Genomic DNA, 105,753 nt, shown 5'->3' with positions numbered 1-105,753 from the left:
CCGTGCATGCAGTGGACTACAGTCACCCACCCGGGGATTCGCAACACCTTGCATGCAGTGGACTACAGTCACCCACCCGGGGATTCGCAACACCTTGCATGCAGTGGACTACAGTCACCCACCCTGGGATTCGCAACACCTTGCATGCAGTGGACTACAGTCACTCACCCTGGGATTCGCGACGCCGTCCAAACACTGACTTGATCTTGTGTTTGGACTGTGCGCATAAACGCACGCATGAATGCCTTTCAGGAACAGGTATTGACTCTCGCTCGGCGTATCGCTGCGCTCGAAGATGAGCTCACGCGTCTCAAGGCGGAGTTCGCAGCCCTCGTTCCTGAAGTTCCTCCCTCACCAGCCACTGTAGCGCAGCGTCGCCAAGTGCAGCTTGCTGCCGAAATCAGGGAGGCGGAGAGGAGAGAGCTCGAGAGGATGGAGAGGGAGAGGATGATAAGGATGGAGAGGGAGAGGCGGGCTGTTGAGGCGAGGGCCACTGTTGATGGGGCAGATACCTCCAGTTTCGACGCGTCACTGTCCAAGATGATCGCCGACGTCATCGAGAACTCCCCCCCCGATATGACGTTTACGGCCGATCACATATGTAGGGCTCTCCCATCTGCCAAGATCGAGAGCGTGAGAACCACCCTGGCGCGCCTGGCCGAGCAGGGCCGCATCGACAAGGTGGGGCGCGGCGAGTACCGAGCCCGCTCTAAGTCCTCTGGTGCGCCGCCGCTCAAGGAGGGGAACTGATCTCCACTTTCCCGGGCTCGATGCCCGCAAAAACTTCGGCCGGTACTGTGGGATTGGGCCCACAGGACCGGCCGTTCACGCGGACCTAGAGATACTGGTCGCCCTTGCCAGGGGCTCAACCAGTATCGCTGCCCCCCCGCGCTGTCAACCTACATGGGTGAGGTTTCGGGGTGCCCCCAAAGGGAGTTGACAACCATGAGGACACTTCCTCAGGGGTGCCGGTGCCCGTGTGTGAAGCGCATTTGGAGCTGGAAGGAGCGCCGCTGGCTGTACGCGGCCGACTACGGTCTGATGTGCTTCCGTCGGGGCCGGTGTCGGTGCCGTTCGGAGCTATAGGAACGGCACCTGAACGCGGCCAAGGTTGAGTGACCTGGCGGCGCAGCAGTACAGGCCCTGGAACTCTCTGCTTGCTCCGGGGCCACGGCACTGCTTCTTCAGGTGCGGGGACTGCCGCCCCTTCTGTTTCGGCCTGACCGAGCACTCCCCGACCGGCACTCCCCGGCCAATCAGCGGCGGGACCGGGCGTGGCCCTCGCCTTCGTGGTGTCCCTCAGGGTCGGCCCCTTCAGAGCGGGCATCTCCTACGGCGTGGTGATGCGGCTTGAGCGGGACGTCATTGCCCTGCAGGCCGAGCTGAAGGCCTTCGCTGCGGTGCAGCACACCCAGGAACTGAAGTTGGTAACGCTGGGAAGCGAGTTGCGTGCCTTCCGCGAGGGCGTGGTGGAGATCAAGGCCGCTCTCCGGAAGCTGGCGGAGAAACCAGGGGCCTCACGTGCTCGGCCGTGACTGTCACCCGTAGCACCACCATGCAGCACCTCACTCAGCAGATCATTGAACCAGCCTTCTCCGAGAAGGGCCTCACCACTCTCGGCGAATTGCTCCTATCCGCTCTGCCCTCGCGTTGGGCGAGGGAACCATGTGCTGTAGGAGGGCGGCGCTGGCCACGTACCACGCCTTCTACATTGTGGAGGACCTGGCGGCCGAGTGCCGCGCGGCGGGCCGGGCCTTCCCTTCCTCGACAAGGCCACCGCCGGCCTGCACTTTGCGGATCAGTGAATGCGGTTCCGCGGCTGGCGGTCGTTGAGGCTAGGGGAGCAGGGACGCGCATAGCTCGCCTTCAAGGCAATGTACGGGGAGGCAAAGGTGGCGCAGCGGGAGCAGGAGGAGATGGTGGCCGCGGCCCGGGCCGACGTGGATCCAAATGGCCTGCTCGGTTCCTCTCGCGGGTGGCGCGCGACCTAGTAGTTGAGCCAGACACGTAGCTCCGCGAGCACGTTTGGTATCGTCCCGCACTATGCGCGCCAGAAATCCTCTTCTTGTAGTCTTGGCCTTCACTGTCTCGGTTGGGTGTGCCCTGCCTGGGCACGTACGTGCTGGCCTGTCCCCGCAAGAGCCTTTCGTCGGGCCCCGTGCAATAGCGGTGGTGGGCAACGAGCCGGACGTAGTCCGTGCCTTGGAGGAGGCTCTTCGATCCAGAAGCTTTCGGGTGAAGAGACAGTATGTGCAGGCTGCCGAGGCGGAGCCTCTGCGCTACGTGCTGGAAACCACCAGCGACACGCTAGTGCGCTGTTTCGGAGGAGGATTCCGACTTCGCTCCCTCACGGTCGAACTCATCGACGTGGAGCGTAACGAGGCTGTTTATTCGGCCGAGGCGAGCGGATACACCGAAAAGTGCCAGCCCATGTCCGGCAGCGTCTTCGGTGATATTGCCGACGCGCTAATGCAGAACTGGCGGGACACACCCGCTCGCCCCGCCGAACTGACGTTGTAGTTCCTGGTGCTTGCCGAATCTGGCGTTGGCCTGGATCTGTCGCTCCGGGCTGATGATGGCGAAGAGGCGGAACGGGTGGTTATGCCTCACGCCTCCTTGCGCTGATGCTCCTCGTGCCGCTGGCCGCTCTTGGCTCACCGGAGCATCCCCCCTGCGCCGAGGGCATGCGACCCTCCCGGTGGTGACGGATGGCCAGGGGGATTTCTGGCTCCGGGACCGCAGGCCAGATACCGAAGTGTCAACCCTCCGGGAACCTCCGCTCCCAGCAAGCCCAGAGGATGTCGGAGGCCTTGCGGAGACTCACGCCTTCGACGTCGCGGATGGCCTTGATCAAGGGAAGCAGGTTCCTGGACTCATCCAGCATCTTCTCTAGAGCGCTTTCAAGAGACAGTCCTTGCGCACGAAGCGTCTTGAGCTCCTCAGCGACTTGGCGATCTACATCCATGCAGTCCCACCTCGCACCGGCACTGGCGCAGCGTTGGACACACTCTTGACTTGGCGCGCTACTCCGCGAGGCGCAGTGCGTGGGGTTCGTTCACGGGAGAGTACCAGCCATTACCTCGCCGTGTTGGTGCTCCACCAGCTCGAGCGCGGTCGGGCACACGGCACAGTCAGCATGGCGCGTGAGTGTAGGTGCCTCAGAGAAGGTAGTACCGTCTCCGCTGATGGGTCTGCCCCCCAACGAGAACAGCGCCTCGACGGCTCTCGTGGCCTCCCTCCTGCTGCTCAGCGGAGCGTGCGCCCCCAACTCCGCGTCCGTCCTCGCGCTTGCAAGCGGCGTCGATGACTACGCCAACCAGTACCGTTCCACCGTCCAGGTGTACTCACGCGCACGTGAGTGCACCGGCGTCCTCATTGAGCTGCACATGGTGCTCACCTCGGCAGATTGCTTCTGCCTGCCGCCAGACCTCGAGTCGCGTTCGGGCCCCGCCGTCTTCACGCCAGCGGACTGCGAGCAGAAGACCTTCGTGCACGTGGTCCGCTACGTGCGGCAGTGGGACGGCCAGTGGCGTGGCATACCGGAGTCCTTTGAAGGTACCGTCACCGTGCACGAGGGCTTCAGGGTCGAGTTTCGGGATGGGAAGGTGCTCACCCACGTGGCCGATCTCGCCGTCGTTGAGATGGAGTATTCCATGTTGGGCGTCACCGCCGACGGCAACCTGCCACAGGCCGAAGTCACTCCTCAGGAGCGCCTCGTGCAGGTGGGCTTCAGCCCGAGCGTGCATGTTGGCGACGAGGAGGAGGTGCGGCGCTTTGGCGGAATCGTGGTGACGGCCGTAACCACGACGCGCGAGACCTCGGAGGTGCACTTCCGCACAAGCGGGGTCCAAGGCCTTTCAGGAAACAGTGGCGGGCCCGCCTTCCGCGAGACTGCGAAGGGCCGCTGGCTCGTCGGCATCAACAGTGGGCTAACAAGGGTGGGTGAGGGGGCCAGGTTCACGAGCACCTTCCAGTACCGGGACTGGGTTGAACGACAGAAGAGCAGGTGAACCAAGCGTCAACCGGTAGGTATCTTTCGGCGGCTCAAGGGAGCGGCGCCACTGCCGATGTCGAAGGCGGTCACCAGGACGATCTCCGCGTGAGCTCAGCAGGGGCATAGATATCCCAGCTATCCGTCGCCCTTGGGCCCGATGAACTGGAGGTTGCGCACGCTGGGGGATGGGGACCTCTACCGTATTTCGAACGACCTCACCTTGCGCGGCTCTCTCCCTCAGCCATCGTGCTGTCCACTCGCGCAGATGGCTCGCCCCTTCACCGTGAGGAGCGGGCCGCCACACAAGCAACGAGGACCGGCGGGAGCCGACGTGAGGGTGGGCTGCTGGTGCGTGGCGAGCGCTGCCTCCGCCTGATCCACCTCGCGCGCCCAGTGGACCTCGTTGGGAGTGCCTCGGGCAGCTGCGCGTTGCACGAGGGCCCGCGACAGGCGCAGGAGGGCCGCAACTTCAGCGCTGGTGTTCATGCCTGCACCTCGTACTTTTCCCCTCTCGCCTTCCGGTGCGCAGCCGCCGCCGTCTCCCGCTCCACCACCTCGCGGATGAAGTCGAGTTGCTCGGCCGCGACGCGTGCTGAGCGCCGCGCGGACACCAAGAGCCGGAACTCACTCCGCCAGAGATCAAGGGTAAGCTGGCTCCCGTCCAGACGCTCCCGCGCACCTGCCTCGGACTCCGCGTAGGCAACCCCGTACTCTTCCGCCTGCGCCCTATGGGCCTCCAGCTTCTCACTCCGGGTGCGCAGTTCCTCGGCTCGCACTGTGTCGATAAACCCAGCCTGCGCGAGAGCTACAGCCTCATCCACCAACTGCATGAGCGTCTTCATGTCGTTCCCTTCACCGGTGCCTCACGACCTCCTCACGAAGAAGGGGCGGTGCCTGGGATGATCAGTGCCCCAGGAAAGGGGCGCAGCTGCGTACCGTGCGCGAGACTCGGGGCAACGCCGAGCAACGCGCAGAGGCCACGCTCGGTGGCCGCAGCAGCGGCGCTCATGCTATGAGAGGCATGCGCCTCGAGCGCCAGTCGTGATGGTTGGACGGGGGGCGTAGGACATGTGCCTGAACAGCTGGTCCTGAAGGGCTCCGTCCAGCGGGTGCAGATGCTGACGGAGCCCTTCTGCTTCCTCAGCGGAGACTGGGTACCAGTGCAGTCCACGCCGCGAACACCGCGCCTGTGACCAATGAGGGCTCCCGGGGTGGCGCGTCCCTAGCGGGAAGTGCTACCACCTGGGTAGGAGGTGCGCATGGCCGGGAACGCACAAGGGCAGTGGAAGGCAAATCACGTGATTGGAAACTACAGACTGCTGTGGGCCTTCAACGGTGACGTCGGAGGAGCGGATTGGCATGTGTGGGCCGCCCGCCGCCTTGATACAAACGCTCCCGCCTTACTTGTCAGGCCGAGCAAGAACTCGGTCTGGGCGCCCCGCAAGAGATGGCACGGACGTGTGGACGCGTTCACCGATCCACCGTTTCTCGCGCTGGATGTGGACAGGTTCCCGGATGATACCACCCTTCCAGCAGCGGCCGATGACCTGGACGTGTTCGCGGACGTGAGCACGGCTCTGCGATACGACAAACAGGCTGCGCTGCACATGCGCAGCCGCCCAGGCAAGCGCCCCGTTCAGAGCAGCCAGGAAGGCGCACTGGTAGTAGCGGGGGGGGCCACTCCATTGAGCAGCGGCGAGTTGAGCAGGACGCGTGAAGAACTGGAGGAGCTCACCGCTGCGCTCATGAGCGAGATGAAAGGCCACCGCGAACGGGTGGGGCAACTGCGCGCGCGGCTGCACGAGGACCGCACTGCGGCCAACCAGGAGGACGAGGTTGTGGTGGCTGTCCTGAACGAGGTGGAGATCTCCACGCCGCAGCTTGCCACACTCCTCCAGGACTCCCAGGAGACCACTGCGGATGCAGCGAGCGTGGCGGAGCGTGGCGCGCTAACGCCTACCGTCACGGAACTGAGCGATGGGGACGCGCCAGCACAGGAGAGCGCGGTGTCTGCCCCCTCAATGGGGCACCCCACGCCAGCGCCTGCCCCAGTAGCGCAGAGCAACCGCCGCCCCGGGCGCTGGGCTTCTCTTTGGGCGCGGCAACCGTACTGGACGGCGCTCGCTGTCACCTCACTGGCCGCACTGGTGTTGGTGCCGAGCACAGTGCACGAGTCGACTTCTGCATCAGAGCCCAGAATGGGCGGTGCTGCGCGCACAGGACTGGCAGAGGAGGCTCTGGCCGAACCCGAGTTGATGCCCGTCGGCAGCACGGACCAGGACATGACGTCGAAATCGGTTGTGGCCTTCGATATGCCATCCCGCCCTTTTCCAGGGCAGCACCTAGCGCCCTGTCGCGGGCTCGGGAGGGAGATTGAGCTGCGCAACGGACAGCGCGCCTGCTGGATCAAGATCGACGCCACGGCCGAAGAGTGTAAGACGGGCGGCTACGAGTGGAAGGGCGGTTGCTATCTGCCCAGCATTCCCTCACAGCGCACACCGAGCAGCACTCAGCCACAGCGCGCATCACCCGCGCCGGCTATGCACGAGCAGTAGAGAGGTAGCTCCCGGTCCGCCCCTTCTCCTGGGGCATGAGTGATGGAGCCCTGAAGGTCGGAGACGTATACGTTGCCGTCTCTGCCGCAATCGGAGACTTCGCCCAATCAATGCAGCGCGTGGCGAAGATGGTGGAGGACACGGCCAAGAAGGTGAAGGAGTCGGCTGGCGCGATCGCCAACGTCGGCGCCATCTTCGCGGCTGGCCTGGGAGTAGCTGTCAAGAAGGCTTCGGAGACGAACGAGAAGCTCCAGGCCGACCTCAAGCGCATAGAGAAGCTCCTCTACACCCTGGCCGGGGATATCGGGGACGCGTTCGCGCCCTTCATCCGAGAACTGGCCCAAGGACTCTCCAAGGTTGTGGGAGCATTCCAACGGCTCGATCCAGGCGTGAAGGCGGCGTCCGTGAACTTCGCCGTGTTCGCAGTGAAGGCTGGAGCCGTCGCAGGAGTCCTCGGCAAGGGGGCAAGCCTCGTGGAGGGCCTAGCCAAGGCGACAGGGGCCGTGTTGGTACCAGCCGTCAACGCGGCATCTGCGGCATTCAAGCTCATGGGCTCCCAACTCGCGGCGCAGTTGCCAGGCATGCTGAAGGGCCTCAACAGCTTCGGTGCCATGCTGCCCAATGCACTCGGCTCGGCGGCTGTGTCCCTCGGCAGCATCCTTCTGCCGCTGGCCGCAGTAACCGCTGCCTTCGCAGGAATCGCTCTCGGCGCCGGCGCCATCTATCAAGCCTGGATGGAGAACAGCGCGGCTATCACGGAGGCCATCAACTCTGCCTGGGAGGCCATCAAGGGATACGCCCTGAAGGTGGCGGGCTTCTTCACGGGCCTCTTCGAGGCGGTGCGCTCGTTCTTCCTCTCCCTCGCAGCCGCGATGCTCGAGGTGGTGGCGGCGAAGATCCGCAGCATCGCTGCCTTGTTGGAGAAGGGCGCGCGGCTCTTGGAGCGCTACGACTTTGCGGACCAGCTCGCCAAGGTCCAGCAGATGACCGGTGAGTCCATGGTCGGCATGCTCCAGGACAAGATGGTGCAGGCCGGGAAGGTGGCCGGCGAGGCGCTCACCAAGGGTGTGAAGGCCCTCGCGGACATCGGCTCCGCCGTGGGAGACAACGTGTCCCAGTCCCTCCACTACAGCGTGAAGGGACTGAAAGCGCTGGTGAATGACCACTACAAGGGCTCAGCGCTCGAGAAGCTCGTCTCCCGAATCGAGCACCTGCTGTCCTTCGGTCAAGGGCCGGATGCCACACTCCGCGCCGAGCCTGAGGCGCTCTCGGTATCGAAGGTTGGGCCTGGTCCTGCGCCGCGCCCCTTCATTCCGGTCGATACGCGAGGCATGGGGATGGGCCGCTTCAGCACAAGTGCGATCTACGAAGCACTGAGAAAGCAGGGGCTCTCCGAGGTGCAGGCTCGGGCGCAAGCCTCCGTCGAATTCGTGGGCCGCATCCGCCGGGCCTCGGTGCTCGAGGCCGAGCGCATCGCCACAGGACTGAAGGAGATTCGGGCCAGCCTCCTCGGCCGCCTCCAGTCCGCGCTGCCAGCAGCCCTCCAGTCATTCATCGAAGGCTTCCAGGCCGCGGGCTTGCAGGGCGGACTGGCCAACATGGTGGGCGAGCTCCTCATGCAGAGCGAGGGCTTCCAGCGTGTCATGGAGGTGCTGAGTGGTTTGCTCCAACGAGTGGCGGATGCACTCGGTCAGCTCCTCACGCCTCTGCAGCCGCTGCTCGGCGCGATCTCCCTCATCATCGACGCTGGGTTGAAGGCGCTCGCCCCGATGCTCCAAGTCCTTGCAGGCGTGGTGCAGCCCCTTGTGCCCTCACTGGTGGTCCTCGGAGAGCTCTTCGCCGCGCTGGCTCCAACGCTCGCGCTCATTACTCAGGCCATCCTTCTGGTGGAGCAGCCCTTTCGCCTGTTCGCAGGCCCGGTGCTGAAAGCCCTCTTCGATGCGCTGAAGTTCGTCAGCCAGGTCATTCTCACCGTGATGAAGGGAGTCGGCGGTGTGTGGAACGGGATCCTCTCGGCGATCCAGTCGGTGTTCCGCTCCCTCGGCAACATCTCCGTGTTCGGCGTGAGGCCGCTCGGATTCCTCCGGGGGTGGGCGGACGGACTAGAGGGGGCGAAGATCGACACGGACGCGTTGGCCCGAAGCCTCCAGCAGCTCAACGGCCTCACCTGGGAAGCGGCGCAGGCCAAAGCGGAAGAAACGGCCGCTGTGCTCGCCAACCGCGTGGCGGTGGACAACGCCACCAAGTCGCTGACCAATGTCCCCTCGGTGTGGAAGGAGGCCCTGTCCCGCTTCGAAGCGCAGGATCCGGGGCGCCCTGGCCAGAGTTCCGGTCCTCTTGTGCCCTCAACTCCACCCTCCTCGAGCACCGGCTCTACGCGTGCACCTCCTCCCGGTGTGGCCTACGGGCCCTCGACTCCCGGAGGCACGTCAACTGCTCAGGCTCCAGCGGCACCCGCGGTGGCCATTGACACGATCAACATCACCACGAGAGACCCGCTGGAGGGCATGACGGCCCTGGAGCGGAAGCTGGATGACATTGCCTTCCGGATGACGGGCAGCCGGGCTTGGGCGAGCCGGTACGCCGTGCAGAGGGGGTAAGCCATGACGGACTACCTGCAAGTGAACGGGGTGCCCCTGGCCTGCACTGCCTCAGAGTACGAGCCAGTCCGCCTGGGAGAGGTGACGCGCTCCTTCAACGGAGCGCCACGCTCCTCGGTGCGCACACGCAAGCGGGACTACCGTTTCACCACAGGGTTGCTCACCCTTGCCGAGGCCGAGCTGGTGCGCGCCCTGGTAGAGGGCGAGGGGCATGTGTGGAACTTCGAGGACTACAGCGTCGCCTCCTCCCGCGGCCTGGTGCCGGACTACGTGAAGGAGGCCTACCTCGAGGATGGCAATACCCGGTACGGAGACTGGAAGCTCGTGCTCTCCTGGGTGGGGACCATGCGCTGGCAGACCCTTCTTCCGAGCACCTGGACACTCATGGGCTGGCACGCGCAGGCCGGAGTGGACGTACGGTACACCCACTACACGCTGCGCAGTGACGGTGCCAAGTGGAGCGATGGGGGGAGGGACAATTCGCGCCCCGTCCCCTTCGAGGTGCTGTTCGGCGGCAGTGTCCGCGTCTTCAGCATGTACGGAGGGGAGGAGTACCTGGACGAGCTTGTTGCGTTGCCCTACGCCGTGCCAGATACCTGGGTGCCTCGCCTTTACGCCCTCCACGCAGCGCGGCCCTTTCCTCCCCTTCCGTTCGTCCACGCGGGAGGCGAGGGACTGCCCTCCGGAGGACTCACCTGTATGGGGCTCACCGGTACCGGCCGCCGCACTGGGCTTGCCGTTGGGGGCTCCTTCACCACCGGAGAGGTGCTGGACTTCACCCTCTACGGGAGCTGAGCCCTCACGCCCCTTCTCCGGGGGCATGAGGACTCTCACTGAGCAGCAGCGCGCGTGTCTCCTCTGCGCCGCTGGCTACACCGTACGCGCCCGGGTGCTGGTGCTCGGCCCAGGAAACTATTGGCACAACCTCTCAGCCCTTGGGCCGCTCGGCGCCTTCGACTTCCTTGAGGAGGCCACCGTAGACGAGCAGCTCGACGCTCCCGTGGCCCAGGCCACAGTCCGTGTGCGGCGCGATGTTGCAGGCTTCTCCCTCGCTCCGCTGATCACCACCTCTCCCTTCAACACGTACGCGGGCGTCTATGCCCCTCTGCTCCGCGAGGGCCGCACCTTCATCGTAGAGGTGCTGGTGTGCCCCCTGGGCATGGAGCCCACCGAGGCGGCCTGGGTGGAGCTGTTCCGGGGGCGGATTGATGAGGTGGACTCCGCCGCAGAGGTGCTCACCTTCTCCGGTAGGGACTCTGCCGGCCTGCTGCAGGACTCCTTCATCGAGGTGGAGCGCACCTACGGCAGCGGCGATCCCACGAATGGGGACAGGTTGCAGGACATTTGCCAGGTCCTCTTGCGCGACAACGGCCTGGCTTCCTTTCCCTTCTACGTTCCGGTGGATCCACTCTCCCGCCGCGGCCCCTACGTGCAGAAAGTGGAGCCGGTGCTCGAAGCGCTGCGCTTCCTCGCTCAGCAGAGCGGCTGGGAGGTGCGGTGGAAGTGGCGCGGGCCTCCCACCAACGCCTGGGCCCTCTTCCTCTGGTGCCCGGACAGGGCCGCCACCAACCCCGTATGGACGTTCAGCCCGGGCACCTACCGCGAGCTCAGCGCGGTGCGCACCAGCCTCACTGATGTGCGTAACGCGTGGAGCGGGGTGTACTCGGATCGCTTCGACCTGGACGCCTCGGGCAAGCCCAAGCGCAAGACAGTGGAGGTGAGCGATGCGGCCAGCATTGCTGCTTACGGCCGCCGCTGGGCGCAGGTGGCGGAGGAGGCCACCAGCCCCATCGACACCGAAGCGGAGATGCGGCGCATGCTCAGCTCGGGCCTCGCCGACATGAAGCAGCCCTGGCTACAGCTTGAGGCGGAGGTGGACCTGCACCCCTTTATCGAGCTCGGAGACGTTCTCGCCTTCGACGACAACGGCGCCCACTTCACCGCCCCCCAACTGGCTGCGCTCGTGCAGGTGACGCACACCCTAGGAGCCAGCGGGGCGAAGACGAAGCTGGTGTGCCGCGGCAAGCCCGCAACCAGCCCTCGGGCCTGGCTCTCCCTGGAGGCTCGGCCGGGCCTTGCTCCCGCTCCCCCTTTCACCCCACCTCAACCGCCCACGGGCCTCTCGGCCACTCCCACGGTGAATGGCTTCTCCCTCACTTTTTTCCCGCCCACCACCGGAGCAGCGGCCGCGGAGTACGAGCTCCACGTGGGCACCACCCCGGGCTTTGCCCTCGGCCAGGCCAAGGCCACCAGCAGCACCACGCGTTTCGAGGTAGCCGATCTCCGCCCGGGAACCACGTACTACTCCAAGGTGGTATCGCGGGACTCGAAGGGGAACCGCGGAACTCCCAGTTCTGAGGTCCTCATCACAACTCTGTACGTAGAGCCACGTCTGCTTCAGCCCTACGTCCAGCAGAGCAGCGTGGTGCCCAATGACTCCTTCGAGGCCTGCAACGTAGCGAATGCGCCACCGGATACCTGGACGCTCCTCAATGGCACCTGGGGAACCACTGCGGCTCGCAGCGTTGACGCACTCTCCGGCGGCGCCGCAGTGCACTTCAGCGGCGGCGCCACCAACACGCTGGCCAGCCAGTACGTCACTGTGCGGCCCGGGGACATCTACTCCGTTGAGGCCTGGGCCAAGCGCACCACTGCCACCGGGAACAACGTGGCCTCGCTGCTGCTCGACTACGTGGACAGCGCGTTCAACATCCTCTCGGTGGTGAGCGTGCTGGTAAACCCCACTCCTGCGGATGGGTGGAGGCGCTTCTACAACGTGGGTGCGGCGCCAGCGGGCGCCAGGTACCTCCGCGTGCGGCTGAACCAGCCGAACACCACGCCGGATGCCCTCATCTGGGATGCCGTGCGCGTATCGCTCTCGCGCCTCCTCATGGAGCCGTTGAACCTGGTGGACAGCAGCTCGGCCACCTTCGCCAACGGCTTTGCCAACGTGAACGCCTACCAGGGCCAGTACACCGTGTGCGCCTTCTACAAGGGAGCGGATGACACCGTCTTCATGGAAGGGCGTGTCACCCGGGCGGCCGGAGTCCCACCAGCAGGTACGGCGATCCTCAACGGTCTGCGCGCCGGATACCGGCCGCGCGCCGAGGTGACACTCCTCGTGGCAACAAACACCGGGGCAGGAGTCATCACCATTACCCCGGCTGGCTCTGTGATCTACCAGTCTGGCGGCACGGGTTGGCTGAGTCTTGACGGCGTGCGCTTCCGCGGCTCGCCGTAACCCATCTCCCGCCCTCTGTACCTCATGGCAGAGAGTTGAAAATCATCACCACCAACCCAGTGAGGTGGACCCAGTTATTGGGTCCAGTTCCTCAGTTCAGCAAGAGACTTGTCCGTCTCTCCTGCCTAATTTCTCCCTTTTCCTTTCTAGTCATTCATAAGGGTCAACTTCGAGGGCTCTGGAGCAGGTCTCTGCAGGGTCCGCAGGAAGACCCACTCCTATCTGCCCAGTACACAGTGGCACTTCGATCCAGGCCATCCAGATGGATGTTGCTCCTAACCCAACAGGGAGGCGAGCACTCTTGGACATACGGCTCGGGTTGCTGCGGTAACTCGCTGCTGTAACTCCAAGAAGTTGTGTCACTGCTTGGCGCATGTCACCGCGTTGGGAGAACGCGAAACGGTGCAGACACTAGAGCCAAGAGTGCCGTTGCTGCACTCAGGCGTACAAGAATACCCCTGTGGGACGAAGCCGCTAGGGCACTGTGAGCCACACTGCCTGAAGGTTGTCGCAGGGATCGGCTGGCAGGTCACTGCATTGGGTGAATGAGAAGCGATGCAGACACTGGAACCAAGAGTGCCGTTGCTACACTCTGGCGTACAGGAATAACCCTGTGGGACAAAACCGCTGGGACATTGTGAGCCACACTGCCTGAAAGTTGTTGCTGGGATCGGCTGGCAGGTCACTGCATTGGGTGAATGAGAAGCGATGCAGACACTGGAACCAAGAGTGCCGCTGCTACACTCTGGCGTACAAGAATAACCCTGTGGGACAAAACCGCTGGGACATTGTGAGCCACACTGCCTGAAAGTTGTTGCTGGGATCGGCTGGCAAGTTACCGCATTAGGTGAACTCGGCCCCATGCATGACAGGTTACTCACACCACAGCTTCGCGTGCAGGAATAACTTGCAGGATAGTACCCATCAGGACAGCCTGAGCCGCAACTCATGAGGCCAGACTCGGCACTAGCCAATTCTAACTCTTCGGTGGCTTGGGCATCATCAATGGAGCCTCCACACCCCCAAACCGCCAATAAAGCTATGGCCCATATCAAAGTGCACTTCTTCATGATCGCCTTCCTATTGGATGGTGGACGTGCCGAACAGGCGGCAGACAAAATTCATTCTTCAAGTCGACTGATTGAGCGATGGGTCGCCAGCACCAATCCTCAGCATCCAGCTGAGCACAAAGCCTCTGTGCACTCTTTTCTGTTGCAACCCTGCTTCGGGTTTCCTGGAGTGAGTCTCTGAAGTGCGTTCGTAGAACCAGGGCTCGACTCCCGTGCAAGCGGCCATGCGTCAGAAGTGAGTATCACGCTTGCCTGCCTGTCCCTGCTCAACGCCATCTTACCCGCATCGGTGGCTCGCAAAGGCAGCCCAGTGAAGCGCACACGAACCATAGCGGCGACGGCGTCACACCGCTCTTGGTGCAGTGCACACAGGACATGTGAGTAGGTACCGTTGGCGGAAGCCACCACGGCGTCTCTCCTCGCTGTGGTAGAGTAGGCCCTCGCCGACCTCCAAGCGTCGGCTACACCGTGCGCACGGTGCAGCCTTCGCGTTTCTCCTCGCTGTGGGCTTACTGGCGCACTCGGGGTGCCGCAACCCTTGAGCCCGGCTGTAGGCTGCGTACTCCCCCTTTCGGATCCGCCCCCCGCAGCCCACTGCAGTGCACGTACCGTCCTTCCTCGCGACGATAGTGGGCACTACCGCACATCCGTGAAGAGGGGGCCCAGGCTCACCGCTCGCGGGGACACAGCTCGATTCGGAGTTGTCGGGGCCCTCCTCACTATGGCCCGGCCCCTGGGAGGCTCCAAAGCCCGACGCAGGGCCCTCAGGCCCGTCTCGCGCGCTTCCCTCACTGCGGCCCGACTGAGCCGAAGCTCGTCGGCGAGGATGGTTTCCCCAACAGGTCTCTCTCTGCCAAGACCCGCGAGCCCCATAATCACGTAGCGCTGGAGCAGCCCTAGCCTGCCCAGGGCATTCACCGCCCGGCGAGCAAGGGCTAGGCGCTCCTCGCTCTCGCCGCGAGCGTCCGCAAGGCCCAGCAGGGTGTCTGCTGGTAGGGCCGCGTGGAGGGTACCGCTTCCAAGCACGGAGAGACTCCCTGCGGACACGCCGCGCTCCTCGAGAACCTCGGCGAGTTCGCGCGGCTCGGGCACCGAGGCTACCTTCTCCACCCACTGCCCACCCACGATCTGCCGGTACTTCACTTCGCGCAGCGGGCCCTCCATCTGAGCTGCCGCCTTGGCGCGCTTCACCTTGCGCCGTGCGTGGCGAGTCACACGCACTGGGGACACCTCCCCGAGAGCGGCGCGGCGTATGGCCTGGAGAGCCAGGCGCTTCACGTAGCCCGGGTAGAGGCACTTCCCCGGAGCCTGGCCAGGAGTAAAGCCTTCCCAGGCTTTGTAAGTGGCCACCAGCCCCTCCTGCACCATGTCCTCCACCGCCACCCTGTATTCCTTTGCCACTGCCACGGCTGCAGACACCACGTACCCGCGCACTGCCAGGGCCAGGGCTTGCTCATCCTCGAGTCGTGGCTCCTCCCGGGTGAGGCCATGGAGACGAATGAGCAGATCCTCCATCTCCCGGTGGGAGAGTCGCGCTTTCTCTGTATGCTGTGAGTTCATGAGGTCCTCCTTCCCGGGGGGTAGGTGGCGGGACGCGCGCGGAGGCGAATGGTTCGCGCGGGGTTGTCTGCGTCCGACCGGAGCGGCTCTGGCGAAGGCGGACGGCCCTCCACCGCAGCCAAGGCCTCCTCGGGCGAGCGCACCACGGGCACCTCAAGCCCAGCTGCTCGCAACCGAGCGAGCAGTTCCTCCTGGGCCCGGGTGAGGCGGTTCTTGCCCCGGGGGTTCTTCACCTCCAGCACGCGCAGTTCGCCGCGCCGAATGCACAGTAAGTCCATCACCCCGGGCGCATTCACCTTCACCACCGTCCAACCCGCGAGTTGCAGAGCCCGGACAATGGCCGGCTCGTTCCCGTCTCTTTGAGAGGCCCATCTCATGGGGTCCCCCCCGCGTCTTCGGGCAGCACGTACCGGACTCCTGCGAGGCCACGGGAGGAGAGGTGCCGCTCCAGCAGTTCGCGGTAGTGGTCATCCACCCAGTCGCGGAAGAACCGATCGGGGCACTCCAAGAGGAGCAGCCCTTCGTCCACAATGGCCAAGGCTCGCATCCGCGTCAGCCACTGGAGGGCATACGTCCTCCCATCCCGCTGCACCTCTTCCAGCGCGACATGCCAGAGGCGCCCAGCAGGCGAATCGTCCCTAGCCAGAGCCTCCATCTGAGACTCAGAGGCGCAAAGTTCCTCCTGCTCGCGCTCGACGGTGGCGCGCGCTTCGGCGCCCAGCCGCTCGGCCCTGTTGCCGGGCCGCCCGTGGGCCACGGGTGGCCTCACGCCCGCGGTTTCCTGACCCGGTTCCGGGTCCAGACTCCAGCGGCCAGTGAGGAGACACTCTGCTGGCTCGTACCCCTCTCGCGTCTGTCCCACGAGTAGCCACACGAGGCTGGCTCTCTGACGGCTGCCCAGTTCGCCGCGGCATACCGGGGCTCGTGGAACAAGCGCGAAGGCCTTTTGCCACTCCTCTAGCGGGCGGCGATCGAGCGCGTCCTGGGCATCCCCCAGCAATCGCTTCGAGGTGCGCTCTCCCCAGGCCGGGAAGCCATGCGGCGCCACCAATTCGTTCCATGCGGAGCGCAGAGCCTGCACCTCCGCCGGTAGCGAGGCCGATGTGTGGTGCTCTCGCCGGGTGTCACGCACGCCGTCACGCGGCGCCGCCGTGACGAGCGCGAGCGATCCTCTCTTCTCCGAGACAGAGGGAGGGGGAAGAGGGAGAGGAGAAGTAGAGAGTCTTTCTTTCTTCTCCTCCCCCTGTGTCACGCTGGGCGTCACGCTGCCCTTTCGCGCGCGGCAGTTTCTCTGTCTCGTTCTGGCCAACTCCCTCTTTCTCTTCTCCCTCTCCTCCTGTGTCACGCTGGGCGTCACGCTCGGGGGTTCGGTAGCGCCTACTGTCTGAGCGTGACGGGAGTCTTCGGCAGGAGGAAACGACGCGATCAGCTCCAAGATCTCGGGCGTCGGCGAGAACCATTCACCCACGAGTCGCGTGCTCGCAAACCGCTCATGGAGGCGACGTTCGTCCTCGACCCCTCCGTCGACGATCGCCAGGAGAACAATCTTCCCCCCTCCCGCCCCTGTTTGCAGAGAGGCCACTCGTGCCCAGGGATTCGCGCTGACCCCGATCTTGATGTTCCCGGTAGGGCCCCGCGCGAAATAGACCTTCGTCCGGCGCTTCCCGCTTCTATTGAGTTCGGACTGCTGGCGGAGCGCATCAGCTGTTGCCTCGAGTGCTGCAGCTTGCGCGCGAAAGAGTTCGACGCCCTTCAGCCATCCGGCCAGTTCCCCCTCAGCGCGGATCCGGGCCCTCTCCGCACGAAGCCGAGCCGCCCTCTCACTCTGCAACAGGTGCTCGGCATCGCCACCACCTGCTGGCGGTTCCCGCGCTTGGCGCCGCCAGATCACCAGCGCTTGGGGAAACTTCCCCCCGTGTCCGGGCAATCCGTCCGGGCAGCCCGGCCAGCCGAAGCGCCACCGGCCCCGCGGTCGCCGCATCTCGGCATGCCCAGTTTGAAGCGCCGGCTCCACGTAGTCCTGCCACCAACCTCTATCCGTCCACGCGGGCACCGCCAGCACCACCAGCTCGGCCCCGTTGTCCGCCTCGGATGCGCACTTCTTCGCCCAGAGCGAGAGGCTCCGTGCATCGTACGGACCCGGGTTGCACCACACGCGCTCGCCCCTCCATGACTGCGCGAGCCCGTCTGTCGCAACAGCCCCAACCAAGCTCGGGTCAACCCCTGGCGGGCAGAAGAACCTCGGAACCTTGGCGGCCTCGCGCGTGGCGGCGCACACGTCCACGGTGAAGCCGAACTCCTCGTTGAGAGGATTGAAGTCCGTCCGGCGCGTGTACCACTCGGCTGTGTTGCCCTTGGGAGGCAACACCCGTGCTGCCGTCCCCATCGCTACTCCTCCCCCGGGCCGGTGGTGTTCGGTACCTGCTCGAAGGTGCCGCGCAAGCCCGGCACTCGGGCCCACGCAGAAACCGTGTCCATGGGCTGGATCGCCACGCGCTCGGGGCTGCTCTCGGTACCTGCCAGCACGCGGTAGCCCCGGCAGCAACGCAGGCTCGCCAGACTGCGCCGGGCGCGAGTGCCTGGCAGCATCTCGGGCTTGGCGAGCTTCTCCTTAAGGGAGCTCATGGCGCAGCCACCTCCGCCACCGCCGAGCGCTGCGCTCGGCGCGTGGCATGGGCCGCCTTGCGCAGCTCGTGCGGAAGCTGGAGCACGGTGACGAGAGTGTGGCTGCAGAACACCCAAACAGCCTCACCGTGGACACGGAGGTTGTCCGCAGTGCCGCGGGTACTGGCCACCATTCCGAGGTACTGGCGCAGGGCTCCGAAGGTGTCCTCGTGGCGAAGCCCTGCCGCGAAGGCCCGGCATGCCATGCGTTCCGTGGCCTTGCGGTTCAGCCCGAGGCGCTCACGGCCACGTTGGAAGGCATGCTCGGAGATATGGAGATCGCTGGCAGGCGTCACCGGAGCACCTCCACCTCAAGTGCTCGTACCTTTTGCCTGTGAGCTCCCTTCAAGTGAGTGGCGGCAGCCAAGCACTGGCGACCGGCCTCGGTGCCGCGCAGCGTGCGAACTGAGCCGCGCTCACCGACCAGGAGCCCCTTCCGCCTTAGAGCCTCCACGAGGCACTGGACGGCCTGGGTACTGCTCACGCCGAGCGGCGCGAGCAACTCGCGCACCGTGGGACTGTAGCCCTGGCGCGCGCGTCCCTCCTCAATGAGGCGCAGCACCTGGAGCTGGCGCTCGGTGGGAGGCAGATCGGCGCAGCGGCGACGGTGGCGGTTCATGCCGCACCGCCCGTCACCAGGTGCTGCACCACCGCCGCGCGGAGGGCGTGGCCTTCGCAGGCGAGAGGACCACCGGGAGCCGCATCAAGGCACTTCCCACAGCCCGGCACAGGGGCCACCTGCAGCCGGAAGGCGAGCACCGCCTCCTCGAGCGCTGCTTGCTGTGCAGGGGACAGCGGACTGCCTGCTCCGCCCTCAAGGGGCGCACGACTGGTGTCTGTCTCTACGTTACTACGCTCCGACGCGCCGTCATGGAGCGCTGCGTGCTCCTCTGCGCTCTCTCCCTCGTGATTCTGAGGATTTACACACCCTGCCGACACGTCACGGCGCGTAGGAGACGGCTTCGATTCCCGCTGCCTCCATCCCGAGAAGCCCAGCAATCTTAACGGGGTAGCTGTCGCCAGGAGACTGTGGCTTCGCCTGCAGTTTGGCATCCTCACGCGGCCCAGTCACCGCGGCGTACCCTCCACGCCCTCCAGCACCGGCACGAGAGCCACCTCCATGAGGCCGATGGGAATTTCTTTCAGAAAGAGAAATGAAACCCCAGGCAGGCCTGTGTCACTTGCCTGCAGAGGCTCTTCCTATGCACCCCTCAGCACTCTCCGTGATCGCTCTATTGTTAATCTCTGCCTGCAGCTCCGGAGACCCCGCGCCCGCCCGGGCAGCCCCCACGGCCACGGACAAACTTTCAGTCCCAGCTGTTCCTCATGCCTCGAATTGGGTGCTGGACCCAGAAAACTCTTCGGCGCAGTTCTCCTGCAAACACGTGTTCACCAACGTGCGCGGCATGTTTCACAAGCCTTCCGGAACCCTCACCCTGGATGAAGGAAACCTCGCCAATACCAGGGCCAACGCGACCATTGATGTGAGCACCATCACGACGGGCGTGGAGGAGCGTGACGCGCACCTCAAGAGTCCAGACTTCTTCGACGTTGCCAAGTTCCCGGGAATCACCTTTGCTTCAACCAGCGTAAGTAAGTCGGGCGCCACCTCGTACGCGATGATGGGCAACCTGACCATGCACGGCATCACCAAGCCGGTGACTCTCGCGGTCACACTTTCGCCCCCGTTCAATCATGCCGGAGGCATACGCCGCGCGGTCGAGGCCACCGGAGCCGTCAATCGGAAGGACTTTGGCCTTCGTTGGGAATTCCCGGGCGAGGGAGCCGGTGTCGTCGTGGGAGACAACATCGAGATCTCCATCGATGCGGAGCTGGTTCTTCAACCCGAATGATGTTGTACCGATGCGCCACCCGTCGGCCGATCCCTTTCCCTTGCGCCTGCTCCTCTCCATCGGCGTGGTCCTCCTAGCGGGGCCTGGGTGCAGCTGCAAGCCGGCGCCGGCGCCGCCCGCGGGATCGGCGGCCGTGCGTCCGCCGTCGGAGACGCCGTCAGCGGGGCCTGTCGCGCCTCTGCCCCCGGCGGGAGAGCCAGGGAGCACCACCTGGGGCGAGATCGCGGGCGTGCGCTACCTCGAGCACATGACGGGCGGGGCGCGACCTGACGAGCGGGTGCCGATGATCGTCGCGCTGCACCCCATGGGCGGGGACCCCTCGGACTTCCTCCTGCTGCTCCGGCGCTACCGCCGCCGCGCCCGCCTCATTCTCCCGTACGGCCACCCGAGCGGCGGCATGTACATCTGGTACGACTCCGTCCGCGACGACGTCGCAGCGCCCCTGGTTACGCGGGAAGCCGATCGGATCGCCGCTGCGCTCGCCGCCCTGGTGGCCGCCCGCCCCACCGTCGGCAAGCCCCTCGTCACCGGCTTCTCGCAGGGCGGCATCATGACCTTCGCCCTGGCGGTCACCCACCCCGAGGCGCTGGTGGCCGCCTTCCCCATCAGCGGCCTGCTCCCGCCGTCGCTCTACCCGTCGGCGGCGCTCAGCTCGGGGCCGCGCCCGGCGACACTCCCGCCGGTCGCGGCTTTCCACGGCGCCTCCGACCTGGCGGTGCCGACCCGAAGCGCGCGCGCCTCGATCGCCGAGCTGCAGCGCGCCGGGTACACCGCGGAGCTGCGCGAGTACGCCGGGGTCGAGCACGACATCTCCGACGAGGAAGATGGCGAGATCTTGGAGCGAATCGGGCGGGCCGCCGACGGCCTCGCGGCCGCGACGCCGGCGCCTTGAAGCGGGCGCGCTCGTCGACTTCTCGGGTACGCCCCCCGCGCTCCTCCACCCGCTCCTCCCCTGCCACACCTTGCCAGGGCACACCCTACTGTCCGCCTCCCACGGGGTTCTCGTGAGCCCTGGTCTCTACGTCGATGGAAAGGATCAGCGCATTCCGCTCTCCTACGCGCCAGAGGGCCGATTCCGTAGCAGGATGCTCTCGAGGGGCTACGGCTGGCTCAGAACGTCGAGCCGTCGGCGCGCCTGCCCGGAGAGGAGGACAGGGTGCTCAGCGTGCCATGGGCGGACAGCGGAGCCCCCGCGGCGCCGTCGGGGTTGCGGTTGAACGACGTGCCCGGCGCCAGGGCCGTGCTCCAGGACACCGAGTCCATCAGGTAGGTCGGTACGACGTGCAGGGAGACACTGTCGGCTGCGTCGTCGAGGAAGAGGTTGCCTCCCGAAGACGGCACCGCGTTGCGCAGGCCCGCCGGGATGCCGGTCGCCGCCCCGAAGACCGCCAGCGCCTGCCCCGCTTCCAGGCGCGTTCCGCACGAGAAGCGGTGGATGACACCCTGTGAGTCCGACAGGGTCCAGCGGCCCAGGTCTGCGGGGGTGCTCGCCAGATTGAGCACCTCGACGAACTCCGCCGCTGTGTTGCCGGAGGGCTCGCTCGCCAGCACCTCGTTGATGATGACCCGCGGGGTAGCGCTCGTCACCGTCAGGGACACGGGACCATTGCTCGTGTCCCCCACGCCGCTCGCGGTGGCGCTCACGACACGCACCCGCGCCGAGGCCGTCGTCACATTGGGCGCCGTCCAGCACCAGGTTCCCTGAGAGGCGGGCACGTCCGTCCCGATGCGCACCCAGTTCGTCCCGTCGGTGCTGTACTCCACGTTCACGAGGGAGACCCCGCTGGAGTACCAGCTGACGGGGAACGTCGTGTAACCCGTGGCGCTCTCTCCTCCGTTGGGGAAGGTGACGCGCAGCGCGGGAGACGAGGGCGCGGGCGGCTTGTACTCGGTGATCACCGGATAGTGATCACTGGTGGTGGCCCGATAGTCCGGGATGTAGCTCTCGGGCTTCTCGATGCGCGCCCGATCCGGCAGGATGAGCGGGACCAGCTCGTGGGTCACCAGGTGGTGATCGATGGTGGACGTGTAGCCGGTCGTCGAGCCGATGTGCGCCTCGGACAGACCGCGCGTGGCGAAGAGGTACCGGGCCCTGTCCTCATCGAGCTGCTGGAACGGCGAGGGCTGGCCATCGATGATGGAGGTGTCCACGTCATCGTTCCAGTCTCCGACCACGAAGACCTTCTCGTTCGGATAGTGGCTGTCCAGGTACGCCTTGAGCGCGTCCGCCGAGGCCTTGCGGCGCTGCCACGAGTCGGCGAGCGCGAACGGATAGAGGTGGAGCGCGATGAGGACATAGTCGCTCGTCACCCCTCCCACGGTGGCGGAGAACGTCACCTCCAGCGGCATCCGGTCCGGATCAATTCCGTGGAGGAGCTTGGCGCTCAGGACGCGGACCGAGTCACGCCTGTACAGAAACGCGGGCTGGAGGGGATCGTTCGCGTAGAAGTGGGGGCCGTCGAAGACCCGCGGATCACTGGCACGGAAGCCGTCGTACGCCGGGAGCTGGGACCGGAGCTGCTCGAACTGCGCGTCATCCATGATCTCCATCAGGCCCCAGACATGCGCGTTCATGCGCTGGATGACGCTCCGCGCGTTGCTGAGTTGGAGGCTCTCATTGGACGGGCCATGCGTCGGGGAGCCAAATAACTCGATGTTCCAGTGGCCCACCTTGAGGGTCGGCCCGTCATACGGGAGCGGGCCCGCGTCGGCGCCTGAGCCCTGCCCCCCATCCATGCTCCCGCCGTCCGTCCCCGAGCCGGCGTCCACCTGGGTGCCACCGTCGCCCGGGCCGACCTGAGGTGTCCCCGACCCCCCTCCGCCAGAGGACGAGCCACAGGCGGTGGACAACAGGCATACGAGGAGAGACGCCACGCGAGAAGAGTTCATGGGCGCATCATCTCCCAAAGTCGCCAGCCCTCGAAAACAGGGGCCACGACGGCGTCAGAGCATAGATGTGGAGACGATCCACAAGAAGCGCGGCGAAACGATCGCGGCGACCGCGATCGCGGCATACATGGAGCGCGGGCTCAATTGATCGAAAAGCCAGGAAGGCGCCCGCGCTCGCGAGTTCCGAGGGCCTGCAGCCCCCGAGCCCCCTGCGGCGTCGAGAAACCCCCGTTTTGCGAAGAAGCGAAGGCCAAACAGGGACTTCTCGACGCACTCGTGCAGAACGCTCCCACCAAGCGCAGGGCCCCAGGGGTTGTGGCGCCCGCAGCCCGAAGCTCGCCAATCAACTGATTGGGCTGGATTCTGATCCAAACCAGTAGGGGAGATCCCGCGATTGCCCGCAGTCGCCGCGATCGGAATCCCGCGTTCCTTAACGATCGTTTTAAGGCTCGCCTCTTGGGGCTTCGGCCCTGCCCACGCTTGAAGGAGCCACCCCTTTCAAGATGTTGAATCAATGCGTCCAGAAGCCAGGACGCGAGCGGTGGAGACATGCTTGCGTGCAGCGCGTCCATCGACGTAACCCTTCTTCGTTTTCTTCTTTGGCCCCCGAGGGCGCTTGCGCAAGCGCTTGGGCTGGGCGTGCTGAGCGATGAGAAGGAGGAGCCGGCTGAGTTGGAGAGGGGTTTGCTTGTCGAAGGCAGCCCAAATCTCGTCAGCCACGGCAATCATCATCCCGCCATAGGTAGCCTTCACCTCGATGGAAATGAAGAAGGGAGAGATTTCAATGCCCTTGGCTTTGGCTTGGGGGTGCGCCGCCTCAACAGCCGCTTGGATGACCGCCAAGATGTTGTAGGCCACTACAGCGGTGCCGAAAGCCAGCAGTGCTGCTCTGGGCTGGCCTAACGTCCGAACCTCGCTGTGAAGGGCGGATTCAAGACTCTGAAACATGCCTTCAATGCTCCAACGCTTGCGGTACAGACATGCCACCTGCTCGGCGGAGAGTTTCTCCGCCGGGGCGTTGGTGAGCAGACGAATGAGGGGCTCGCCCTCCTCGGTGGGCTCATCCAGTTGAAGTTCGATGCGACGCAGCGTGAGCAGGCGCCCGCTGTCGTCCTCCACCTGGACCGCCTGCTCGACGACGACGCCCGTCTCCACACGGCCCACCTCTCTGCGTTTCCCCACCTCAGTAGGGCTGGGAGTGCGTCCATGCTCTCGGATGATGAAGGCGGCTTGCCGCTCTTCCAAGCCAAAGACAATCTTGGTGGTGGAGAAGTTCCTGTCTGCTATCCACAAGTCACCCTGCTGGGCATGTTCCAGCGCGGCGGCCACCAGCGTCCTCTCTTGGGCGTGCGCATCCTCGCAAGGCACCATGTCCACCACCAGCCCCTGCTCCGGTGCGTATACCACCAGAGAGTGCCCGGGCAGGGCGGCTCCGCGAAACTCACGCAGCGGCTTGAGCCTCTTCTCGCTGGCAGGCAGGTGATTGCCGTCGATGACTCGGACGCGATAGCCCTCTGCCCAAGGCTTCTGGCCTGTTCGCAGAGGCTCCACTACGGGCTCCATTCGCTGAGCGCTGCCGCGGACCAGAGCGCGCACCAAGCCCGGCTCCATCCGATTGCCCTTATCGTAGAGCGCCGCCAAGGAGGTGCCCACCTCTGCGGCCTTCGCGGCCGCATGCAGCGAGGGGCGTAGCCCCAAGGCCACCACCGACATCAGCCCGACAACGGTGGAGAAGAGAAGCTCCCGGGTGTACTGCCTCTGACGGTGCTCCTCGAAGAGCGAATCCATCCACTCTGCGCTGACGGCGCGCTGGAGAACCAGCCGCGCCATGACACTCACCGGACTGTCTTTGACAAACCGTTCAAGGATTACATCGAAGGCCACCGCACAACTCCAGGAGAAGGGATGCCGGACGTGCTCACTCTGTAGGTAGAGCACTCCACTCCCTACCTATCATGTCGGCTCGGGCTCTGCCTGCTCCCCTCAACAGGTTTCCACCCCCATGAACGGTTACGGGATGCCCAGGGAGTCACGGCGGTAGTCCTCTCTTCCCGCAGCAGCAGGCAGAGCCCTCTCTTCCCGATCTTTCCTGCTTCATCAACGACCTTGAAAGGGGTGGTTCTAAGACAGATACGAGCTGTGCAGAGGGTGAGGGCTGGTGCAGAGGGGCCGAGGAGGGCCGAGGACGGCGCCGCATACGGCTGGCGGCGGGCGCACAAGCACACCGACACGCCCGGCGAGGAAGCGATCGTCGACCCGATCATTCAGGGCGTCCTCAACCAGATCTGCGAGTCCTTCGGCTTCGACGACGAGGACCGCTCGGCCTGATCGGGTCATCCCTCCTTGCGGCGGTAATGCATCGCCACCTGCCCGGACTTCAGCCGGTTCATCGAGACGAGCTCGAGGCGCCGTGAGGGCTCCAGCCCCTGAAACAACGTCGGCCCGTGGCCGGCGATGACGGGGTGGACAACGAGACGGTACTCATCGATCAGCCCCAGCCGCTCGAGCGCCGTCGAGAGCGTGGGACTGCCCACTAGCACGCCTTGCGGGGTCTTCTCCTTCAGCTGAGTCACGGCCTCACGCAAATCCCCCTCGACGCGGAAGGTGTTGTTCCACGGGAAGTCGCGGCGCGAGGCCGAGACCACATACTTCGGCTTGGCCTCCAGCTTGCGCGCCCACTCCCGCATCGCGCGTGGCGCGTTCTCGTCGCGTGCCACCGCCGGCCAGGCGCTCTCCATGAGTTCGTACGTGACGCGCCCCCACAGCATCGCCCCGGCTGCGTCCATCAGCTGCGTGAAGTAGTCGTGCAGCTCGTCGTCCGCGATCCCCTCGCGATGGTCGCAGCACCCGTCCAGCGTCACGTTGAGTCCGAAGGTCAAGAGTCCCATGGCGCTGATGTACCACGGCGGGAGCATAGGAAGGACAGGAGCCCTCTTGGGCGTAGCGGGCGGGAGCAGAGCGGGAGGTGAGGGAGGCTGATTGGAGGGTCCGGGTGTTTCGACACAGGGGCGTGCCGTTGATCTCGGCGCGTTCGTACGGTTGGGCCTCGGCTTCGGTGATGCCGACGATCAGGACGAGCGGGACGAGCACAACGAGTCTGAGAGGGAGCATGCCCACCCAACCTTCGTGGCATCCGGGAGCGGGAACAGAAGCCGCCGCGTAGGGAGGGACGCCCCTTCAGCGCCGGCGCAGCCTCGCCCCCATGCCAGGCATGCCGAAAATCGTTTGGGTCAGCCCGTGGGTGAGGAGGCCGCGCGGGTCGGACTGGGTAAGTTCCTCGTAGAACTTCTGCCAGTAGTCCAGAGTGGCCTCGTGGCCATCGACGATCCGGAACACCCACTCTGAGAAGGGGCGCGGTGGCCGGCGCTCGTCCACATAGGGCTCCTCCTCATCTTCGAAGCCCCAGTATACGAGGGGGTCCTCCTCACCGAGGCCGGCCGCGCAGACCATCCCACTGTGGCCATGGAACGCGAGGGCCAGGTGAGGACGCCCCCACCAGCTCACCACCTGCGGAGGCTCCCCTTCGGGGACACAGGGGTCCGACAAGAACACCTCTCCATCAATGCTCGCTTCCAGGAAGCAAGCCAACAGAGAACAGGCGTAGAACTCACGAAGTGCACCCGGCACGGGAAGCCCGAGCCGCGCTTCGAGCTTCGCCAGTCCGTCTTCATGGGCCAAGGCGCGGAGCCAGTCCGGCACCTTTCCTTGCAAGCGCAGCACTTCGGGGGCGCGGAAATAGCCCCGCGCCTCGGCCACCTCGAGCGAACGCTGTAGGTACTTCATGAAGCCACCATATGCCTTCTCGACGCGTTCATCAGCGAGTCCACGGGTCCGCTCCCGAAGATCGCCGTCCGTGGGCCGGGCGCCGTAGGAGAGCGGGTGGCCCTCGCGCTTCACGAAGTCGTGCTCCGTGGGCTTGTTCTTCAGGTCGAGGCCCAGCGTTCGGGTTCAGACGCGAGGCATGATGCGCTTCACCCACGCCGCGCGGCGAACATCAAGAACGTCTGCGGAGTGCGCAGGTCCACCAACTTCAAGCCCGCCGCGTCCAGCCAGCCTTGGATCTCATCGACGGTGAAGGAGCGCACGTTGAACGCCGCCTCGTGGCGGCTCTGGAAGTGCCTGTACAGCGGCCGCTCCGCCTTCCGAAAGGTGAGCACCGTGAACGTGCCACCCGGGCTCAGGCAGCGGGCCACCTCGCGGAAGACGGCTCCTGGGTCCGGGAAGAGCTGGAGCGCGTTGGAGCAGTTCACCGCTCCAATCCGCCCCGTGCCGAAGGGCAGCTTCTGCGCGTGGGCTCGCACCGTCGCCAGCCCGGGGATGGCCGCCTGGATGGCTTGCAGCATCGCCACGCTCAGGTCGACGCCTATCACCCGGTCCAGCCCCGCCTTCCCCACCACTGCCTGCGTCCACCTCCCCGCCCCGCATGCCAGGTCGAGCACCGGCCCCGTCGCGGGCTTGAGCTGCTCGCGGATGTAGCCGTCCTCGTCCGCCTTGCTCAGCGCTCCACCCCAGTTCGTGCCCATCAGGTTCACGAACACCGCTCGGGTGTGGTCCTCGTACCGGGTGATGTGCAGCGGGTCCTGCATGTAGAAGGGCCCGAGCCCGTCCTTCTTCATCGCGGCCCGTGGCGCGAAGTCGACGTAGCCCGTACGAAGCGGATAGCTCGCTCCGCACGGGGCACAGCGGAAGCCTTCAGGGACCGGCGTGACGGGGCCGTGGCACTCGGGGCACGCGACTGCCTCCCTCTGGCCATGCAGCAGCTCGGTGCTCATTCCTGGCCCTCCTCGATGGCGTGCTCGGCCTGCGCCCCGAGCAACGCGAGCACCGCCGTGGTCTCTTCCTTCCAGTACACCTCGAGCTGCTCGGCGGAGAGCCCCAGTCCGCGCCGCCACTGCTGGTCGGCGGCGGCTTCCTCCTCGGTGACCCGCCAGAACGCGGGTGAGGGCCAGCCGCGACCGATGAGCTCCACCCTCCCAGGGGCGCTGAAGTCCGCCGTGTGCAGGCACCGCTCCAGTCGGGAGAAGTCGTCCGGGCCGAACCCGCCGGGCTCGAGCTCTCCGAGCACTCGCTCGCGATCCTCGGGGAAGTGCGCCAGCAGGAACAGCAACGCGAGCCTCGCCCGCCGGCTGCTCATGTTCCGCCGCGCTGCCGCCAGTGCCAAGGGGACTCCGCGCCGCACCGCCTCTCGCACCTCGCGGGCAAGGGGGTGCTCTGCCGGGGCCTCGGCCAGCACGCCGAGCAGGAGCGCGGCTCGGGCCACCGTCAGCGGTTGTGCCGACTCCAGCGCGCCCACCAGCAAGGGGACGACCGGAAGCGTCGCCCCGGAGAGCCGCCCGTCGGCCCAGGCCAGCTCCACGAGTCGCGGGTACACCCGGGCCGTCCGCTCTGGCTCCGCCGCGCACAGCTCCTGAATGAGTTCTGGCAGCTGCGCCGCGCTGTCTTGCGCGTGTGCCAGGGAAGACTGAGTGCCAGGGTTCATCTCCGTTGCCACGAGTCAGGCCTCCTCGAGCGCGTCACACCCAGGGTGTGGCCGCCAACGGAGTTCACCCGGATTCCCCTTCGCAGTCGAGCGCGGACTGGCGTCACGTGCCGGGAGTGGACCACAGCCTCCCGCTCAGGTAGCGCTCTCCGCTGTCGTTGCAGAAGCACACGACACACGCGGACTCGTTCTCCCGAGCCACATCGAGCGCCGCGGCGAGTACGGCGCCAGAGGTGGCTCCTACCATGATGCCCTCTCGCTGGGCCATGGCTCGCGCCGTCTCCAAGCCTCGCTCCGTGGAGATCCGCACCAGCCGGTCGAAGCCATCCTCCCGATAGATTCCCGGACGGAGCGTGGACGGGATGTGCCTCATTCCAATGAGGCCATGATCATGCCGGTCCGGCTCCACCGCGACGACCTGGATGCGCGGGTTGCGCTTCTTCAGGCCCCAGCCCGTTCCCATCACGGTCCCGGAAGTCCCGATGGCCGCGACGACGTGGGTCACGCGCCCATCGGTCTGCTCCCAGATTTCGGGAGCCGTCGTGAGGTAGTGCGACCAGAGATTGGCGGGGTTGCTGTACTGATCCGGTTTGAAGTAGTGCTCGGGATTCTGCGCGTAGATCTCCTGGACCTTGCGGATCGCGCCGTCCGAACCCAGTGCCGGTTCCGTGTAGACCTGCTCCGCACCCAGCGCGCGTAACAGGCGCTTGCGCTCCTCACTCACCGCGGCCGATAGCGTCAACTTCACCGGATAGCCCAGGGCTGCTCCGAGCATGGCCAGGGACACCCCGGTGTTGCCCGAAGTGGACTCGAGGATGGTCATCCCCGGGCGCAGCGCTCGGGTTCGCAGGCCCTCGTAGACCATCATCGTCGCCGCGCGGTCCTTGATGGAGCCGCCGGGGTTGTACATCTCGAGCTTGGCGTAGAGCCGGACGGACTGTGGGATGTCCGGCTCCACGCGCTGGATGCGGTACAGCGGCGTCTTGCCGACCAGGTCGATGAGGGTCCCCGTGTTCCGAGGCCAGTGCACTCCTTCGGGCAGGTGCCAGCTCGAAGGGTCCTCCATCTGCTTCAGCGCCAGAGAGTTCTCGCCCATGACTCACCGTTCTCGATGCGCACTCGCGGAGCTACAGCAGGTTCCGCTTGCGCGCGATCTCGAACGCCTCCGCAACGCTCAGGTACATGTAGATGCCATCGAAGAGCTGCCCATCCACCCGCGAGTAGCCAGGCAGGACGCCGAAGACCTTGAAGCCCATGTGCTTCCAGATCTGCTCGGCGGGGCTGCCCGCGCGCACGTCGAGATAGACCAGCTCCACGCCCAATTCCCTGCACTTGGAGATGAAGGCCGGAAGCGTGCGCCACATCACGCCGTGCCCTCGCACCTCGGGATCCACCATCGCCCGGAAGACTCCAGCCATGTGCCGGTTGTTCGGGGAGCCGCTCTGGATCAGCGTGCCCTGAAAGAGAAAGCTGCTGCCGGTGTCCGCCACCAGCAGGTGGCAGCGCTTCTCGCTCAGGTCACGATTCAGGTCCGCCACGATCTTCTGGCCCACAGCGGGCTCGAACGGGCCAGGGAAGCCCACGGTGCTGTCGCGCTCCAGAACGCGCAGATACAGCCCCAGGTAGCGCTCCGCGTGCTCCGGAACGAGCCGATCCAGCCAGCGGAACTGGTAAGGCGCTTCGGTGCTCATACTCGCTCCCTTTCCTGTGAGCCTTGGCTCACGCGGACGCGGTGAGCCCGGGAGGGGGAGTCGTCAGTACGCCGCCCAGCCGCTGGTACTCGCGCTGGATGCCGTCGTAGTGCCGCCAGAACAGCTCGACGGTGTCGCGCACCGTGGCGATCGCCTCCTGCTGCATCTTCTCCGTGGTGCAGACGGCGCACACGATGTCGAAGCCTTCGCGCACGTGATCCACGTCCTCCTCCGCGTGAACGGAGAAGAACTGGATGTCGTCTTCCGAGAGGCCGTAGAGCGCCGCGATGGCCTTGTGAGGAGCAACCCCAGACTCCTTCTGGATGGTCTGCCCTTCGCTGGCAATCATCACCGCGGCGGCTCCCATGTGATAGCGAGCGGGGTCCTCACACAGCTTGCGGCGGAACTCGAGGAGCTCCCGCGTCTCCGGGAGCGGCTCGGCTCGCTCCATCTCCTCGTTGGAGATGCCAAGGGCACGCAGGAATTTCTGCATCAGCTCCAGGTGCCCATCCGTCTGGGAGAGGGCGCCCGTCACCTCTTCGTAGAGGTTGGAGGCCAGGTTGCGGCGGAACGAAGGCGCGGGGCAGTTGTAGAAGAGGGCCGCGACGTACCGCTCGAACATTCGGGTGAGCGGGTATGTGTTCATCCCGAAGAGGCGCAGCAGTTGTGGGTTCTTCTTCGGTTGAAACAGCTCCATCAGGATGGGGTGGGCCAGGGTGGACTTCGATTTCAATGCCTTGCCAAGCTCTCTCCGGAACTGCGCCTCGCTGAGCATGCACACTCCTTCAGGATCAGGTGACGGATGGCACTATCCTTCTCAAGATATGAAGAGCGCGGTTATTCTGCTTTGCTATAAATCCCAGAACAAGTAGTGCTTTTGGGTCGAGGGCACGGGACTTCATACGTCGTGTTCGGCGAAGGCTCGAACCGGCATGGTGGCAGCTCCCACGACACGTAAGGGAACAGCGTAGAAGCGGAACCCATCCGGTGGCAGGGATTGGAGATTGCAGAGGTGCTCGACGATGAGAATGCCCGCGGCGAGCAGCCGGGTGTGAACAGGCCTGGCGGGATCCTGGGTGTCGTCCACGTTCCAGCAGTCCACGCCCACCAGGGCCGGGCGCGCCTGCAGGATGCGGTCCACGAACTCAGGGGCCAGGAAAGGACCTGGCTCGTAGTACCGCTCCGTGGCCCACCGCTCATCCCAGGAGGTCTTCACAAGGATGGCGCGGCCGCGCAGATCCCCCTCGGGGAGCTGTGGGTTGACGGAGCGAGAAGCACTCATCTCCGCGGACACCACATGCCCTGGCAGCCCCGCGACCTGCTCCAGCGGAATGTTTCCGATATCCTGCGTGTCTGGATACCGATGGAAAGGGCTGTCCAGGTACGTGCCTGTGTTGCAGTCCATTTCCAGCCTGCCCAGATAGAACTCCGATCGGTTCTGGTATCGGGGGCGTGAAGCGGCGTGGTCGACGATGGCCTTGACCTTGGGGCTGGAGAGCCCGGGGTAGGGGGTCATTCCATCCTGGATGGGGTGGTTCAGTTCGATGAAGCGCTTCATGAGATGGCTTCCCTCTTCGTGCATGGGCAGTAGCCCAGATGCCGTGGAACGCATCGACTTTAGCGATGTCGAAGAGGGAGTACAGCCGCTTCAGGAGACTCCTGGGCTCTCGGCGGGCGCCTGCCGAGATGCAGGCTCGGAGGTCGTGGCTCCCCGGGTCACGCAGAGGATGGAGCCCACCACGCATGTCATCCCTATCAGGTGTGACCAGTTGAAGTGCTCGCCGCCCACCGCGTAGGAGAGCAGCACGGCGCTTACGGGCATCACTCCCGTGAACACCGCGGCCACGCTGCCGGGCACCTTCGAGACGCCCGCGAACCAGATCATGAACTGGAGCACGGAGATGCCCAATCCCATGAACACCAGGGCGGACCAGTTGGGCCACTCTGGCGTGGTGAAGTCAAAGCTCACCATCTGGTAGAGGGCGAAGGGCAGGAACGTCACCAGAGCGAAGAGGTTCACATATGCTGCGGTGGCCAGGGGGCTGATCCGGGCCGTGACCATCTTGGCGGAGATGGTGAAGAGGGCCTCGCCCACGACGCAGCCGAAGATGAGGGCATTGCCGAGCAGAGGGTTGGGGCCGCGGCCCGTCGCGTCTCCGCCGGAGAGGTTGATCGCCAGGATGCCCACCATGGTGAGCACCACGGCCAGACCTCCCCACGAGTTGAGCCGCTCCTTCAAGTAGAGGACGGAGATGAGCGCGGTGAAGATGGGGACGGTGCTGGTGATGATCCCGCTCTCGGCGGCGGTCGTGTAGCGCAGCCCGAAGAGCAGGAAGACGGTGAACATGAAGATGCCCCCGAACCCGCAGACGAAGAGCGCCAGGGCCTCCCTCTTCGTCAATTTGGGCATGCGTCCCTCGCGCAGCAGCACCAGCGCGATGAGGACGGGAACCGCCATGGCGAGCCGCAGTCCCGCCGCGAGGAACACCGGGAAGGCGTGCGTGAGGAACTTCCCCGCCACGACCACGGCCCCTCCCATGGCCATGGCCAGGGTGCATTGAAAGTAAGCCAACCAGCGACTGCTCGACATTATGCCTCCGAGGCCCGGGGAGCCGCGTGACTCCCGGCGCACCCACGCAGTGAATCTATGATGATGTCCAAGGCCGCATCCACGGTGATGCGCTCGACGTTGATGGGCGGCAAGAACCGCAGCACACAATCCTCGCGGCCTCCCAATTCCATCAGCAAGCCCCGCCGCAAGAGCTGCTCCTGCACCCTGCCTGCCATGATGGGATCTCCTCGCCCCGTCTTGGGATCGATGAGCTCCACGCCCAGCATCAGGCCGAGCCCGCGGATGTCTCCGATGATGGGCAGATGCGCACGGACCTGCTCCAACCGTTCCCGGATGTAGTGCCCTTCGCGAGTGGCGTGCTCCAGGATCCCATCGCGCCGGATGATCTTCATCATCGCCACGCTCGCCGCGAATGCGAGCTGATTGCCGCGGAAGGTGCCTGTGTGCGCCCCCGGCTTCCAGACATCCAGCTTGCGATCGTAGAGAATGACGGCGATGGGCATTCCCAATCCGCCCAGGGCCTTGGACAGGACGATGACGTCCGGTTCGATGCCGAAGTGCTCGAAGGCCAGCCAGCGTCCCGTACGGCCGCAGCCACTCTGGATCTCATCGATGATGAGAGGAATGCCTCGCTCCCGGGTGATGCGCCGGACCTCCTGGACGAAGCGCGGGTGGGGAGGGATGACGCCGCCTTCTCCCTGGAGCACTTCCATGATGACGGCGGCGGGAGTGCGGACCCCTCCGTTCTCATCATCCAGGACCTTCTCCAGGTACTGCGCGCAGTTGGTGGAGCAGGACTCCGGCCGCAGCGACATGGGGCAGCGGAAGCAGTACGCGTAGGGGAAGAAGTGGACGCCGGGCATGATGTTGCCCAGGTGCTCCTTGGGCGGCCGCAGGCCGGTGAGAGCGAGGGTGCTCTGGGTGCTCCCGTGGAAGCCTCCGTGGAAGCTGATGACGTCGCCTCGCCCGGTGGCTGTCTTGCACAGCTTGATGGCCGCATCCACCGCGTCCGCCCCCGCGGGACCGCAGAACTGGATCTTCATCCGGTCCTGGAGAGGCTTGGGCAGCATCCCCAGGAGCTCCTGGGTGAAGGCATCCTTGATGGGCGTGGGGAAGTCGAGCATGTGGGTGCCCTGCTCGAGCTGCTGGCGGACGGCGTCGGCCAGCTCCGGGTGGTTGTGGCCGAGCGCCAGTGCTCCCGCTCCGCTCAGGAAATCGATGAAGAGGTTGCCATCGAGATCCTCGACGTAGGCTCCCTGGCCGCGCCGCGCCGCGAGCTTCATCTTGCGGGGATAGGTGCGCGCGTTCGACTCATGGGTGGCCTGGCGCTCCAGCAGCTCGGCGGAGCGCGGGCCAGGGATGGAGGTGCGCAGGACGGGCCGGCCATCCCTGGGCAGTTGGAGCGAGGGCTCCCTTCTCTCAGCGTGTTCCCGCTCAGCCATGGCCGAGCTCCTTCCGAGAGCCCTCGGCCTTGGGGCGTGCCCGAGGGAAGGGCGTGGTCACCTTGCGATCCAGCGCCTGGGCAATCTCCTGGGCGAGCTTTCCGGCCCTCAGGGAGAGGAGGCTGAAGGAGCCTGCGTCGCTGACGCCATGCGAGGCTTCGCACAAGCCATTGAGGAACAGCGGGGGAATGCGCCCGGTCCGCTCGGAGGCGTTCACGCTGTAGTCGAAGTTCACGTGCAGCACGCCGCGCGCATCCATCCGGAGGTGGCGTTCGAGCGGCTGGAGGAGGGCGGGGATCCGCTCCTGATGGGCGCCTGGCCCCAGGTCCCGGAAGCCCGTGGCGAGGACCACCGCATCCACCGCCCGTTCCTCCTGGGTGTGTTGGTAGATGTGCTTGGAGGTGATGCGGATGCTCTTGCCGTCCTGGACGGCGCTGGTGATCTCGTGGTTGTTCACGAGCGACACGCGCTTCCGCCCATCCAGCTCGTGCTCGTAGAGCGTGAGGTAGAAATCCTTGAGGATGTCCATGTCCGACGCGGAGTAGTTGAGGTACTTGAGATCCGCGTTGATGCGCGCCTTGTCCTCCTCGGACGCTTCATAGAAGGGGGCGACGTGCTCGGGGTGGACGCTGGCCTCCATGAAGGGGTTGGTGTCCTTGAGGCGGAAGGAGAAATGGCGGATGAAGCAGACCGGTTCGACATCGGGGAACCGGTTGCAGAGATCCAGGAGGATCTCCACCGAGCTCTGGCTGGCGCCGATGACCGCGATGCGCCGGGCGCCTTGCTCCACCAGCCGGTTGATGCGTGGCAGGTAGTCATTGAGGTGGAAGACCCGCTCGGAGAGGAGCTTGTCGAACGGCGCCGGGGCATACGGCGCGCGGCCCGTGGCCAGCACGAGGATGCGGCCCTGGTACTCGGCGCCCTCCGCGGTCTTGACCCGGTAGCCCTGCGGGCCCAGGTCGGAGCCCACCAGTGAGACTTCCTTCACGTGCTGGTTGTAGTCCACCGAGTGGTCGAAGTGCCTGGCGGTCCACTGGACATACTTCGCGTACTCCTTGCGAAGCGGGTATTCGAGCCCGAGGTTGAAGTGCTTGAAGAGCAGATCATTCTCGAACAGGTAGTTGATGAAGGTGTAGTGGCTGCGGGGATTGCGCGGCGTCACCAGATCCACCGATGGGTGGTGCTGGATGTTGGCGCGGTGAAGCATCATCGCTTCCTGCCAGTTCGCCGTGGGCTTGGCCTCGAGGAAGCGGGCCTTGACGCCCGGAAGCATCTCCTCCAGTGCGATGGCCAGCGCGATGTTGCCCGGCCCGAAGCCAATGCCAATGAGATCGTAGGGTTCCGACATGGGGTGTCCTGGTGCGATGAGTGATCGGGAATGCTCGAGCCGGCCGCGGCGGGATCAGCTCACGAGCCTGAGCGGGGACGGAGGAGCTGTGGGGCTCTCCCTGTCGCTGAACAACATGATGTCGCCGCGGAGCTTGTGGAACACGTTGAACTGCTCGGAGCGGGTGACCGTGGAGAGGAGGGCCGCGTTGCGGCGTTTCGTCTTCTCACTGAAGCCCAGGGCGCCGCTCCGGTAGAAGCGGATGGCGCCGGATGCGTCCCGCATGGGGAGGACCTCGGAGCGGGCATGGCGGCTGGCGCTGAAGGGAATGTCGAGCAGCCCTTCCGCGAAGGCTCGAGCGATCGCCGGGATGGGATCCGCGGCGTCCAGCACGGGCGCGACGATCTCGTCCACCTCGGTGAGGATGGCCTCCATCTCTTCCTCCACCTCGTGCTCCGGCAGGTGGATGAAGTCGAAGATGTTCGAGGTGGCGGAGCGCGCCGTCCAGATGCCGGTGGCGTTGGCCTCCACGGTGGGGATGCCCAGCGCCTCCTCGTAGGTCTTGTTGATCAGCTTGGTGGCCCTGCCTTTCCAAGCAGTGAGCGCGCCGTAGAAGATGGTCGCGTCCGCGGTGCGCCGGCTCGGAGAGAACGGGCCCATCCACTCGTGGAAGACGGGGTAGACCTCGACGTTCGGCGGCAGGTACCGCGCAGCCATGCGCCGGATGGTGCGCAGCGCCGCGACGTCCTGGATGAGGTTTCCACCCTGGCAGCAGGCAATGGAGATGCAGCGCACGCCCGCACGCGCCGCGATGATTGCCTCCAGCAGCGTCATGGAGAGGCCGATGGAGGGTGGAATGAGCACGGCCGTGAGCGTTCCGAACAGTTCCCGGTCCACGAAGAGGCCTGCCCTGGCCAGGTCTCCGCAGGCTTGCTCCACCTCCTGCCAGCAGCGCAGGGAGTGCTCTAGCGGGACGTCCTTGCAGTATGGGAGGTTGTAGCAGATGCCTCCTCCCTCGAAGGCGGTGATGCCCGAGGAGATCGCCACCTGGAAGAGATCTCGTGGATCCGGCGAGCCATGACGGACCTGGAGCGGGGCCTTCACTGCTTCGTTGAGCTCTCGGCCTCGCCGCCAGCCGTGCCCCACCAGTGGGTAGCCGTTGAGCTGGCTCGGGCCCGCTTCGATCAGGTGACGGGCCATGTCGAAGCGACGCAGCCGCGTGTAGGAGTCGATCGTCAGGGTGAGGATTTCCGGCTGCGCCCGCTCCTCCAATTGCAGGAGCAGCCGCTTCATGGCCTCGTGCGCGCCCACGCCACAGCGCGGTTGGACGAGGAGCTGCTGGTTTGCGTCCGCGCTTCGCAGCACGTCCCTGACGGTCGGCTTTCCCAGCGCGCGGACGTAGTGGACGATCTCCTGGGTGCCAGGAAGATCGGTGGGGAGCACCTCCTGGGGAGGAGGCTCGCGCGAGCTCACGAACGGCCTCCGGGGGCGAGCGGGAGCAGGCGCTCTGGCAGGCCCGAAGCGCTGGGTGGCTGCGCCGGGATGTGGGGCTGCTCCGCGGGATGCGGGAACATCCGGTCGTGCAGGGACTGGCCCAGCAGCGTGGCGCTGGCCTTCCCTACGATGTCACGCTGGGGCGGCTGTCCCGGCTCGAAGCTGCTCACGAGGTGCTGCTCCTGTGCCACGGCCGCGATGCCGTGCCGGGAGAGGAAGTGCACCGGGTCGAAGAAGCCGCAGGTGACGACGAGCCGGCGCGAGAACTCGCCATCCAGCCGGACCAGGGGGACCTCGGCGGCGCGCAGCAGCGCATCCGCGCGCACTCGCTCCGTGGGCGTCGTCAGCTCGAGCACGATGCTTCGGGCATCCACCACGACGGCCCTCGGCTCCGCTCCATCGCCGATCACCGTCCCCACCCGGTAGTCCTCACGGTTGAGACGGCAGACGATGAGGACGCCGTGCCGCTTTCCCTCGGCCACCGCGCCGTAGTGCATGACCTTGGCGCCGCTCCGAGACAGCTCGATCAGGCCGTCATAGGAGATGCGCTCGATGAGGCGCGTGCCTCGAATGAGGTTGGGGTCCGCAGTGTAGACGCCACACACGTCCGAGTAGATCTCGCACTCTCGCAGCCCCAGGGCGGCGGCCACGACGACCGCCGTCAGATCCGAGCTGTTCTTGCCGAGCATGGTGGGACGGCCCTGGCCATCCACGGCCTGGCCTCCGGGGACCACGACGACATCCGCCTGCTCCAGGGCTCGGCGCAGGGGCAGCGCATCCACCTGCTGAATGCGGGCGCGCGTGAAGTTGTCGTCCGTGCGCACCCCGAGCTGGAAGCCATTGAGGGATGAGGCCCGCAGGCCCGCCGCCTCCGCGGCGACGCGCAGCAACCCGGCGCCCAAAGTGTCCGCCAGAGGCAGGAGCGCGTCCGAAGCCTCGGGAGAGGGCGTCGGCGTCAGTGTCTGCGCCAGGCCCCGGAGTCGTTCCGTGAGCCCCGCCATCGCACTGGCGACGATGACGATCTTCTCCGCATCCCGGGCCAGCCGCTCCTTGAGATGGACAGCGATGCGCCGGTAGTCCTCCATCTCCAGGAAGGAGGAACCCCCAAACTTCAGGACTCGGATACGCATGATTCAGCAGACTCCCTTGGCGACTACCTGCTCGGCGACCTGCATGGCATTGAGCGCGGCGCCGATGCGGAGGTTGTCCGAGACGACCCAGAACCAACCGGATTCCGGCATGTCCGGCACGGTGCGGATCCTCCCGACGTGGACGTGGTTGGCGTTCCCCATGAACCGGGGCGTGGGGAACGGCGTGTTTCCCTGGCCGTCGTAGACGGTGACCTCCGGGGCATCGCGCAGCAGCGCGAGCATGCGCTGGCGATCCAGGGGCGCCTCGCACTCGAAGTACACCGCCGCCGAGTGGCAGTTGAGCACAGGGACACGCACCGCCGTGGCACTGACCTGCAGGTCCGGGCGGCGGAGGATCTTCCGCGACTCCTGGACGACCTTCTGCTCCTCCAGCGTGAAGCCGGTGTCGAGCATGCTATCGATGCTGGGGATGACGTTGAAGGCGAGGGGGACCTTGAAGCGCCCAGCGTGAGGCGCTTCCTGGGCACCCGAGAGCGTCTGACGCGCGTCGATCCGCAGATCCTCCATGCCCGTCAGCCCGGCGCCAGAGGCCGCCTGGTAGGTGCTGACGATGAGCTTGCGCACGTGGAAGTGGCGGTCCAGCGGCGCGATCAGGCGCACGATGGGGATGGTGGAGCAGTTGGGGTTGGCGATGATGCCGCTGCGGGGCCGGGTCCCCAGCAGATCCCCGTTCACCTGGGGGACCGCCAGCGGAGAGTCTGCGTCCATGCGGAAGGCGTTCGTGTTGTCGATGACGAGCGCCCCCTGCTGTGCCGCCTTTCGAGCCCACTGCTGGCTGATGGACGTGCCCGCCGAGAAGAAGGCGATGTCCACATCCGAGAAGTCGAAGTGCGCGAGGTCATGCACCCGGTACTGCTGGCCACGGAACGAGCGCGTACGCCCCGCCGAGCGCTCCGAGGCGATCAGGTCCAGGCGCCTCATCTGGAGGTTCCGCTCTTCGATAAGGCTCAGCAGCGTCTCTCCGACCGCCCCGGTCGCTCCGACGATGGCGACGTTCAGGTCCGCCCAGCTCATCGGTGCACCCCGGTGACGGTGCGCGTGAGGGAGGTGCTCATGCGTTGGCTGCGCAAGGTCTCCAGCTCCTGGAGAAGCTGCTCGGGCGACTCCAGGATCATCGATACGCCAATCTCCCTGAACTCGGCCTCGAGGGTGTCGCGCTTCTTGCTCCCCACGGACAGGTTCCCGCCCAGGATGACCGGGCAGCGGATCTGGTGCCGTTGCTTGAGCAGCTCGAGCTCGCGCAGATCCTCCAGGGCGTGCCCGTTCATGCTGCCGATGGCAATGGCCAGCGCGTCCCGGTGCTCGTCATAGGCGCGCATGAAGTCAGACACCGGCGTGCACACGCCGAGGTTGATCACCTCGAAGCCATTCTCTCGAAGGTAGTGGGCGATGAGGTAGTTGGCGACGACATGGGAGTCGCTGGCGGCGACGCCCAGGATGACCTTGTTGCGTTCCGTCTGAGATGGGGGATCGATCGTTGTGAGGCCAGACATGCAATTCTCCCTTGGACGACGCTTAGGAACTGGAGCCTTCCGTGACCGGGACGGGTGCGTGTGGTGTGACGGGCTGGCCGCCCGGGAGCATCGGCATCCCTGACAGCGCGTCGAAGACGTAGTTGACCGCGACGTGGAACCCCCAGATGTCCCAATAGGCAGGCCAGCCGCGGTGCCCCGAGTCGATGTCGGACTGGCGCGCGTACGCGGAGTCCGGCCAGTCCAGCGTTCCGGGGTGGCGGTGGTGGAAGTCGTGATGGGGCGCGTCTCCCACCAGCACGAGGAAGCGCATGGGGAGGTGGTACACGGCCATCGCCAGCCACCACTGGCTCCACTGGTACAGCCAGCGGTGGATGGGGAGCCCCCGAGGCGGCAGCGGGCTGGCGCAGAAGCGGCCCCAGCAGCGGGTGGCCAGATGATCGCGCACGGACTCGGAGCTGGCCTTGGGGATGAACCACGCGTGCTCGGTCAGCAGCTCCAGGAAGGCGCTCTGGTGGTAGAAGAAGAAGACCGGCACCGCGAAGCCCAACAGCCAGGCCTTCCACATCCCCTGCACGAGCAGCATGAGCGCCACCCACAGGGCCACGTGGGTCCACGCGCCCAGCCGTCGCCAGCCCCGCGTCTTGAACAGGTTGTACCTGAAGCGCGACAGCAGGTAGCTGCCGTGGAAGTACGGCGAGAACAGCGTCTTGAACGTGTGCAGCCAGAGCTGGCGCCGCGTCATTCCCTCACGGAAGCCGAAGCGGCGGATGAAGGTGAGGACCGGATCCTGCTCGGTGGTGAAGGTCTTCGCGCCATGGTGGAGGTGCGCGTGATCCCACCGGTAGCTCTCCAGATCCTGCGAGAACAACAGCGTCGAGAGACACTCGCCCACGAAGCGGTCCACCTTCGGGTTCTTCGTGAACCGGAAGTGGCCGCACTGGTGCACCAGGACGAGGGCCATGTTGCGGGCGCCATTGAGCGTCAGGGCCCAGCCCAACACCACCCCGAGCACCTGCCATGGCGGTGAGCGCAGCACGCTCCACGCGCTCAGGGCGAAGCCCGCGGCGAACGTCAGGAGGGTGCTGGCGAGGTAGCTCCACGGGCCCGAAGCCATGAGCGGACGTTGGCCTGGGAGCGCCTTGCCCGTGAGCCACGTCCAGAAGGGCTGGGTGAAGCCGGGGAACCGTTGCAGGTCCTGGCGGACATCGGTGTCGCGCACTGCTTTCTCCTCCAGCACGGGGTGTGGAGGAAGACCTCGCGGCACCAAGGCCTGCCGAGGTGTTCACGTTCCACCCCCTGGACGTGCATTGATTGATGGCCGGGTGAGCCTGGGCGGAGCGCCTTCCCCGGCGGCGACAACCATGCTGGCACGGCCAACGGGAAGCAGGCGGTATGGGATTGCGCGGTGCTCCCGCAGAGGTGGCGGAGCAACGGCTTGTCAGTCAGCGGTGAGTGTCAACTGAGTTGTCGCTCGGTGTTAGCTCCGTCTGCCCGGGGACAGAGCGAGGGAGCGAATTGGGGAGGCATGGCGCGGAGCCGGACCGGCCCTGCGGGGGCCCAGTCGCGCACGTGCCGTGTCCAGCGTGCGGGGCAGTTGCGCTGGGCGCGCTCGTAGACGCTGCGGCGCTGTGCGAGCAACGCCCCCTCACGGCCATGATAGCGATCATCCGGTGTGACGAAGCTGATGCCGCTGTGAAGGTGTTCGCGGTTGTACCAGGCGACGAACCGAGTCACCCAGGCGCATGCAGCCTCGGGTGAACTGAATGCCCGCTGAGGGTAGGTGGGCCGGTGTTTGAGGGTGCGGAAGAGTGCTTCAGAGAAGGGATTGTCGGTGCTCACCCGGGGCCGGCTGAAGGAGGGGATGATGCCCAGCCTCCGGAGGGTGGCCAGCATCGTGGCTCCTCGCATGGGCGCCCCATTGTCGGAGTGCAGGACAAGCCCTTCCGGGCGGATGCCATTCTCCTCGCAGCTCCGAAGGATCAGCCGGGAGGCGAGTTCCATCGACTCCTCCAAGGACACCTGCCAGCCCATGATGCGGCGGCTGAAGACGTCGAGGACGAGGTAGAGGAAGTAGTACTCCCCTCGCACGGCGCCCTTCAGGTAGGTGATGTCCCAGCTCCAGAGCTGGTTGGGCGACACCGCGACATGCTCCACCCAGGGCAGCCGTGGCATGGGCCTCCGCGGGGGGAGGTGGGTCGGGTGCGCATGGGCTCGCCGAAGCCGGTAGAACGTCGACTCCGAGGCGATGTACACGCCCTGGTCCGCCAGCCGCGCCACGAGTTGGCGGGGAGGGAGGCCGTGGTACGGCTCGGCGGCCGCGAGCGCCAGGGCCGTCAGTTGCTCTGCCGGAGAGAGCCGGTTGGCGGGCACACGGCGCTGTTGGGTGCGTCCATCCTCCAGGGAGGCGGCTTTCCTCCATCTCTGGAGCGTCCGCGTGGACAGGCCCATGGTTTCGCAGGTGGTCCGCAGCCGCGCGCCGGCGGTGGTGGCTTCCTGGGCGAGGGCGAGCGCGGTGCGGCGCGTGGCGCTGGGGTGGAAACGGCCTCGGCCTCCCAGCCTCAACCCCTCCCGTCTCCAGGAGAGCGCCAGCAGTGCCCGGGATTCCGCCAGGGCTGTCTTCTGTTGCTCCAGGTCCCTGCTCAGGACTTGGACTTGAATCTCTTGCTTCCGCTTGGGGCCTGGGGCGGGGACGGGCTCCTTCAACGCCTGGAGTGCGGCTTCCCGCCAGCCTCTCAGCTGCTCGGCCCGGAGGCCATGGTCCCGCAGGAGCCTCCGCAGTTCAGTTCCGGTGAGGCTGAGGGAGCTGCCGAGGAGCCGCAGCTTCTCCTCGGGAGTCCACTGTCTGGGGCGGGGTGACCGAGGGGAAATCCGCTCCCGGTCGTTGGCGCCGGACGCCATGAGGTCTTCTGCCATGAAACGGTTGTGAGCCTGTGGGCCTCCCCTTTCGTGGGCTCACTAAACCATGTCCGCCCTCTTGCGGATGCTCACCAGGCGTTGGCCTGGATCCAGCTGACGTAGTTGCCGACGCGGGTGTAGATGCCCGCGTAGTTCGCTCTCGCGCAGCCATTGCCCCAACTCGTGATGCCCACGAGGGTGCCTCCGACCGTCAGGGGCCCACCGCTGTCGCCCTGGCACGCGTCCGCACCTCCCTGCGTCAGCCCCGCGGCGATCATGTTGGTCGTGATGGACGAAGTGCCGTATTGCGACTGCGCGGTCGAGCGCGCCACGATGGGAACAGTCACCTGCCTCAGTTGGGACGATATCGAGCCGCCTTCCGAGGTCGTGCCCCAGCCCGCGGTGATGGCCGACGCGCCCGCGGCTGGATCCGAACCCTGGGCGGGCAGAGGGACGGCCCGAGCCTGGGTCTGCCCCAAGGTCATCGAGGAAGAAAGCTTGAGCAGCGCGATATCGTTGTTGATGGTGGATGAGCTGTAGCCGGGGTGGACGATGATCTGGCTGACGTTCACGAGCGTCCCACCGGACCCATGCGACAGGCTGTTGTATCGGACCTGGATCGTCGACGGGGTGGCTCCAGACACGCAGTGCGCGGCTGTGATGATCGTGTTGGCGTTGTAGATCGCCCCTCCGCAGAAGTGCGAAGTCCTTCTCAGGGACACCACCCAGGGAACCGCGCCGGAAGCGGAGACGGTCCCACCGACGATCTCTTCCCCCATGCTTCCCAGGAGCTCCTGCCCGTCGGCGGCTTCCATCTCCGGCCCGCCGCAACCCAGCAGACTCATCGCGACAACCACTCCCAGTAGGCAACGCATGCGGTGTTCTCCCTGTCTCGTGTGCACCTGAAGTGCCGCGCGAGGCCTTGTGCAGGTTGCGTGCCGCATGAACGGAGATCGAGCTCCAGAGGGAGCCGTCTGGAAGGAGCGGTGGAGGGTCCGACCAGGGTGCGCCACTGACACGTCAAGCAAGGCGCTGACATGTCAGTGGCACGATGGAAGGGTCCGCTTCAATTACTGCAGGTACCAGCGAGCCTCCCAGTAGTGGAGGAGATCCCCCAGGGCCTTGCGGACCTGGGCCGATTCTCCGCTCATCTGCTGTGTGGTCTCGATGGCACGGAACAGCTCTTCGAACTGGGCCTCGATGTCCGACCGCTGGGTGACTTCGCGAGCCTCCACGCTCTGGAGCCGGGCCTCGATCTTGCTCACCGCGGCCGGGTTCTGCTCAAGGAGCGGCTTGAGGGCAAGCCTGACCCGTGCGACCAGTTCGCTGGGAGGCAGCGGCTGTTCCAGGTCCAGCTTCCACGTACCCATGTCGCGTGTCGCGGCCCCCTGGAGTGCGCTGACCGAGGCGGACACGGAGTAGCTTCCAGAGGACTCCGGCAGTCGGACGAGGAAGCGCCAGCCGCGCGTCGCGCCCTTCTCCAGCGAGTCCTCCCAGACGATGCCACGGCCGCCCGGAACCAACGTGCCCTGGGACGAGGTCCACAGTGCGGTGAGCTCGGTGGACAGCGTCTCCACGGAGCGCAGTTGGGTGGCTCGGAACGGGCTGCTCAGCCGCAGCTCGACACCCTGGACTCCCAGAGGAGAGGGCTCGGACGGCGGCGGCAGGACGTAGGCCACGGAGCTGCTGAGGGTGAACGCCGCGTTGGTTGTGGGCAGGGCACTGGAGAGGTCGACACCGAAGGTGACCGAGCGACCCTGGCCGAACGTGGTCAGCGCTCCGGAGAGTTTGTCGCTATTCCCGGACCAGGTCGCCACGGGCTGAACGGAAGCCTTCAGCGCCTGGAGGATGGCACCTCCACCCGGAGCGCTCAGGTAGGCAGGCCCGTGCAGCGCGGAGGACGGCAGCTGCACCTGTCCCTGCTGCGTCGGGCCTCGGAAGTCGACCCCGAGCACCTCGCGCAGCAGCGGCATGTCCTCCGTGCGCGAGCGGATGACGACGAGCCCGGCATGTCCGGCGAAGACCTGCTCGGTCAGCTCGATCGACCAGGCCTTGCGCACCTTCATGGCCTCCGTGTCCGTAGGATCGAGCTCCAGCGGGGCGACGGTCTCACTGCACTCGCTCCCCGTGCTGCCCAGGCTGAAGACGATGACGACGTTCGCTACGCCTGCACGGAGGGACTCGAGGAAAGCCGCCTCATCCGTCGTCACCGTGAGGAGCCGATCCTTGCCACCCAACTCCGCCTCGAGGAGCCCCTGGACCCGCTGGACCTCCGCGGCCGTGGGCGTACAGGTGCCAGCCCGGATGAGCGCCAGCACCCGGGCGAAGGAGACTGCGGTGTTCGGCGAGACATTCACCCACTGGGTCTGGACGGAGAACCGCACGGTCCGTTCCGTCACCCACCCGGCGAGATCCTCGACATGGATGGTGAGTGTGTAGCTGCCATCCGTGTCGATGCTCGTGCCGGACGTATAGCGAACCCCATTGAGTCGGATCTCCTGGGTGCCCGGGTGGGCATCCTGGATGTCGATGACCGGCGTGACGGCGTTGGAGTACAGCGCTCCCTCCGAGACGCCGGTGATGGTGATGGCCGGCGGAGTCTGGTCGAGGGTGAAGGTGAGCTGACGCTCGGTCTCGTTTCCAGCTCGGTCCGTGGCACTGGCCCGCAGGATGTGTTTGCCCTCGGCCGTTACCACCGTTCCGGGGATGAAGCGTGCGTTGTCCAGCCTGATGGAGGACTCCAGCAGGTCGCGGTCCCGGATGGTGACGACGGGCACCACGCTCTGACGGAACACTCCCCCCTCCGTCACCCCGCTGATGGAGATGGCGGGCGGCGTGGTGTCCACCGTGAACCGTAGGGTCTGAGAGGTCTGATTCCCGGCGAGATCCGTCGCCTGGACGAGCAGATCGTGAGTTCCATCTTCCGTGACGGGCGTGCCAGAGGTGAACGGCTGGTTGTCTAGGTAGCTGACGGCCGAGGCCAGGTACTCATCCGTGGCCTGCACGACGGGGCTGGGAGCTCTCCTGTACACGTAACCCTCGGTCACCCCCGTCACCTTTATCTGAGGCGGAGTCGGGTCGACGATGATGGTCGTGCTCAGCGAGCGGATGTTACCCTCGGCATCGACGGCGAAGAAGGTGGGGTGGTTGGTGCCTTCCCACACGCCGGCATCGCCGCTCCAGTTGCCATCGAAGGTGTTTCCACTGACCAGCGCCAGGTCGCGTCTCTGGGCTCCAGGAACCTTGGCGTAGACGGTGACCACTCCGGACTCCGGATCCGTGGCCTGAACCACTGGGTTTACGCCGCCCGGGAGGAACTTGCCGTTCAGGAGGTTGATGACCCGCAGCGTGGGAGCCTGTCCGTCCGCCAGCCGGAAGCTCGCTGAAGAGAGCGTCTGGAAGGTTCCGTTCGGCCACTCCGCGATCAGGTACACCGCGTAGCTTCGCAGCGGCAGGCCACTCGTGGAGAAGCCGTGCATGCCGGAGAGCGTTCCGCCCACCTCGAGCGGCTGGGCTGGCAGGGCATACGAGTCCAGGGTCTGGTTCGTCAGGGCATCGATGAAGGCCACCCGGAGCACGAGGCACTGCTCCGCAGCCGTGCCGGTGTTGCCTGCTTCGAAGGCGACCGTCAGCGGCTCGCCCGCGCGGACCGCCGGAGGCGTACCCTGGCCGAGGACCGAGACCGTCCCCACGATTTGCGAGCGTCCCACGATGGAGAAGTGTGTGGAGGCCGTCGCGAGCTGCTGCGCTCCGAGCATGACCACGCCGTGGGCCTCATATTGCCCGGGAGGCAGCCCGGCGGCGGACAGTTCCGTGTTCACCGAGTAGCTGGCCCCCTGGGTCAGCAGCGGCAGCGCGGTGGTCTGCCCCTGCACGGTGGTCCCCGCCCCGTTCGTCACGGTGAGGATGTAGCTCGCACCGTCCAGGAAGCTGTTCCGGGAGTCGTTGCGAACCGAGGCGGTCAGCGCGATGGCCTCTCCGGGACCGTAGCTCGAGCGCGACGCGAAGATGCGCAGGAGCGCGGCACGGTCCGCGTTGATGGTGAACGGCGCAGCCGTCTCCACGAGGACCGCGGTGCCCTGACGCACCACCGTCTTCACCTGGTACGAGCCCGCGAGTGTCTGGCCGGCGGCCAGGGGACGCGTGAACGTTCTGCTCCGGCCCGCCCCGAGGGGCGCGAGGTGTTCGGTCTCACCCAACTGGAACACGAGCTCTCCGTCCGCTGTGACGAGCCGGGTCTCCACATCGAGGGTCTTCTCGGAGCCCGGGTTCGACACGGTGATGGTGGCCATGCTGTTGCCGTTCACATCCACCGTCTGGGGAGAGACGGAGAGGGCCACCATGAGCTGCTCATCCGATACCAGGGAGAAGGGATAGCGCACGCGGTTGTTGTCGCGCACGGGGTCCTTCACCTGCTGCTCGGGGTCGACGATGACTTCCAGGATCTGCGGACCCTGGAGTGTCGGGTGCGAGAAGGGCACGAGCGCCGTGGCCATGCCGCCCGAGGCGAGCGCCGGCACGGAGATCGGCTGCGGGGTGAGGGACTGCCCATCCGGAGAGAACACCGCCACCGAGACGGTCGTGGCAGGCGCCGCGCCACCGCCCTGGTTGCGGACGGTCACGAACGCGTCGAACGGGTGTCCGACCTGGGGAACCTCGGGACGGAGCTCCACCTCCGCGACGAGGTCAGGCAGGGTGCTTGCGTCCAGCGTGATCTGGATCGGAGCTGCGGCGAGGCTCGTGCGCTGAGCCGCGTCCGTGGCGGTCGCGGAGAACACGGTGGTTCCAGGCTGCAGGCTCACGCCGGTGAACTCGAACCGAGCGCCCCACTCCAGACGCGAGAGGCCCATGCCCACAGAAGTGAGCAGTGTCCCCTCCTGTGTCCAGGACAGCCAGAGACCCGTGGAACCGCTGAACCGCTGCTGCCGGCCATCCTCCTGGAGCACCAGGAAATTGCCGCTGCTGAAGGCCAGCTGGTGTCCATCTCGAGAGAAGGCCGGGTTCTTCTCCACCTCCTGCCCGTGGGTCAGCAGTACGGAGGCTCCCGTCGACACGGAGACGGTGTGCAGATCCTTCATCCCATTGAGCGTCGCGACGAGCGCGATGCGCGCCGAGTCGGCGGAGACGGCATAGTCTCGCTCGATGGACTCTGCCTCGAACAGCGAGGTGGAGGCACCGGATACCGGGTCCATCCGCAGCAGTCGCTGGGTGTCGCCACTCCGAGTGAGCGCGAAGAGCGTGCTTCCTCCCGGCGCATACCGAGGTGCCATGAGCGGGGCTCCCGCCTCACCCGTGAGCGAGCGCTGCGTGCCCGCCACCGTGTCCACCACGACGATCGAGGACGAGGCGCTGGAGAGCGCCACCTCATAGGCCAGCTCGCGAGAGTTCGCGGACCACGTAGCGGAGGTCTCATCGCCCAGGGAGGCACTGCCCGCCTTGTGCACCTCGCCGGTGGCGATGTTCACGATGTGGATCTCGGAGCGGTAGGTCGACGAGGAGAACGCCTCGACGGCCACGCTCTTTCCGTCAGGCGAGAAGGTCGCTCGCTGGATGGAGGAGAACGAGGGGCTGCCAAAGGTCCCGAGCAACTCACCGGTCCGCGACTGAACGGCCAGGCGCGGAGGTGCCGTCATGCCATCCGCCACGGCATAGGCCAGGCGCTCGCCATCGGCGGAAGCCCAGCCGGTGCTGGCCGGAGTGAGACTCAGCTCCAGGGGAACGGCTTCGACGCTGAGAGCGCCAGCGATGGCCTCGGCCGTGGGCACGCCGTTGCGGAGCAGGGTGACGTGAGTGCCGGCCTCCGTGAGACCGGAGATGGCCACGGTGGGGCTGGACACCGTCACGGGCTTGCCCGCTACGGTCGGGTGCATCAGGTGCGGCGGAGCCGGAGGCGTCGAGTCCACAGGCACACCCGAGACGATCAGAGACGGGCTGCTGAGGTTCCCGAGCGCATCCAGGGCGAGGATCCGGTACCGATACAGAGCGCTGTCGTTCAGCGGCCGATCGATGATCTCGGTGGTGAGCACGTGCTCGGAGCCAGCGAGGGCCTCGAAGGCCCCCGTCGCCCCGATGGCACGTTCCACGCGATAGGCCACGGTACGGGCATCCCCCGGAGACCAGGTCACCGAGAGCGCACCTCCGGACGGCAGGGGCTCGACCGCCACATCCACGGGAGAGGCGGGGGGAGCAGCAGCCACTGTCGCCGTGGCGCCATTCGAGGCAGGACCTCGGAATCCACGCGCGTTGAACGCGTGGACACGGTAGGTGTACGTGCCATTGCGAACGCCCCGGTCGATGAAGCTTCGCGCGGCAGCCGAGGACGGCGGCAGCTCCACCGTTCCCTCGTTGCCCTCGCGAACGAGCGCGTAGCCCGCCACATTCGACGCATCGCCCGCCACGGAGAGCGAGAGCGAGACGTCCGAGGCCGTCACACCGGTGAGCGCGAGAGTGAGGCCCGCGGTCGGAGCCGGGTCGCTCACCACCGTCACGGGCTCGGAAGGAAGGCTGCGGTTGCCAGCCGCATCCGTCGCCTGAGCCTGGAAGGTGTTGTCACCCGGAACCAGGGGCACCGTGAGCTCGAAACCGCCCTGCGCGTTCGCGGTGGTCGTACCGGCCACGCCATTCTCATTGAACACCTCGACCCGTGCGGATGGGGGAACGTCATGGCCCAGCAGCTTGACGCTGGTGCCCGGAGTCTCCGCCACCTCGGCCTCGAGTTGCGGGGCATAGATGTTGACGGAGAGCTCCTCTGCCTCCGAGGGAGTGCCTCCGAAGCCCATCGCTCGCAGGCGGTAGGTGTGCTGGCCGGGGAAGACGGCGCTGAGCACGGTAGAGGAGCCATGCTCCAGCGGCACCGCGTCCAATTGCACATCGGACAGAGCGGTGGTGCCCGAACTCAGGCTCAGGAACGTCACCCGGATCGCCTGGGCCTCGACAGCCCGGTCCAGCGTGTGCGTCGTATTGGAGGAGGCAATGGCCAGAACATCCGAGGCGAGCGGCACCCAGAAGCCTGCGATCTGGGCCTCCAGCCGGACTGTCGACGTGCCCTTGGTCACCAGGGTGACTCCGTGCAGGAGCACCGGCTGAGTCAGCGTCAGTGTCCACGCTTGAGGCAGCGCACCCTGGGGCGTCCAGGACGTCAAAGTCCCCGCATCGTCATAGGCGTTCGCGGGCGTGCCGGACGAGGCGGCCGCCGTGCCAGGCCACCGCTCCGGCGCTTGGGTCACGATGACACCGTCCTCGGACAGCTCGAAGCCTGTCAGCTGCCCGGCCGGGTTGGTATTCGTCCAGGAGATCTCGACCTGGTCGCCATCGATGAGGGCGGTCGCCGACGGCTTGGAAGGGATCGCCTCCTTCAGCACGTGGATCGACGCAGGCGCGGCATCGGTTTTGTTCGAGCCGTCCTTCGCCACGGCCCTCAGCTCGACGACGCGGCCGCTGACCTGCGACAGGGGCAGGAGCCGGGTGAACGGCATCTGGGTCGCCGGAGCCCCCAGCGCAGTGAACGTCCCGGTGGGGGAAGCACGGCTCTCGAAGGTGATCGACGCGATGTCCTGATCTTCGCTCTGGGCCACCAGCCAGGTGTCCTGGCGCAGCCGCTCGCGCTGGCTGGGCTCGACGATGCGAGCCACGGGAGCTCGCGTCTCGATGACGACAGGGCCACGGCTGGAGGAAGGACTGACGTTGCCCGCCCGGTCGATGGCCACGAGCGAATAGGTGTGCGAGCCATCCGGGACCTTCAGATCCTGGAAGCTCCGGCTATCGGCCGGGAGCGCGTAGGGCCGGAGGTCCTGAGGGCTCGAGTTGCTCGGCGTTCCGAGCGGCGCACCATCCCGGAAGATCACGAATCCGAGCAGGTCATCCTCGGCGGTGGTCTGCCAGGAGAGGGTGACCGTCGAACCCGCCACAGTCAGGGGGGCGAGCGTCGGCGTCACGGGAGGCAGGTTGTCGATCAGGAACGCGACGCGGGTCTCGCTCACGTTGCCGATCAGATCCTCGGCCTCCAGGCGCAGGGTTTGGATCGATCCCTGGGGCAGGCCCGTTGCGGCCAGCTCGCCGAGACGCCCGGCGCTCACAGGCAGCAGGGAGCGTGTCAGGAGCGTGAAGGCCGTGGGGGCATTGCCAGCGCCGATCGACACGCGGTACTCGCGGAAGTCGCTCGGGCTGTACGCGGTGCCTTGGAGCTCGTACGTGCCACGCACCTGCTCACCGGCCGTCGGCGCGAGCCATGACACCATCGGCGGCGTGGAGTCGATCTCCACTTGGGCCTCGGGCGAAGAGTTGCTGGCATTGTGAGCCGCGTCACGCGCCACGACGGAGTAACGGAAGCGGCCGTCCAGGAGTCCGCCATCCACGTAGGCGCGGATGTCCGCGCCAACGGTTGCGATGACGACGGCCGAGCCGCTGCCAGAAGCCCTGCGGACTTCATACGCGGTGACATCGCTCGAAGGGCTGGGCTCCCAGGTGAGCGTGACAGTGTTAGGCCGCTGCACGGTCGCGGACAGTGCCGGCGAGGGCAGGGGAGCGATGGAGTCGATGGTGAAGGACTCATCGTCCACGGACACATTGCCAGCGGAGTCGATGACCCGGAGGCGAGCGATGTAGGAGCCATCCCCCACGAAGGCGAGCGTCGCGAAGGTTCCGGAGTCCAGCGGCTGCGAAGCGCTGGCGATCATTTGGAACGAGGTCTCAGAAGCGGACGTACCCCGGCCGAGTTCCAGCTCCCACCTGGACAGGTTCGCGTCGGTGGCGGAGCCGCGGAACACGAGTCCCTCCCCACGCGTCGAGCCGTGAGGCTCGGAGAGGGTCGCCACGGGAGGAGTGCTGTCGAGCACGAATGAGAGGAGGCTCTCGGCCGTGTTCCCAGCGGAGTCCTCGGCCTTCAGGTGCAGCTCGGCCGGGCCATCGGCATCGTAGCCCACGGCCCAGTGAGACAGCAGGCCATCGGGAGGCAGGCTTGAGCCAGAGAAGAGCGTCTGCGTGCCGTTGACCGTGTGGGCTTCGAGGCTCACCGACCGCAGGTGGGCATCCTCGGCCTGGCCGCGGATCTCCAGCGGAGCAACGCTGCCCGACAGGTTGCTTCCATTGGCCGGCGAGAGGAACGAGACGACAGGAGACGTGGTGTCCACGGTGAAGGACACGGACTGCTCCTGGGAGTGCCCCGCCCGGTCACTGGCCTTGAGCGTGAGCTGGTGGGTTCCCTCGGTGAGTCCACTCTGGACTGCGAGGAGCCCCGAGGAGGTCGCAATGCCGCTCGCGATCGTGTGCCCGGTGCTCTCTCCAGGGGCCTGATGGGTCAGGGTCCAGCTCTCGAGGTGGGGATCATCGATGATGCCTTCCACGGTGAGCTCAGCCCCTCGGACGCTCCCTGCCACTGGCGAACTGAACACGACATGGGGCTTGCTGATGTCGATCTCGAACGAGGCAAGGGAATCTTCCGTGTTCGAGCCCGAGTCCGCCGTCACTCGCACCGAGTAGACGCCGTCCAGGAGCCCCTGCAGGGCCGCGACGGTGAGCGGAAGCTGGCTCGTGCTGGCGGGAAGAGCGGTGGGTTGCACCAGCGTGCGCAGCGGATGCCCCGCCGGGTCCAGCAGGACGGCGCTCACGGTCGCGGGAGCCGCCAGCATGACGTTGAGGGACCCCGTGTCCGAAATCCCGTCACCATCCGGAGAGAGGATCGTGGGCATCACGGAGGCAGCGCGCAGCAGTGCCGCTGGCTGGTGCTGGAAGTGTCGCAGCACCTGGGTGGAGTGGCCTGCCTTGTCCTCGACCACCAGCCGCAGCGTGTACTGGCCCATCGGCAGGCTCGCGAGAGCCACCTCGCCCAGGACTCCGGAGGCAGCAGTCTGGGCCGAAGCGATAGGGGCGAAGCTTGTCGGAGAAGCACCCTCGCCGAGGGACAGCTCGTACCGCGACAGATTCACGTCGGTGGCAGCACCTGTGACCGTGAAGGACCCACCCAGCACCTGGTTTTCTGCAGGGAAGTCGATCCGGGCGACCGGCGCGCTCGTATCCAGACGAACCAGGGTGGCGGCCTCATCGGTCATGCCGCAGGCGCTCGTCACGCGCAGCCGCAGCGTGTAGTCGCCGTCGGGCAGGTGCGAGCCATTTTCCAGGGGGCCATTCCAACTCAGCGAAGCACTCCCCTGAGGCGTCTGGCCCTGGAGGATCGTGTGGCTCTGCGTCCCGGTCTCGACTGAGACGGCGTACGACACAGCCTGATCCACTGTGAAACCGATCGTCGTGGCGTCGAGAGCGCCATCCGTATCCGGAGAGAAGAGGGTGGGCGATACCAGGAGCGAGCCAATGGACGGAGGCTGAGCCACTTCCACGACCACGGGCGTGGCGCACCAAGAGGAACCACTCACGTCTCGCGCGCTCAGCAGCAGTTCGAGCTGATGGCTTCGCTGAGACAGATCGATCGTCCCCAGGACACCCTGGAACGAGCTGGGAACCGAGGTGTTGAACTCGACCTTGGAGCCCCGCTGCGGCTCGCCATCCGGCGAACCGACGAACAGCTCATAGGACTCGAGGTGGTCATCAGAGACGGCTCCCTGCACGGTCAGAATCTGCTCGATGGCGCCATTCGAACCTCGGCGGCTTTCGGGGCAGACGCGCCCCACGGCCGCTGGACTCGTGATGAGGGCCTGGGCAGGCGTCTTGTCGATGTAGACAGGCTGCTCGACAGCGTTCGAAACCGCTCCGTCGGACCAGGTGGCCGAAGCGCGAAGCAGGTAGTTGCCCTTCTGCAGCGTCTTGGAGTCGATACGCACCACTGCGTCCACGACGGAAGACCCGAGAACGACACCCGAGACCTGGGGCTGCGCGACCGGCTCGCCCTGCGCAGTGACGATGCGCACATCGAGCGCCTGGAGCTGCTGCCCCGTTCCGCCGTTGCCCTTGATCCGAGACGTATAGAGGGGCTCGTGGATGCTGCACAGCGGCGCGTCCGCATCTCGCGACAGAGACGAAAGCTCCACCTTCGCCTGGGGGAACTCCAACCCGGCCTCATCGTTGCAACCGGGGTCGAGCAGCTTGGGGTCGGCAGGATTCAGGTTGGGACGGGTCAGGACGCGAGTCCCATCCGTCAGCGTGGCCCGAGCGCGGAGAACGAAGCCCGTTGCATCCGGGAACAGCGAGCGGTCGATCGGGTGGATCGGAGACGTGCCCTCGAACGCATCGAAGCGGGCGACGACGATCTGCCGCGCATGATCCTCGACGAACACCTCGATGGAACGCAGGCCCTGACGGAACGACTCAGAGACGGACATCCCGTTCTGGCTCAGGGTGACCTGGGGCTTGCACAAATCCACGGAGAGCAGGTCCACGAGCGGCGTGCCGCTCACATGGGTGCCCAGGAACTGCACGGAGTACTGGCACTCGGGCAGGCTGGAGGTGGGGAGCGACTCCTTGATGCGGAGACCCTGGCTCGTGTGGAGGAGCTCGGCGTGGACAGGGAACTCCGTCACCGTCTGCGTCGCCACCGAGGTGAAGCGCCACTTGGAGCCAGCAGCGAGATCCTCGGGCATGGTCAGCGCATTGCCCACGATGGAGGAGATCACCGTGGTCTCACCGCCTCGCGTCTTCACGCAGGCCGTCCGGGCGTACTGTCCTCCCTCGGAGCCGTTCGTGAGGCGCACGGCCGCCTTGAGGGTATTGCCCTGGGTGTCCAGGGCGCGGATCTCGAACTCGGAGACGCCGCCCGAAGAGTTCGAATCCCAGATGACCATGTTCTCGCCCAGGGCCGAGACATTCTGCGAGTCCATGACCCACGCGCCCGACGGCAGGTGGTACGCGACCGAGAACGATGTCAGAGGGCTGCCATCGCTGGTGTTGAGGCCGAAGGCGTACTTCCCACCCTCGACGCGGGGGAGAACTGTGGTCCCGTCGACGGCCATCGTGGCGTTGGTGAATGGCAGCACCCGAGGCATGACCTGTCCGGGCAGCAGCCAGTACTGGCTGAGCTGCTGCGCGCTGCCGCCGAGGGTGACGAACAGTTGCGGCGGATTGAGCTGGACGGGAACCGTGAGCGCCTGATTGCCGGCCAGGTCCTTGGCACGGAGCCGGAAGGGACCTCGCACTTGCGCGATGGGGAAGGGCTGGGTCTTGTCGACGGGCTGGGTCCCCGTGAGCAGCGGCCGACTCACGGACGGGTCGTCGGACGGAGAGACCTCGAGGGTCCACTCCTTCAGGTTCGCATCCTGGACCTTCCAGGACGTACCCGCGCCCACGATCCGCACTGGCTCGGTCGTACGAAGCGAATCATCGGCGGCCGCATTGGCGACGACGTCCTGCGGGAGGACGTCCATATAGAGGTAGGGCTCCGGCAGACGTGAGCCCGCGGCCTCGGGCAGCGCCGCCAGCGCGAGCTGCGCGACAGGAGGCGTGTTGTCGACTACCACCGAGAGGCGCGTGCCATCGAGCATCAGGGTGTACGTGCCGTCCGGGACGAGCTGGCCATTGGCATCACGGCCATTCCAGCTCAGCGTGAAGTCACCGGCCTGAGGGTGGTTCAGGAACGACTGCTGGACCACCTGGTTGTGCGAGTCCAAAACCTGGAAGTCGGCGATGGTCGCTCGGGTGATGCTGTAGTGCAGCTCGGTCGAGTCGAGGACCCCATCTCCGTTGGGGCTGAAGTACTCGGGAGCGCGCGTGACGTTGGCCACGGCAGGACTCAGGCTGTAACCAAAGGCCACGGTCCGGGTGCGGACGTTGCCGGCGCGATCCTTCGCGAGCAGTCGTGCCTCATACATGCCGGGCGCGGGAGGAACCCACTCGGTCAGCAACCCGTTGCGCACGGGCGTGGCGGAGGCCGCGATCGTCACGAAGGAACCCGTGGAGCCATAGGTGCGGACTCCGAGCTGCCACTCCTCGAAGTTCAGGTCGGCCGCCGTGCCCTGGAAGGTCATGGCCGCGGACGAGGAAGTCCGGGTCGCTGTCAGCTTCACGAAGAGGTTGTCCCTCGTGACGACCGCGCCGAGGGGTTCACCCCCTCCATCCCCCGTGTTCACGAAGCCGAACAGGAAGCTGCCCCCGGGTGACCAGCGCAGCGCACCCACATCGTAGGGCAGGAGCATGCGCGCCGTTCCAGAAGCCGAGACGGTCCAGATCTGAGCGTGGGTGCTCAGCAACGGCCAATGGCGGAAGGCCGTGCCTCCACTGATGGGGTTGACGGCGAGCGCGGCTGCCTCTGGGAGGAAGTCCCTGGAGTGGAAGGCGCCCGCGAAGAGCTGTTGGATCCTGCCGGTCTTCAGCTCCTTCTGCTCGAGCTTCGGGGCGATGGGCACCAGGTCATAGAGGTCCTCGCCGCTCTCCAGCAGGCCTGGAGCCGCGTAGGAGATCATCTCGCCGGAAGCCTCCCAATCATGGCGGCGGTTCATCTCGGAGTTCACCTCGACCGGGATGTTGCCGTCTGACGTGAAGCCGGAAAGGGTCCCAGTGGGAAGGAAGTCCTCGCGGGTGCCCTCCGGCAGATGGATGAAGTACAGAGCCCCGCTCTGGTTGACGACAGCCAGTCTGTCTCCCGCGGGAGACACGCTGAGTTCGACGGGGGCGGGTGTGCTGCGCGCAAGGATGCGCCGCTGCGTCCCATCGACGCGGGCTTCTTCGAGTGTGAAGTCTCTCGTAGCCTGCTCCCGGGTCACGAAGAAGATGCGAGACCCATCCCTGCTGAAGGCGGGGGACACCTGGTCCTGGAGGAATCGTCCCTGAGCATCTCCGTTGTTGGCGATCTGGATCAGGCTTCGATTGGCGATCGAGAGGAGCTCCAGGGTGCTGCACCGGTTGAATTCAGGGCACTCCTTGAGGCCATGGAAGGCGACCCAGCGTGCGTCCGGGCTGACCGCCAGCCCCTGGGACCAGGAGGCATAGGCGCTACAAGACCAACCGTCCGGTGTGAGGCGGCGCGCGGGAGCACCATCGAGTGACTGGGCGTAGATCCCACATCCCTCGGAATCCTGGCGATAGAACACGACGCCACTCTCATCCGGCATCGCGGCAGCGGGCCCGTTGCGCGTTTGAGCATTGGCAGTGCCTTGCAGGCTCTCCACCTCGATGGACGAGGGCTCGGAGCTGTCCAGCAGCGTGCGGTTGGTGTCCACCACGGCCGTCAGCGTCCCCAGGAGCGTCGCCGATGCGGCAGCCTGGGTCCTCACGTGGATGCTGTAGGTGCCATCCGGGACGATCCGGCCCTCGGTGGAGCGGCCGTCCCACGAAAGGCTCGAAGCGAGGGCAGTGGCCGCCGTCAGGACTCGGACCGTGCGCCCCTGCGCATCCTCGATGCGAGCCTCCACGGGCGCTTCAGTCGCGAGGCGGTAGGTGATCTCCGTCGTCTCGCGAATGCCGTCTCCGTTGGGCGAGAAGTAGGGTTCGGAGAGCGCCAGCGCTGCATCCTGGACCGACACCTGCCGCTCGGCGCGGTTGTTGTCCGTGCGCTGCTCGGGCACCGATTGCCCCTTGTTGATGAACGCGACCAGCTTCTGTGGTCCGCGCAGGCCCGTGGTGTTCCAAGAGATGATGGCCTCACCGCTCTGGCCCGCCTCGATGGCGGAGATGGAGGTCTGGCCGATGGACTCCTCGCTCCCGCTGGAGGTGACTCGCAGCAACTCGACCGGGATGTTCTCCGCGCGCTGGCCTCCCGCGTTCAGCACCACCACCGTCACCGGCACCGTAGTGTTCTCGCGCGGGAAGGCCGGGTCCGGCCGGATGCCCGCGGAGGAAGCCACCAGGTCCGCGATGGGCAGGGAGGAGAAGGTCAGGAAGGTCCGGTTGTCGTCTTCATCGAACTCCGAGACAGCCTCGGTGCCGTCCACGACGACGTAGAGTGCCTTCGGCGCATCCTGGGGCAGGGTGAGCGTCCCTGTGACGGCCAGCGTGGCGCCAGCGGCCAGCGTCGAGACCTGCTCCCGGTGGAAGCGCGTCCCGCCGGACTCGGGCACCCCGAGGTAAAGGTCCACGGTGAAGTCCCGGGCCGCGCTCTGGCCACTGTTGCGGACGGTCACGCGCACCGTGGCCGGCTGGGTCTCCAGTGGATGCTCGGGAGTGAGGGTCAAGCTGTTGCCCACCGCCAGGAGGTTGGGCAGGGACGACGCCTGCACTGTGAACAGGGCCGAGCCGGTGTTGTTGCTGGAATCGAGATCACCCGGGTACTGCACCTTCAAAACCGCCTTGAGCGAGCCCGCGGTGTTCGCACGCCACACGAGCTGGCCCGTGGCCTGGCCTCCCGCGCTGATGAGCTGGGAAGGCAGCGGCAGTGTCGCGATCGTGGCTCCGCTGTTGGAGAGGATCTCCAGCGTGCCCGTGGACTGCGCCTCCAGGGTGCCGCCGTTGGCGAGCGCGTACTGGAAGGCGATGTCATGCCCCTGGTCCACAGTCGCCGGAGCCGTCAGCGAGGTGACGCGCAGGTCCACCCCAGGCGTCAGCCCGAGCTTCACCGTCTGCTGGTTGTTGGTCTCGACCGGCTCCGGGACCGCGTCGCTCGGATCCACCTCCACGGTGATGACGCCGCCGGCCTGCAGGGCGGTGAGCTGGATCTGCCAGGTCATGGGCTGGCTCGACTGCGCGCCGAGCGTCACTTGAGACGTGGCCAGCGCCTGCGTCCCCATCCGGACTACGACGTTCACCGGCTGGCCCACCGCGACCTTGCCGAGGTTGCCCACGCGCGCGGACACCTCCACCTGCACTGGCAGATGGTTGATGGACGCCGGGTTGACGGTGACGCTGCCCGCCTGGACGAACAGGTCCGGCACCGTCGGGGCTGGCGACACGAAGAAGGGCACCGCGGCCCGGTTGTCGGACTCCTGGCCCTCGTCGATCTCACCGCCCGGGTCCACCACGAAGAACGCCTGGATCGAGCCCGCGGCGTTGTGGGTGTCCAGCACCACCTGTGTCGAGATGCGCTCGCCGGGCTCAATGGAAGTCAGTCGGGCCGCAACGCCGAGCAGGTTGCCGTTGGAGTCGAAGGCCTTGAGCAGCACGTTCTCAGCCTTGGAATAGCCTGTGTTCGTGATGCTCACGGTCGCGAGCACGCTCTCACCCTCCATCACGGAGGAGGCGGAGAGCGAGATGTCCGCCGACTTCACCACCAGATTGGGCGTGAGCAGGATGCGCAGCGCACGAAGGGCGAGCGCCGTGTCCACCACCGACGCCTCCCAGCTCCCATCCTGCCGCTGCCGCTTCCAGAGGGTCTGCGTGGCACCCGCCGCCTCGCTCGGCGTCAGCTTCTGCCACTGCGACAGCGCCATGACCGCCCACCCCGTCGCCGCTGCTCGCGGACCTTCATCCAGGAAGCCCTGCGCGGTGTAGCGGCTGTGGAAGAACTGGAGCGCCTTGTTCGCCGCTGCACTGATGCTCGCCGTCTTCGGAACCCGGGAGAAGTAGTCCAGGACCAGGGCCGTGGGCTCGAACCGGCTGGGGCCTCCGGGCAGCGCGGCCCAACCGCCGTCGGCGTTCTGCGAATTGAGCAGGAACTCCGTCACCGCGGGAGTCGCATCGGGGGCGGAGGGAGACAGCGTCAACGCCAGTCCCAGCAGTGCCGTGTCGAGCAGGGTGGAGCGGTAGCCGGGAGAAAGCCCCACTCCTCCCGCGGGCTGAAGCAGCGCGCGCAGCCGGCCCTGAGCCCCATCGCTCAGGTCCTGGGTCGCGAGCGACAGGCGCGCCAGTCCATCTACGTCCGTCGGATGACGGCCCTGAAGGTAGCTCTTGGCTTTGGTGAGCGAGGTGGAGACTCCCTCGCTGGAGAGGAACAGGCGCAGCACCTCCATGGCCTGCTGTGTCTCACGCAGGGCCGCCTCCTGCGTCGTTCCCCAACTCCCCGCCTGGCTCTGGCGCGACAGCAGATACGAGAGGCCAAGCTCCACGCCCGGCGTGCTCGTGACGGTGCCGGGCGCCTGCTCCACGAGATCCGTCTCGAAGGCACCCCGTCCGCGCGTGAGGAAGAAGAAGTGGTTCTCGAAGGCATGGCGGAGCGAGTCGGCGTAGGCAATCTGCGCGGCCGTCGCGGTCTGCCCCTTCGGCGTCAGGAGGATGAACGCCGCGCGGAAATGCTTCTGGGAATTCGAGCTGTTGGGGGTCCGCGGCCCTTCCGCCTGGATGATCTGGGAGAGGCTCACCTCTCGGGAGGTCGCGGAGATCGTCGTGCCATTCACGGGGGGGATGGCGGTCGGATCATTGAGAGGCTCATCCTCGGTAGGGGTGAGCAGGGACATCGGCGCCACCTCCTGAGAGTTCAAGAAGCCCATCAGGTAGAGGTCGAGCGCGGAGTAACGGCCCTGCCGCGCTACGGACTCGAAGCTCTGCGGGCCCCGAGGCTCCCAGTCCGAGCCGTGGAGCACCGAGGCATCCGAGTCGAGGAAGAAGCTCCAGTGCGCGCCATCCTTGCCGAGCAACTCCTGGCTCAGAGGAGCCGAGGACGTCTCCCGAAAGCGCGTCTGGCCCGACCACTGATGGGCCACTTCATGGGCGAGCACGACAGCTTCCCATTGGAGTGAGGACGGAGACCCTGGTCTCAGCCCGCCCAGATCGATGTAGCCCTTGAGGCGGTGGGCGTTGCCGAAGCCCGGGCTGTTGTCGAAGAGCGGCTTGCCAATGCCGGAGACCTGGTTGCTGATCCCCACGTGGAGGCCGTCGGCATCCTTGCCCAGGATCGTGTCGAACGTCGGCAGCACCACCAGGAAGTCGTAGGAGTCGGTATGCGTTGCGTAGAACCGCTGCGCCACTCGGCCCCTCGCCAGGAACGCATCGGAGGATTCCTCCGGGTGATCGTAGGAAGAACCATCGTTCTCCATGACCACGATGTCCGCGCTGGCGCGGCTCGCTCCAGGCAACAGGGTGATGATGAGCACCCACGCGAGCATCACGGGGTGGATCCACTTCCATCCTTCTTGGCGGCTTGGCATCGGTTCTCTCGGTGAAGTCAGTCGAAGCGACTGCCGCCCAGTGCACGCGTTGGGCCGTGCGCTCCACCGATGGAGAGTCCCGTGATTTCAGATGCTTATGAGTGCGCCACCGAACCTGGCGCCATGCCGCGCCACCCGCTCAGTCCACGGCGCGAGACGGTGCAGTCCACGGAATGAGACTGGGGGGAGGGGCCACTCCAGATCGAGCCTTCAGAAGTGATACCCCATTCCCGCCCATCCGCCCGTGAGGCCCACGGTCTGCCCCTGGCCATCCATGACCACGTACGTGAACATGAGCTGCGCTTGGGCGAGCACCTCCAGCCGTTCGCCCAGGCTCAGTACCATGCCGCCCACCACGCCGGGGCTCGCGGTGAGATACTGCTGCGCACCGGAGAAGGCCTCCATCTGGAAGGACCGACGCAGGTAGAGCGCAGCGACGCGCGGCCCGGCATACAGCGACAGCCGTTCCCATCGCCACAGGTAGGGCAGGCCCAGACCCAGAGAGAGCTGGGTGTAGCCAAAGGGCACATGGGAGCCGGGGACCAGCTCGAGTCGGCTCTGGCCCCAACTGCCACTGATGTCCATGAGCAGGCCGAGGTTCGTGAGGGGCTGATCTTCGAGGCGGAGCACCAGCGCCACCGCGGGCTTGGCGGGCACCAACTCGCTTCGGCTCTTTCCATCCGTGAACGAGACCACTCCCCCCAGCAGCGCGAGCGCGTGCTGCGGGCGCTCCACGGACGGCCGCGTTTCTTCGAATTCGAGCGGCGCCGTGTCTCCTTTGGCCTGGAGGGTCGGGGTGGTGCAGGCCGCGAGAGTGCCTATCAGCATGAAGGCGAGATGCTTCACAGGTCACCCGAGGAGAGGGAAGAGAGCCGCTGCACCTGTTTGCGCACAGACCGTGAAGTTGGATCTTTTCGCCGGCTCTTGAGTTGCCACTCTTGTTCTCTACGGCTCCTCTCTCCGGGTTGCGAGTGGCCTCCGGGTCCTTGTGGTCGCCAGAATCTTGGATTCTGAGAAACACTGCGGGTGTCATCGGTGCGGGGGCCGCACTGCCCTAACGTGAAGCCCTCCAGGCAATGAGTGGGGGGCTTCTGATGAGAACGGAAGGGAGCTGGGCTCTGCCGCGATCGGAGCGCGGAGGGGTATTGGCGCTGCTGGTGGGATTGCTGCTCACCGGCTGCGCCACGCTGCCGACGCCGCCCGGCTCGGAAGCCTTCTACCAGCAGCGGGCGCACCGCCGGGAGTTGGCGCTGCGCTGGGGCGCACGGCCTTCGGCACCGCCGAGGCTTGCGCAGCGAATCGAGCCAGGTGAAGTCGAGCCCCCGTGTGGCCCGCTGCCCCAGGGCTGGCCGCAACACGCCGACAGTGATGAGGAGTTGTTGGTGCCCCTGCTGGGGTGTCCCTCGGTGGGCGCGTACCTGGCGTTGCAGCGCGATGTGGACATGGCACTGCTGGTGGAGCGGCTGGACGACTGGAGCGCCGTGCAGTTGGGCACACTGGGGCCGCTGGTGGATGCCCAGGCCTCTCGGACCCTCGTCGCCAAACGTGCTTCCTTCCTGCTCCAGGCTTCGCGTGACTACGGCGCCTACGCCCAGGTGTTTGCTCTCTTCATTGTCCACACCAGCTTCGACGATGAGCTGGAGCAGTTGCTGCTGCTTCTGGCGAAGGACAAGGAGCTGAGCCAGACGCTCGGGCACATGGAGGCGGTGCGCCAGGAACTGGAGCGGCGCGGCCTGAAGCTCGCAGCCTTTCCGGAGCGCGCAGAGCAACGCTCGGACGTGTTGCGCGGGCTGGGCAAAGCCGCTGCTGATGCGCTCAACAGCAGCGCCGTGAGCCAGGGGGCGCGCTACGCGAACATGGCCGCGCACCTCCAACAACTGCCCCCGGCCTACCAGCAGGCAGCCTGGGCGCTGGAGCGCGCTCTGGCCGCCGAGCACTTCTCTCCTGCCAACACTGCGCTGGGCGCCTTTGATCAGCTCACCTTCGGGGTGCCGCTGGGCTTCTACCAACTGGGAGTGGGCACCGCGCACGGGCTGGGCGAGCTGGTACAGCGTCAGTACGAGCAGGCCACGCGGGAGCTGGCCCCTGCAGCGCTGTTGGTGGCGCTGTATGCGCAAGGCAAGGCCGCCCGTTCCCTGGGGAGGGCAGGAGGCGTCGGCGCACGACTGTCCCTACCAGAGCTGAGGTTGGAGGTGCTGCGGAACATCGCGTGGCAGATGACGGAGCGGCTGGGGGTGGAGGGAGTGGGAGAGTTGGCCCGCTACATGCGCGCCAGCCGGGAAGCAGCGGTGCTGGTGGGTGCCGGAGGAGAGCGAGCCGCCGTGGCGCTGTGGGAGGCCCAGGGCAACGTGGCCCGGGCGCAGGCCTGGCTGGCCGAGGCCTCCTCCGAACGCCCGGGAGTTCCCGAGCCCAAGGCAGCCGCCGGGACGCTGGGCGCAATGGCTGCGCTGGTGGACGAGGCCGCTGGCCTGAGCGCGGAGGTGCTGAAAGCCAAGCTGCAGTGGGCCGAACTGGAGGCGCAGGGCCCGCGCCTGCCGGGGGATGTGGCGCTGCTGAAGAAGCTGCACGCCACGCTGTCTTCACCGCCGCCCGGAGTGCCGGAGGGCTATGCGCTGTGGGAGGAGTACCGGGCCTACCGTCAGGCACGGCTCACGGAGCTGGAGCAGGGCCAGGCCGCGCAAGGTCCGCTGCGATGGGAAGCCTATGAGCAGATGCGTGGGGCGTTCGCCCGGGGGCTGGCCTTCGAGCGCGCCATGGTGGAGTTGCTGTACGCGGATGCCCGCCTGCCGCGAGCGCAGCGCCAGTGGCTCCAGGACTTCCACCATCCGCGCATCGAGACACACGTGGGCCTCTCCAAGCCCGGCATTCCAGGCGTCCGCTACGCGGACGTGCTCGTCATCGAGGAGCAGCCCCCGGCGGGCCAGTCTCCTCGCGTGGAGACCTTCAGCTTCAAGAGCCGCTACTTCGCGCTGTTGGAGGGAGACGCGCTGAACGCGCAAATGACAACGGATGCGCGAGCGGCCCTGGACTCTTATGGAGGGACGGTGGACATTCGCCGCCCTTCGATCAGGCTGAGCGCGACAGTGCAGCGCGTCCGCTTGGTCTACGAGGGAGGCATGCTCTTACCGCAGAAGCGCGGGGACTTGAAGACAGCCATGGGGAAAGCGAAGACAAAGGTCCCAGGCGTGGAGATCCTGGTTCGATGAAGTTCCTGACGATGCAGGACCTGGATGTAGAGGACAGCCTCGACCTCTCTTGGGAGGGGGTCTTCGACGGTCAGCTGGACATCGAACGCGCGTTGACGCCTTTCCTCGATGCGCTCGAGGAGTACGCCGGGGAGTGGATGCCGGACTTCATCAAGGGTCAGCGCCGCCGAAAGTACAGTCGCGCAGCCTTCTGGCAATCCTGGGCGGAGAGGAGCGACGAGTCTGGGGCGACCATCATCGGACTCAATCATGCGACACCTCCGTATGCCGCGTTGACACTCGATTCTTATGGCCCTTCGTCGTCTCGAACGCTGAGTGTCAGCCTCCATGTGCAGCCACTGACCTTCTTCAACGAGGAAGAGCACTGCCGCAGGTTCGTGGAGCTGGTGCGCGCCTGGTCCTCCCACTACCCCGTGCGCTATGCGAAAGCTCACAGTGGAGCGGATGAACATCTGGCAGATGCGCCCAACTATGGGAGAGATGACCAGACCCTGCACCGGGACGGATTCGACCAGATCTACGAGGTGTGCTGGCTGAACGTGTTCGGGTCCGCGTTGGTGGAGAAAGCGGGCCGTGAGCGCATGTTGTCCACCCCGGCCCACCGGGTGGAGGAACTGCCCAACGGCTCGGTGCTGCTGGTGACCTGGCCCACGGCCGCCGACTTCACTCGACCGGAGGCCCGCGAGGCTCAGGCCCGCGCGCACGTGCACCTGCGCCCGGAACTGGACTACGACACCGTGCTGCGCTCGCTGCACGAGCGCAGCGCCGCCCTCATCCCTGTCGAGCCGCGCTTCCCCCCGGAGGTGGCCCCCTTCTTCTCTCGCCTGGTGGCTCACACGAGCGTGGCCATGCGCCAGCGGCGGGTGGCCGAGCTCAACATCCACCCGCCCCCCGAGCCCGAGGAGTGGCTGCCCGCCCACGCCGCCCTGCCTTCGGACGTGCCGGACATGAAGGCCACGCTGGAGCACTACTCACTGCTGGCCGAGTCCATGGTGGCCATGCGTCACACCGAGGTGCCCTCCCTCTTCAAGCTCAGCCCCGAGTCCCTCACAGACCTGGATTTCCACCTCTGGTGGGAGGACTTCCCTCGCATCTTCGAGCGCCAGCTCATCGACCAGCGCGCGGTGCCCAGCGTGGGCGCCTACCTGGGCGAGGTGCTGGTACGCCACCTGGGTGGCCAGTGGATTCCGCGCAAGAAGCTGGAGGAGGCCCAGGTGCGCGTGGGCTCACGGGTGTGGCTGCCTTTCGTGCGCGCCTTCAAGTATCTGCGCTCGCGGCAGGCGTTGTTGGACTTCTCCCTCACCCAGCTCTACCGCGTCGCCGAGCGCCACCGGAGTTGAGGTAGAGCGGGCGCGCCCTTCACTCCTCAGGGTGAGTACACCGCCGCCGTCGCGAGGACGCCGCTGCTCCCATTGGTTCCCCCTGCGACGAGAACCATGCCATTGGGCAGCAGCGTCGCCGAGTGGCCACCGCGAGCAGCAGCCATGGGAACAGCAAAGCTCCAGGTGCCCGAAGCCGGGTTGTAGACCTCAGCCGTCGAGAGGTTGCCTCCCCCCGTGACGAGGACCTTGCCATCCAGCAGCAGCACTGCCGGGTGGCCACTGCGAATCGCGACCATGGAACCCGTCACGCTCCAGGTGCCCGAGGCCGGATCGTACACCTCCGCCGTGTTCGAGGAGTCGGTGCTGCTCCGGTTTCCCCCCGAGACGAGGACCTTGCCGTTGGGCAGCAGCGTCGCCGGGTGGAAACCGCGATAAGTGCTCATGGAACCGACAGCACTCCAGGTGCCCGAGGCCGGGTCGTACACCTCCGCCGTCCTCAGGTAGCTGCTGGTGCCGTTGTATCCTCCCGAGACGAGGACTGTGCCATTGGGCAGCAGCGTCGCCGTGTGGACATAGCGAGGCGCGACCATGGATCCGGTCGCGCTCCAGGTGCCCGTGACTGGGTCATACACCTCCGCCGCCGCCGTGTAGATGCTGCCGGTGTATCCCCCAGCCACGAGGACCTTGCCATTGGGCAGCAGCGTCGCTGTGTGCAGGAGGCGAGGTGTGGTCATGGAGCCAGTCGCGCTCCAGGTGCTCGTGGCCGGGTCGTACACTTCCGCCGCTGCCAGGTAGGCGCTGCCGCGTCCTCCCGCGATGAGGACCTTGCCATTGGGCAGCAGCGTCGTTGTGTGCTGGAAACGAGGCGCGATCATGGAACCCGCCGCACTCCAGGAGCCCGAGGCCGGGTCGTACACCTCCGCCATCGCCACGATGTCGGCGCCGCCGCCGTTGTAGCGGCCCCCCGCGATGAGGACCTTGCCGTTGGGCAGCAGCGTTGCCGTGTGCTGCATGCGAGGCGAGGCCATGGAGCCCGTGCCGGCCCACCCCGTGACACAGGCGGGCAAGCCTGCCACCGAGAAGCTCTGGGTGGCGGACAGGTTGAAGGCGTTGGTGACGGTCACGGTGATGACCGAGGCGGTGCTCGCGGGAGTACAGGAGGGAGCCGTCCAGGTGATGCGGCTGGTGGAGGCGCCGTTGGCGGGTGTGCCCAGGGAGCCGGGGTTGGCGGTCCACGCAAACGTCAGGGAAGAGGACTGGGGATCCAGCGCGGTGACGTCAAAGGTCACCGTCTGGCCCGGGGAGGTGGAAGTGGCGGACTGGTAGAAGTGGGAGAAGCGGGGCGCGAAACGCTCGGTGGAGGAGGCGGCGACGCAGAGGGAGAGAGAGCCCGTGCTCTGCCCACCGCGGCCGTCCTGAACGGTGACGCTGAGGCGGCAGTTGTTGCAGGTGCCCGCGGGAATCGAGGAAGGGGTGAAGGAGGCGGTGCTCGAAGAGGCTTGGGTCCAGGTGCCCTGGCAGGAGGAGGTCCACTGGTAGGAGAGCGCATCGCCATCCGGGTCGGAGGCCAGGGTGGAGACGGAGGTGGACTGCCCTGGGGCGAGGAGGTTGCGCGAAGCGGAGACCTTGGAGACGACAGGCCAGAGGTTGAAGGAGATGTTGAGGGCGGCGTTGCCAGTGGCGGCATCGGAGGAGACGTTGATGGCCAGGGAGACGGAGACGGCGGCGCCCTGAGAGTCCGTCACGGTGAGGGTGAGGGTCTGGACGCCGCTGGAGGAAGGCGCCGTCCAGGAGGAGGCGGCGGCGGCCGGGTCGGAGAAGGAGCCGCCAGAAGCGGTCCACGCCAGGGTGAGGGTGTCGCCTGGGTTGGGATCATGAACGATGGCGGTGAGGGAGAGCACTCCGCCCGTCAGGACAGAAGTGGAGGAGGCAACCAGGGAATCAATGACGGGGGCCTCATTGCCGTAGGGCGGAGGAGGAGAAAGCTCCTGGAGGGTGAGGGCGACAGCGGTGGTCTGGTTGGGGGGAAGGGTGACGCCAGAGGTCTGTCCCTGGAAGCGCAGGGTGCCAGAGGCGTCATAAGCCTGAGCGAGGAAGGAGCGGTTGGAGCCCGCCGGGATGTTGCCGATGAGGCCGCCCCAGGAGCCGTTGGATTTGGCCAGCTCGACGGAGAGGGAGGCCATGTCGGCGGCAGAGACAGTGACCTGGATGCGGGTGACGTCACTGGAGGAGAGCGCCTGGGGGACGGAGACGGCGACCTGGACAGCGCCCGTGACGGGAGAAGAAGGCGAGCAGCTCGCGATCAGCGCCAGGGGCAGTGCCAGCCATAGGCTGGTGGAGAGGGTTTTCAAGAGAGGGTCCTCGAGGGGCAATGAATGCGGTAGCGGTGCACGTCGCCAAGGCTTGCAATGCCTTTCATGAACCCAAGGGCTTGCAGCGCTCAAGGGGATGAGCCTTGGGCGAATCGCGCAGGCCCTTTATCACCGGTGCGTACCAGAGCCAGTTTCCTTACCAGGTGAACTTGGGAGTTCTCTGCCTGGCGATGAGCGCGTTTGCCTGCTCCGGCTGGGCCTGGCACTCGAGCAGTGCGCGCAGCATCAGCGGCGCGACGATGGTGGCGTCCGACTCGATGACGAACATGGGCGTCGTCTCCGTCAGCTTGTCCCAGGTGATCTTTTCGTTGGGGGTGGCCCCGGAGTAGGAGCCGTAGGACGTCGTCGAGTCGCTGATCTGGCAGAAGTAGGCCCAGGGCTTCACCGGCTTCTGCAAGTCATACTTCGTCGAGGGAACGACGCAGATGGGGAAGTCACCGGCGATGCCGCCGCCAATCTGGAAGAAGCCCACCCCCTGGCCCGCCGAGAGTTCCGCGTAGCGGTCGTAGAAGTCGGCCATGTACTCGATGCCCGACTTGACGATGCTCGCGTTGCACTCGCCCGTCTTCACGTAGGACGCGAAGATGTTCCCGAACGTCGAGTCCTCGTAGCCCGGCACGACGATGGGAAGCCGGTGCCGCGCCGCCTCCAGCAACCAGCACGCCTCGGGGTCACCCTCGTATACCGAGGGGTCGAGCGCCTGGATGAACTCGTAGAAGTACTCGTGCCAGAAGCGCCGCTCGCCCCGCTCGGAGGCGCCCTTCCACATCGGGACGACGAGCTTCTCGACAGCGCGGAACGCCTCGTCCTCAGGGATGCTCGTGTCGGTGACCCGCCGCATCCGTTGCTCGAGGATGCGCGTGTCGTCCTGCTTGGTGAAGTAGCGGTACTCCGGGAAGTCCTTGTACGCGGTGTGGGCGACGAGCCGGAAGAGCGACTCCTCCAGGTTGGCCCCCGTCACGGACAGGCCGTGGATCAGCCCCGCCCGGATGGCGGGCGCGAGGGTGATGCCGAGCTGCGCTGAAGACATCGCTCCCGCGACGCTCCAGAACATGCGGCCGCCTTTCGAGATGTGCTCCCAGTACGCCAGGAGCGCATCGCGCGTCGCGCGCGCGTTGAAGTTCTTGTAGTTCGTGAGAACGAACTCCAGCACGGGAGTTTCGGATGTGGGCATGAGGGCCTCCAGCAACGACAGGGTCGAAGCTCGGGAGGCGCCATTCGGGAAAAGCCACCCGAGGACACCCTACGGTCACGACGAGATGTCGCGCCGCCATCGGAGCGTCAAGTGGCTGCCGGCTTGCTACCACAGCGGGGCCGCGAGCGGCTACGGCATCCGATCGTGAGTGAACGCGGGGTTTCGATCTTCAAGACCTCAAGCAAGCGCGGGCCCTCACGCGTCACTTCGAAGCATGTAGCCCACGCCACGTACCGTGTGGATGAGCTTGACGGGGAAGGGAGCATCCACCTTGGCCCGGAGATAGCGGATATAGACCTCCACGACGTTGGAGAACGTCTCGAAGTCATGGTCCCACACGGCCTGAACGATCCGCGTCCGTGACAGCGCCTCCCCCGCGTGTTCGAGCAGGTACTGCAGGAGGGCGTACTCCCGGGCCGTCAGCGGAATCTCGACTCCCGCCCGCATCACCTTCCGGGTGCTGGGGTCCATGGTCAGGTCCGCATGGCTCAGGAGCGGGGAGGGGCGGTTGTCGACGCGGCGGAGAATGGCGCGGATGCGCGCCAGCAACTCCTCGAAGGCGAAGGGCTTGACGAGGTAGTCGTCCGCCCCGGCATTGAGCGCGCTGACACGGTCCGCGACCGCGTCCCTCGCGGTGAGCATGAGAATGGGGGTGGTGTCCTGCTTCGCACGCAGGGCGCGGAGCAGGTCCAGCCCGGACAGACCGGGGAGCATCCAGTCGAGGATGATCAGCGCGAAGCGTTCCTGGCGCATCAACGCCTGGGCCTGCGCGCCGTCCTCGCTCTCGCGGACGAGGAAGCCCTCTTCCGTGAGGCCTCGCGAGATGAAGTCACGGACTCGCAGTTCGTCTTCGACGATGAGGATGGACACGGTTGAACTGTAGCATCCAGGCCCCGGTGGGCTCATGGGTGACTGTCGCGAGGAAAGGACAGCCGCAGGTGGGTTCCCACCGCAGAGGGGAGGAACTCCACGTGGGCATGGTGGACCCGTGCGACAAGGGCTACCAGGGACAACCCGATCCCGTGGCCCTGTTTCCCCGCGCGGGCGCTCGGCGTGCGGTAGAAGGGCTCGAAGACCCGCCGCAGGTCCTCGGGGGCGATGCCCGGCCCCTCATCGCGGACGTCGAGGCACGTGGTCTCCCCGGTCTGATGGAGCGATACGCGCACGCGCATGCCGTGGGAGAACTTGAGCGCGTTCTCCACCACGTTATCGATGAGCTGCCGCAGCAGGTGGCCATCCCCCAGGACGATGCCCTGGATCCCAACATCGACCTCGACGCGGCGCTGCTCGCTTTCGGGGAGCGAGCGCATCACGTCCTCCACGATGCCCGACAGGCTCACCGGCTCGAAGGGCTCGAGCGTCCCCTGCGTTACCTCCGCCAGCACCATCAGCCGCTCCACCAACCCCCCCAGCGACGTCACCGTCCGGTGCATCCGTCCCAGTGCCTCGGCGGTGTCCGGGCGCTGCGGGGTCTCCGCCTGGAGCTCCAGCTCCGCTCGCAGCGTGGTCAGGGGCGTGCGGAGCTCATGCGCGGCGTTCGCGGCGAAGCGGCGCGACAGGTCCAGGGACTCCTGGAGGCGCGTGAGGAGATCGACCAGGGCGGTGCGCACAGCGTTCACCTCGCTGTAGCGGGCCGGGGCGTGGAGTGAGGCGGGAAGGGAGCCGCCGGGCTCGATGCGCGAGAGCTCCGCGCTCAACTCCGTGAGGGGCCGTGCCGCCCAACGCGCCACGCGCTGGCTCATGGCCAGACTCAGGAGGGCCGCACAGCCCGCGGCGATCAGGGCGGCCAGCGGGAGAGCGAGTCGTAGCAGGGGAATGCTCTCGAGGTTCTCCTGCGCCACCGCCAGGCGCCCGAGGCCCGGCACTCCGCAAAGCCTCACGCCCGGCTGGCCTGGAACCTGGGACCAGTCACAGCCAGATTGGACGGAGACGCCGGGCGCGCCTCCCAGCCTCGTGTCTCCGGAGAACAGGGCGATGTGGATGCCGAAGGCCTCGAGCTCCTTCTGCTCGTGATCGGCCGCTGCCGCCGCTTCCGCGTCTCCCAGGCCGGCGACCTCCTCCATGAGGTCCGTTGCCGCATCCCGCAGACGCCGGTCCTCGCCCGCGAGCAGCAGGCGATAGGCAATCAACCCGGTGGCTCCAGCCGTGAGCGCGCTGCTGGCCAGGGTGACCGCCAGCATGGCACGCGACAGCCTGCGCACCATCGAATCCCGGGGGGGCGCACGGTCAGCCATTTCCAAGGCCATAGCCCTCGCCTCGCAGCGTGCGCACCACGTGCTCGCCCAGCTTGCGGCGGATCCTCCCAACGAGGACCTCCAGACTGCTCGCGGCTCCAGCGGAGACTTCGCCCCAGACGGACTCCAGCAGTGCATCCCGGCTCACAACGCGATCCCCATGTGCGGCCAGAGTCTCCAGGATGGCCCACTCCCGCGCGGTGACGGGCACGGGGCTGCCAGCGCGGTGCGCTTCCCTCTTGCCGAAGTCGAGCACCACGTCGCCCAGTTGGACTCGGACCGCGCTCGTCTTGTCCCTCCGCCTTCCAATGGCGCGCACCCGAGCCCTCAGCTCCGCGATGGCGAAGGGCTTGCCCAGGAAGTCGTCCGCGCCCGCGTCCAGCCCCTCGACCCGCTCGGCCACGCGGTTGTGGGCCGTGAGGATGAGGATGGGCGTCTGGATGCCGTCCCCTCGCAGCTCCCGGCAGAGCGCGAGCCCGGAGCCATCCGGCAGGCCGATGTCGAGCACGATGACGTCCACCGCGTCGACGAGCGACTGCCGCGCCTGCTCCACGTTGCCGGCCTGCCGGACGACATGTCCGTCGCGCTCCAGTGCCTGGGTGACGAGGGCGCGGAGCTCCTGGTGATCATCGACGACGAGGACTCGCATGGCGGGTTTCCCTGCCAGAGCTATAGCACCCGCGAGGGGCTCCGTCCGGGGGGCTCCCAGCGCCGTTCAGCCGCCGTTCAACCTTGGCTGGCAGGGTCGGCGCATGCCTTCCCGGTGCAGGTTTCGAAAGTCCGACACTCGCACGGTGGTGCTCACGGGGCTGTTGATGGCCACGGCCTGCGCCACCTCGCCCTACGATCGAACGTGGGTGTCCGCGGAGCTCGCGGAGCGCGCCGCTCCCCTGGGGCCCGGTGTGGACGGGGGGCCTTCCCTGCCGCCAGGCGTCGCGGACACGGAGTTCCTGGACGAGCGGACGGCCGTCGCCGTCGCGCTTTGGAACAGCGCCGCCCTCCAGGCAGACATGGCACAGATCGGCGTCTCGAGAGCCGACCTGGCCGAGGCGGGAGCGCTGCCCAACCCCACCTTCTCCCTGCTCCTGCCCGTGGGCCCGCGGACCATCGAGTCCTCGCTGCTCCTCCCGCTGTTCTCCCTCTGGCAGCGCCCGGCCCGCGTCGCCGCCGCCAAGGCCCAGGTGGAGCAGGTCGCGCGCGGGCTCGTCCAGAACGGGCTGGATGTCGCGAGGGATGTGCGCATCGCCCACGCGGACTGGATGCTCGCGGAAGGGCGGCGCGTGGCGCTGGAGGAACTGGCGGCCCTGTGGTCGCGGACGCTGGAGCTGGGCGAAGCGCGCTTCGGGGCAGGCGACGCCAGCCGCATGGAGGTGGAGGCGCTTCGTTCCGAGAAGCTGCTGGCGGAGGACGCTGCCCGGCGCTCGGGGACCGAGGTGCTGCTGGCCCGGGAACGGTTGCGGCTCTTGATGGGCGTGGCTCAGAGTCCCTTGTTCGCGCAGGCCCTTCCTCGTGCATTCCCCCGGGCGTCACGTGGCCTGCGTCCGCTGTCCGACCTCATCCAACTGGCGCAAGCAGCCCGCCCCGATGTGCTCGCGGCGGAGCTGGGCATCCAGATGGCTGGGAGCAGGTTGGGCTGGGAGAAGGCTCGCATCGTCAGCCTGCTCGCGCGGCTGGACGTGAAGCCGTCGACGTCCGCGAACGGCACGCCCCAGGTGCTGTGGGTGCCCGGCGCGCAGCTTGAGCTTCCCATCTTCAATTGGAACCCGGGTGGCATCGGACGCGCGGAGGCAGAGCTGATGCGGGCCTCCTCTCGCTATGTCCTCTTGCGGCAGCAGGTCGCGAACGAGGTGCTCGTGGCCCGGGAGCGGGCGCTTCAGGCGTCCGCGTCCCTCGAGGCCTTCCAGGCGAACATCCTCCCGGCGTTGACCGCCGCGAGCGAAGGCGCACGGAAGTCCTTCGACGCGGGGGATGCGCCGTATGTGCTGGTGCTGGATGCCTTGCGCCGGTTGGCGGACGCGCGGCTCCGTGCCCTTGACCTCGAAGCGGACCTGCGCCGCGCGCTCGCCCAACTGGACCGCGGTCTGGGCAAACAGGGAGTGGCTCATGAATAGGTTTGTCCGGCTCATCGCCATCGCTGGTTTCGTCACCCCGTTCGTCGCCTGCCGGGAGGGGAAGCCCGCGGCGGCGCCCCCCGCGGCGGCCGTGAGTTCTCACGTGGCGGAGGCCTCGCTGGCGACGGTGACGCTCCAGCCCCAGGCCGAGACGCGCCTGGCCTTGCGCGTTCAATCCGTGGAGAAGCGGAAGGCGGCGCGGCGGCAGGTGTTGGGCGGCGAAGTCGTGGTGCCGTCCGGCAATGCCCTGGTGGTGACAGCACCCGTCGCGGGCGGCGTCGTCGCGGAAGGCACCACGCCCGCGTTGCGTCCAGGAGCCCCGGTGAAGCGCGGCGACGTGTTGTTGCGGTTGGTGCCACTCGCCACCGTGGATCGGGATCTCCATGCCCAGGCACGCAGGGCGGTGGACGCGGCCAGTGCCCGCGATGAGGCGGCGGCGGGGCGACTCGCCCGCACGGAGCGGCTCCTGCGGGATGGCGCGGGAACGGAGCGGGCCGTCGAGGAAGCACGGGCGGAGCGGGCCGTCGCCCAGTCGGAGCTCGAGGCCGCGCGCGCGCGGCTGGAGCTGGTGAGCCGCTCACCGCTGGAGTCGGACGTCAGCATGCAGATCCGCGCGCCTCGCGATGGCGTCCTGCGGCAGGTGTCGGTCGCCCCCGGGCAGTCTGTCACTGCGGGGGCACCCCTCTTCGAGGTCGTGGGCGTCACCGCGAACTGGGTGCGCGTGCCGCTCTTCGTCGACGAGGCGTACCGTGTGAAGCCGGACGTGCCCGTGCGCGTGCACGCGCTCCTGTCGGGCCAGGACAATGGGGTGGAGGCCCTGCCGGTGCTGGGACCGCCCAGCGCGGATCCGGTCTCCGCCACGGTGGACCGGTTCTACGAGCTGCCCGCATCCGCTCGCTTCGCGCCGGGCCAGCGCGTCGGCGTATCGCTGCAACTGGACGCGGACGCCGAGTTCCTCGCCGTGCCGGCGTCCGCTGTCGTCTACGACGCGTTGGGCGGGGCCTGGGTCTACGTGCTGCAGCAGGACCACGTGTACGCCCGCAGCCGTGTCGACGTCGTGCGCCTGGAGGGGACGGACCTGCTCCTGGCGCGGGGCCCCAAGGAGGGCACGCCCATCGTGGCCGTGGGCGCGGCGGAGTTGTTCGGGACGGAGTTCGGTGCCGGCCACTGATGAAGGACTGACCTCGACATGCACAAGCTCATCTCTGCCTGCCTTCACTACCGGCCCATTCCCATTGCCGCCGCGGTCCTGGTGCTCGTCCTGGGCTACGCGAGCCTGCGCGGCATGCCCCTGGATGTCTTCCCCGAGTTCGCGCCACCGTTGGTGGAGATCCAGACGGAGGTCCCCGGCCTTTCCAGCCTGGAGGTGGAGAAGCTCGTCACCACACCTCTGGAGAATGGCCTCGCGGGGGTGCCGGCGCTGAAGACGCTCCGCTCCAAGTCCGTGCTCGGCCTCTCGTCCGTGGTGCTCATCTTCGAGCGGGGTTCGGACCTGTTCCTGGCGCGGCAGATGGTGCAGGAACGGCTTGCGCGCATGGCCTCCACGCTGCCCGCGGTGGCGCGTCCTCCCGTGATGCTCTCGCCCGTGTCAGCGACGAGCCGGGTCCTCAAGGTGGGGCTGCGCTCCGACACGCTGGACCGGATGGCGCTCTCGGAGGTGGCGCGGTGGACCCTCCGTCCCCGGCTCATGGGCATTCCGGGAGTGGCGAACGTCGCCATCTGGGGACAGCGCGATCGCCAGTTCCAGGTGAAGGTGGATCCCGAGCGGCTGCGCGCCGCGAACGTCACCCTGGATGACGTCATCCGGGTGGTGCGAGAGGCGAGCCTTCCGTCCTCGGGAGGCTTCATCGATACACCCAACCAGCGGCTGGCGGTCAACCTCCCGGGGGCCACGACACTGGCGGCGCTGGAGGAGGTGCCCGTGGCCTTCCGCAAGGGGGCGTCCATCCGGCTGGCGGACGTGGCCTCGGTGCAGGAGGGGCATCCGCCGCCCATTGGCGAGGGCATCGTCGACGACGGGGCCGGCATCCTCCTCATCATCGAGAAGCAGCCCTGGGGCAACACCCTGGAGGTCACCGAGCAGGTGGAGGCCGCGCTCGAGCAACTGCGTCCGGCGCTCCAGGGCGTCACCGTGGTTCCCGGCATCTTCCGGCCGGCGACCTTCATCGAGACGGCGGTGGGCAACCTCCGGCATGCCGTGCTGCTCGGCTGCGTCATGGTCATCGTCGTCCTGTTCGCCTTCCTCCAGAACGTGCGGACGGCGGCCATCAGCCTCGTCGCGATTCCGCTGTCCCTGGTGGGCGCCGTCGTCGCGCTGCGCCTGGCGGGGGCCACCATCGACACCATGGTGCTCGCCGGGCTCGTGCTCGCGTTGGGCGAGGTGGTGGACGATGCCATCATCGACGTGGAGAACGTGCAGCGGCGCCTGGCGGAGAACCGGGCCCTGGGCAGTCCCCGCTCCGCCTTCCAGGTGGTGCTCGATGCGTCGCTCGAGGTCCGCAGCGCCGTCGTCTACGCGACGGTGATTGTCGTCCTCGTCTTTCTGCCCGTGTTCCTCCTGGAGGGCGTGAGTGGGGCGTTCTTCCGTCCACTCGCGGTGGCGTATGTCCTCGCGGTGGGCGCCTCGATGGTGGTCGCGCTCACGCTGACGCCGGTGCTGTGTCTCTTGTTGCTGACGGCGAAGGAGGAGGAGCGTCCTCCCAGGCTGGGAGGGTGGCTTCGCGAGCGCGTGCGTCCGCTCGTCGCATGGGTGATGGACCGGCCCCTGCTGGCGGTCCGAGGCGTCCTCGCCGTGTTGTTGGTGGGAGGCATCCTGGCGGCGCTGCTGGGCGAGGGCTTCCTGCCACACTTCCAGGAGTCGGATTTCCTCATGCACTGGGTGGCCAAGCCGGGAACATCCGGCGACGCGGTCCTCCGCACAGCGCTGCGGGCCAGCGAGGAGCTGCGGGCCATCCCGGGTGTCCGCCACTTCGGGGCCCACATTGGCCGAGCGGAGGTGGCCGACGAGGTGGTGGGCCCCAACTTCGCGGAGCTCTGGATCAGCCTGGACGCTGTCGACGACTACGCGGCGACCGTCCGGCGCATCCACGAGGTGGTGGAGGGCTATCCCGGGCTCTATCGCGATGTGCAGACGTACCTCCAGGAGCGCATCAAGGAGGTGCTCAGCGGAGCCAGCGGCTCCATCGTGGTGCGTGCCTCGGGGCCCGACCTGGACACGCTGCGCACCAAGGCGCGCGACATCGAAGCGAAGCTTCGGGGGATTCCCGGGGTGGTGAACCTCAAGGTGGAGCCGCAGGTGCTGGTGCCGCAAATCCAGGTGCGGCTCGAGCAGGAGGCGGGGCGTCGGCTGGGACTGACACCGGGTGAGGTGCAGCGGGCGGTCGCCACGCTGATTCAAGGCACGAAGGTGGGCGAGGTGTACCGTGACGAGCGCACGGTGGACGTCGTCGTGTGGGGCGAGGACTCCCTGCGCCAGGACGTGGCCGCGGTGAAGGATCTGCGGCTGGTGGCACCCTCGGGCATGCCCTACCGGCTGGGAGATGTGGCGCGGGTGGAGATGATCTCCGTCCCCAACATCATCCAGCACGAGGGCGCTTCCCGCAGGCTTGACATCACCTGCGACGCCCAGGGCCGTGCGTTGGGGGCGGTGGTCACCGACATCCGGGCTGCCCTCTCCGGCCTGGATTGGCCCTCCGGCCACCACGCCGAGGTCCTGGGCGAGTACGCCGAGCGGCAGGGCGCGCGGACGCGGCTCCTGGGCTTCGCTGTCCTCGCGGTGCTGGGCATTGCCCTTGTTCTCTACCTGGACTTCCAGTCGGCGCGGCTCGTGGCCTTCACTCTCGCGACGCTGCCCTTCGCGCTCGTGGGCGGAGTGGTAGGGGTGCTGCTCACCGGCGGAGTCGTCTCCCTCGGTTCACTCGTGGGGTTCGTCACCGTGTTGGGCGTCGCCGCGCGCAACGGCATCCTCCTGGTGAGCCACTACCGACACCTGGAGGCCAACGAGGGCGTGCCGTTCGGGCGCGAGCTGGTTCTCCGCGGAACGTTGGAGCGGCTCCAGCCCATGGCGATGACGACCCTGACGACGGCCCTGGCGCTGGTCCCCCTGGTGGCGGGAGGCTTGAAGCCAGGGCAGGAGATCGAACACCCGATGGCTGTCGTCATCCTGGGCGGGCTGTTCTCTTCCGCCGTGCTGAACGTGCTGCTCGTTCCCGCCCTGTACCTGCGCTTCGGGCGCGGGACTCGCCGGGTGGGGGAGAAGACCCCGCCCGGTGCCTGAACTCAGAGCTGGATCTTGAAGCCGCCGATGAGCGTGCGGGGCGCGTTGGGGCGGGCGCCGTAGGGACGGCGGCCGACGATGACGGCCTCGTCCAGGATGTTGCGGCCGCTCACGTACAGCTGTCCCCAGCGAGTGATGTTCCAGTTGGCGTTCACGTCGAACGTCAGCAGGGCCCCCGTCTTCACGCCCTCGGGGATCTCTCCCTGGCCCGCCTCCTCGCGCATGCTGCCGAGGAAGGTGGAGCTGATGAATGCCCCCCAGCGCGCACCCTCCACACCGATGGAGGCGAAGAGCTGGTGATGGGGCACGTACGGCAGTTCGTCCCCCACCATCACGTGACCGAACTGGGGATCCGACGAGCGGAACTCATTGAGCAGCTTCGTGCGCGTGAACGTGTACGCGACCGTCAGCGGGAAGGTGATGCCTCCGCCCGGACGGAAGGTCTTCTCCGCGAAGGCCTCCAGGCCGTAGATATTCGCCTCGCCTGCGTCCACTTGCCGGTCCAGGTTCTCGTTGAGACAGCCGTTGGAGAAGGTGCAGACGTCGGTGAGGTTGGAGTAGTCGTTGAAGAAGCCCAACACCTCGAAGCGCTCGCTGCGCCGCGCCCAGCGCGCGCCGGCCTCGTAGTTGATGCTCTTCTCGGGGCCCACGGCCTGCGGCTGTCCCGGCGCTGGCGGAGAGAAGCCCCGGTAGGCGCCCGCGAACACGCCCAGCGCGGGGTTGATCGCGCCATAGACGCCCACGCCCGGCATCAGCGCCTCCAGCGAGCCGTTCTGGACCGTGTCCGCCATCTTGTCCACGGACTTGGAGCGGATGATCTCCAGGCGCATGCCCGGCGTCACCACCAGCGGGCCCCACGCAATGGCGTCCGTTGCGTGCAGCGCCAGCGCGTGCGTGGAGTCCTTGTTGTCGGCTGTGACTTCCGTGGTGCCGCCCTCGGCGACCAACTCGCCGCCCACCATGCGGAAGCCGTCCTGCGTGTGGCGGCGGTCGATGCTGTCGAAGTGGTAGCGCACACCGAACTCGGCGTTGTGCGACAGCGGGCCCGTGGTCGTCGTCCAGCGAGCGACGCTCTGGAGGCCTTGGTTGACGAAGACCCGGTGGTTGGGCCCGATGAGGATGGTCTCTCCGGGCGTGGACGAGTCCAACTCGCCCGTGAGCACGCCGTAGTAGATGGCGTTGCGCGCGCTCGTGGGGTCCGCGAGCACGTCGGAGATGGAGATGCCGCGGAAGCCGTTCACCTTGCGCCAGGTGCGGTCCAGGTCCTGGCGGTACAGCGACGTCGTCACCGCGATGTCGCGCCCCTCCACCACGTAGCTGAGCACCGCCTGGGTGCGGTGCCACTGCATGTGGTCGAACTGGCTGGCCTTGTAGCGGCGCAGCGGGTCCGCGGCGAAGTCCGCGTCCGAGAGCCCCAGGTACGTCTCATTGGAGCCTTCGTCGGAGTAGCCCAACTTGAGCTGGAGCGTCTGGCGCAGCTCTCCGTCCGGCACCAGCCGGTAGCGCGCCTTGGCCATCCACTCGTTGCGGTGGAAGCCAGTGGTTGCATCGCTGTTGTCGATGTCCTTGAAGCCGCTGCTGCGCAGGTGGATGCCCTCGATGAGGAAGCCCGCGCGCTCGGTGCTGGCGCCGAAATAACCATGCGCCTTGCCGTAGAGGTACTGGCCACCCGCGACGTCCAGCCCGAAGGATTCCTGCGTGGGGATGTCCCGGGTGATGAGGTCCACCGAGCCGCCCACCGTCTGCGGGCCCTGCTGCACGGAAGAGGGCCCCTTGAGCACGCGCACCGACTGCATGCGGGTCATCAACGGAAAGTAGTACGCGGCGGGCGCGGAGTAGGGCGCCGGCCCGAAGAGGATGCCGTCCTCCAGCAGGGTGACTTTCTTGCTGCGGTCCGGGTTGACGCCGCGCAGGCCCAGGTTGGGCCGCAGGCCGAAGCCGTCCTCGCCACGCCCGTACACGCCCGGCACGGACTGGAGGATGGCCTGGGGATCGTCCAACTCGTAGCGCTGGAGCTTCTCCGGCTTGAGGATGTGGATGGAGCCGCTCGTCTTCGCTTCAGACGTGCCCACTACCACGCTCTCGAACCGGCGGTTGTCGGCGGGCGGTGTCTCGACGACGGGGACGTCGGACGGGGTGGGCTGGGGCGGAGTGGGCTCAGCGGCTGCCGGTTGAGGTGCGGGCTCGGGGGCCAGCGGAGCCTCCACAGGAGCCGGGGAGGGCTCTTGGGACGGAGGTGGCGTCTGGGCCATGGCCGACGAGGAGATAACGAAGGAAACCCATGCAACTGCCAGAGTCGGTGCACCCATGACGACGAAGACTCCCGGAGGAACGTGCGAAGAAGCGCAGCGGTCCCCCGCGCCGGCGGGGGGAGTGGAACATCCCCGCCGGCTCAGGAAGAGCGCTGCCTACAGCACCCGCGTGGATGACTACTTCGCTTCGGCGGCGCCCGCGATGACGATCTTGCCGTCAGACTGCACCGCAATGCCGCGCGCGGCTTCGTCCAGCTTGCCGGCGATGATGTTCACCGTGACGATGCCACCGGTGCCGAAGGTGGTGTCGCGCGTGCCGTCCAGGTTGAAACGGGCGATGGCGAAGCGGTTGTCACCTCCCTCGGTGAGGAAGCCCGCCGCGTACACCTTGTTGTCCGGACCGAAGGTCACGCCCCAGAAGCGGTCGTTCTCCGTCTCGGAGAAGGGCACCGGGCCGGCGAACTCCGCGCCCGTCGTGATGTTGCGGATGAGCAGGACGGCGTCGTCGTCCTGTCCGCCACCCGCGCGGTAGCCCGCGGCCGCCACGTACTCATCGGCGCCCACGGTGGCCCTCTCCACGTCGAAGAAGGCCTCGTCGGGCCGGTCGAAGGAGTAGAGCTTGAAGCCCTCGTTGAATCCGTCCGCCGTCGCCGGCTGGCCGTCCGAGGTCAGCAGCACCGCCATGGCGTCGATGTTGCCCGCCGTGGGGGTTCCGCTGCCCACCATGAAGATGCGGTCGTCCTTCAGCGCCACCGCGTCACGGCCGCGGTCGTTGTCGCCGGCCAGATCCAGGATGAACGAGCCATTCGTGCCGTACGTGGGATCGAGCACGCCCGCCGCGCTGTAGCGGAAGGAGATGAGGTCCACCGTGCTGCCGGACACGCCCGCCGCGCGGCCATAGCCGGTGGTGACGTAGGAGCCCGTGGACTGGCGCACGGCGGCGTAGGCCTCGGAGATGCCCCACTCCTTGGTCGGGTCGTTGGTGGCGAACGGCGCCGAGTTCACCACGCCCTTGTAGCCGAAGGTGTTGTCCACCGTTCCTGCCGCATCCAGGCGCAGCAGCACGATGCGGTTGGCGGACTGCGCGCCCACGCCGGAGGGCTGCGACAGGTAGCCAGCGGAGACGATCTTGCCGTCCTCCTGCACCATGCCGTGGCGCGCGGAGTCACCCAGGCCACCGATGTCCAGCGCGTAGAAGCCCTTGCGCGCGTTGGTGGAGGGGGTCGCGTTGAAGGTCTCGTCCAGCGCGCCGTTGGCGGTGAGGCGGGCGACCACGCGATCGGTGTCCGTGCGCGTGCCCTCCGCCTTCTTGGTGGCGAACACCACCAGCCGGTCCTGCGTGTCGCGGCTGATGCTCCACATGGCGTCACGCACCGTGCCGGAGCCCGTGCCCAGGTTCACCACGGAGATGCCGTTGCCGTTCGCGCCGAAGCTGTTGTCCACCGTACCGTTGGCGTTGAGCCGCACGAACGCCAGGTCCGTGTCCGGCGTGACAGGGCCTGCGTCAGTGCCCCCATCCGTCTGGGTGCCCCCATCCGTCCCCCCGTCCGTCTGGACACCGGCATCGGGCGTGGGAGTGGGGTCCTCTTCTTCGTCGCTGCAGCCACTCAGATAGACCACGGTCAGGCCCAGAGCCAGCAGGCTGGGCATCCGCTTCTTGGAACTCCGGTGCTTCATCTGCTTCGACATGATTCGGCTTTCTGGTGTGCCGCGGCTGGATTCTGAGAGGAATTCTCATGATGGCGCTGCGGCCGGATGATGAGAGGAGTTCTCATGATTGCGCTGCGGCTGGATTCTGAGAGGAATTCTCATGATGGCGCTGCAGCCGGATTCTGAGAGCACTTCTCATGGTTGCGCTGGGGTTGAATTATGAGAACGATTCTCATTTTCAAACGCGTTAGCGGGGCGCCTGAGTAGACTGTGTTTGTGCCCGAGTCAAGGCGCGGCACGAGTGCTCAGCACATACAGGTTGGCTTCGATAATGATTGTCAGTCTCAACTTGGGTTGATACTGCGATGGCCATGATTGCTTCTCGATCTCATCCTGGCGCGCCCTCCTGGCTGGCAGTGAGGGCCCTGGTATTCACCGCGGTGTTGTGTGTGTCGTGCAGTGACAAGAAGAAGCCGGTGGATCCGCCGCCCGTGGACGGCACGGACGTGCGCGTGCAGCTGTTGAGCGCGGCGGGCGAGTGCATCCTGGGGACGGCGCGAGACTTCCTGCCCAAGGCCACGGCGTTGCAGGCGGCGACGGTGACGCTGCGGGATGCTCCGGACGCGGCGGCCGTGGCGGCGGCGCGCACGGCGTTCCATGAGGCGATGGACGTCTGGGAGGTGATGGAGGCGATGCAGGTGGGGCCGGCGGCTCCGCGCAGCAGCCCGGGCGGCGCGGAGATCCGCGACAACATCCATTCATTCCCCCTGTACAACCGGTGCTCCATCGAGGAGCAGATCGTCTCCAAGGGGTACGAGTCGGCCAGCTTCTCCACCAGCCTGGTGACGCGACGCGGCTTCCTGGCGCTGGAGTACCTGCTGTTCTACGAGGGAGCGGAGACGGCGTGCGGGCCGAATTCCGCCATCGTGGCGCAGGGGACGTGGGCGGCGCTGCCGGCGGATGAGCGGGCGGCGCGCAAGCGGGCCTACGCGGCGGTGGTGGCGGCGGACGTGCGCACGCGCGCTCAGGCGCTGGTGGACGCGTGGGCTCCGGAAGGCGGCAACTTCCTGAAGACGCTGGCGACAGCGGGCTCGGGCAACACCGTGTTCCCGACGACGCAGGTGGCGCTCAACGCCATGAGCGATGCGATCTTCTACGTGGAGCGCGAGGGGAAGGATCAGAAGCTGGCGCGGCCGCTGGCGCTGCGCGATTGCGCGTCGGACACCTGCCCGGAGTTGTTGGAGTCCCAGTTCGCGGGCCGCTCGAAGCAGAACCTGCACTTGAACCTCGTGGGCTTCCGGCGAATCGTGGACGGCTGCGGCCCGGACTACTCGGGCACGGGCTTCGACGACGTGCTGGTAGCGGCGGGAGCGGAAGCTGTGGCCACGCGGCTGCGGGCGGAGGTGGTGGGTGCCGAGGCGGCGCTGGCCGCGGTGGAGGAGGACGATCTCCGGCAGGCGTTGGCGCAGGACAAGGCCTCCGTGCAGGCCGTCTACACCGAGTTCAAGGGCATCACGGACGTGCTGAAGACGGACTTCATCACCACGCTGGACCTGGAGCCACCCGCGGGCCTCGAGGGAGACAATGACTGATGTACCCGTCTCCCGGGGCGTGACGTCCGCGCGTTCCATGGCACGGGTGTGGGAGTGGCTTCTGGCGCCTCGGGACATCGCCGCGCTGGCGGCGTTCCGGGTGGCGCTGGGGCTGCTCATCACCGTGTCGGCGGTGCGCTTCCTGGCTTACGGCTGGGTGGACGTGCTGTTCGCGCAGCCCCGGTTCCGCTTCACCTATTGGGGGTTCGGCTGGGTGCCCGTTCTCCCCGGCTCGTGGATGCCCATGCTCTTCGTGGCGCTGGGCGTGCTGGGCGTGTTGTTGATGGTGGGGCTGTTCTACCGGGTGACGGTGGTGCTGCTGTTCGCGGTGTTCGCCTACGTGCAGCTTCTCGACGTGACGAACTACCTCAACCATTACTACCTGGTGAGCCTGCTGCTGGCGCTGATGTGCTTCGTTCCCGCGCACCGTGCCTTCTCCGTGGATGCGTGGCGTCGGCCGGCGCTCCGCCGGGATTGGCTGCCGGCGTGGTGCACGGTGCTGCTGCGCTTCCAGGTGTCCATCGTCTACGTCTTCGCGGGGCTGGCCAAGGTCACCACCGATTGGCTGGTGCATGCCCAGCCGCTCAACATCTGGCTGGCGGCCCGCACGGGGCTGCCATGGGTGGGGCCGCTGCTGGAGCAGCGCTGGGTGGCGTATGCGGCGGCCTGGGGGGGAATGCTGTTCGACAGCACCATCGTGCTGTTTCTGCTGTGGCGCCGCACGCGGCCGTTCGCGTACGTCGTGGTGCTGGGGTTTCACGCGGTGACGTTCGCGCTGTTCCCCATCGGGATGTTCCCCTTCATCATGGTCACCGCGGCGCTGGTGTTCTTCGAGCCCTCGTGGCCGCGCGCGCTCATGGCTCGGGTGCGGCGGGTTCCTGTCTCCCTGCGCCTGCCCTTGGCCGGGGAAGGGGCGTCCGTGGCGGCACCGGGCTGGAAGGGCCGCGTGGCGTTGGGAGCGGCGCTGGTCTACGCGTTCCTCCAGGTGGCGCTGCCACTGCGCACCCACGCCTATGGGGGCAACGTGCTCTGGCACGAACAGGGGATGCGCTTCTCGTGGCGGGTGATGACACGGGAGAAGAATGGGAGCGCGACGTTCATGGTGCGCGACAGCGTCACCGGACGGCAGTGGGCGGTTTCGCCCAATCAGTACCTCACGCGGCTCCAGGAGCGGGAGATGGCGGTGCAGCCGGACCTCATCCTGCAATTGGCCCACCGCATCGCCCAGGATTTCGAAGCGACTACGCACCACCCGGTGGAGGTGCGAGCTGATGTCCGTGTGTCCCTGAACGGCCGGATGTCGGAGCTGCTGGTGGATCCGACGGTGGACCTGTCGAAGGAAGAGGACGGACTGGGACCCAAGGCGTGGATCTTCCCCGCGCCCGAAGGACCGCCGGTGCACCTGCGTCCCACGCGAATCTGATGAAGCCTGCCGAGCGTCCGGCAGATGCTTAAGACCTTCTCATCCTCGTCCCAGGAACCTGTCATGGACGATGCGTAGAGTCTTTCCCAAGCCGATGAATGGCTTTCATTGGGAGACGAGGATGAAGCGAGTTGTCATCATCACGTTGTTGTCGCTCCTGCCTGCCGCTGCCGTGCTTGCGAAGGAGGCCAAGGAGAAGGGCGAGGCCCACGAGAAGCTGGCCCCGGCCGAGCTGCCGAAGGCGGTTCGGGATGCCATCGCCAAACGCTATCCGGGCGCCACCCTCGTGGAGGCGGAGGCCGAGCATGGTGGATACGAGGCCACCGTGAAGACGGCCGACGGCAAGGAGATGGAGCTGAAGATGAAGGCCGACGGCACCGTGCTCTCGGAGCAGGAGGATGACGAGGACAAGGACTGACGCGGACGCAATCAGGCCGCCCCGAGCGGTGTCTAAGCCTTTGGAACCGATAGCCGGTTTCCAATCCACCCTCGGGAGAAATCACATGAAGTCGAAGTCTTTCGCAGTGTTCGCGGCCGCCGTCCTGGGTGCTGCCGGTTGCACGGGCGGCGGTGCTTCGAAGGCAAGCGAGCTCAAGGCAGGGGACAGCGTCGCACTCACCCTGAGCGCCGATGGGAAGTCGGTTCAGGCGATCACGAGTGACTCGGGGGATGGCGACGGCGAGACCAACGACGATGCGGAGGGCCCCAACGGCGACGGTGACGGCGAGACCAACGACGACGGAGCCGCCAATGGCATGGTTGCGGGTGAGATCCTCGCGCCGCGCCCGGAGGTTCGCGCCGTGTCGGCCGGCGTGTTCGAGGCGCTCGGAATGAAGATCCAGGCGCAGGTGCTGCCTGACAGCGCGGCGGTCCGTTTCGTGGGCTCGGTGAACCCGGACGGCACCTTCGTCGCATCCAGTGCGAAGGGCTCGCGCGCGACCTCTCCTGCGCTCAAGGGCACGCTGCAGGCGGTCGAGCGCACCGGCAGCGGCACGGTGAAGCTCCAACTCCTCGGCCAGACGGTGACCACCAGCGAGACCACGAAGGTGGAGCAGGTGAAGTCCCTCGATCAGGAGAACTCGAAGGAAGACGACGGCATCGAGTGTGCGCAGGAGGGCGAGCACGAGGGAGACAACGAGGGCTGCTCGGCGCCCACTCCGTAACGAGGAATCGTCAAGCACCCCATCCGTTCCCCCGCTCTGGCTTCAGCAGGGTTGGGGGAAAGGAGCCGCAGTGGCTGACAGATCCACGGTCCAGTACCTGCCAGGGGCAGCGTATGAGCGAGCGCTCTTTTCCCGGATGCAGGCGGGAGAAGAGGCTGCGTTCCGCGAAGCGTACGATGCGCTCGCGCCCAGGCTCTTGCACTTGCTCGAGCGGTACCTGGGGTGCGCGGCTCTCGCCGAGGAGGTCCTCCAGGAGAGCTTCGCGACGGCGTTTCGCCGCATCGGGAGCTTTCGTGGGGAGGCGCAGCTCTCCACCTGGATCACTGCCATCGCGCTCCGCCGGGCACACAATGTGCTGCGCGCGGAGGCCCGGCGGGAGAAGAGCGAACGGGCCGTTGATCCACGCTCTGAAACAAGCGACCCATTACCGGACGACTCGCTGGCGAGCTCGGAGGAGACCGCGCTCCTCGAAAAGCTGCTCGCCACTTTGCCGGAGGAGACGCGCCTGGCTCTGCTGCTGACCGCGGACGGGCTCACCGCACAGCAGATCTCTGACATGACCCATGTGCCCCGAGGGACGATCCTTTCACGCATCTTTCGGGGCCGGCTCACCCTCGGCAAGCTGCTGGGACAGGATGGGATGCGCCGCTCCACGCATCGAGGGTCTCGCCGATGACATGCGAAGACGCGCTCGAACTGCTGGAGTCTTCGCCGGACGTGGCACGGGAGCACTGTGCGAGCTGCGCCCGCTGCCAGGAGGTGCTCCAACGCGCGGACAAGGCCCTCGAGCTCCTTCGTGAGACGCCTGGGTCCTCTGTGCCTCCGGCGTTCTCGTCGGCCCTGCTCGACGCGGCGCGTGCAGGCGTGCGGGCGCACCGATGGCGGCAGCGGGCGCGGCAGGCCGTGCGCCCCCTTGTCGCTGTGACCGTGACGGCGCTCGTCGTCATTGCCGCCGAGCGGATGGTTCACAGCAGCGCCATTCATCGGCTTGCGGCTCCCGGGGACGTGCTGGTCGCCTCCGCTGCGGCGGTCACGGAAGGAACGACGGCCGGTGGTGCATCCATCTGGATGGAACGGCCTGGGGAACTCCGGCTCATGGAAGCAGGCCCGGCCGAGCGCGTCCGGATCGAGGCTGGCAGTGCACGCTTTGAAGTCCGCAAGCTCGCCCCGGGCGCCAGCTTCGCGGTCGAGACGGCCCATGCCCGCGTGGTGGTGCACGGGACGCGGTTCACGGTGAGCACGGGCCGGGACACCACTCGCATCACGGTGAGCGAGGGCCGGGTTCAGGTGCAGCCGCTCGGTGCCGAACGTGCGCCGGAGGTGTTGACGGCCGGCGACAGCCTGGAGGTGCCATCGGCGGAGCGGTTCCTGCAAGGGCTCTGGCTGCGCGCGGAGGAGCTTCTCGCCCGCGGAGAGTGGGACGAGGCCTTGCACACATTGGATCGGGTCTTGGGATCGAAGCTACCGGTGGAGCTCGAGGGGCAGGCGCGGGCGCGCCGGGCGCTCGTGCTGTCCGCGAGGGGAGAGGGAGGCGCCGCGCTCGAAGAGTACGAGCGGGCACTGAAACTCATCCCTGAGGAGCAGGCACCACTGTGGGCGGACAACGCGGCGGCCGAGCGCGCCATCTTGCTTGAGCGCAGCGGCCGTCCAGCAGCCGCGGCGGCCGCATGGCACGAGTACCAGCGGCGCTTTCCGAACGGGGTGCACTCGGCGCTTGCACGTGACAGAGGCGCGGGGCCCCCGCGATGAGATGGCTCCCGGCGTTGGTGTCGATGCTGGCGTGCGAAGCCTTGGCGAGGACGGGGCCGGTGACTGTCTCCGCGGTGGGTGCCCAGGGTGAGCCTCGCCCGGCGCTGTCTCGCGCGGTGGAGAGTGCTCTGGTGGCCTACGGGGCTTCGGTGGCAGTCCTAGGCGAGGGCGCGAAGTGCGTCCCGCCCTGCCAGCAGATACGCGTGGCGCTGGACGCAGCAGGAGGCATCAGCGTCCAAGCGGAGCTGGGAACGCTGCGCGCGAGCCGCCGCCTCGAGCACGTCGAGGGCGCCTCCACGGTTGAACTCGCACGGGCGATCGCCCTCGAAGGGCGGGAACTCCTCAACCAGCTCGAGGAGCCGCCGCGCGTAAATCCGAGGAAAGCCCCGCCGCGCGCACCCCGGAAGGCAGCAGAGCCGCTTGCCGTGGTGGAGGCGAGCGCCGAGCCGCTGGCGTCTCGCGAGGTGGTTCAGACGGCGGGGCTCCTCGTCGAGCCTGTTCCCGTCGAACCTGCTTCCGCCGAGCGCATGTCACGTTCCCCGGCTCCCATGCCAGCGCCCATTGCTCCCTTGCCGGCTCCGCACTCCTGGCTCTCGTTTGGTGCTCGCGGGCTGGTGCAGTCATTGCCCAGCATGCCTCTGGTCACGGCCGGAGCGGCGCTTGGTGCTCGTGCGGAGCTGATGCGTGGTCTGGATCTGCGCCTCTCTCTGGCCGCCACCTTTCCGGCCATCGATGACAGAGGTCCGGTGCGCGTCCGCCTGCGCACGACCGGCGGATCCGCGGTGCTCGCGGCCCAGCTTGAGGGCCTGCCGCTGTGGATCGGTGGAGGGGTGGAGTTCCTGTTCCTGGCCGTGGATCGGCCGGTGCCGGACTTCGACACCCTCGAGGCGCAGAGCGTCGGCGGGCTGCTGGCGGTCGAGACGAGGTTCCGGTTTGCTCGCGCCACGGCAGTGCTCGGAGTCCAGGGCGCGTGGCACCCGTTCAAGGAGCGAGTGCCTCTCGATGCGACGACGGCATTTGTCTATCCATCCTTCGGGGTGAGCCTGCTCGCAGGCCTCGAAGTCGACGTCTTCTGAGAGGTAGCGCCCCAAGGAGGAGATGATCCGCCAGTGAAGGTCTCTCGCCGCCTGATCGGGACAGGTGAACAACAACGCCCACGCGCATGGATGCGTGGGCGTCTTGGGGGTGAAAACGTAACCTCGAACTCAGTGCCTCAGTCTCACGGGTTCATCGTCTCCGAGCAACCCGTGCTGGCCCCAACCTGGAACGCCAGGTCATCCCGATCGTTGTACCCCTCCCCGTCGCAGGAACTGGACGCGCCAGTGTATCGAATCGCTGCTCGCACCGCCTGCACTCCGGTGATGCCCTCGGGCAGGGTGTACGTGGCCGTCAGGGTGTTCGCTCCTCGGCCCTGAGGCGTCAGCACCTGGAAGAGCGTCCACGTAGGATTGCTCGCGTCCTCGGCCGCGTACAGGTCCACCCGATTGCCGATGGAGTAGGCCCAGAAGCTCACCTCGATGGTGATCTCCTTGCCCGGCGCCAGCGCGGATCCATCCGTGGTGTACAGCCGGATCCGGTCAACCGACTCGTCCGAGTGGTAGGTGCCCGCGGATCCATCCAGGCACGTGCCGCCCAGCGTGTTGGGCGCGTGGGGCTCGGGGCCCAGCGGTCCGCGCCCATCGAACAGCGCCTCGGAATCGCACCCCAAGCCGCTCGCGCTGCACCGAGGCACCTGCAACGTGGCGTCGTAGCTCGCCACCTCCATCTGCGGCGCAGGCTCCATGGCGGCAATCCCCGCGCTCGGGCCCTGTCCGCCCGGCGGAGTCGGCTCCGGTGGCGCGCACGCCACGAACGCTCCCAGCAACAGCCCCGACGACACCTGCATCCACTTCCGACTCGTACCACTCCATCCCATGACAGCTCTCCACGTGTATCGCGCCCCCGACGACCTCTGGCGGAGTCCATGGGGCGCAGTGCGGTGACTCGGGCGAGCCCACGCAGGCGTGGGTGGCCAGGTCGCGGGGACGGCCCAGTGCAGGCGTCGGTCCAAGCGCTCTGCCGCAGGGCTCCGCTTGCGACCGCGCGGGCGTGGCTTGAGGTTTCAAGCACTTGGAGCGGCTCAGCGATTCTGAGCCTCGCGAACAGGCGGCCGGACCGTCCGTGAGATGAGACGGTCAGTCCACGGAATGAGACGGTGAGAGGGGCCTGGGACCAGACACGCCGCTGCTTGTCCCTGGCCTCAGGTCAACGTGGTACAAACACGCGAGTGTCCATCCTCATCGTCGAAGATGAGTTGCGTGTTCGTGCCTTCATCACTCGGGGACTGGCCGAGGAGGGCTTTCGAGTCCGGGAGTGCGCGGACGCGCTCCAGGCGCAGGACCTGCTGCGCAACGAGCGCTTCGAGCTCATTCTCCTCGACTGGATGCTCGCCGGGGTCTCTGGCTTCGACCTGCTCCAAGGACTGCGCGCGCGCAGGGATGTCACGCCCGTTCTCATGCTCACGGCTCGGGATGCGGTGGCCGATCGCATCGCGGCGCTCAATGCCGGCGCGGACGATTACCTGGTCAAGCCGTTCTCCTTTGACGAACTGCTGGCACGCGTCCGGGCCATCCTCCGCCGTGTTGCCGGCAGGGCCAGCCCCCTCCTGAGCCATGCGGACCTGACGCTGGATCCCGTCACCCGCAAGGTGGTGCGAGCAGGGCAGGAACTCTCGCTCACCGCTCGCGAGTACGCGCTGCTCCAGTTCCTGCTCGAGCATGCGGGCGAGGTCGTCTCCCGGACTCGGATCGTCCAGGCGGTCTGGGACCATGACTTCGAGACCTTCTCCAATGTCGTCGAGGTCTACATCCGCTACCTTCGAGCCAAGGTGGACGAGCCCTTTGAGACCCGGCTCATCCATACGGTGCGGGGAGTGGGCTACGTGCTGCGGAGCCATTCGCCATGAAGCGCCCCGTGACGCTGAGCGCTCGGCTCACGCTCTTCTTTGGCGGCGCCGTGCTGGCGACCATCCTCTTCTATGGAGGGTTGGTGGCAGCCGCGCTCGTCTTCGAGGAGTGGCTGGAGAGGCAGGCCCTGCCTCCGGATGCGCCGCTGGAGGATCTCTTCGACGAGGTCTGGCCGGTGCTCGGGGCCATGGCGCTGGCGGCGCCGATCGCGGTGGTCGGTGCCATCATGCTGGGCCGAGCGCTCGCCCGCCGGGCCCTGGCGCCCATGCGCGAGGCGAGCCACCGGGCCCGGGCCGCGCGCGCCTCCGAGCTGAACTTGAGCCTGCCAGTTCGCGGCACGGGGGATGAGTGGGACGAGCTTGCCTCGACCTTGAACACGCTGCTCCAGGATGCGCGCGGAACGGTCGAGCGCATTCGCCGCTTCACGGCGGACGCCGCCCATGAGCTGCGCACGCCGCTCACCGTCATCATCGGTGAGACGGAGGTGGTCCTGAGGCGTGAGCGCTCGGCGGAGGAGTACCGGCAGGCGCTGCGGATCGTTCACTCGGAGAGCCAGGGGCTCGCGGCGGCCGTGGAGGCGCTGCTGATGCTGTCTCGCGCGGACTCCGGCACGTTGGTGACGGCCCGAGAGCCGGTGGACCTGTTCCTGCTGGCCCAGATGGCCACCCAATGGGCTCAACGGTTGCTGGAGGTGCAGGCGCGCGCGGTACGGATCTCGCTCGCCGGAGAGTCCACGCTGGTGCAGGGGGATGCTTCGCTCTTGCGCCGGGTCCTGGAGAACCTCCTGTCCAATGCGCTCCGGTATAGCCAGGGGCAGGTGCGCGTCGAGGTTCATGCGAGTTCCTCGGGAGCGCAGGTGCTCGTGGCGGACGACGGCGCGGGGGTGGATCCCGCGTTGGTGCCCCGGCTCTTCCAGCGCTTCGCGCGAGCGGACAGCGCGCGCTCGGGAGATGGCATGGGGCTCGGGCTCGCCATCTCCCACGCCATCATCGAGGCCCACGGTGGAGCGCTCTCCTATGAGCGCACCGCGGCGGGGGAGAGCCTCTTCACGTTCTGGCTCCCGGTGCTTGCAGGGTGAGGTGCTCCCGTGGGGGGCCGGGAAGGTGCCAATGCTGGCAATACCAGAGCTGGAAGGTCGTCACGGGCCGTTCGCCCCGGTGCACCGTCACCGGCGCGAGCGCATGCACGGCGGTGCAGACGGACTGCAGCCGGGTGGGCGCGTCCCTCAGGGGTTGGCGGTCGTCCGCGACGATGATCGCGTCCTGCCCCTCCCTGACGGAGTCCAACCAGAAGTCGTAGGCCAGGCCCGGTTTCCCGAGGGCTGAGTCCGACTGGGTCTCGGGATGGTCGGGGAGGTAGAAGGCCAGCTCGCTGGCGGTCTTGTAGCCCCAGCCGACCACCAACGGCGGGGGCTGCCCGGCAGGGGATTGTTCCCGGTAGCGCTGTACCTCGGAGGCCAGCTCGCGCCAGCCGCTCACCAGGTTGTCCCGCTCACGGAAGGGGATGAAGGGGCACAAGGGCATCAGATACATGCCGAGCGCCAGTACGGCACCCGTGCTCACCGAGAGGTATGCATACCCTCTGCCCCACATGCCCCGCTTCGGATCGCACCAGGAGGCCGCTGTCGCCACCAGCACTCCCAGGTAGGCAGGAGCGACCCAGTTCATCTTTACCCAGTGCCAGGGGCTCACGACCGAGAAGAGGACGAGCCCCGGCAGGCTCGCGAGGCAGAGCACGCGGGCGCGTGGGTCTCCCTGGAGCGCGCGGTGAACGAGGAGCCCGGCGGAGACCAGGAGCGCCACATAGAGGAGCGGCCCCACCGCCACCGCCTGCAACCCCAGGTACCGCCCCGTCAGGAATGGCTGGAGCCCATGGACCGTCTCGATTCGCCCCTGGGTCTGGAAGGCGAACGAGGCCCAGCCATGGTGGGCGTTCCAGATGAGGACAGGGGAGAAGACGAGGAAGCTCACCGCCAGCGCGAGGTAGGGGTGTGGAGTGCGCAGGGCAGCCCGGCCTCGGGGGAACCCCAGCGCTGTCACCAGGATCTGTGGCGGGAGCAGCGCGGCGGTGTACTTCGAGAGCAGCGCGAGCCCGCACAGCAGCCCCAGCAGGTACCAGCGGAACCCGCTACGGCCCGCCCCCGCGCCGTCCGGGAGGACCAGCTCGCAGAGCACCCGGAGTGAGGCGGCCCAGAACAGCACGAGCGGCACGTCCGGCGTCATCACCACCGCGCCCAGACCGAACAGCACCGTGGCGTTGGCGGTGAGCGCCGTGACGGCTCCCACGACGGGCGAGTACAGCCGCGCTCCCAGCGAGTAGAGCAGTCCCGTCAGGGCCAGGCTCGACAGCACCGCGGGGAGGCGGATTCCCAGCTCGCTCACGCCCAGCAGGCGCACGGACAGCGCGATCAGCCACGCGGTCATCGGCGGGTGATCGAAGTAGGACAGGTCCAGATGCCGGGCGTATTGCCAGTAGTACGCCTCCTGGGGAGCCAGCTCCACGCGTGTGGCGTAGAGGAGCCGGAGCACCGCGAGGCCACAGCTCGCCCACAGCGTCCAGCGGCCCCAGGAGGGCTCCCTCGCGCGAATCATCGAGTGCTCCTCGTTCAGAACGAACGAGGTGATGCCCGAGGTCTCCGCGGCTCGCCACGCGGCGGGGGCAAGCTGAGGAACTTCTCATCCGGGCTTCAGTTTCCTCCCATGCCAGGTGGCCGCACCCGGCGGCGCGCCAGCACATAGGCGGAGGGCAGGCCCCACAGCACCACGAGCGTGGAGAGGGAGAGCCCGCCGAGGACGGTGATGGCGAGCGGGCGCTGCAGCTCCGCGCCCTCACCCAGCCCCAGCGCCAACGGTACCAACCCCAGCAGCGTGGCCAGCGTCGTCATCAGGATGGGGCGCAGGCGCACGCTGGCAGCGCGCTCGACGGCCGCCTGGGCGCTCAGCCCCTCCGCGAGCCCCTCCTCGGCGCGATCCAGGAGCAGGATCCCGTTCTTCACGACGAGCCCCACCAGCAGGATGCACCCCATCAGCGAAGAGACGTTCAGGGGGATGCCTGTGAGGCGCAGGATCGCCAGCCCCGCCGCGATACCCACGGGAGCTGTTCCCAGGATGAGCAGCGGCAGCAGGAGGCTGCGGAAGTGGAATGTCAGGACCAGGAAAACGCTGAAGGTGGCCAGGGTGAGGACGAGCACCAACTCCCGGAAGGAGGCCTGCTGACTGTCACGCTGGCCGCCCAGGATCAGCTCGACTCCGGGCGGGGGTTTCAGGTCCGCGAGGCGGGTCTGCACGTCCTGGATGACGCCGCCCAGATCCCGGTTCTCCAGCCGTCCCGTCACCGCGATGAGCGGGCGCAGGTTGTCGGCGAGCAGCTCCGAGGGCAGGCACTCGTGGCGGACGCGCGCTACCTGCATCAGGGGCACAGTTACTCCCGAGGCCAGCCGAAGCCGAAGCCGCTCGAGCACCTGGGGCTCCAGCCGCTCCGGATCCTTCAGCCGTAGGCGCACGTCGATCAGCCGGCCCTCGTGTGGCACCGCGCTCACCACCTGCCCCAGCAGGGCCGTTCGGACCTGGGCCGCCACGTCCTGCGCGCTGAGCCCCAGCCGCCCCGCGACCGGGAGCGCGACATCCAGGTGAAGCTCCGAGGTGCATCCGGCCACTCCATCGTACAGATCCACCAGGCCGGGGATGTCCTTCAGGCGGTCAGCCACCTGGGGGGCGAACTCCTGGAGGGCATGGACGTCCGGCCCCTGGAGCTTGACCTCGACGGGGTCCGGGTTGCCCTCCAGGTCGGAGAGGATGTCCTGGAGCAACTCGACGAACTCAACACGGACTCCGGGCACGGCCGCCTCCACCCGTCCGCGGGCTTCCTCGATGACGTCCGCCCCGGAGCGGCTCCGTGAGTGTTTCAGGGCCACCGTGATGTCGCCTGTGGAGGATTCGGTGGCAGCGGGGGGACCTAGCTCGGCGCCCAGGCGGCGGCTGGTGATGTCCACCTCCGGGAGGGCTGCGACGGTCGCCTCGATCTGCTGCCCCAGTCGATCTGCCTCGGAGATGGAGGTCCCGATCGGCGTGAAGTAGTCCACCACGAAGGCTCCCTCATCGAGCTCGGGGAGGAAGCCCGTCCCGATCCCGGAGGCGAACACGGCGAGCAGCAGGGTGAGCGCCGCGACCCCTCCCACGGTCCATCCCGGGACACCGCTGAGCCGATCCAGCCACTTCCGGTGGAAGCCTGTGCCCGGCATCTCGTGCACTCCCTGGGGGGTGAGCAGCCAGCCACAGAGCAGGGGTGTCAGGGTGAGCGCCACGGCCAGGGAGAGCAGCACCGCGACGGAGAGCGTGAACGCCAGCGCGGCGAAGAACTGGCCGGAGACGCCGGACAGCAAGGACAGGGGCGCGAAGACCACCACCGTGGTGAGCGTGGAGTTGGTGACTGGCCAGGCAATCTCCCGAAGCGCATCCGCCGTGGCGGCCCAGCGCTCCATTCCGGCGGCGACGCGGCGGTACACGGCTTCGACCACCACGACCGCGTCGTCCACGACGAGGCCGATCGCGACAGCCAGCCCCCCGAGCGACATGAGGTTCATCGTCCCGCCCGAGAGCCAGAGCGCCGCGAACGTCATGGACAGGGTGGTGGGGAGCGCCGCGGCGGCGGCCAGCATGGCCCGCCAGGAGCGCAGGAAGGCTCCGACCACGACGAGCGTGAGCAGGCCGCCGATCGCGACGGCGTCGCGGACATTCACCACGGAGCGGGTGATGAGCCCCGCCTGGTCATAGGCGACGAGCACCTCGATGCCGGGAGGCAATTCGGTGCGCAGGCGCTGAAGCTCCGCGTCGATGTCTCGAGCCAGGGTGATGGCGTCGGCGCCGGGGCGGCGGCCGATGTTCACCAGCGCCGAGGGCTTGCCGTTGGCCGAAGTGCGGGACAGGCGGTCCGCATGGCCCTCTTCCACGCGAGCCACGTCTCCGAGCAGCACGGGGGCCTCCGGAGTGCCGCCCACGACGAGCTGGGGCAGCTCATTCAGGCGCTCCACGGGCCCTTCCACCACCACCATCTCCTGACGGTAGTGGATGTCCACACGGCCTGCGGGCTCCAGCTTGAGCGCGTCTCCCACCGTGGTGGCCAGCTGCGGCAGGTCCAGCCGGGCCTGCTCCAGCCGCGCGGGATCGACCGTTACCTCCACCTCGCGCGTGTCTCCTCCCACGACGTCCACGCGTCCCACGCCTGGCAGGCCGGCCAGCCTCGGGCGCAGCGTGTAGAGGGCGAAGTCGCGCAGCCGGGCCTGCTCCACTGAGCCTGTGACAGCGAGCGTCCGGATGGGAAAGGATGAGGCGGTCAGGCGCTCTGCGGTCAGCTCTACCTCCGGCGGCAGCGAGCCGCGCAGCTCGCCCAACCGGGCGTTGACGAGCCCCAGCGCGCGATCCATGTCGGCGCCGGGCTCGAACCAGAGCGACACTTCGGCTGCGGCCCGGATGGTTCTCGAGCGCACGCGGCGCACGCCCAGCACCGTGGACAGGGCCTCCTCCACGGGGCGGGTCACCGATAACTGGAGCGTCTGCGCGCTGCCTCCTGGGAGCGTCGCCGCGACGACGATTCGGGGGAATGACACCTCCGGGTAGAGGCCGCCAGGCAGGCGCTTCAGAGCGACGAAGCCGAAGAGGCACAGCGCCACCGCGAGGGTGCTCAGCCCCGGAGCGTGCCGCCGCAGGAGGTCCACCACCCGCTTCAACGCGTTACCTCCACTGAGGTCCCTTCCGGCAGTGAGTAGCCTCCCTCGACGATGACGCTCTCCCCGCCCTTGAGCTCTCCCTGCACCACGGCTTGACCCGCCTCTTCGGAGAGCACCGTCACGGGAACGGTGTGGACCTTGTCTTCCTCGACGAGCGCCACCCCGAGGCCGCCATCCTCCGCGGGCACGAGCGCTGAGGAGGGCACCTGGGCCGCGGGGCTCTCCTCACCGGTGACGATGCGTGCCTGGGCGACGCCGCTGAGCCGCAGCGCTCCCTCCGGATTGGGGACGCGGATGCGGACGAGCACGTTGCCATTCTGCGCATCGACGGCAGGCGAGACGCTGACCACCTGAGCGGTGCGGGGTTCGGGCAACCCCTGCACGGAGACAGCGGCGGATTGTCCGGCGCGGAGCCGGGCAGCCTCATCCTGTGTCACGAAGGCCCTGAGCTCCAGCGGGTCGGTCGCAGTGACCTGGACGACTGGCTGCCCATTGCCGTCCACGGCCTCTCCCTGCCGGAAGAAGACGGCCGTCACGAGTCCATCGAAGGGCGCTTTGAGCTCGGCGTGGCGGGCCTTGCGTTGGGCGAGCTCTACGGCGGACCGGGCGCGTTGCTCCGCCGCCACCGCGGCAGTCTCGGCGCTGCGATCCTGCTCTGCGTCCTGTCGCGCCGCGACTCCGCGCTCCACGAGGAGCTCCGTCCTCGCGCGCCGGGCCTCGGCCGCCCGAGCCGCCGCGGCAGCCTCCTTCGCCGTGGCCTCGGCCTGCTGGAGCTCATCGGTCACGGGCCCGGTCTCCACCTCCCCGAGCACCTGACCCGCGCGCACCCGGTCTCCCTCGGCGACGGAGATCAGGGTGAGCTGACCGGGCACCAGGGAGCCGACCTTGACGTCATGACCTGGGGGCGCAGCGAGCACTCCTGTCACATGCAGCGCCCGAGCGGCCGGGCCCCACCGCACCTGGGTGACACGCACGCGTGGCTGAGGGAGCGGCTTCTCCTCGGGAGGAGGGGGCTTGCAGGCGGTGGCGGCAAGACAGAGCCAGAGCGCGAAGCTAGTTCTCATCAAGAGGCACTCCCGCTGCGAGTTCGAGCGCGGCGAAAGCCGTCTGCGCCGTGAAGGCCGCTTCGGCGGCCTGGTTGCGGGTCTCCGTGGCCGTGCGCCGAGCGTCGTTCAGTGCGGACAGGGGAGTGCGTCCCGCGCGGTAGGCATCGATCGCCATGCGCTCCAGGAGCTCCACGGAGGGGAGGATCTCCTGGGGGAACCGCTGGAGCGCGGCCAGGGCCGAGGAGAGGCGTTCGTGCGCCGCGATGATCTCCATGCGCCGCCGTTGGTGTTCCTCCTCGGCTTGAGCCTTGGCCAGCCGGAGCGCGGCCGCCGCTCGATCCAGCTCTCCTCGCCCGAATCCTGGCACCTGCACGTCGAAGTCGATGGAGCCTCGGAGGAATACGTTCGCGCCGTGAGCGCCCTCTCCCTCCGTGGCAATGCCAACCGTGGGGGAGGGCCAGCGCTCGCGTCGCACGGCCCGGAGCGTGGCCTCCGCGGCCGCGATGTCCCTCTCTCTCGCCAGCGCCTGAGGTGCCTGCTCCGCCCGGGTGAGAATCTGCTCCAGAGAGGGGAGGGGCGGCGCATCAATGTCGGTGGGCTCCAACAGGCGGTGCGGTTCCCGGCCGAGGAGCACGGCCAGCTCCGCGGAGGTCGCGGCCACCTCTCCCCGCAGGGCCAGCACCTGCGCCTCGGTGGAGGCGCGGGCCAGCCTCGCTTGCACCAGCTCCATCTCCGGGCCAGCCCCCGTCTCGAAGCGAAGCCGGGCTGCTTCCTCGGACGCTCGTGCCAGCTCGAGTGTCCGTTCTCCCGCTGCGGCGAGCTGCCGCGCGCGAACGAGCGAGAAGTAGGCCCGCCGTGCGTCCGCGCGGGCTCGGGCCTGGTGGGCGTGCAGTTCGTGTGTCGCGCTGAGCCCTCCCTGCTCGGCGGCGGAGACCCGGGCCGCACGCGCTCCCGGAACCGGGAGCTTCTGTGCGAGCCCTACGGACCAATGGGGATCGTTCCATCCCGCGCCCACGGCCACGGTGAGCGGGGGCAGGGTGCGAGCGGACTCGACCTCTGCCTGGGCGATCTCCGCCTGGGCCTGGGCTCCGGCGAGCCCAGGTTCTCGCGCGGCTGCTTCCGCGAGAGCGGTCTCCAGGCGCAGCGTGTCTCCTGCCTGCGCTGGGCCAGCGCTATTCAGGGCGAGGAGCAACGCAATGATGGCAGGGTGCATCGGCATCTCTGGGGAGTGGACCGCGAGGAACTAGCACGCAGCTCTTGTGCGGCTCGCAAGCTGAGAGACTTCTCATCTGGCGCTCATGGCTCGCACTGTGAGTTGAGCCACAGCTGAGAGAAGTCTCATCCGCGGCTCGACCTGTTCTCACGGTCCCATCCCACCCTACGGCTCATGCGCGAGATGGAACTCAAGAGTGTGGTGGACGACCTTCTCCTCAGACGGCAGAGGGTCGAGGCCATGGGCGGTCAGTTGCTCTTCAGTGGATTGATGGAGGACCGGTACTACGACCCTGGAGCGTCGGCCTTCGGTCCGGGCGAGAAGCTGCGCATCCGCACATTCCAGGGCTTGGGCACGACTCGTACGGAGCTCACCTGGAAAGGCCACGCGACGCGGGAGCGCGGCTACAAGGTCCGTGAGGAATTGTCGACCTTCGTGGAGGACGGGCAGATCTTGACGGAGATCCTGGCTCGGCTCCGGTTTGTGCCGGCGCAGGTGATCGAGCGGGAGGTGTGGATCTACTCATGTGCTGGAGCCATCGTCCGCTTCGAGCAGTACCCGGTGATGGACGTCCTCGTGGAGGTGGAGGGGGAGCCCGAGGCCATCGAGCAGGCCATTCAGGCAACGGGGCTGCCGCGAGAGGGCTTCACTCCGGAGAGCAAGGCGGATTTCTTCCAGCGCTTCGAGCAAAGGACCGGGAGCACGGCGCAACTCTGCCCATCTTCCGACCGAGGTCGCCTGCTTCCAAGCTGGAGCCTCTCCGCTCGCTGACCGAGCGGGGGGAGCCTGGGGCTTCAAGAACTTGGGGGGGTTCAGCGGTTCTGATCCCCGCATGCAGGCGTCCGAGGTCGGAAGAGGCGACACATGTCGCACTGAAGTCCATACCTCTTCGGGTGACCCCCCACCTTGTGAGCGATCGCCCGCTGCGCGGGTCTGACCTGATAGGGCGGATGGGCAGCTTGCACCCACCCGCCAGACTCAAGGAAGCTCAAGGCCTTGGAGGTGCTCCCGAAGACGATCTCCCCCCGCCAAGATGGTATCCTACGCAACAGGTAGGCCCGCCTCCGCAAAGGCCGCCTGATCAGAAGGTGTCGGATACACTGGAAACCTGATATTTCTCCTCCCTGCCCGCCTCCCTGTGACCAGCCCTACGCCTCGGCTCCCGATGAGCGACGAAGACAAGACTTCAGTCCTCGACGAGCGTAGCCGGCCCTCGACTGCGCTGCTGGAGGAGCCTGCCGGCACCCCCATCACGATGTCGCACGCCCGGCCAACGGATCGCCGGTCGCTGGACCCTGGCACGCTGGTGCGCGGGCGCTACCGCATCGAACGGGTGCTCGGGGAAGGGGGCATGGGGCGCATCTGGCTGGCCGAGGACCTCCAGGAGATGCGTCAGGTGGCGCTCAAGGAGATGCAGGTCCCTGAGGGCTTGAGCCCCTCCAAGGTGGAGGAGCTGGTGCTGATGTTCAGGCACGAGTTCTTCGCCATGACGAAGCTGCAGCACCCCGGCACCCTCAAGGTCTTCGACTGCGGGATGACCGAGGCCGGCAACCGCTACATCACCATGGAGGTGGTGGGTGGCCAGGACCTGAGCTCGGTGGCTCGCGAGCAGCCTGTCGACACGCGCACCCTCTACCGCATCCTGATCCAGATGGCCCAGGTGCTGGCCTTCATCCATGCGCGCCTCTATGTCCACTGCGACATCAAGGCCAGCAACGTGCGCATCATGGAGGACGGCACCATCAAGCTGATGGACTTCGGCGTGATGCACCAGCTGGGCACGCCGAGCCCCGGCAAGCTCAAGGGCACGCTGGAGTACATGGCTCCCGAATGGCAGCGCGGCGCCAACATCGATGGGCGCGCCGACCTGTACTCGCTGGGCGTCATGGCCTACTTCCTCGCCACGCGCCGGCTGCCCTTCAAGCGCCAGAGCCCCGCCGCGCTCCTGGCCGATCACCTCACCCGGCCTCCGCCCAAGCCGGCCACCATCTGCCCGGTGGATCCGGCCCTGGAGGAGATCATCCTCCTGCTGCTGGCCAAGGATCCCATTGACCGGTACCAGAACGCGGGCGAGTTGGTGGAGGCGCTCTGCCGCGCCAGCGGTGAGCCGCTGCCCGAGGAGCCGCTGTCCGCGCGCGCCAGCTACCTGCACGTGCCTCAGGTGGTGGGCCGCGAGTCGGAGCTGGAGCAACTCGTGAACTCGCTGGCGGAGGCGGACTGGGGCCAGTCTCGCGCCGTGCTCCTGGGCGCTCCCGCCGGAGTGGGCAAGTCCCGGCTCCTCCAGGAGTTCGAGCTCCGGGCCAAGCTGTCGGAGATCACCTTCTGTCTGGGCCAGTGCCGCGCCGAGGGACTGGCGCCTCTGGCCCCGCTCACCCAGGCCCTGCGCGGTCTCGTCCCGCTCACGTCCTCGGAGTTGCTCGAGCGCCTCGGGCCCTTGCTCGGCCGGATCGTTCCCTCGCTCGCCACCGGCCCGACGCCTGCCTTCAAGGATGCCGGCGCGGAGCAGATCGCCATCTTCAGCGCGCTCACCGAGTGGGTGCAGTCCGTCGCGCAGAACCACCTCTTCGTCCTCTGTTTCGAGGATCTCCAGTGGGCGGACTCGGCCACGCTCGAGGTGCTCAACGTCATCATCCGCGCGCTGCACCACACCCGCGGCATGGTGGTGGGCTCCTATCGCTCGGATGCGCTGAGCCGGCTCAGCATCGCCTTCCAGACGGTGGAGGAGGGCCTCACCTGGCGGCTGGATCTGGCCCCGCTCACGTCCCGGCACGTGGAGACGCTGGTGCAGTTGGCACTCCCCGGGCTGCAGGTGCCTCCGGACTTCGTCACGCGGCTGCACGCCACCACCGCGGGCAATGCCTTCTTCGCCACCGAGTGTCTGCGCGCCCTGGTGGAGGAGGGGGCGCTGCGGCGCCTGGGTGGCCGGTGGATGGCCACCAGCGATCTGGCCACGCGCAAGCTGCCGACGACCATCGAGCAGGCCGTCCTCGAGCGGGTGGCCGCGGCGCCTCCGGATCGCGTGGCGCTGCTGCGGCGGCTGGCTCCCGCGGGGCGCAGCCTGGATCTGCCCATGGTGCGTGCCCTGGCGGGCATGATCGAGGTGGATCTGTTCCAGGCGCTGGATGATCTCGTCGCGCGGCAGTTCCTCCAGCTCATCGAGGGCCGCTACGTCTTCACCCACGACACCGTCTATCAGGCCATCTACGACAGCACGCCGGAGCTGATGCGGAAGGCCTACCATGGCCGCGTCGCCGAGGTGCTCCAGTCGTTCCGGCACGACAACCCGCACATGGACCGGATGGTGGGCTATCACTTCGCCCGCTCCACCCAGCCTCAGCGCGCCATCGAGCCGCTGATGCGCGCGGGGCAGGCCGCCATCGGAGCCCAGGCGCTGCTGGATGCCACGCACCTGCTCAAGGAGGCGGCCGAGCTGCTGGAGCTGGAGCAGCGCACGCCCGAGCGCGTCGGGCAGATGATCCGCACCTGGGCCACGCTCATCGAGGTCGGCTACACGAGCGATCCTCCCACCACGCTCACCTACGCGGAGAAGCTCTTCCAGTACTGGGAGGACACCGTCGATCTGGAGGCGGGCCGCCGCGAGGCGCTCGAGCAGCTCGATGCGGCGCGCACTGCTCCCCAGCCCGAGCATGCCCGGCTGCTGCGCCAGGTCTTCCGAGAGATTCCCATCTCCGCGGACATGGCCCCCGTGGATGTCTTCTGGAAGAAGGCGGAGCTTCAGATCCTCCAGAGCATCGCCATGGCCATCATGGGCGTCACCGAGGACTTCCAGGCGCTGCTGGAGCGCGTGGAGAACGAGCACCCGGTGGACTCGCCCTACCGGGCCGGCGCCCTCATCGCTCGGGCCGCGCTGAGTTCGCACACCGGGTTGTTCGCGGGCGTGCTCAAGGCCCAGCGCGAGCAGGTGGAGCGGCTGCGCACCTTCCGAGACTCCGTGGAGCGCCCCTCGCCCCGGCTCGCATGGGCGCTGGGCATGGGGTGCTATTTCCTCAACATGGTCCGCGGCCTGCGCGGCGAGCCGCTCGACGCCGAGGCCACCCGCGATGGCTTCGAGCTGGCCGAGACCTTCGGCTTCACCGACATCCGCGTCTACCACCTCTTCACGCAGATCGTCCGCGCCTCCTTCACCGGCGATGCCTCCGAGCTGAACCCCACGCTCCTCGAGAAGAAGGAGCTCATCCGCCGGCTCGGCAGCCCGCGCCTGCCCGAGCGCAACCTCGCCATCTACACGCCGCCCTACTACCTGGAGCGCGGCGAGCTGGATCAGCTGGAGGCCGTGCTCGCCAAGGGCCAGACGCTGGCCAAGGTGCTCCCGGGCGACCGGTGGTTGCAGCTCTATGTCCAGGCGTACTCGGCCTGCCGCGATGTGCTCGCCAATGACGTGGCCGCGGCTCGCGAGTCCCTGCCTCGGGCCCTGACGCTGTCCCACTCGGGCGAGTTCCGCATGGAGACGCTGGTGCGCGTCTACCAGTCCCGCTTCGAGCGGGCCCAGGGGTGTGAGGAGGCCGCGCGCGAGGCCGCCGAAGAGGCCCTGGCTCGGGCGCTGGAGCCCGAGATGGAGAACCCCTTCGACGAGATCCTCGCCCGCCGGGCGCTGGCGCCGCTGCTGCCCGTGGACGAGGGCATGGCCCACCTGACGCGGGCGCTCGTGCTGGCGGGGGAGTCTCGCAACGTGCTGCAGCAGGGGCTGGTGCACCTGGGCATGGCCGAGCTGTGGATGTCACGCTCGCCCATGGATGCGTCCCGGGAGCTGGAGGCGGCCGAGCGCTTCTTCAACTCGGCGCGTGCTGTCTACTGGATCTCCCGCGTCGCCATCCTGCGCGAGCAGGTGGTCCAGAAGCTCGGGCTGCGCACCACGGCGTAGCCCGCGCGGGCCTCAGGCGTCCCGGTACCGCAGGCCGAGCCGCGTCAGGTGATCCACTCCCAGCCGCACGGGCGAGGCGTGGTAGCTGACGACGTACACATCCACTCCCTCCGCCACGGGCAGCAGGGCCAGCCCTCCCAGGTGCAGGGCCCGGGCGTTGGCCTCGTCGCTCAACTGGGGCAGCGGTAGGTCTCTCGCCCGGCCTTCTCGCAGCGCCCGGCGCCAGGGCGCCACCAGGCTCGTGCCCAGCAGCGGGCGCTGCTCGGTGGCGATGAGGCCCAGCACGTCGAGATCCTCCGAGGACAGGTGGACCGGATCCGCGTGGTAGTCCCACACGTGCACCTCCAGCTCCAGAGGCGTGGCGCAGAACTCGAGCTCGCCCTTGCGCACCACGGGCGGCTCCACGGGTGGGGGATGCCCCGTCACGGGAGGGGGCTCCCGTGAGGAGGAGACTCGGAAAGGGCGTTCATGGAACATGTCGTGGCGCGACGGGTCATACATGGACTCGCGCCCTGGGAGCCAGTGGACCGTGGACGGGGGCCAGCCCCGTCGCTACGGTGCAAGGATGGCCTCGACTCGCGGAGCCCGCCCATGAACGTCCTCGTGCACCTGGCCACCGCGCTGACGGGCCTGGCGCTCGCGGTGATGCTCCTGGTGCTCAACTTCTGGCGCGCCATCCTCTATCTCTTCCCCGCTCGCGTCCGCGTCGAGCCTGATGCCCCGGGCGACCAGATGAACCTGCCTGAGGACTTCGAGCCGGTGGCGCAACAGCTTCAGGCCCTGGGCTTCATCCCGCTCGGCAGTCACGAGGAGAAGCCGCCCCTGCGCCGCACCAGTCTTTCTTATGACTACGCGCATCCGGCCGAGCGCGTCTTCGCCACGCTCCACCGGGGGCCGGACGCCTCCCCGCGTCTCTACTTCCTCACCCCCCTGGCTCCCGAGGGCTTCGTCATCACCGCCGGCTATCGGCGTCCAGGGCTCGACATTCCCGGGCGCTACCGTTCGGGGGGGCTGCCGGACGCCTCTCCCGAGCGCCTCTTCCGGGCCCACCTGCGGCGCCTGGAAGGTTTGAGCCCCATGGGGGACTTCACGTGGGAAGGACGCGTGGAGGCCGGGCGTTCATGGTACCGAGGGCTCGGGCAGAAGGAGATCCGCAAACAGAACCTGACGGGTTTGCTGTGGACGGTGGCGGCGCTTGCCCTGGTAGCCAGTGCGTTTCTGGGGGGGCGTGCCCGTTGAAGCAGAGCCGGGGTCACGTTAAGGAGCCTGGGTTCCTGGTCCTGGAGCCGCATTTCCCATGAAGAGCGTTTCGAAGAGCGAAGAGATCTATTTCCTATCCGGCAAGCGCACCCCGTTCGGTACCTATGGGGGCAGCCTCAAGGACCTGAGCGCCACGGACCTGGCCGTCGAGTCCGCCAAGGCGGCCCTCGCCCAGGCGAAGGTGTCCCCGGAGCAGATCCAGCACGTGGTGTACGGCAACGTCGTCCAGACGAGCTCGGACGCCATCTACCTGCCGCGCCACGTGGGGCTGCGCACGGGCGTGCCGGTGCCGGTTCCCGCGCTGGGTGTGAACCGGCTGTGCGGCTCGGGCTTCCAGGCCTTCGTCAACGCCGCGGAGATGCTGCTCACCGAGCAGGCCTCGTGCGTGCTGGCCGGTGGCACCGAGTCCATGAGCCAGGCGCCCCACGTCATCCGCGGCGCGCGTTGGGGCCTGCCGCTGGGCAAGGGTGGCCTCGAGGACATGTTGTGGACGGCGCTCACGGACAGCTACACCGGTCAGGCCATGGCGCTCACGGCCGAGCAGCTCGCGGTGGACTATCAGCTCTCGCAGGACGCGGTGGACGAGTACGCCGTGCTCACGCAGAAGCGCTTCGCCGCGGCCCAGGAGGCCGGCCGTCTCCAGGACGAGATTGCCCCTGTCACCCTCAAGGGCAAGAAGGGCGAGACGGTGTTCGCCAAGGACGAGCACAACCGTCCGGACACCACCGTGGAGGGTCTGCGCAAACTGCCCAAGGTCTTCAAGAAGGACGGCGTGGTGCACGCGGGCGCCGCCAGCGGCATCTGTGACGGCGCCGGCTCCATGGTGATGGCCACCCGCTCCTTCGTGGAGAAGCAGGGGCTGAAGCCGATGGCGCGGCTCGTCAACTGGGGCATCTCCGGGTGTGATCCGAAGATCATGGGCATTGGCCCCGCGCCGGCCATCCGTCGGCTGCTGGAGCGCGCCGAGTGCAAGCTGGGTGACGTGGAGCTCTTCGAGGTGAACGAGGCCTTCGCGCCCCAGTACCTGGCGGTGGAGAAGGAGCTGGGGTTGCCACGTGACCGGACGAACGTCAACGGCGGAGCCATCGCGGTGGGTCACCCGCTGGGCGCCTCGGGGGCCCGGCTCACGATGACGCTCGTCTACGAACTGAAGCGCCGGGGGGCTCGCTATGGTATCGGTTCGGCGTGCATCGGCGGCGGCCAGGGAATCGCGGTGCTGGTCGAGGCGCTCTGAGCAACAGACTTCCAATTGGGATTTGAGATGAGCAACGAGGTGGATGCGAAGACAGCTCGCGAGCGGGCCAAGGCGATCGCCGAGCAGCGCCGGGCGGAGCGGCGCAACCGCAAGCGCAAGTGTGTGGTGTGTGGCGTGGAGGAGAGCGACAAGACTCCTCTGGGCCCACACCCGGATGGCATCGGGCCCTCGTGCAAGGACGAGGTCTCCTGCCAGCAGCGCCGGGCGGCCGCCGCGATCCGCTGAGGCCGGGCCTTCTCGGGGCCGGCGATCCTGTCCAGAAGGGAGCCCCGGAGGGGGGCCGTGCCCGGAAAATCCACGCCCTTTCTTGCTGGGGGCGGCGACTCGGGTTAAACCTGCGGAATCGCTGGTTTTAAACGAGGGTCGGAATGGCCGTTATCAACTTCACGGGAGTCAAGGTGTTCTCCACCACACTCGCGCGTGATCGCGAGAACATGGGCGAGAACATCACCAAGTGGCTCAAGGAGAATCCCAACGTGGAGGTGGTGGACAAGGTGGTGACGCAGTCCTCGGACAAGGAGTTCCACTGTCTGACCATCACGTTGTTCTACAAGTTCAAGAGCTGAACGCCGCCCGTTTGATGGGCAGGCGACGTTTGAAGGGCGCTCTCCCTGGACAGGGGATGGGCGCCCTTCACCATTTGGGGCGATGACTGGCTGACGAAGTGGTTGCGAAGCAGCGAGCCTTTCACCACCTTTGGACGGCTCGGCTTTCGAGCTCGGAGGAGTGCGGATGCGACCGGTGCGCAGATTTGGAGGCGGGGGAGGAGGGGGGCTGGGGATCCCTGGCCTGGAGTCCACGGCGGCGAAGCTGGCGCTCGGGCTGGTGGTGGGCTCGGTGCTGTACCTGCTGACGCGCAACGCGCTCGGCGGCTTGCTGTTGTTGTCGCCCGTGCTGCCGGGAGGGGTGCTCTGGCAGCCCTTCACCTACGCCTTCGTGGAGGTGAGCCCGCTGGGCATCATCTTCGGCGCGCTCATCATCTGGAACATCGGTGGGTGGCTCGAGGGGGTGTGGGGGCCCAAGCGGATGGTGATGC

At 67.2% G+C, this 105,753-nt stretch carries 75 protein-coding genes (1 of these 75 running past the window's edge); 32 read left to right on the top strand and 43 right to left on the bottom strand.

Annotated features, from left to right (window positions below):
• Window positions 1–237 precede the first annotated feature (237 nt).
• From KY501_RS17055 to KY501_RS17040, 4 genes are all read left to right on the top strand, one after another.
• Complete coding sequence (locus KY501_RS17055; protein ID WP_224364213.1) at window positions 238–750, top strand: hypothetical protein; 513 nt, start codon at window positions 238–240, stop codon at window positions 748–750.
• A gap of 524 nt (window positions 751–1,274) precedes the next feature.
• Entirely contained in the window at window positions 1,275–1,535 is a 261-nt protein-coding gene (locus KY501_RS17050) for a hypothetical protein (protein ID WP_224364212.1), read from the top strand.
• Window positions 1,536–2,235: 700 nt separating this feature from the next.
• Window positions 2,236–2,520, top strand: coding sequence for a hypothetical protein (locus tag KY501_RS17045; protein ID WP_224364211.1), 285 nt, complete (start codon window positions 2,236–2,238; stop codon window positions 2,518–2,520).
• Between the two features lie 665 nt (window positions 2,521–3,185).
• Window positions 3,186–4,010, top strand: a complete 825-nt coding sequence (locus tag KY501_RS17040) for a trypsin-like serine protease (protein WP_224364210.1) — start codon at window positions 3,186–3,188, stop codon at window positions 4,008–4,010.
• Between the two features lie 221 nt (window positions 4,011–4,231).
• On the opposite strand, the gene KY501_RS17035 is transcribed toward KY501_RS17040, so the two are convergent.
• Complete coding sequence (locus KY501_RS17035; protein ID WP_224364209.1) at window positions 4,232–4,480, bottom strand: hypothetical protein; 249 nt, start codon at window positions 4,478–4,480, stop codon at window positions 4,232–4,234.
• Window positions 4,477–4,836: a hypothetical protein gene (locus KY501_RS17030; protein WP_224364208.1), complete on the bottom strand. Its 360-nt coding sequence runs from the start codon at window positions 4,834–4,836 to the stop codon at window positions 4,477–4,479. The genes KY501_RS17035 and KY501_RS17030 overlap by 4 nt, the downstream gene beginning before the upstream one ends.
• A gap of 417 nt (window positions 4,837–5,253) precedes the next feature.
• Here KY501_RS17030 and KY501_RS17025 point away from each other — a divergent pair, with 417 nt between their 5' ends.
• From KY501_RS17025 to KY501_RS17010, 4 genes are all read left to right on the top strand, one after another.
• Window positions 5,254–6,549, top strand: a complete 1,296-nt coding sequence (locus tag KY501_RS17025; RefSeq protein WP_224364207.1) for a hypothetical protein — start codon at window positions 5,254–5,256, stop codon at window positions 6,547–6,549.
• 110 nt (window positions 6,550–6,659) lie between these two features.
• Complete coding sequence (locus tag KY501_RS17020; protein ID WP_224364206.1) at window positions 6,660–9,149, top strand: phage tail tape measure protein; 2,490 nt, start codon at window positions 6,660–6,662, stop codon at window positions 9,147–9,149.
• Between the two features lie 3 nt (window positions 9,150–9,152).
• Window positions 9,153–9,944 carry a hypothetical protein gene (locus KY501_RS17015; RefSeq protein ID WP_224364205.1) on the top strand — a complete coding sequence of 264 codons (792 nt, stop codon included), beginning with the start codon at window positions 9,153–9,155 and terminating at the stop codon, window positions 9,942–9,944.
• Window positions 9,945–9,969: 25 nt separating this feature from the next.
• Window positions 9,970–12,390, top strand: coding sequence for a fibronectin type III domain-containing protein (locus KY501_RS17010; protein WP_224364204.1), 2,421 nt, complete (start codon window positions 9,970–9,972; stop codon window positions 12,388–12,390).
• A gap of 1,706 nt (window positions 12,391–14,096) precedes the next feature.
• Here the strand turns inward: KY501_RS17010 and KY501_RS17005 are convergent.
• From KY501_RS17005 to KY501_RS16980, 6 genes are read right to left on the bottom strand one after another with little or no spacing between them, the layout of a single operon-like run.
• Window positions 14,097–15,020 (bottom strand): hypothetical protein, encoded by a 924-nt coding sequence (locus tag KY501_RS17005; protein ID WP_224364203.1) that lies wholly within the window; start codon window positions 15,018–15,020, stop codon window positions 14,097–14,099.
• Window positions 15,017–15,397, bottom strand: coding sequence for a VRR-NUC domain-containing protein (locus KY501_RS17000; protein WP_224364202.1), 381 nt, complete (start codon window positions 15,395–15,397; stop codon window positions 15,017–15,019). Before KY501_RS17000 ends, KY501_RS17005 begins: the two co-directional genes overlap by 4 nt.
• On the bottom strand, window positions 15,394–17,406 hold the full coding sequence (locus KY501_RS16995; protein ID WP_224364201.1) for a DNA N-6-adenine-methyltransferase: 2,013 nt from the start codon (window positions 17,404–17,406) through the stop codon (window positions 15,394–15,396). Before KY501_RS16995 ends, KY501_RS17000 begins: the two co-directional genes overlap by 4 nt.
• Before the next feature lie 2 nt (window positions 17,407–17,408).
• Window positions 17,409–17,645, bottom strand: a complete 237-nt coding sequence (locus KY501_RS16990; protein ID WP_224364200.1) for a hypothetical protein — start codon at window positions 17,643–17,645, stop codon at window positions 17,409–17,411.
• Window positions 17,642–17,980 carry a hypothetical protein gene (locus KY501_RS16985; RefSeq protein WP_224364199.1) on the bottom strand — a complete coding sequence of 113 codons (339 nt, stop codon included), beginning with the start codon at window positions 17,978–17,980 and terminating at the stop codon, window positions 17,642–17,644. The genes KY501_RS16990 and KY501_RS16985 overlap by 4 nt, the downstream gene beginning before the upstream one ends.
• Complete coding sequence (locus tag KY501_RS16980; RefSeq protein WP_224364198.1) at window positions 17,977–18,303, bottom strand: LexA family protein; 327 nt, start codon at window positions 18,301–18,303, stop codon at window positions 17,977–17,979. Before KY501_RS16980 ends, KY501_RS16985 begins: the two co-directional genes overlap by 4 nt.
• A gap of 721 nt (window positions 18,304–19,024) precedes the next feature.
• On the opposite strand from KY501_RS16980, the gene KY501_RS16975 reads away from it, so the two are divergent.
• Both KY501_RS16975 and KY501_RS16970 read left to right on the top strand, forming a co-directional pair.
• Window positions 19,025–19,537 carry a YceI family protein gene (locus tag KY501_RS16975; protein ID WP_224364197.1) on the top strand — a complete coding sequence of 171 codons (513 nt, stop codon included), beginning with the start codon at window positions 19,025–19,027 and terminating at the stop codon, window positions 19,535–19,537.
• 229 nt (window positions 19,538–19,766) lie between these two features.
• Window positions 19,767–20,429 (top strand): alpha/beta hydrolase, encoded by a 663-nt coding sequence (locus KY501_RS16970; protein ID WP_224364196.1) that lies wholly within the window; start codon window positions 19,767–19,769, stop codon window positions 20,427–20,429.
• Window positions 20,430–20,647: 218 nt separating this feature from the next.
• On the opposite strand, the gene KY501_RS16965 is transcribed toward KY501_RS16970, so the two are convergent.
• Together KY501_RS16965 and KY501_RS16960 are read right to left on the bottom strand one after the other, a co-directional pair.
• Window positions 20,648–22,426, bottom strand: a complete 1,779-nt coding sequence (locus KY501_RS16965) for a lamin tail domain-containing protein (protein WP_224364195.1) — start codon at window positions 22,424–22,426, stop codon at window positions 20,648–20,650.
• 498 nt (window positions 22,427–22,924) lie between these two features.
• The gene (locus tag KY501_RS16960) at window positions 22,925–24,256 is read right to left on the bottom strand and encodes an IS4 family transposase (RefSeq protein ID WP_224364355.1); all 1,332 of its coding nucleotides are present in this window, start codon (window positions 24,254–24,256) and stop codon (window positions 22,925–22,927) included.
• Between the two features lie 276 nt (window positions 24,257–24,532).
• Between KY501_RS16960 and KY501_RS16955 the strand changes: the two genes are divergently transcribed.
• Window positions 24,533–24,754 (top strand): hypothetical protein, encoded by a 222-nt coding sequence (locus tag KY501_RS16955; protein ID WP_224364194.1) that lies wholly within the window; start codon window positions 24,533–24,535, stop codon window positions 24,752–24,754.
• A 5-nt stretch (window positions 24,755–24,759) separates the two neighbouring features.
• Here KY501_RS16955 and KY501_RS16950 read toward each other — a convergent pair whose 3' ends face one another.
• The 20 genes from KY501_RS16950 to KY501_RS16855 all read right to left on the bottom strand — a co-directional run bounded on the left by KY501_RS16950 (window position 24,760) and on the right by KY501_RS16855 (window position 60,674).
• On the bottom strand, window positions 24,760–25,314 hold the full coding sequence (locus KY501_RS16950; RefSeq protein ID WP_224364193.1) for a dihydrofolate reductase family protein: 555 nt from the start codon (window positions 25,312–25,314) through the stop codon (window positions 24,760–24,762).
• Window positions 25,315–25,603: 289 nt separating this feature from the next.
• Complete coding sequence (locus KY501_RS16945) at window positions 25,604–26,323, bottom strand: hypothetical protein (RefSeq protein WP_224364192.1); 720 nt, start codon at window positions 26,321–26,323, stop codon at window positions 25,604–25,606.
• Between the two features lie 74 nt (window positions 26,324–26,397).
• Window positions 26,398–27,198, bottom strand: a complete 801-nt coding sequence (locus KY501_RS16940) for a class I SAM-dependent methyltransferase (protein WP_224364191.1) — start codon at window positions 27,196–27,198, stop codon at window positions 26,398–26,400.
• The gene (locus tag KY501_RS16935; RefSeq protein WP_224364190.1) at window positions 27,195–27,917 is read right to left on the bottom strand and encodes a hypothetical protein; all 723 of its coding nucleotides are present in this window, start codon (window positions 27,915–27,917) and stop codon (window positions 27,195–27,197) included. Before KY501_RS16935 ends, KY501_RS16940 begins: the two co-directional genes overlap by 4 nt.
• A 91-nt stretch (window positions 27,918–28,008) precedes the next feature.
• Window positions 28,009–29,001, bottom strand: coding sequence for a PLP-dependent cysteine synthase family protein (locus tag KY501_RS16930; protein WP_224364189.1), 993 nt, complete (start codon window positions 28,999–29,001; stop codon window positions 28,009–28,011).
• Between the two features lie 31 nt (window positions 29,002–29,032).
• Window positions 29,033–29,596 (bottom strand): GNAT family N-acetyltransferase, encoded by a 564-nt coding sequence (locus KY501_RS16925; protein ID WP_224364188.1) that lies wholly within the window; start codon window positions 29,594–29,596, stop codon window positions 29,033–29,035.
• Between the two features lie 28 nt (window positions 29,597–29,624).
• Window positions 29,625–30,371 (bottom strand): iron-containing redox enzyme family protein, encoded by a 747-nt coding sequence (locus KY501_RS16920; protein ID WP_224364187.1) that lies wholly within the window; start codon window positions 30,369–30,371, stop codon window positions 29,625–29,627.
• Between the two features lie 123 nt (window positions 30,372–30,494).
• Window positions 30,495–31,154: a cyclase family protein gene (locus KY501_RS16915; RefSeq protein ID WP_224364186.1), complete on the bottom strand. Its 660-nt coding sequence runs from the start codon at window positions 31,152–31,154 to the stop codon at window positions 30,495–30,497.
• 90 nt (window positions 31,155–31,244) lie between these two features.
• The gene (locus KY501_RS16910) at window positions 31,245–32,168 is read right to left on the bottom strand and encodes a DMT family transporter (RefSeq protein ID WP_224364185.1); all 924 of its coding nucleotides are present in this window, start codon (window positions 32,166–32,168) and stop codon (window positions 31,245–31,247) included.
• A gap of 17 nt (window positions 32,169–32,185) precedes the next feature.
• A complete protein-coding gene (locus KY501_RS16905) occupies window positions 32,186–33,610 on the bottom strand; it encodes a diaminobutyrate--2-oxoglutarate transaminase family protein (protein WP_224364184.1) in 1,425 nt (474 codons plus the stop codon).
• Window positions 33,603–34,958 carry a lysine N(6)-hydroxylase/L-ornithine N(5)-oxygenase family protein gene (locus KY501_RS16900; protein WP_224364183.1) on the bottom strand — a complete coding sequence of 452 codons (1,356 nt, stop codon included), beginning with the start codon at window positions 34,956–34,958 and terminating at the stop codon, window positions 33,603–33,605. The genes KY501_RS16905 and KY501_RS16900 overlap by 8 nt, the downstream gene beginning before the upstream one ends.
• A 54-nt stretch (window positions 34,959–35,012) precedes the next feature.
• Complete coding sequence (locus KY501_RS16895) at window positions 35,013–36,410, bottom strand: methylaspartate mutase (RefSeq protein ID WP_224364182.1); 1,398 nt, start codon at window positions 36,408–36,410, stop codon at window positions 35,013–35,015.
• Window positions 36,407–37,561, bottom strand: a complete 1,155-nt coding sequence (locus KY501_RS16890) for an amino acid kinase family protein (protein WP_224364181.1) — start codon at window positions 37,559–37,561, stop codon at window positions 36,407–36,409. The genes KY501_RS16895 and KY501_RS16890 overlap by 4 nt, the downstream gene beginning before the upstream one ends.
• Window positions 37,562–37,564: 3 nt before the next feature.
• Complete coding sequence (locus KY501_RS16885) at window positions 37,565–38,596, bottom strand: aspartate-semialdehyde dehydrogenase (protein WP_224364180.1); 1,032 nt, start codon at window positions 38,594–38,596, stop codon at window positions 37,565–37,567.
• On the bottom strand, window positions 38,593–39,075 hold the full coding sequence (locus KY501_RS16880; RefSeq protein ID WP_224364178.1) for a cobalamin-dependent protein: 483 nt from the start codon (window positions 39,073–39,075) through the stop codon (window positions 38,593–38,595). The genes KY501_RS16885 and KY501_RS16880 overlap by 4 nt, the downstream gene beginning before the upstream one ends.
• A gap of 22 nt (window positions 39,076–39,097) precedes the next feature.
• Complete coding sequence (locus tag KY501_RS16875) at window positions 39,098–40,276, bottom strand: fatty acid desaturase (RefSeq protein WP_224364176.1); 1,179 nt, start codon at window positions 40,274–40,276, stop codon at window positions 39,098–39,100.
• Between the two features lie 236 nt (window positions 40,277–40,512).
• A complete protein-coding gene (locus KY501_RS16870; protein WP_224364174.1) occupies window positions 40,513–41,955 on the bottom strand; it encodes an IS3 family transposase in 1,443 nt (480 codons plus the stop codon).
• A gap of 86 nt (window positions 41,956–42,041) precedes the next feature.
• Window positions 42,042–42,797 carry a serine protease gene (locus KY501_RS16865; RefSeq protein ID WP_224364172.1) on the bottom strand — a complete coding sequence of 252 codons (756 nt, stop codon included), beginning with the start codon at window positions 42,795–42,797 and terminating at the stop codon, window positions 42,042–42,044.
• Between the two features lie 225 nt (window positions 42,798–43,022).
• The gene (locus KY501_RS16860; protein WP_224364170.1) at window positions 43,023–59,846 is read right to left on the bottom strand and encodes a CARDB domain-containing protein; all 16,824 of its coding nucleotides are present in this window, start codon (window positions 59,844–59,846) and stop codon (window positions 43,023–43,025) included.
• A 210-nt stretch (window positions 59,847–60,056) separates the two neighbouring features.
• Window positions 60,057–60,674 carry a hypothetical protein gene (locus tag KY501_RS16855; protein WP_224364168.1) on the bottom strand — a complete coding sequence of 206 codons (618 nt, stop codon included), beginning with the start codon at window positions 60,672–60,674 and terminating at the stop codon, window positions 60,057–60,059.
• Window positions 60,675–60,940: 266 nt separating this feature from the next.
• On the opposite strand from KY501_RS16855, the gene KY501_RS16850 reads away from it, so the two are divergent.
• Together KY501_RS16850 and KY501_RS16845 are read left to right on the top strand one after the other, a co-directional pair.
• Window positions 60,941–63,052 (top strand): hypothetical protein, encoded by a 2,112-nt coding sequence (locus tag KY501_RS16850; protein WP_224364166.1) that lies wholly within the window; start codon window positions 60,941–60,943, stop codon window positions 63,050–63,052.
• Window positions 63,049–64,392 carry a hypothetical protein gene (locus KY501_RS16845; protein WP_224364164.1) on the top strand — a complete coding sequence of 448 codons (1,344 nt, stop codon included), beginning with the start codon at window positions 63,049–63,051 and terminating at the stop codon, window positions 64,390–64,392. The genes KY501_RS16850 and KY501_RS16845 overlap by 4 nt, the downstream gene beginning before the upstream one ends.
• Window positions 64,393–64,418: 26 nt before the next feature.
• Here the strand turns inward: KY501_RS16845 and KY501_RS16840 are convergent, their stop codons facing one another.
• The 5 genes from KY501_RS16840 to KY501_RS16820 form a co-directional block, all read right to left on the bottom strand.
• Window positions 64,419–66,725 (bottom strand): Kelch repeat-containing protein, encoded by a 2,307-nt coding sequence (locus tag KY501_RS16840; protein ID WP_224364163.1) that lies wholly within the window; start codon window positions 66,723–66,725, stop codon window positions 64,419–64,421.
• Between the two features lie 157 nt (window positions 66,726–66,882).
• A complete protein-coding gene (locus KY501_RS16835) occupies window positions 66,883–67,920 on the bottom strand; it encodes a deoxyhypusine synthase family protein (RefSeq protein ID WP_224364162.1) in 1,038 nt (345 codons plus the stop codon).
• Between the two features lie 216 nt (window positions 67,921–68,136).
• A complete protein-coding gene (locus tag KY501_RS16830; RefSeq protein WP_224364161.1) occupies window positions 68,137–68,811 on the bottom strand; it encodes a response regulator in 675 nt (224 codons plus the stop codon).
• A gap of 32 nt (window positions 68,812–68,843) precedes the next feature.
• Entirely contained in the window at window positions 68,844–70,121 is a 1,278-nt protein-coding gene (locus KY501_RS16825; RefSeq protein ID WP_224364160.1) for a sensor histidine kinase, read from the bottom strand.
• Window positions 70,122–70,167: 46 nt separating this feature from the next.
• Window positions 70,168–70,824 (bottom strand): response regulator transcription factor, encoded by a 657-nt coding sequence (locus KY501_RS16820; RefSeq protein ID WP_224364159.1) that lies wholly within the window; start codon window positions 70,822–70,824, stop codon window positions 70,168–70,170.
• Window positions 70,825–70,927: 103 nt separating this feature from the next.
• Between KY501_RS16820 and KY501_RS16815 the strand changes: the two genes are divergently transcribed.
• Genes KY501_RS16815 through KY501_RS16805 form a run of 3 tightly spaced genes read left to right on the top strand, consistent with a single transcriptional unit; the run spans window position 70,928 to window position 76,562 of the window.
• On the top strand, window positions 70,928–72,286 hold the full coding sequence (locus tag KY501_RS16815; protein ID WP_224364158.1) for a TolC family protein: 1,359 nt from the start codon (window positions 70,928–70,930) through the stop codon (window positions 72,284–72,286).
• The gene (locus tag KY501_RS16810; RefSeq protein WP_224364157.1) at window positions 72,279–73,457 is read left to right on the top strand and encodes an efflux RND transporter periplasmic adaptor subunit; all 1,179 of its coding nucleotides are present in this window, start codon (window positions 72,279–72,281) and stop codon (window positions 73,455–73,457) included. Before KY501_RS16815 ends, KY501_RS16810 begins: the two co-directional genes overlap by 8 nt.
• A gap of 18 nt (window positions 73,458–73,475) precedes the next feature.
• Window positions 73,476–76,562 (top strand): efflux RND transporter permease subunit, encoded by a 3,087-nt coding sequence (locus tag KY501_RS16805; RefSeq protein ID WP_224364156.1) that lies wholly within the window; start codon window positions 73,476–73,478, stop codon window positions 76,560–76,562.
• A 2-nt stretch (window positions 76,563–76,564) separates the two neighbouring features.
• Here the strand turns inward: KY501_RS16805 and KY501_RS16800 are convergent, their stop codons facing one another.
• The gene (locus KY501_RS16800; protein WP_224364154.1) at window positions 76,565–78,871 is read right to left on the bottom strand and encodes a TonB-dependent receptor family protein; all 2,307 of its coding nucleotides are present in this window, start codon (window positions 78,869–78,871) and stop codon (window positions 76,565–76,567) included.
• A gap of 120 nt (window positions 78,872–78,991) precedes the next feature.
• Window positions 78,992–80,503 carry a hypothetical protein gene (locus tag KY501_RS16795; RefSeq protein WP_224364152.1) on the bottom strand — a complete coding sequence of 504 codons (1,512 nt, stop codon included), beginning with the start codon at window positions 80,501–80,503 and terminating at the stop codon, window positions 78,992–78,994.
• A gap of 332 nt (window positions 80,504–80,835) precedes the next feature.
• On the opposite strand from KY501_RS16795, the gene KY501_RS16790 reads away from it, so the two are divergent.
• The 7 genes from KY501_RS16790 to KY501_RS16760 all read left to right on the top strand — a co-directional run bounded on the left by KY501_RS16790 (window position 80,836) and on the right by KY501_RS16760 (window position 87,467).
• Window positions 80,836–82,056, top strand: coding sequence for an imelysin family protein (locus tag KY501_RS16790; protein ID WP_224364151.1), 1,221 nt, complete (start codon window positions 80,836–80,838; stop codon window positions 82,054–82,056).
• Window positions 82,049–83,479 carry an HTTM domain-containing protein gene (locus tag KY501_RS16785; RefSeq protein ID WP_224364150.1) on the top strand — a complete coding sequence of 477 codons (1,431 nt, stop codon included), beginning with the start codon at window positions 82,049–82,051 and terminating at the stop codon, window positions 83,477–83,479. The genes KY501_RS16790 and KY501_RS16785 overlap by 8 nt, the downstream gene beginning before the upstream one ends.
• A gap of 121 nt (window positions 83,480–83,600) precedes the next feature.
• A complete protein-coding gene (locus KY501_RS16780; RefSeq protein ID WP_224364149.1) occupies window positions 83,601–83,897 on the top strand; it encodes a hypothetical protein in 297 nt (98 codons plus the stop codon).
• An 85-nt stretch (window positions 83,898–83,982) separates the two neighbouring features.
• Complete coding sequence (locus KY501_RS16775) at window positions 83,983–84,642, top strand: hypothetical protein (RefSeq protein ID WP_224364148.1); 660 nt, start codon at window positions 83,983–83,985, stop codon at window positions 84,640–84,642.
• Between the two features lie 70 nt (window positions 84,643–84,712).
• Window positions 84,713–85,318, top strand: a complete 606-nt coding sequence (locus tag KY501_RS16770; RefSeq protein ID WP_224364147.1) for an RNA polymerase sigma factor — start codon at window positions 84,713–84,715, stop codon at window positions 85,316–85,318.
• Window positions 85,315–86,391, top strand: a complete 1,077-nt coding sequence (locus KY501_RS16765) for a FecR domain-containing protein (protein WP_224364146.1) — start codon at window positions 85,315–85,317, stop codon at window positions 86,389–86,391. The genes KY501_RS16770 and KY501_RS16765 overlap by 4 nt, the downstream gene beginning before the upstream one ends.
• Entirely contained in the window at window positions 86,388–87,467 is a 1,080-nt protein-coding gene (locus tag KY501_RS16760; protein ID WP_224364145.1) for a hypothetical protein, read from the top strand. Before KY501_RS16765 ends, KY501_RS16760 begins: the two co-directional genes overlap by 4 nt.
• 143 nt (window positions 87,468–87,610) lie before the next feature.
• Here KY501_RS16760 and KY501_RS16755 read toward each other — a convergent pair whose 3' ends face one another.
• Window positions 87,611–88,306, bottom strand: coding sequence for a hypothetical protein (locus KY501_RS16755; protein ID WP_224364144.1), 696 nt, complete (start codon window positions 88,304–88,306; stop codon window positions 87,611–87,613).
• Window positions 88,307–88,657: 351 nt separating this feature from the next.
• On the opposite strand from KY501_RS16755, the gene KY501_RS16750 reads away from it, so the two are divergent.
• Both KY501_RS16750 and KY501_RS16745 read left to right on the top strand, forming a co-directional pair.
• Window positions 88,658–89,335: a response regulator gene (locus KY501_RS16750; RefSeq protein ID WP_224364143.1), complete on the top strand. Its 678-nt coding sequence runs from the start codon at window positions 88,658–88,660 to the stop codon at window positions 89,333–89,335.
• The gene (locus KY501_RS16745) at window positions 89,332–90,414 is read left to right on the top strand and encodes a sensor histidine kinase (RefSeq protein ID WP_224364142.1); all 1,083 of its coding nucleotides are present in this window, start codon (window positions 89,332–89,334) and stop codon (window positions 90,412–90,414) included. The genes KY501_RS16750 and KY501_RS16745 overlap by 4 nt, the downstream gene beginning before the upstream one ends.
• Here KY501_RS16745 and KY501_RS16740 read toward each other — a convergent pair.
• The 4 genes from KY501_RS16740 to KY501_RS16725 form a co-directional block, all read right to left on the bottom strand.
• A complete protein-coding gene (locus KY501_RS16740; protein ID WP_224364141.1) occupies window positions 90,383–91,927 on the bottom strand; it encodes a glycosyltransferase family 39 protein in 1,545 nt (514 codons plus the stop codon). The genes KY501_RS16745 and KY501_RS16740 overlap by 32 nt on opposite strands.
• A 95-nt stretch (window positions 91,928–92,022) precedes the next feature.
• Window positions 92,023–95,052 (bottom strand): efflux RND transporter permease subunit, encoded by a 3,030-nt coding sequence (locus tag KY501_RS16735; protein WP_224364354.1) that lies wholly within the window; start codon window positions 95,050–95,052, stop codon window positions 92,023–92,025.
• Between the two features lie 5 nt (window positions 95,053–95,057).
• The gene (locus KY501_RS16730) at window positions 95,058–96,125 is read right to left on the bottom strand and encodes an efflux RND transporter periplasmic adaptor subunit (RefSeq protein ID WP_224364140.1); all 1,068 of its coding nucleotides are present in this window, start codon (window positions 96,123–96,125) and stop codon (window positions 95,058–95,060) included.
• Window positions 96,115–97,320: a TolC family protein gene (locus tag KY501_RS16725; protein ID WP_224364139.1), complete on the bottom strand. Its 1,206-nt coding sequence runs from the start codon at window positions 97,318–97,320 to the stop codon at window positions 96,115–96,117. The genes KY501_RS16730 and KY501_RS16725 overlap by 11 nt, the downstream gene beginning before the upstream one ends.
• Before the next feature lie 174 nt (window positions 97,321–97,494).
• Here KY501_RS16725 and KY501_RS16720 point away from each other — a divergent pair, with 174 nt between their 5' ends.
• Both KY501_RS16720 and KY501_RS16715 read left to right on the top strand, forming a co-directional pair.
• On the top strand, window positions 97,495–98,091 hold the full coding sequence (locus KY501_RS16720) for a class IV adenylate cyclase (protein ID WP_224364137.1): 597 nt from the start codon (window positions 97,495–97,497) through the stop codon (window positions 98,089–98,091).
• A gap of 394 nt (window positions 98,092–98,485) precedes the next feature.
• Window positions 98,486–102,202: a serine/threonine-protein kinase gene (locus KY501_RS16715; RefSeq protein ID WP_224364135.1), complete on the top strand. Its 3,717-nt coding sequence runs from the start codon at window positions 98,486–98,488 to the stop codon at window positions 102,200–102,202.
• A 12-nt stretch (window positions 102,203–102,214) separates the two neighbouring features.
• Here KY501_RS16715 and KY501_RS16710 read toward each other — a convergent pair whose 3' ends face one another.
• A complete protein-coding gene (locus KY501_RS16710) occupies window positions 102,215–102,628 on the bottom strand; it encodes a hypothetical protein (RefSeq protein ID WP_224364133.1) in 414 nt (137 codons plus the stop codon).
• A gap of 165 nt (window positions 102,629–102,793) precedes the next feature.
• On the opposite strand from KY501_RS16710, the gene KY501_RS16705 reads away from it, so the two are divergent.
• The 5 genes from KY501_RS16705 to KY501_RS16685 form a co-directional block, all read left to right on the top strand.
• Complete coding sequence (locus KY501_RS16705; protein WP_224364132.1) at window positions 102,794–103,441, top strand: hypothetical protein; 648 nt, start codon at window positions 102,794–102,796, stop codon at window positions 103,439–103,441.
• 58 nt (window positions 103,442–103,499) lie between these two features.
• Complete coding sequence (locus tag KY501_RS16700) at window positions 103,500–104,696, top strand: acetyl-CoA C-acetyltransferase (RefSeq protein WP_224364130.1); 1,197 nt, start codon at window positions 103,500–103,502, stop codon at window positions 104,694–104,696.
• Between the two features lie 27 nt (window positions 104,697–104,723).
• Window positions 104,724–104,942: a hypothetical protein gene (locus KY501_RS16695; protein ID WP_224364128.1), complete on the top strand. Its 219-nt coding sequence runs from the start codon at window positions 104,724–104,726 to the stop codon at window positions 104,940–104,942.
• Window positions 104,943–105,085: 143 nt separating this feature from the next.
• On the top strand, window positions 105,086–105,283 hold the full coding sequence (locus KY501_RS16690; protein ID WP_224364126.1) for a hypothetical protein: 198 nt from the start codon (window positions 105,086–105,088) through the stop codon (window positions 105,281–105,283).
• A 166-nt stretch (window positions 105,284–105,449) separates the two neighbouring features.
• A protein-coding gene (locus tag KY501_RS16685) for a rhomboid family intramembrane serine protease (protein ID WP_224364124.1) crosses the window boundary here: on the top strand, window positions 105,450–105,753 show its 5' end (the start). The gene runs 434 nt beyond the window's last position; the window shows 304 of its 738 coding nt (coding positions 1–304); the start codon lies at window positions 105,450–105,452; its stop codon lies beyond the right edge, outside the window.

The sequence above is a fragment of the Hyalangium versicolor genome, assembly GCF_020103695.1.
In the GTDB taxonomy this organism is placed as follows: domain Bacteria; phylum Myxococcota; class Myxococcia; order Myxococcales; family Myxococcaceae; genus Hyalangium; species Hyalangium versicolor.
This window is presented reverse-complemented; position numbering and strand designations above follow the sequence as displayed.

What these genes read in the sequence shown, in the direction of transcription:
- KY501_RS16720 (WP_224364137.1), top strand. Translation starts at nt 97,495, where the DNA reads ATGCGCGAGATGGAACTCAAGAGTGTGGTGGACGACCTTCTCCTCAGA.
- KY501_RS16925 (WP_224364188.1), bottom strand. Translation starts at nt 29,596, where the DNA reads ATGAGCACCGAAGCGCCTTACCAGTTCCGCTGGCTGGATCGGCTCGTT.
- KY501_RS16845 (WP_224364164.1), top strand. Translation starts at nt 63,049, where the DNA reads ATGAAGTTCCTGACGATGCAGGACCTGGATGTAGAGGACAGCCTCGAC.
- KY501_RS16860 (WP_224364170.1), bottom strand. Translation starts at nt 59,846, where the DNA reads ATGCCAAGCCGCCAAGAAGGATGGAAGTGGATCCACCCCGTGATGCTC.
- KY501_RS16780 (WP_224364149.1), top strand. Translation starts at nt 83,601, where the DNA reads ATGAAGCGAGTTGTCATCATCACGTTGTTGTCGCTCCTGCCTGCCGCT.
- KY501_RS16810 (WP_224364157.1), top strand. Translation starts at nt 72,279, where the DNA reads ATGAATAGGTTTGTCCGGCTCATCGCCATCGCTGGTTTCGTCACCCCG.
- KY501_RS17035 (WP_224364209.1), bottom strand. Translation starts at nt 4,480, where the DNA reads ATGAACACCAGCGCTGAAGTTGCGGCCCTCCTGCGCCTGTCGCGGGCC.
- KY501_RS16990 (WP_224364200.1), bottom strand. Translation starts at nt 17,645, where the DNA reads ATGAGCTCCCTTAAGGAGAAGCTCGCCAAGCCCGAGATGCTGCCAGGC.
- KY501_RS17020 (WP_224364206.1), top strand. Translation starts at nt 6,660, where the DNA reads ATGCAGCGCGTGGCGAAGATGGTGGAGGACACGGCCAAGAAGGTGAAG.
- KY501_RS16695 (WP_224364128.1), top strand. Translation starts at nt 104,724, where the DNA reads ATGAGCAACGAGGTGGATGCGAAGACAGCTCGCGAGCGGGCCAAGGCG.
- KY501_RS16705 (WP_224364132.1), top strand. Translation starts at nt 102,794, where the DNA reads ATGAACGTCCTCGTGCACCTGGCCACCGCGCTGACGGGCCTGGCGCTC.
- KY501_RS16815 (WP_224364158.1), top strand. Translation starts at nt 70,928, where the DNA reads ATGCCTTCCCGGTGCAGGTTTCGAAAGTCCGACACTCGCACGGTGGTG.
- KY501_RS17005 (WP_224364203.1), bottom strand. Translation starts at nt 15,020, where the DNA reads ATGAACTCACAGCATACAGAGAAAGCGCGACTCTCCCACCGGGAGATG.
- KY501_RS16980 (WP_224364198.1), bottom strand. Translation starts at nt 18,303, where the DNA reads ATGAACCGCCACCGTCGCCGCTGCGCCGATCTGCCTCCCACCGAGCGC.
- KY501_RS16800 (WP_224364154.1), bottom strand. Translation starts at nt 78,871, where the DNA reads ATGGGTGCACCGACTCTGGCAGTTGCATGGGTTTCCTTCGTTATCTCC.
- KY501_RS16795 (WP_224364152.1), bottom strand. Translation starts at nt 80,503, where the DNA reads ATGTCGAAGCAGATGAAGCACCGGAGTTCCAAGAAGCGGATGCCCAGC.
- KY501_RS17025 (WP_224364207.1), top strand. Translation starts at nt 5,254, where the DNA reads ATGGCCGGGAACGCACAAGGGCAGTGGAAGGCAAATCACGTGATTGGA.
- KY501_RS16995 (WP_224364201.1), bottom strand. Translation starts at nt 17,406, where the DNA reads ATGGGGACGGCAGCACGGGTGTTGCCTCCCAAGGGCAACACAGCCGAG.
- KY501_RS16915 (WP_224364186.1), bottom strand. Translation starts at nt 31,154, where the DNA reads ATGAAGCGCTTCATCGAACTGAACCACCCCATCCAGGATGGAATGACC.
- KY501_RS17000 (WP_224364202.1), bottom strand. Translation starts at nt 15,397, where the DNA reads ATGAGATGGGCCTCTCAAAGAGACGGGAACGAGCCGGCCATTGTCCGG.
- KY501_RS16690 (WP_224364126.1), top strand. Translation starts at nt 105,086, where the DNA reads ATGGCCGTTATCAACTTCACGGGAGTCAAGGTGTTCTCCACCACACTC.
- KY501_RS16725 (WP_224364139.1), bottom strand. Translation starts at nt 97,320, where the DNA reads ATGCACCCTGCCATCATTGCGTTGCTCCTCGCCCTGAATAGCGCTGGC.
- KY501_RS16765 (WP_224364146.1), top strand. Translation starts at nt 85,315, where the DNA reads ATGACATGCGAAGACGCGCTCGAACTGCTGGAGTCTTCGCCGGACGTG.
- KY501_RS16950 (WP_224364193.1), bottom strand. Translation starts at nt 25,314, where the DNA reads ATGGGACTCTTGACCTTCGGACTCAACGTGACGCTGGACGGGTGCTGC.
- KY501_RS16850 (WP_224364166.1), top strand. Translation starts at nt 60,941, where the DNA reads ATGAGAACGGAAGGGAGCTGGGCTCTGCCGCGATCGGAGCGCGGAGGG.
- KY501_RS16880 (WP_224364178.1), bottom strand. Translation starts at nt 39,075, where the DNA reads ATGTCTGGCCTCACAACGATCGATCCCCCATCTCAGACGGAACGCAAC.
- KY501_RS16930 (WP_224364189.1), bottom strand. Translation starts at nt 29,001, where the DNA reads ATGGGCGAGAACTCTCTGGCGCTGAAGCAGATGGAGGACCCTTCGAGC.
- KY501_RS16785 (WP_224364150.1), top strand. Translation starts at nt 82,049, where the DNA reads ATGACTGATGTACCCGTCTCCCGGGGCGTGACGTCCGCGCGTTCCATG.
- KY501_RS16865 (WP_224364172.1), bottom strand. Translation starts at nt 42,797, where the DNA reads ATGAGTCTGCTGGGTTGCGGCGGGCCGGAGATGGAAGCCGCCGACGGG.
- KY501_RS16900 (WP_224364183.1), bottom strand. Translation starts at nt 34,958, where the DNA reads ATGTCGGAACCCTACGATCTCATTGGCATTGGCTTCGGGCCGGGCAAC.
- KY501_RS16825 (WP_224364160.1), bottom strand. Translation starts at nt 70,121, where the DNA reads ATGCTGGCGGTCACCCTGGCCAGCAGCGCGCTCACGGCTGGAGCCACC.
- KY501_RS16940 (WP_224364191.1), bottom strand. Translation starts at nt 27,198, where the DNA reads ATGAGCACCGAGCTGCTGCATGGCCAGAGGGAGGCAGTCGCGTGCCCC.
- KY501_RS16790 (WP_224364151.1), top strand. Translation starts at nt 80,836, where the DNA reads ATGATTGCTTCTCGATCTCATCCTGGCGCGCCCTCCTGGCTGGCAGTG.
- KY501_RS16745 (WP_224364142.1), top strand. Translation starts at nt 89,332, where the DNA reads ATGAAGCGCCCCGTGACGCTGAGCGCTCGGCTCACGCTCTTCTTTGGC.
- KY501_RS16855 (WP_224364168.1), bottom strand. Translation starts at nt 60,674, where the DNA reads ATGCTGATAGGCACTCTCGCGGCCTGCACCACCCCGACCCTCCAGGCC.
- KY501_RS16760 (WP_224364145.1), top strand. Translation starts at nt 86,388, where the DNA reads ATGAGATGGCTCCCGGCGTTGGTGTCGATGCTGGCGTGCGAAGCCTTG.
- KY501_RS16775 (WP_224364148.1), top strand. Translation starts at nt 83,983, where the DNA reads ATGAAGTCGAAGTCTTTCGCAGTGTTCGCGGCCGCCGTCCTGGGTGCT.
- KY501_RS16920 (WP_224364187.1), bottom strand. Translation starts at nt 30,371, where the DNA reads ATGCTCAGCGAGGCGCAGTTCCGGAGAGAGCTTGGCAAGGCATTGAAA.
- KY501_RS16960 (WP_224364355.1), bottom strand. Translation starts at nt 24,256, where the DNA reads ATGGCGCGGCTGGTTCTCCAGCGCGCCGTCAGCGCAGAGTGGATGGAT.
- KY501_RS16885 (WP_224364180.1), bottom strand. Translation starts at nt 38,596, where the DNA reads ATGAGCTGGGCGGACCTGAACGTCGCCATCGTCGGAGCGACCGGGGCG.
- KY501_RS16890 (WP_224364181.1), bottom strand. Translation starts at nt 37,561, where the DNA reads ATGCGTATCCGAGTCCTGAAGTTTGGGGGTTCCTCCTTCCTGGAGATG.
- KY501_RS16715 (WP_224364135.1), top strand. Translation starts at nt 98,486, where the DNA reads ATGAGCGACGAAGACAAGACTTCAGTCCTCGACGAGCGTAGCCGGCCC.
- KY501_RS16905 (WP_224364184.1), bottom strand. Translation starts at nt 33,610, where the DNA reads ATGGCTGAGCGGGAACACGCTGAGAGAAGGGAGCCCTCGCTCCAACTG.
- KY501_RS16820 (WP_224364159.1), bottom strand. Translation starts at nt 70,824, where the DNA reads ATGCGAGTCCTCGTCGTCGATGATCACCAGGAGCTCCGCGCCCTCGTC.
- KY501_RS16740 (WP_224364141.1), bottom strand. Translation starts at nt 91,927, where the DNA reads ATGATTCGCGCGAGGGAGCCCTCCTGGGGCCGCTGGACGCTGTGGGCG.
- KY501_RS16965 (WP_224364195.1), bottom strand. Translation starts at nt 22,426, where the DNA reads ATGAACTCTTCTCGCGTGGCGTCTCTCCTCGTATGCCTGTTGTCCACC.
- KY501_RS16700 (WP_224364130.1), top strand. Translation starts at nt 103,500, where the DNA reads ATGAAGAGCGTTTCGAAGAGCGAAGAGATCTATTTCCTATCCGGCAAG.
- KY501_RS16835 (WP_224364162.1), bottom strand. Translation starts at nt 67,920, where the DNA reads ATGCCCACATCCGAAACTCCCGTGCTGGAGTTCGTTCTCACGAACTAC.
- KY501_RS17040 (WP_224364210.1), top strand. Translation starts at nt 3,186, where the DNA reads ATGGGTCTGCCCCCCAACGAGAACAGCGCCTCGACGGCTCTCGTGGCC.
- KY501_RS17030 (WP_224364208.1), bottom strand. Translation starts at nt 4,836, where the DNA reads ATGAAGACGCTCATGCAGTTGGTGGATGAGGCTGTAGCTCTCGCGCAG.
- KY501_RS17055 (WP_224364213.1), top strand. Translation starts at nt 238, where the DNA reads ATGAATGCCTTTCAGGAACAGGTATTGACTCTCGCTCGGCGTATCGCT.
- KY501_RS17010 (WP_224364204.1), top strand. Translation starts at nt 9,970, where the DNA reads ATGAGGACTCTCACTGAGCAGCAGCGCGCGTGTCTCCTCTGCGCCGCT.
- KY501_RS16730 (WP_224364140.1), bottom strand. Translation starts at nt 96,125, where the DNA reads ATGAGAACTAGCTTCGCGCTCTGGCTCTGTCTTGCCGCCACCGCCTGC.
- KY501_RS16755 (WP_224364144.1), bottom strand. Translation starts at nt 88,306, where the DNA reads ATGGGATGGAGTGGTACGAGTCGGAAGTGGATGCAGGTGTCGTCGGGG.
- KY501_RS16870 (WP_224364174.1), bottom strand. Translation starts at nt 41,955, where the DNA reads ATGGCGTCCGGCGCCAACGACCGGGAGCGGATTTCCCCTCGGTCACCC.
- KY501_RS17015 (WP_224364205.1), top strand. Translation starts at nt 9,153, where the DNA reads ATGACGGACTACCTGCAAGTGAACGGGGTGCCCCTGGCCTGCACTGCC.
- KY501_RS16805 (WP_224364156.1), top strand. Translation starts at nt 73,476, where the DNA reads ATGCACAAGCTCATCTCTGCCTGCCTTCACTACCGGCCCATTCCCATT.